113 protein-coding genes and 1 other RNA gene (1 of these 114 running past the window's edge) are annotated in these 111413 nt (G+C 64.9%); 51 read left to right on the top strand and 63 right to left on the bottom strand.

What is annotated here, in order from left to right:
* The 6 genes from BIWAKO_RS15730 to BIWAKO_RS15705 form a co-directional block, all read right to left on the bottom strand.
* Positions 1 to 36, bottom strand: the start of a protein-coding gene (locus tag BIWAKO_RS15730) for an RNA polymerase sigma factor (protein WP_069879461.1). Its footprint begins 1233 nt before the window's first position; 36 of the gene's 1269 nt are visible here — the first part of the coding sequence; its start codon is at positions 34 to 36; its stop codon lies beyond the left edge, outside the window.
* A gap of 54 nt (positions 37 to 90) precedes the next feature.
* A complete protein-coding gene (locus BIWAKO_RS15725) occupies positions 91 to 879 on the bottom strand; it encodes an alpha/beta fold hydrolase (protein WP_069879460.1) in 789 nt (262 codons plus the stop codon).
* Between the two features lie 53 nt (positions 880 to 932).
* Complete coding sequence (locus tag BIWAKO_RS15720; protein ID WP_069879459.1) at positions 933 to 1352, bottom strand: YciI family protein; 420 nt, start codon at positions 1350 to 1352, stop codon at positions 933 to 935.
* A gap of 98 nt (positions 1353 to 1450) precedes the next feature.
* Positions 1451 to 1879, bottom strand: coding sequence for a YciI family protein (locus tag BIWAKO_RS15715; RefSeq protein WP_069879458.1), 429 nt, complete (start codon positions 1877 to 1879; stop codon positions 1451 to 1453).
* A gap of 116 nt (positions 1880 to 1995) precedes the next feature.
* The gene (locus BIWAKO_RS15710) at positions 1996 to 2658 is read right to left on the bottom strand and encodes a dihydrofolate reductase family protein (protein ID WP_069879457.1); all 663 of its coding nucleotides are present in this window, start codon (positions 2656 to 2658) and stop codon (positions 1996 to 1998) included.
* A 145-nt stretch (positions 2659 to 2803) separates the two neighbouring features.
* Positions 2804 to 4141: a dihydroorotase gene (locus BIWAKO_RS15705; RefSeq protein WP_069879456.1), complete on the bottom strand. Its 1338-nt coding sequence runs from the start codon at positions 4139 to 4141 to the stop codon at positions 2804 to 2806.
* 97 nt (positions 4142 to 4238) lie between these two features.
* Between BIWAKO_RS15705 and ygfZ the strand changes: the two genes are divergently transcribed.
* From ygfZ to BIWAKO_RS15690, 3 genes are read left to right on the top strand one after another with little or no spacing between them, the layout of a single operon-like run.
* A complete protein-coding gene (ygfZ, locus tag BIWAKO_RS15700; protein ID WP_069879455.1) occupies positions 4239 to 5123 on the top strand; it encodes a CAF17-like 4Fe-4S cluster assembly/insertion protein YgfZ in 885 nt (294 codons plus the stop codon).
* Positions 5120 to 5743, top strand: coding sequence for a DNA-3-methyladenine glycosylase I (locus tag BIWAKO_RS15695; RefSeq protein ID WP_069879454.1), 624 nt, complete (start codon positions 5120 to 5122; stop codon positions 5741 to 5743). Before ygfZ ends, BIWAKO_RS15695 begins: the two co-directional genes overlap by 4 nt.
* Before the next feature lie 2 nt (positions 5744 to 5745).
* Positions 5746 to 6342: a YfbR-like 5'-deoxynucleotidase gene (locus tag BIWAKO_RS15690; protein WP_069879453.1), complete on the top strand. Its 597-nt coding sequence runs from the start codon at positions 5746 to 5748 to the stop codon at positions 6340 to 6342.
* A 68-nt stretch (positions 6343 to 6410) separates the two neighbouring features.
* Here BIWAKO_RS15690 and BIWAKO_RS15685 read toward each other — a convergent pair whose 3' ends face one another.
* Complete coding sequence (locus BIWAKO_RS15685; RefSeq protein WP_069879452.1) at positions 6411 to 6929, bottom strand: GNAT family N-acetyltransferase; 519 nt, start codon at positions 6927 to 6929, stop codon at positions 6411 to 6413.
* A gap of 175 nt (positions 6930 to 7104) precedes the next feature.
* On the opposite strand from BIWAKO_RS15685, the gene aceB reads away from it, so the two are divergent.
* On the top strand, positions 7105 to 8706 hold the full coding sequence (aceB, locus tag BIWAKO_RS15680) for a malate synthase A (RefSeq protein ID WP_069882531.1): 1602 nt from the start codon (positions 7105 to 7107) through the stop codon (positions 8704 to 8706).
* A 58-nt stretch (positions 8707 to 8764) separates the two neighbouring features.
* Here aceB and BIWAKO_RS15675 read toward each other — a convergent pair whose 3' ends face one another.
* Together BIWAKO_RS15675 and BIWAKO_RS15670 are read right to left on the bottom strand one after the other, a co-directional pair.
* Entirely contained in the window at positions 8765 to 9199 is a 435-nt protein-coding gene (locus tag BIWAKO_RS15675; protein ID WP_069879451.1) for a DUF2721 domain-containing protein, read from the bottom strand.
* Between the two features lie 243 nt (positions 9200 to 9442).
* Positions 9443 to 10870, bottom strand: a complete 1428-nt coding sequence (locus BIWAKO_RS15670) for an MFS transporter (RefSeq protein WP_201788702.1) — start codon at positions 10868 to 10870, stop codon at positions 9443 to 9445.
* A gap of 133 nt (positions 10871 to 11003) precedes the next feature.
* Between BIWAKO_RS15670 and BIWAKO_RS15665 the strand changes: the two genes are divergently transcribed.
* Positions 11004 to 11984: a LysR family transcriptional regulator gene (locus tag BIWAKO_RS15665; RefSeq protein ID WP_084651443.1), complete on the top strand. Its 981-nt coding sequence runs from the start codon at positions 11004 to 11006 to the stop codon at positions 11982 to 11984.
* Positions 11985 to 12011: 27 nt separating this feature from the next.
* Here BIWAKO_RS15665 and BIWAKO_RS15660 read toward each other — a convergent pair whose 3' ends face one another.
* Complete coding sequence (locus BIWAKO_RS15660; RefSeq protein ID WP_069879449.1) at positions 12012 to 12671, bottom strand: TetR/AcrR family transcriptional regulator; 660 nt, start codon at positions 12669 to 12671, stop codon at positions 12012 to 12014.
* Positions 12672 to 12735: 64 nt separating this feature from the next.
* Between BIWAKO_RS15660 and BIWAKO_RS15655 the strand changes: the two genes are divergently transcribed.
* Together BIWAKO_RS15655 and BIWAKO_RS15650 are read left to right on the top strand one after the other, a co-directional pair.
* Positions 12736 to 13119, top strand: a complete 384-nt coding sequence (locus tag BIWAKO_RS15655) for a hypothetical protein (RefSeq protein ID WP_069879448.1) — start codon at positions 12736 to 12738, stop codon at positions 13117 to 13119.
* Between the two features lie 13 nt (positions 13120 to 13132).
* Complete coding sequence (locus BIWAKO_RS15650; RefSeq protein WP_201788627.1) at positions 13133 to 13906, top strand: SDR family NAD(P)-dependent oxidoreductase; 774 nt, start codon at positions 13133 to 13135, stop codon at positions 13904 to 13906.
* A 146-nt stretch (positions 13907 to 14052) separates the two neighbouring features.
* On the opposite strand, the gene BIWAKO_RS15645 is transcribed toward BIWAKO_RS15650, so the two are convergent.
* Positions 14053 to 14376, bottom strand: a complete 324-nt coding sequence (locus BIWAKO_RS15645; protein ID WP_069879446.1) for a hypothetical protein — start codon at positions 14374 to 14376, stop codon at positions 14053 to 14055.
* 422 nt (positions 14377 to 14798) lie between these two features.
* Here BIWAKO_RS15645 and BIWAKO_RS15640 point away from each other — a divergent pair, with 422 nt between their 5' ends.
* From BIWAKO_RS15640 to BIWAKO_RS15625, 4 genes are all read left to right on the top strand, one after another.
* Positions 14799 to 15527, top strand: coding sequence for a glutathione S-transferase family protein (locus BIWAKO_RS15640; protein ID WP_069879445.1), 729 nt, complete (start codon positions 14799 to 14801; stop codon positions 15525 to 15527).
* 553 nt (positions 15528 to 16080) lie between these two features.
* On the top strand, positions 16081 to 17121 hold the full coding sequence (locus BIWAKO_RS15635) for a DUF3616 domain-containing protein (protein WP_069879444.1): 1041 nt from the start codon (positions 16081 to 16083) through the stop codon (positions 17119 to 17121).
* Complete coding sequence (locus tag BIWAKO_RS15630) at positions 17118 to 17684, top strand: NUDIX hydrolase (RefSeq protein WP_084651442.1); 567 nt, start codon at positions 17118 to 17120, stop codon at positions 17682 to 17684. The genes BIWAKO_RS15635 and BIWAKO_RS15630 overlap by 4 nt, the downstream gene beginning before the upstream one ends.
* A 177-nt stretch (positions 17685 to 17861) precedes the next feature.
* Positions 17862 to 18761, top strand: coding sequence for a hypothetical protein (locus tag BIWAKO_RS15625; protein WP_069879442.1), 900 nt, complete (start codon positions 17862 to 17864; stop codon positions 18759 to 18761).
* Between the two features lie 14 nt (positions 18762 to 18775).
* Here BIWAKO_RS15625 and gpmI read toward each other — a convergent pair whose 3' ends face one another.
* Positions 18776 to 20290 (bottom strand): 2,3-bisphosphoglycerate-independent phosphoglycerate mutase, encoded by a 1515-nt coding sequence (gene gpmI / locus BIWAKO_RS15620; RefSeq protein ID WP_201788626.1) that lies wholly within the window; start codon positions 20288 to 20290, stop codon positions 18776 to 18778.
* A 116-nt stretch (positions 20291 to 20406) separates the two neighbouring features.
* On the opposite strand from gpmI, the gene BIWAKO_RS15615 reads away from it, so the two are divergent.
* Positions 20407 to 21150 (top strand): haloacid dehalogenase type II, encoded by a 744-nt coding sequence (locus tag BIWAKO_RS15615; protein WP_069879440.1) that lies wholly within the window; start codon positions 20407 to 20409, stop codon positions 21148 to 21150.
* A gap of 37 nt (positions 21151 to 21187) precedes the next feature.
* On the top strand, positions 21188 to 21874 hold the full coding sequence (locus BIWAKO_RS15610) for a glutathione S-transferase family protein (protein ID WP_069879439.1): 687 nt from the start codon (positions 21188 to 21190) through the stop codon (positions 21872 to 21874).
* A gap of 36 nt (positions 21875 to 21910) precedes the next feature.
* On the opposite strand, the gene BIWAKO_RS15605 is transcribed toward BIWAKO_RS15610, so the two are convergent.
* On the bottom strand, positions 21911 to 22510 hold the full coding sequence (locus BIWAKO_RS15605; protein ID WP_069879438.1) for a dioxygenase family protein: 600 nt from the start codon (positions 22508 to 22510) through the stop codon (positions 21911 to 21913).
* A 179-nt stretch (positions 22511 to 22689) separates the two neighbouring features.
* Between BIWAKO_RS15605 and BIWAKO_RS15600 the strand changes: the two genes are divergently transcribed.
* Together BIWAKO_RS15600 and BIWAKO_RS15595 are read left to right on the top strand one after the other, a co-directional pair.
* The gene (locus BIWAKO_RS15600) at positions 22690 to 24363 is read left to right on the top strand and encodes a formate--tetrahydrofolate ligase (RefSeq protein WP_069879437.1); all 1674 of its coding nucleotides are present in this window, start codon (positions 22690 to 22692) and stop codon (positions 24361 to 24363) included.
* A 143-nt stretch (positions 24364 to 24506) separates the two neighbouring features.
* A complete protein-coding gene (locus BIWAKO_RS15595; RefSeq protein ID WP_069879436.1) occupies positions 24507 to 26276 on the top strand; it encodes a GGDEF domain-containing protein in 1770 nt (589 codons plus the stop codon).
* On the opposite strand, the gene BIWAKO_RS15590 is transcribed toward BIWAKO_RS15595, so the two are convergent.
* Entirely contained in the window at positions 26277 to 27314 is a 1038-nt protein-coding gene (locus BIWAKO_RS15590) for an L-idonate 5-dehydrogenase (protein ID WP_069879435.1), read from the bottom strand.
* Positions 27315 to 27452: 138 nt separating this feature from the next.
* Between BIWAKO_RS15590 and BIWAKO_RS15585 the strand changes: the two genes are divergently transcribed.
* Entirely contained in the window at positions 27453 to 28220 is a 768-nt protein-coding gene (locus tag BIWAKO_RS15585) for an SDR family oxidoreductase (protein ID WP_069879434.1), read from the top strand.
* An 8-nt stretch (positions 28221 to 28228) separates the two neighbouring features.
* On the opposite strand, the gene BIWAKO_RS15580 is transcribed toward BIWAKO_RS15585, so the two are convergent.
* From BIWAKO_RS15580 to ybgC, 18 genes are all read right to left on the bottom strand, one after another.
* Complete coding sequence (locus tag BIWAKO_RS15580; RefSeq protein WP_069879433.1) at positions 28229 to 29242, bottom strand: GlxA family transcriptional regulator; 1014 nt, start codon at positions 29240 to 29242, stop codon at positions 28229 to 28231.
* Complete coding sequence (locus BIWAKO_RS15575; RefSeq protein ID WP_069879432.1) at positions 29239 to 29802, bottom strand: isochorismatase family protein; 564 nt, start codon at positions 29800 to 29802, stop codon at positions 29239 to 29241. The genes BIWAKO_RS15580 and BIWAKO_RS15575 overlap by 4 nt, the downstream gene beginning before the upstream one ends.
* Positions 29803 to 29934: 132 nt before the next feature.
* Entirely contained in the window at positions 29935 to 30210 is a 276-nt protein-coding gene (locus BIWAKO_RS34255; protein WP_244523648.1) for a low affinity iron permease family protein, read from the bottom strand.
* A 217-nt stretch (positions 30211 to 30427) separates the two neighbouring features.
* Positions 30428 to 31264: an S-formylglutathione hydrolase gene (gene fghA / locus BIWAKO_RS15565; RefSeq protein WP_069879430.1), complete on the bottom strand. Its 837-nt coding sequence runs from the start codon at positions 31262 to 31264 to the stop codon at positions 30428 to 30430.
* Between the two features lie 133 nt (positions 31265 to 31397).
* The gene (locus tag BIWAKO_RS15560; RefSeq protein WP_069882530.1) at positions 31398 to 32510 is read right to left on the bottom strand and encodes an S-(hydroxymethyl)glutathione dehydrogenase/class III alcohol dehydrogenase; all 1113 of its coding nucleotides are present in this window, start codon (positions 32508 to 32510) and stop codon (positions 31398 to 31400) included.
* Between the two features lie 224 nt (positions 32511 to 32734).
* Positions 32735 to 33604, bottom strand: coding sequence for an outer membrane protein (locus tag BIWAKO_RS15555; protein WP_084651440.1), 870 nt, complete (start codon positions 33602 to 33604; stop codon positions 32735 to 32737).
* A 219-nt stretch (positions 33605 to 33823) separates the two neighbouring features.
* Positions 33824 to 35167 (bottom strand): phosphoglucosamine mutase, encoded by a 1344-nt coding sequence (gene glmM / locus BIWAKO_RS15550; protein WP_069879429.1) that lies wholly within the window; start codon positions 35165 to 35167, stop codon positions 33824 to 33826.
* A 295-nt stretch (positions 35168 to 35462) separates the two neighbouring features.
* A complete protein-coding gene (ftsH, locus tag BIWAKO_RS15545; RefSeq protein WP_069879428.1) occupies positions 35463 to 37388 on the bottom strand; it encodes an ATP-dependent zinc metalloprotease FtsH in 1926 nt (641 codons plus the stop codon).
* A gap of 111 nt (positions 37389 to 37499) precedes the next feature.
* A complete protein-coding gene (gene tilS, locus BIWAKO_RS15540; protein WP_176733331.1) occupies positions 37500 to 38555 on the bottom strand; it encodes a tRNA lysidine(34) synthetase TilS in 1056 nt (351 codons plus the stop codon).
* Positions 38552 to 39493: a tol-pal system protein YbgF gene (ybgF, locus tag BIWAKO_RS15535; RefSeq protein WP_244523455.1), complete on the bottom strand. Its 942-nt coding sequence runs from the start codon at positions 39491 to 39493 to the stop codon at positions 38552 to 38554. The genes tilS and ybgF overlap by 4 nt, the downstream gene beginning before the upstream one ends.
* Before the next feature lie 124 nt (positions 39494 to 39617).
* Positions 39618 to 40121: a peptidoglycan-associated lipoprotein Pal gene (pal, locus tag BIWAKO_RS15530; protein WP_069879425.1), complete on the bottom strand. Its 504-nt coding sequence runs from the start codon at positions 40119 to 40121 to the stop codon at positions 39618 to 39620.
* A gap of 189 nt (positions 40122 to 40310) precedes the next feature.
* Positions 40311 to 41654 (bottom strand): Tol-Pal system beta propeller repeat protein TolB, encoded by a 1344-nt coding sequence (gene tolB, locus BIWAKO_RS15525; protein WP_069879424.1) that lies wholly within the window; start codon positions 41652 to 41654, stop codon positions 40311 to 40313.
* Between the two features lie 20 nt (positions 41655 to 41674).
* Complete coding sequence (gene tolA / locus BIWAKO_RS15520) at positions 41675 to 42877, bottom strand: cell envelope integrity protein TolA (RefSeq protein ID WP_069879423.1); 1203 nt, start codon at positions 42875 to 42877, stop codon at positions 41675 to 41677.
* A gap of 27 nt (positions 42878 to 42904) precedes the next feature.
* Positions 42905 to 43354 (bottom strand): protein TolR, encoded by a 450-nt coding sequence (tolR, locus tag BIWAKO_RS15515; RefSeq protein WP_069879422.1) that lies wholly within the window; start codon positions 43352 to 43354, stop codon positions 42905 to 42907.
* Positions 43355 to 43365: 11 nt separating this feature from the next.
* Positions 43366 to 44076 (bottom strand): protein TolQ, encoded by a 711-nt coding sequence (tolQ, locus tag BIWAKO_RS15510; RefSeq protein ID WP_043238377.1) that lies wholly within the window; start codon positions 44074 to 44076, stop codon positions 43366 to 43368.
* 395 nt (positions 44077 to 44471) lie between these two features.
* Positions 44472 to 44915: a DUF2852 domain-containing protein gene (locus tag BIWAKO_RS15505; protein ID WP_069879421.1), complete on the bottom strand. Its 444-nt coding sequence runs from the start codon at positions 44913 to 44915 to the stop codon at positions 44472 to 44474.
* 90 nt (positions 44916 to 45005) lie between these two features.
* Positions 45006 to 45647: a TetR/AcrR family transcriptional regulator gene (locus tag BIWAKO_RS15500; protein ID WP_069879420.1), complete on the bottom strand. Its 642-nt coding sequence runs from the start codon at positions 45645 to 45647 to the stop codon at positions 45006 to 45008.
* 52 nt (positions 45648 to 45699) lie between these two features.
* On the bottom strand, positions 45700 to 46104 hold the full coding sequence (gene ybgC / locus BIWAKO_RS15495; protein WP_069879419.1) for a tol-pal system-associated acyl-CoA thioesterase: 405 nt from the start codon (positions 46102 to 46104) through the stop codon (positions 45700 to 45702).
* 151 nt (positions 46105 to 46255) lie between these two features.
* Between ybgC and BIWAKO_RS15490 the strand changes: the two genes are divergently transcribed.
* Positions 46256 to 46765 (top strand): hypothetical protein, encoded by a 510-nt coding sequence (locus tag BIWAKO_RS15490; protein ID WP_069879418.1) that lies wholly within the window; start codon positions 46256 to 46258, stop codon positions 46763 to 46765.
* 9 nt (positions 46766 to 46774) lie between these two features.
* On the opposite strand, the gene BIWAKO_RS15485 is transcribed toward BIWAKO_RS15490, so the two are convergent.
* Genes BIWAKO_RS15485 through ruvC form a run of 5 tightly spaced genes read right to left on the bottom strand, consistent with a single transcriptional unit; the run spans position 46775 to position 50015 of the window.
* Positions 46775 to 47305, bottom strand: a complete 531-nt coding sequence (locus tag BIWAKO_RS15485) for a DUF3828 domain-containing protein (protein WP_176733330.1) — start codon at positions 47303 to 47305, stop codon at positions 46775 to 46777.
* 8 nt (positions 47306 to 47313) lie between these two features.
* Positions 47314 to 48360, bottom strand: a complete 1047-nt coding sequence (ruvB, locus tag BIWAKO_RS15480; RefSeq protein ID WP_069879416.1) for a Holliday junction branch migration DNA helicase RuvB — start codon at positions 48358 to 48360, stop codon at positions 47314 to 47316.
* Entirely contained in the window at positions 48357 to 48845 is a 489-nt protein-coding gene (locus tag BIWAKO_RS15475) for a hypothetical protein (RefSeq protein WP_069879415.1), read from the bottom strand. The genes ruvB and BIWAKO_RS15475 overlap by 4 nt, the downstream gene beginning before the upstream one ends.
* Positions 48842 to 49459, bottom strand: coding sequence for a Holliday junction branch migration protein RuvA (ruvA, locus tag BIWAKO_RS15470; protein ID WP_069879414.1), 618 nt, complete (start codon positions 49457 to 49459; stop codon positions 48842 to 48844). Before ruvA ends, BIWAKO_RS15475 begins: the two co-directional genes overlap by 4 nt.
* A gap of 40 nt (positions 49460 to 49499) precedes the next feature.
* Positions 49500 to 50015, bottom strand: a complete 516-nt coding sequence (ruvC, locus tag BIWAKO_RS15465) for a crossover junction endodeoxyribonuclease RuvC (RefSeq protein WP_069879413.1) — start codon at positions 50013 to 50015, stop codon at positions 49500 to 49502.
* A gap of 217 nt (positions 50016 to 50232) precedes the next feature.
* On the opposite strand from ruvC, the gene BIWAKO_RS15460 reads away from it, so the two are divergent.
* The 3 genes from BIWAKO_RS15460 (at position 50233) to BIWAKO_RS15450 (ending at position 53618) form a co-directional block, all read left to right on the top strand.
* On the top strand, positions 50233 to 51642 hold the full coding sequence (locus tag BIWAKO_RS15460; RefSeq protein WP_069879412.1) for a DUF1254 domain-containing protein: 1410 nt from the start codon (positions 50233 to 50235) through the stop codon (positions 51640 to 51642).
* A 17-nt stretch (positions 51643 to 51659) separates the two neighbouring features.
* Complete coding sequence (locus BIWAKO_RS15455; RefSeq protein ID WP_069879411.1) at positions 51660 to 52691, top strand: DUF1254 domain-containing protein; 1032 nt, start codon at positions 51660 to 51662, stop codon at positions 52689 to 52691.
* A 117-nt stretch (positions 52692 to 52808) separates the two neighbouring features.
* Positions 52809 to 53618 (top strand): sulfite exporter TauE/SafE family protein, encoded by an 810-nt coding sequence (locus tag BIWAKO_RS15450; RefSeq protein ID WP_176733329.1) that lies wholly within the window; start codon positions 52809 to 52811, stop codon positions 53616 to 53618.
* Positions 53619 to 53730: 112 nt separating this feature from the next.
* Here the strand turns inward: BIWAKO_RS15450 and BIWAKO_RS15445 are convergent, their stop codons facing one another.
* The gene (locus tag BIWAKO_RS15445) at positions 53731 to 54477 is read right to left on the bottom strand and encodes a YebC/PmpR family DNA-binding transcriptional regulator (protein ID WP_069879409.1); all 747 of its coding nucleotides are present in this window, start codon (positions 54475 to 54477) and stop codon (positions 53731 to 53733) included.
* A gap of 249 nt (positions 54478 to 54726) precedes the next feature.
* On the opposite strand from BIWAKO_RS15445, the gene BIWAKO_RS15440 reads away from it, so the two are divergent.
* Positions 54727 to 56091 carry a globin-coupled sensor protein gene (locus BIWAKO_RS15440; RefSeq protein ID WP_069879408.1) on the top strand — a complete coding sequence of 455 codons (1365 nt, stop codon included), beginning with the start codon at positions 54727 to 54729 and terminating at the stop codon, positions 56089 to 56091.
* 19 nt (positions 56092 to 56110) lie between these two features.
* Here the strand turns inward: BIWAKO_RS15440 and BIWAKO_RS15435 are convergent, their stop codons facing one another.
* From BIWAKO_RS15435 to BIWAKO_RS15410, 6 genes are all read right to left on the bottom strand, one after another.
* Positions 56111 to 56938, bottom strand: coding sequence for a TIGR00282 family metallophosphoesterase (locus tag BIWAKO_RS15435; protein WP_069879407.1), 828 nt, complete (start codon positions 56936 to 56938; stop codon positions 56111 to 56113).
* Positions 56939 to 56993: 55 nt separating this feature from the next.
* Entirely contained in the window at positions 56994 to 57572 is a 579-nt protein-coding gene (locus tag BIWAKO_RS15430) for a 5-formyltetrahydrofolate cyclo-ligase (protein WP_069879406.1), read from the bottom strand.
* A gap of 8 nt (positions 57573 to 57580) precedes the next feature.
* Positions 57581 to 57735, bottom strand: a non-coding RNA gene (gene ssrS / locus BIWAKO_RS15425) — 6S RNA.
* A gap of 69 nt (positions 57736 to 57804) precedes the next feature.
* Complete coding sequence (locus BIWAKO_RS15420; RefSeq protein ID WP_069879405.1) at positions 57805 to 58302, bottom strand: AAA family ATPase; 498 nt, start codon at positions 58300 to 58302, stop codon at positions 57805 to 57807.
* A 133-nt stretch (positions 58303 to 58435) separates the two neighbouring features.
* A complete protein-coding gene (locus tag BIWAKO_RS15415) occupies positions 58436 to 58804 on the bottom strand; it encodes a cell division protein ZapA (RefSeq protein ID WP_069879404.1) in 369 nt (122 codons plus the stop codon).
* Between the two features lie 14 nt (positions 58805 to 58818).
* Complete coding sequence (locus BIWAKO_RS15410) at positions 58819 to 59106, bottom strand: DUF4164 family protein (RefSeq protein WP_371331978.1); 288 nt, start codon at positions 59104 to 59106, stop codon at positions 58819 to 58821.
* A gap of 272 nt (positions 59107 to 59378) precedes the next feature.
* Here BIWAKO_RS15410 and tkt point away from each other — a divergent pair, with 272 nt between their 5' ends.
* The 12 genes from tkt (at position 59379) to BIWAKO_RS15350 (ending at position 71821) form a co-directional block, all read left to right on the top strand.
* Positions 59379 to 61376 carry a transketolase gene (gene tkt, locus BIWAKO_RS15405; RefSeq protein WP_069882528.1) on the top strand — a complete coding sequence of 666 codons (1998 nt, stop codon included), beginning with the start codon at positions 59379 to 59381 and terminating at the stop codon, positions 61374 to 61376.
* Between the two features lie 97 nt (positions 61377 to 61473).
* Positions 61474 to 62484 (top strand): type I glyceraldehyde-3-phosphate dehydrogenase, encoded by a 1011-nt coding sequence (gene gap, locus BIWAKO_RS15400; RefSeq protein WP_069879402.1) that lies wholly within the window; start codon positions 61474 to 61476, stop codon positions 62482 to 62484.
* A 69-nt stretch (positions 62485 to 62553) separates the two neighbouring features.
* Complete coding sequence (locus tag BIWAKO_RS15395; protein ID WP_141740102.1) at positions 62554 to 63015, top strand: hypothetical protein; 462 nt, start codon at positions 62554 to 62556, stop codon at positions 63013 to 63015.
* On the top strand, positions 63012 to 64202 hold the full coding sequence (locus tag BIWAKO_RS15390; protein WP_069879400.1) for a phosphoglycerate kinase: 1191 nt from the start codon (positions 63012 to 63014) through the stop codon (positions 64200 to 64202). The genes BIWAKO_RS15395 and BIWAKO_RS15390 overlap by 4 nt, the downstream gene beginning before the upstream one ends.
* Positions 64199 to 64390 carry a hypothetical protein gene (locus BIWAKO_RS15385; protein WP_069879399.1) on the top strand — a complete coding sequence of 64 codons (192 nt, stop codon included), beginning with the start codon at positions 64199 to 64201 and terminating at the stop codon, positions 64388 to 64390. Before BIWAKO_RS15390 ends, BIWAKO_RS15385 begins: the two co-directional genes overlap by 4 nt.
* A gap of 216 nt (positions 64391 to 64606) precedes the next feature.
* The gene (gene fba, locus BIWAKO_RS15380) at positions 64607 to 65689 is read left to right on the top strand and encodes a class II fructose-bisphosphate aldolase (RefSeq protein ID WP_069879398.1); all 1083 of its coding nucleotides are present in this window, start codon (positions 64607 to 64609) and stop codon (positions 65687 to 65689) included.
* A gap of 254 nt (positions 65690 to 65943) precedes the next feature.
* Positions 65944 to 67098 carry a benzoate/H(+) symporter BenE family transporter gene (locus BIWAKO_RS15375; RefSeq protein ID WP_069879397.1) on the top strand — a complete coding sequence of 385 codons (1155 nt, stop codon included), beginning with the start codon at positions 65944 to 65946 and terminating at the stop codon, positions 67096 to 67098.
* A 2-nt stretch (positions 67099 to 67100) separates the two neighbouring features.
* The gene (locus tag BIWAKO_RS15370; protein WP_084652247.1) at positions 67101 to 67748 is read left to right on the top strand and encodes a thiamine phosphate synthase; all 648 of its coding nucleotides are present in this window, start codon (positions 67101 to 67103) and stop codon (positions 67746 to 67748) included.
* The gene (locus BIWAKO_RS15365) at positions 67745 to 68680 is read left to right on the top strand and encodes a tetratricopeptide repeat protein (protein WP_069879395.1); all 936 of its coding nucleotides are present in this window, start codon (positions 67745 to 67747) and stop codon (positions 68678 to 68680) included. The genes BIWAKO_RS15370 and BIWAKO_RS15365 overlap by 4 nt, the downstream gene beginning before the upstream one ends.
* A 71-nt stretch (positions 68681 to 68751) precedes the next feature.
* Positions 68752 to 69540: an inositol monophosphatase family protein gene (locus BIWAKO_RS15360; RefSeq protein WP_069879394.1), complete on the top strand. Its 789-nt coding sequence runs from the start codon at positions 68752 to 68754 to the stop codon at positions 69538 to 69540.
* 214 nt (positions 69541 to 69754) lie between these two features.
* Complete coding sequence (locus BIWAKO_RS15355) at positions 69755 to 70747, top strand: flagellar motor protein MotA (RefSeq protein ID WP_069879393.1); 993 nt, start codon at positions 69755 to 69757, stop codon at positions 70745 to 70747.
* 57 nt (positions 70748 to 70804) lie between these two features.
* Positions 70805 to 71821, top strand: coding sequence for a peptidoglycan -binding protein (locus BIWAKO_RS15350; protein WP_069879392.1), 1017 nt, complete (start codon positions 70805 to 70807; stop codon positions 71819 to 71821).
* Between the two features lie 93 nt (positions 71822 to 71914).
* On the opposite strand, the gene BIWAKO_RS15345 is transcribed toward BIWAKO_RS15350, so the two are convergent.
* The gene (locus BIWAKO_RS15345) at positions 71915 to 72574 is read right to left on the bottom strand and encodes a GNAT family N-acetyltransferase (RefSeq protein ID WP_069882527.1); all 660 of its coding nucleotides are present in this window, start codon (positions 72572 to 72574) and stop codon (positions 71915 to 71917) included.
* Between the two features lie 85 nt (positions 72575 to 72659).
* On the opposite strand from BIWAKO_RS15345, the gene pdxR reads away from it, so the two are divergent.
* A complete protein-coding gene (pdxR, locus tag BIWAKO_RS15340; RefSeq protein ID WP_084651434.1) occupies positions 72660 to 74108 on the top strand; it encodes a MocR-like pyridoxine biosynthesis transcription factor PdxR in 1449 nt (482 codons plus the stop codon).
* 12 nt (positions 74109 to 74120) lie between these two features.
* On the opposite strand, the gene BIWAKO_RS15335 is transcribed toward pdxR, so the two are convergent.
* Positions 74121 to 75710: an EAL domain-containing protein gene (locus tag BIWAKO_RS15335; RefSeq protein ID WP_141740101.1), complete on the bottom strand. Its 1590-nt coding sequence runs from the start codon at positions 75708 to 75710 to the stop codon at positions 74121 to 74123.
* 415 nt (positions 75711 to 76125) lie between these two features.
* Positions 76126 to 77904, bottom strand: a complete 1779-nt coding sequence (locus BIWAKO_RS15330; RefSeq protein ID WP_069879391.1) for an ABC transporter transmembrane domain-containing protein — start codon at positions 77902 to 77904, stop codon at positions 76126 to 76128.
* 145 nt (positions 77905 to 78049) lie between these two features.
* Here BIWAKO_RS15330 and rpmE point away from each other — a divergent pair, with 145 nt between their 5' ends.
* The gene (rpmE, locus tag BIWAKO_RS15325) at positions 78050 to 78283 is read left to right on the top strand and encodes a 50S ribosomal protein L31 (protein WP_043238453.1); all 234 of its coding nucleotides are present in this window, start codon (positions 78050 to 78052) and stop codon (positions 78281 to 78283) included.
* A 118-nt stretch (positions 78284 to 78401) separates the two neighbouring features.
* Here the strand turns inward: rpmE and rcdA are convergent, their stop codons facing one another.
* Complete coding sequence (gene rcdA / locus BIWAKO_RS15320; RefSeq protein WP_069879390.1) at positions 78402 to 78932, bottom strand: protease adaptor protein RcdA; 531 nt, start codon at positions 78930 to 78932, stop codon at positions 78402 to 78404.
* A 418-nt stretch (positions 78933 to 79350) separates the two neighbouring features.
* Positions 79351 to 79551: a DUF1192 domain-containing protein gene (locus BIWAKO_RS15315; RefSeq protein WP_069879389.1), complete on the bottom strand. Its 201-nt coding sequence runs from the start codon at positions 79549 to 79551 to the stop codon at positions 79351 to 79353.
* 120 nt (positions 79552 to 79671) lie between these two features.
* Here BIWAKO_RS15315 and BIWAKO_RS15310 point away from each other — a divergent pair, with 120 nt between their 5' ends.
* The 3 genes from BIWAKO_RS15310 to BIWAKO_RS15300 all read left to right on the top strand — a co-directional run bounded on the left by BIWAKO_RS15310 (position 79672) and on the right by BIWAKO_RS15300 (position 82584).
* On the top strand, positions 79672 to 80673 hold the full coding sequence (locus BIWAKO_RS15310; protein ID WP_176733469.1) for an NAD(P)H-quinone oxidoreductase: 1002 nt from the start codon (positions 79672 to 79674) through the stop codon (positions 80671 to 80673).
* A 257-nt stretch (positions 80674 to 80930) separates the two neighbouring features.
* Positions 80931 to 81656, top strand: a complete 726-nt coding sequence (locus BIWAKO_RS15305; RefSeq protein WP_069879387.1) for a DUF1013 domain-containing protein — start codon at positions 80931 to 80933, stop codon at positions 81654 to 81656.
* Between the two features lie 43 nt (positions 81657 to 81699).
* Positions 81700 to 82584 carry an MBL fold metallo-hydrolase gene (locus BIWAKO_RS15300; protein ID WP_201788625.1) on the top strand — a complete coding sequence of 295 codons (885 nt, stop codon included), beginning with the start codon at positions 81700 to 81702 and terminating at the stop codon, positions 82582 to 82584.
* 42 nt (positions 82585 to 82626) lie between these two features.
* Here BIWAKO_RS15300 and BIWAKO_RS15295 read toward each other — a convergent pair whose 3' ends face one another.
* Positions 82627 to 84543, bottom strand: coding sequence for a propionyl-CoA synthetase (locus BIWAKO_RS15295; RefSeq protein ID WP_069879385.1), 1917 nt, complete (start codon positions 84541 to 84543; stop codon positions 82627 to 82629).
* 166 nt (positions 84544 to 84709) lie between these two features.
* Here BIWAKO_RS15295 and BIWAKO_RS15290 point away from each other — a divergent pair, with 166 nt between their 5' ends.
* Together BIWAKO_RS15290 and BIWAKO_RS15285 are read left to right on the top strand one after the other, a co-directional pair.
* The gene (locus tag BIWAKO_RS15290; RefSeq protein WP_069879384.1) at positions 84710 to 85474 is read left to right on the top strand and encodes a sulfite exporter TauE/SafE family protein; all 765 of its coding nucleotides are present in this window, start codon (positions 84710 to 84712) and stop codon (positions 85472 to 85474) included.
* 108 nt (positions 85475 to 85582) lie between these two features.
* On the top strand, positions 85583 to 87211 hold the full coding sequence (locus BIWAKO_RS15285) for an acyl-CoA synthetase (protein WP_069879383.1): 1629 nt from the start codon (positions 85583 to 85585) through the stop codon (positions 87209 to 87211).
* Positions 87212 to 87324: 113 nt separating this feature from the next.
* Here the strand turns inward: BIWAKO_RS15285 and BIWAKO_RS15280 are convergent, their stop codons facing one another.
* Positions 87325 to 87513 (bottom strand): YdcH family protein, encoded by a 189-nt coding sequence (locus BIWAKO_RS15280; RefSeq protein WP_069879382.1) that lies wholly within the window; start codon positions 87511 to 87513, stop codon positions 87325 to 87327.
* A 228-nt stretch (positions 87514 to 87741) separates the two neighbouring features.
* On the opposite strand from BIWAKO_RS15280, the gene BIWAKO_RS15275 reads away from it, so the two are divergent.
* From BIWAKO_RS15275 to BIWAKO_RS15255, 5 genes are all read left to right on the top strand, one after another.
* Positions 87742 to 87960 carry a YdcH family protein gene (locus BIWAKO_RS15275; protein WP_043238474.1) on the top strand — a complete coding sequence of 73 codons (219 nt, stop codon included), beginning with the start codon at positions 87742 to 87744 and terminating at the stop codon, positions 87958 to 87960.
* 110 nt (positions 87961 to 88070) lie between these two features.
* Positions 88071 to 88568 carry a 5-(carboxyamino)imidazole ribonucleotide mutase gene (gene purE / locus BIWAKO_RS15270; protein WP_069879381.1) on the top strand — a complete coding sequence of 166 codons (498 nt, stop codon included), beginning with the start codon at positions 88071 to 88073 and terminating at the stop codon, positions 88566 to 88568.
* Complete coding sequence (locus tag BIWAKO_RS15265) at positions 88565 to 89665, top strand: 5-(carboxyamino)imidazole ribonucleotide synthase (protein WP_069879380.1); 1101 nt, start codon at positions 88565 to 88567, stop codon at positions 89663 to 89665. The genes purE and BIWAKO_RS15265 overlap by 4 nt, the downstream gene beginning before the upstream one ends.
* 209 nt (positions 89666 to 89874) lie before the next feature.
* The gene (gene rpsU, locus BIWAKO_RS15260; RefSeq protein ID WP_038359685.1) at positions 89875 to 90108 is read left to right on the top strand and encodes a 30S ribosomal protein S21; all 234 of its coding nucleotides are present in this window, start codon (positions 89875 to 89877) and stop codon (positions 90106 to 90108) included.
* A gap of 235 nt (positions 90109 to 90343) precedes the next feature.
* Positions 90344 to 91189 carry a tetratricopeptide repeat protein gene (locus tag BIWAKO_RS15255; RefSeq protein ID WP_244523454.1) on the top strand — a complete coding sequence of 282 codons (846 nt, stop codon included), beginning with the start codon at positions 90344 to 90346 and terminating at the stop codon, positions 91187 to 91189.
* Between the two features lie 152 nt (positions 91190 to 91341).
* Here the strand turns inward: BIWAKO_RS15255 and BIWAKO_RS15250 are convergent, their stop codons facing one another.
* The 7 genes from BIWAKO_RS15250 to BIWAKO_RS15220 form a co-directional block, all read right to left on the bottom strand.
* A complete protein-coding gene (locus BIWAKO_RS15250) occupies positions 91342 to 91821 on the bottom strand; it encodes a GNAT family N-acetyltransferase (RefSeq protein ID WP_141740100.1) in 480 nt (159 codons plus the stop codon).
* Between the two features lie 70 nt (positions 91822 to 91891).
* Positions 91892 to 93295, bottom strand: coding sequence for an NAD(P)(+) transhydrogenase (Re/Si-specific) subunit beta (locus BIWAKO_RS15245; RefSeq protein WP_069879378.1), 1404 nt, complete (start codon positions 93293 to 93295; stop codon positions 91892 to 91894).
* Positions 93296 to 93301: 6 nt separating this feature from the next.
* Complete coding sequence (locus BIWAKO_RS15240; protein ID WP_069879377.1) at positions 93302 to 93733, bottom strand: NAD(P) transhydrogenase subunit alpha part 2; 432 nt, start codon at positions 93731 to 93733, stop codon at positions 93302 to 93304.
* A gap of 26 nt (positions 93734 to 93759) precedes the next feature.
* Positions 93760 to 94899, bottom strand: a complete 1140-nt coding sequence (locus BIWAKO_RS15235) for a Re/Si-specific NAD(P)(+) transhydrogenase subunit alpha (protein ID WP_069879376.1) — start codon at positions 94897 to 94899, stop codon at positions 93760 to 93762.
* Between the two features lie 22 nt (positions 94900 to 94921).
* Positions 94922 to 95209, bottom strand: a complete 288-nt coding sequence (locus BIWAKO_RS15230) for an aa3-type cytochrome c oxidase subunit IV (protein WP_069879375.1) — start codon at positions 95207 to 95209, stop codon at positions 94922 to 94924.
* 169 nt (positions 95210 to 95378) lie between these two features.
* Entirely contained in the window at positions 95379 to 96746 is a 1368-nt protein-coding gene (locus BIWAKO_RS15225) for an ABC1 kinase family protein (protein WP_069879374.1), read from the bottom strand.
* A gap of 112 nt (positions 96747 to 96858) precedes the next feature.
* Positions 96859 to 97338 (bottom strand): SRPBCC family protein, encoded by a 480-nt coding sequence (locus tag BIWAKO_RS15220; protein WP_069879373.1) that lies wholly within the window; start codon positions 97336 to 97338, stop codon positions 96859 to 96861.
* Between the two features lie 434 nt (positions 97339 to 97772).
* Between BIWAKO_RS15220 and BIWAKO_RS15215 the strand changes: the two genes are divergently transcribed.
* On the top strand, positions 97773 to 99443 hold the full coding sequence (locus tag BIWAKO_RS15215; protein ID WP_141740368.1) for an arylsulfatase: 1671 nt from the start codon (positions 97773 to 97775) through the stop codon (positions 99441 to 99443).
* A gap of 96 nt (positions 99444 to 99539) precedes the next feature.
* Here the strand turns inward: BIWAKO_RS15215 and BIWAKO_RS15210 are convergent, their stop codons facing one another.
* Positions 99540 to 100418 (bottom strand): beta-keto acid cleavage family enzyme, encoded by an 879-nt coding sequence (locus tag BIWAKO_RS15210; RefSeq protein WP_069879372.1) that lies wholly within the window; start codon positions 100416 to 100418, stop codon positions 99540 to 99542.
* Positions 100419 to 100597: 179 nt separating this feature from the next.
* Here BIWAKO_RS15210 and BIWAKO_RS15205 point away from each other — a divergent pair, with 179 nt between their 5' ends.
* Positions 100598 to 101050, top strand: coding sequence for a MaoC/PaaZ C-terminal domain-containing protein (locus BIWAKO_RS15205; protein WP_069879371.1), 453 nt, complete (start codon positions 100598 to 100600; stop codon positions 101048 to 101050).
* Complete coding sequence (locus tag BIWAKO_RS15200; protein WP_069879370.1) at positions 101050 to 102681, top strand: acyl-CoA synthetase; 1632 nt, start codon at positions 101050 to 101052, stop codon at positions 102679 to 102681. Before BIWAKO_RS15205 ends, BIWAKO_RS15200 begins: the two co-directional genes overlap by 1 nt.
* Before the next feature lie 29 nt (positions 102682 to 102710).
* Here the strand turns inward: BIWAKO_RS15200 and BIWAKO_RS15195 are convergent, their stop codons facing one another.
* The 4 genes from BIWAKO_RS15195 to BIWAKO_RS15180 all read right to left on the bottom strand — a co-directional run bounded on the left by BIWAKO_RS15195 (position 102711) and on the right by BIWAKO_RS15180 (position 107143).
* Entirely contained in the window at positions 102711 to 103673 is a 963-nt protein-coding gene (locus tag BIWAKO_RS15195) for an alpha/beta fold hydrolase (RefSeq protein ID WP_069879369.1), read from the bottom strand.
* Positions 103674 to 103783: 110 nt separating this feature from the next.
* Complete coding sequence (locus BIWAKO_RS15190) at positions 103784 to 104638, bottom strand: PCC domain-containing protein (RefSeq protein WP_069879368.1); 855 nt, start codon at positions 104636 to 104638, stop codon at positions 103784 to 103786.
* Entirely contained in the window at positions 104638 to 106278 is a 1641-nt protein-coding gene (locus tag BIWAKO_RS15185) for an acyl-CoA synthetase (protein WP_074471558.1), read from the bottom strand. The genes BIWAKO_RS15190 and BIWAKO_RS15185 overlap by 1 nt, the downstream gene beginning before the upstream one ends.
* 1 nt (position 106279) lies before the next feature.
* A complete protein-coding gene (locus BIWAKO_RS15180) occupies positions 106280 to 107143 on the bottom strand; it encodes an IclR family transcriptional regulator (protein WP_069879367.1) in 864 nt (287 codons plus the stop codon).
* Between the two features lie 317 nt (positions 107144 to 107460).
* On the opposite strand from BIWAKO_RS15180, the gene BIWAKO_RS15175 reads away from it, so the two are divergent.
* From BIWAKO_RS15175 to BIWAKO_RS15165, 3 genes are all read left to right on the top strand, one after another.
* Positions 107461 to 109329: a TRAP transporter large permease gene (locus BIWAKO_RS15175; RefSeq protein WP_069879366.1), complete on the top strand. Its 1869-nt coding sequence runs from the start codon at positions 107461 to 107463 to the stop codon at positions 109327 to 109329.
* Positions 109330 to 109473: 144 nt separating this feature from the next.
* Entirely contained in the window at positions 109474 to 110493 is a 1020-nt protein-coding gene (locus BIWAKO_RS15170; protein WP_069879365.1) for a TRAP transporter substrate-binding protein, read from the top strand.
* Between the two features lie 87 nt (positions 110494 to 110580).
* Positions 110581 to 111387 (top strand): SDR family NAD(P)-dependent oxidoreductase, encoded by an 807-nt coding sequence (locus BIWAKO_RS15165; protein WP_069879364.1) that lies wholly within the window; start codon positions 110581 to 110583, stop codon positions 111385 to 111387.
* Positions 111388 to 111413 lie beyond the last annotated feature (26 nt).

The following is a 111413-nucleotide window of genomic DNA, read 5'->3' as shown; positions in this document are numbered from 1 at the left end:
CGTTTCAATGGTGCAGTGTGCATCGCTCGCCGACATGACGGGCGATACACACCATTTCGGCTCTTGCTGCGCAAGCCGTCCGGTCTGCCGTCAGGCCGCGAGAAAGCGTTCCAGCTCCGGCGCCAACACCGGCAGCGAGACATTGTGCGTCTGCCCCTTCAGCACGGCGTGGCTAGCTCCCGGAACGGAATCGGCCGCAGCCTGCGCCGCCAGTCTCAGCGAGCGCGGGCTCTTCTCCCCGGCAAGCAACAGCGTCGGAACTGCGACCTTGGCGAACCGCTCGGCCGGCACCGTGAAGTCCCCCATGATCGTGGTGTCGTAGACCAGCGTATGGGCCACCGCCTTGAGCTTGGACCAGCCCGGCATCAGCCGCATCAGCCAGCCGATAAATGCCGGCATGCCGACGATATCGACCATGAAGAAGCGCACTGCCGCGCTGCGCCGGCCCGCGGCGATCAGCGCCCCAAGCCTGCCGGGGCAGTCCTGCGGCGGCTGCCGGCCCTCCTTGTCAGCGGCGAGATAGGGCGGTTCGTATAGCGCGAGCCGGCGGATCGGCACGCCTGCGGCGGCAGCTTCAAGCGCCAATGCGGCGCCAGATGAGAGGCCGACAGCCGCTGCCTCGCCGCCGGCTTCGGCGACGAGCGCGGCGATGTCCTCGATCTCGCGCTGCTTGGCATAGGTTGGAGAATCTCCGCTGTCGCCGCGCCCGCGGCGGTCATAGACGAAGACGGTGAAGCGCTCTGCCAGCAGCGGCGCAAGCTTCGGCATCGGCCCGAAGGCGCGGCTGCAGAGTGCGCCGTCGACGAGGATGACCGCCGGGCCGGACCCGAAGCGCTCATAGGCGATGGCAGTGCCATCCTTGGACAAGACTGTATTCATCGAAATCTCCACAGACCGATGGCGCCCGCCGCTGCGGCAGGTCCGCCCCGCCGTCACTCGCCGCCGATGCCCATCTCCCTGAAGCGCTCGACCGATTCGAACTGCTCGAAATCCTCCAGCTCATAGAGCTCGCGGATCTCGATCTCGCACTCCTGACCAGGCTCGAAGGGCCGCGGAAAGCGCCGCGTCCATTCGAGCGCTTCCTCACGGGACTTGGCCTTGATCACGGTGTAACCGGCGACCAGCTCCTTGGTCTCGGCGAAGGGGCCGTCAACGACGCGGTTCTTGCCGTCGGCTGAGTACTTGATCCTCCAGCCCTTTGAGCTCGGCTTCAGGCCGGAGCCGTCGAGCAGCATGCCGGCCTTGGCAAGCTCCTCGTGATAGGCCGCCATCGCCGCCATCAGGCTGTCATCTTCCGGAAAGATGCCCGCTTCGCTGTCCTTGGTCGCCTTGACCATGATCATGTAACGCATGGATTTGCTCCTGGAGTCGGTGGTCTGAAGCCGGTCGGGGGCCGTTGCCCCCGCCGCTCGTAAGGACACGTCGATCGACGTGTCACGAAATCGGCAGGTCAGCCGGTCTTTTTCGCGGCCTCGGCGCGGATGCGTTCTTCCTGCTCGCGCAGCTCCGGGGTGAAGGCCTCTCCAAAATCCTCGGCCTCGAAGATCCGGCGGATCTCGATCTCGGAATCGCCTGCCATTGGATTCGGGCAGCGCTTGACCCATTCGACCGCCTCTTCCATCGACTTGCACTGCCAGATCCAGAAACCGGCGATCAGTTCTTTGGTCTCGGCGAAAGGTCCGTCGATGACGGCACGCTTGGCGCCTGAAAAGCGGATGCGTGCGCCCTTGGAGCTGGGATGCAGCCCGTCACCGGCGAGCATGATGCCTGCCTTTACCAGTTGCTCGTTATAGGCGCCCATGGCGGTCAGCAGTTCCTCGCTCGGCATGATGCCGGCTTCGGAATCCTGGGTCGCCTTGACGATGATCATGAAGCGCATCGGTCTTCTCCTGGGATAGGTGGGTTCTGATTTTGGTTCGGAGAGAGGAGAATTCCCGCTCTCTGTCCTCACGTCGAACGGAGCGCTCCGGAATCGACAACGCGCCGAAACTTTTTTCAGGCTGCGCTGAGATTTTTCTCGCAGCGCGCGATCTCGTCCTCGCTCGGCGCCGGAAGCACGAAGGAGCCGGTCGTAACCGCACCGGCTCGACGATAGGTCGCCATGATCACGCCCGTGCTCGAAACCCTGCTCTCGACCAGCGTGAAGGCAGCGGGCATGGTGCCCTCGCCGAACAGCCGCTTGCCTGCGCCGAGCACCACCGGGAAGATCAACAGGTTGAACTCGTCGATCAGGTCCTTCGCCAGCAGCAGCTGGATCAGTTCGCTGCTGCCCTGGAGCAGGAGCTTGGGACCGTCCTGGCGCTTCAGCGCCGCGACCTCGGCGGCGATCTCGCCACGTAGCGCGACCGAATTCTGCCAGTTCAGCGTCTTCGGCGCAGAGGTCGCGACATATTTGATGCAGGCGTTGAACTTCATGGCGACCGGGTCGTCGCCGGCATGCGGCCAATGCGCCGCGAAGATGTCATAGGTCTTGCGGCCGAGCAGCAGGTCGAATTCCTCGGCGAAGGCCTTTTCCATGACCTCGCCCATCGGCTCGTCCCAGTAGTGGAAGGTCCAGCCGCCATGGCTGAAGCCACCTGCGCTATCCTCCTCCGGGCCGCCCGGCGCCTGAATCACGCCGTCCAGGGACAGGAATGTGGCGGCAACGACGTTTCTCATCTGCGGATCTCCCGTTGGGCGGGAGCCGTGCCCCCGCGCGATTGTCAGGAGCTCCGGAGAAGCCGCAATGACCTGCGGCCTCCCCTGCTCCGTGACAATACGTCGAACGGGTCAGCGCACGATCGACACGATCGCGCGAAAAAAATCAGCTGCGCGGCAGCGCCTCCAGGAAGCGCGCTGGCTCGCCCTGCGCAGGCGTCACGACTTCGCGCTCCCACATCACCTTCCGGCCGCGGACATAGGTGCCGACGGGCCAGCCGGTCACGGTGACGCCGTCATAGGGCGTCCAGCCGCAGCGCGAGGCGATCCAGTCATTGGTGATGGTCTCGCGGCGCTTCAGGTCGACAATGGTCAGGTCCGCATCATAGCCTGCCGCGATCCGCCCCTTGCCCTCAAGCCCGAAGATCCGCTGGGGGCCATGGCTGGTCAGATCGACGAACCGTTCCAGCGAAAGCCGCCCGGCATTGACATGGTCAAGCATGATCGGGACCAGCGTCTGCACGCCCGGCATGCCGGAATGGCTCGCAGGGTAGGCATGATGCTTCTCCTCATGCGTATGCGGCGCATGGTCGGAGCCGAGCACGTCGACGATGCCCTGCTCCAGCCCCCACCAGATCGTCCGGCGATGGCTGTCGTCGCGGATCGGCGGATTCATCTGGGCATAGGTGCCAAGCCGCTCGTAGCAGTCAGGCGCGACGAGCGTCAGATGGTTCGGCAGTACCTCGACGGTCGCGACGTCCTTGTGATCCCTGAGGAAGATCATCTCCTCGCCGGTCGAGATGTGCAGGATGTGAACGCGCGCGCCGGTCTCGCGTGCAATCCGCACCAGTCGCTTGGTGCAGGTCAGGGCGACCTCGGGCGAGCGCCAGACCGGATGGCTCGACGGATCCCCCTCGACGCGCAGGCCCATGCGCTCGCGCAGCATCATCTCGTCTTCGGAATGGAAGGCCGCGCGCCGGCGCGTGCGCTTCAGGATCTCACTGACGCCCTTGTCGTCCTCGACCAGCAGCGAGCCGGTGGAGGAACCCATGAAGACCTTGATGCCCGCCGCGCCCGGCAGGCGCTCCAGCTCCGGCACATCGGCAATGTTCTCATGCGTGCCACCGACCCAGAAGGCGAAATCGCAATGCATCCGGTGCCGACCGCGCCTGACTTTGTCGGCCAGCGACGCCTCGTCGGTGGTCTGCGGGATCGTATTCGGCATCTCGAAGACGGTCGTGACACCGCCGAGCACCGCGGCGCGCGAGCCAGTCTCCAGATCCTCCTTGTGGTCGAGCCCCGGCTCGCGGAAATGCACCTGGCTGTCGATGACGCCCGGCAGAATATGCAGGCCGCGACAATCGACCGTCTCACCCGCGGAAGCCTGCGACAGATCGCCGAGCGCCAAGATCTTGCCGCCGGTAATACCGAGGTCGCGCTGGACACGGCCATCGTGATTCACGACGGTGCCGCCCTTCAGAATGACATCATAGCTCTGCGGCATCGGAGGCGTCCTGCTGGTTGAGGATGAGGCTGAAGCGGCCTACCTATCGAACGGACCCGCGTCCAGTCCTTGGCAGCGATCAGAAACGAGCTTCACCATGCCTGCAACCCGATTGGTCGATCGCGGCGTCATTCGCGTCAGCGGCGAGGACGCGCGCGACTTCCTGCAGAACATCGTCACCAACGAGATGGACGCGGTGACACCGGACCATGCCGGCTATGGCGCGCTCCTGACACCGCAAGGCAAGATCATCAGCGATTTCTTCGTGGTCGCAGTGCCGGAGGAGGAACGAGGAGGTTTTCTTCTCGACGTGCCGCTGCTGCAGGTTCCCGATCTGATGAAGCGGCTGAAGCTCTACAAGTTGCGCGCCAAGGTCGCGCTCGACGATCTCACCGAGGTGGCCACCGTGGTCGCATCGAGCGGCGGTTTCTCGCTCCCCGACGACGCCGGCCTCGTCTATGCCGACCCGCGCTTGCCGACGCTCGGCGAGCGCGCGATCACTGACCGCAACGACGTCGGCTCGCTCGTCAGCGCCGAACCTGATGCCTACCACGCCAGGCGCATCGCGCTCGGCATTCCCGATGGCGGCAGGGATTTCGTCTTTGGTGACACGTTTCCGCATGAGGCGCTGCTCGACCAGCTCGGCGGCGTCTCCTTCAAGAAGGGCTGCTATATCGGCCAGGAGGTCGTGTCGCGCATGCAGCATCGCGGCACCGCTCGGACCCGCATCGTGCCGGTGGTCTTTACCGAGGGATTGGTTCCCGAGATGGGCGTCGAGGCGACCGCCGGCAGCAAGGTGCTCGGCCGCATCGGTTCCTGCGCCAAGGGGCGCGGGCTCGCCATGCTGCGGCTCGACCGTGTCGCCGACGCCATGGCCGCAGGCGAAAGACTCGAAGGCGGCGGCGTAGCCTTTACCCTGGAGAAGCCAGACTTTATCCGCTTCCCCTTCCCCGGCGAGCCCGGCTTTGGAGCAGCAGCATGAGCGGACGCGCAGCAGTCGAAGGCCCGGATGGCAAGTTCCGTTGCATCTGGCCGGGGACCGATCCGCTCTATCTCGCCTATCACGACACCGAATGGGGCGTGCCCGAATATGATTCGCGCGCCTTGTTCGAAAAGCTGATCCTCGACGGCTTTCAGGCCGGCCTCGCCTGGATCACCATTCTGCGCAAGCGCGACAGTTTTCGCTCGGCCTTCGCCGGTTTCGAGCCGGAGGCGATTGCCCGCTTCACCGAGACCGATGTCCAGCGGCTGCTCGGCGATGCTGGCATCATTCGCCATCGCGGCAAGATCGAGGGCGCAATCAAGAGCGCTCGCGCCTATCTCGAAATCAGCGAACGGCGCGAATTCTCGGATTTCCTCTGGCGCCATCTCGACGGTCGCGTCCTCCAGAACGCTTTTCGGACTCATGAGGAGGTGCCGACCGAGACGGCGGTCTCCAAGGCGATCTCCAAGGAGCTGAAGGCCGCCGGCTTCACCTTCTGCGGCCCGACCATCGTCTACGCCTTCATGGAGGCCTGCGGACTGGTCAACGACCATCTGACCGGCTGTTTCCGCTATGAGGAATGCGCCGTGCTCGCCCGCGACACCCGCGTTCCGGCCTGAGCATGGCCAAGGCGCCGCTTCCACCCCGCGCCTGGCAGCGCATGCTGTCGGGCCGGAGGCTCGATCTGCTCGACCCCTCCCCGCTCGATATAGAGATCGAGGATATCGCGCATGGTCTGGCTCGCGTCGCGCGCTGGAACGGCCAGACGCGCGGCGAGCATTCCTTCTCGGTGGCGCAGCACTGCCTGCTGGTCGAGGCGATAGCGAGCCACCTTAATCCGGACTGGTCAAAGCCCTGGCGGCTGATGGCGCTGCTTCACGATGCTCCCGAATATGTCATCGGCGACATGATCTCGCCCTTCAAGGTGGTGATGGGCGACGCCTATAAGAGCGTCGAGCTCCGGCTGCTTGCCGCAATCCATCTGCGCTTCGGGCTGCCGGCGACGACGCCCGTCATGCTGGCGCGGAAAACCAAGGACGCCGACAAGATCTCGGCCTTCCTCGAGGCGACAGAACTCGCCGATTTCGACCGCGAGGAAGCTCTGATCTTCTTTGGCCGGCCGAAGCCGCTGCCGCGCGAGGTCACGGACTGGCTGAGGCCACTGTCGACCGAAGTCGCGCAAGCGCGCTTCCTTGAGCGCTTTCAGGCCCTCGCCTAGATCATCGGACCGGATATTGCATCCGACTCGATGACCACTTTCCCGGCCGATACTTCAGCAATCTCGGCTCACTCCGCCTTGTCCACCGGGCGCATCATGAAACGCGCATCGCTGCCATAGCTCGCAAGCTTGGCCTCGAGTCGCGGATCGGCGACGACCGAAAAACCCTGCTTGCCCCAGAAGCCGACAGAGGCGTTGACCGCAACGAGCGACAGGCTAGGCAGCCCGCACCTTTGAGCGAGCCTGAGCACATCGGCGACCGCAAGGACCGCGGCGCCGGTGCCTCGCGCCTGCGGCATCAGCGCGAGATCATGGATGTAGAAGGTCCCGGGAGCGGGCGGCAGCGCGCCGAGCAGAGCGTTCAGTGGTGGGGGCTCAAGCTCGCGCCAGGGATGGCTGAGCAGATAGGCGGCGATCCCGCTCCCCATGTCCAGGACCCGGCAGCCATCGCCAAACAGCTTCATACGCTCGGCGAAAATGGCGGCCTCCTCCGGAAAACCCGGATGAACCTCGGCCGCCACTGCGACGACAGCGTCGAGATCAGGCACGGTCATGGTCCGCCAGTGAGGTCCTGCTACCTTGGTCATCGCCGATACTTCCTGCCTTTCCGCGCTCCGATATTGCACGCACGCGGACAGAGGGCGAATGCCGATTTATTCCTTTTTTGCAAAAGTTATCAAGCATTCCTACGGCTACAGGAGAAAGCGCTTTGCTCCGATACTGCGCCTCATCTCATCCCTGCCGAATGCGAAGGAGACCGCCATGTCGGACACCAAGACCCTGCCGAAGGGTGTCGTCATCAAGGGCGCAATGGGTCCGCGCTTCGACGAGATCCTGAGCCATGACGCGCTCGCCTTCGTTGCCGACCTGCAGCGCCGCTTCAACGAGACGCGCAAGCGCCTGCTCGCCTTGCGCAAGGAGCGCCAGAAGCGCTTCGATACCGGCGAGACGCCCGATTTCCTGACCGAGACCAGGCATATCCGCGAAGGCGACTGGAAGGTGGCGCCGATTCCCGCCGATCTGCAGGATCGCCGTGTCGAGATCACCGGTCCTGTCGACCGCAAGATGATCATCAACGCGCTGAACTCCGGCGCCAAGGTGTTCATGGCCGATTTCGAGGATGCCTCCTCTCCGGTCTGGGCCAATATGGTCGAAGGCCAGATCAATCTCAGGGACCGCTGGGCCTGCCGGATCGACTTCACCGAGCCGACCACCGGCAAGGCCTACAAGCTCAAGGACAAGCCCGCCGTCCTGATCATCCGCCCGCGCGGCTGGCATCTGCCGGAACGCCATATCGAGATCGACGGTGAAATCGCCTCGGGCTCGCTGGTCGATTTCGGCCTCTATGTCTTCCACAATGCCAAGGCGGCGCTGGCTGCGGGCTCCGGCCCCTATTTCTATCTGCCGAAGCTCGAGAGCCATCTCGAGGCCAGGCTCTGGAACGATGTCTTTGTCTCCGCTCAGAACGCGCTTGGCCTCAAGACCGGCACGATCAAGGCCACCGTTCTGATCGAAACCCTGCCCGCAGCCTTCGAAATGGACGAGATCCTCTATGAGCTGAAGGATCACATGGCCGGGCTGAACTGCGGCCGCTGGGACTACATCTTCTCCTTCATCAAGAAGCTCGCCCGCAACCCGGCCTTCGTCCTGCCCGACCGCTCGCAGGTGGTGATGACCAAGGCCTTCCTGCGGGCCTATTCGCTGCTGCTGATCAAGACCTGTCACCGCCGCGGCGCTTTCGCCATGGGCGGCATGGCGGCGCAGATCCCGGTCAAGAACGATCCGGCCGCCAACGAGGCCGCCTTCGCCAAGGTCCGGGCCGACAAGGAGCGTGAGGCCGGCGACGGCCATGACGGCACGTGGGTTGCCCATCCCGATCTCGTGCCCGTGGCCATGGAGGTCTTCAACCGGCTGATGCCGCAGCAGAACCAGCTCGACAAGAAGCGCGAGGATGTCTCCGTCGGGCGCGAGCATCTGCTCGAGGTCCATGAGGGCACGCGCACCGAGGCCGGCTTCCGCGAGAACATCCGCATCGGCGTGCAATATCTCGAAGCCTGGCTGCGCGGCCGCGGCGCGGTGCCGATCTACAACATGATGGAGGATGCCGCGACGGCTGAGATCAGCCGTGCCCAGATCTGGCAGTTCATCCAGTACGGCGTCACCGTCGATGCGGGCACCGTCGTCACCGCGGATCTCTTCAAGCGCTGCCTCACCGAGGAGATGGAGCGCGTGAAGGGCGAGGTCGGGCCTGAAAACTACGCCAAGGGCCGTTTCCCCGAGGCGATCGAGCTGTTCTCGACCCTCTCGCTCGCGCCTGAATTCGAGGAATTCCTCACCGTCCCGGCTTACGACAAGCTCGGTTGAGTCCAACGACCGGCACCGCCTTGGCGGTGCCGGTCGTCGTTACGCCTCGATACGCGGCTCAGCCGATATGATCGCTACGCCGCAAGGCGACGTTGATTTCGCGCAGGAACTGGACGAGCGAAGCGCCGAAGAGCCCAACAGCCACGATGAAGAGCACGGCCACGCCCCGTTCATGCGCCGACCCGACGAACGCAAACATGAATGCAAGGATCATCAGCAGGATCGTTGAAACACCGCTTGAGATGGCAAGACGCATCGCGCTGTTGATCAGACGGGCTCGCCGCTCGAGCCGGGGAAGATCTGCCTTGAGTTCATGAACGACAAGGCCGTCGCCCTGCAGGCTGCTCAACATGCGCGAACGGTCGAGAATGCGCTCCAGGCGGCTGATCAGGACCGATATCAGCCCGACCACTGCGCCGAGCAGGAATGCCGGTGCCGCAGCCTGACTGATGACCAGTGAAAGCTGGTTCACGGACGGAAGCTCAGGAATCATCGTTTCTCCGCCTCGTCGCGAACGCCTTCGACTGCCGAGCGGATTGACCAATCGGGCGCGATAGGGAGCCCCCCAGTCCCGTCGCAGGCGTAAGCGATCATGCAGGGTTAGAGCGAGGTTTCATGAAACGCGCGACTGATGCGCCTGTCTACCGCGATCCGCTGCTGACGATGGACATGCGCCGCTGGGCCCTCACCGACGCCGCGACACCCACTGCAGCCCGATCGCTGCTGGCTTCCATCCTCAAGCAGCGGGAGTGCCCGCGCGGCTCGCAATGGCAAGGGCCACGACGATCATTGCTCCAGCCAGGCCAAAGGTGACGTGCAATCCGGTCGCGACCATGTCCGGAGATGAGACTGCACCGCCGTCCGTCCCTGCGGCGAGAGCGAACACCGCGCCCATCGCCGAAGCGCCGGTGATCAGGCCGAGATTGCGGGCGAGGCCGAGCATCCCGGAGACGAGCCCGCGCCGTTCCGGTCCAGCGTCTTGCATCACGGCCGTGTTGTTGGCGGCCTGGAACAGCGCATAGCCAGGCGTGAGAACGATCAGGGGAACAGCATAGCCCACAATCCCGATCTGCAGCGGCATGAGCGCAAACAGAAACGATCCGACCGCCATGGCGGTCAGGCCCACCACGCTCATGCGTTGAGCGCCGAACCGATCGACCAGGCGGCCGGCCGGCACGCCCGAGAGCGCCGTGGCAACCGGCCCGATCGCCATGACCAGGCCGGCGCCCGATGCATCGAGGCCGAGCGCCATGGTGAGGTGGAAAGGACCGACCACCAGTGTTGTCATCATCACCGTCGCGACCAGCGCGCTTGTGGCGAGGCCATTCCGCAGCCCGGGCTCGCGCAGCATCGAGAGGCGGATCAAGGGCGCCGCGACCCGCACTTGAACCAGGACGAACAGGAGCGCGGCGACTACCGCAGCGAGCAGAAGCCCGCCATTGAGCAAGCCGAATGCACCGCGGTTCCAGGTCATGGCGAGCGCATAGGCGACCAGCGAAGCGGCCAACAGCAACGTGCCGAGCATGTCGAAGCGCGGCTTGTCTCCCCTCCTCCCGAGGCAATCGACCGGAAGGCTCCGCAAGGCGATCATGAAGGCGACGAGGCCGAAGGGGGCAGTGACAAGGAAGATCGCTCGCCATCCGAAGCCGTCGATGACAGCACCACCGAGCGAGGGGCCGAGTGCCGTGCCGACCGCCGACATGGTGCCGAGCACCCCCATGGCAGTGCCGGTCCTGTCCCTCGGCAGCGCATCGCCGACAAGGGCCAGGCTCAGCGTCATCATGATTGCGGCGCCCGCCCCCTGCACGGCCCGCGCGGCGATCAAGCCAGCGAGGCCGGATGCAAGGCCGCACGCGGCCGAGCCCGCTGTGAAGAGCGCTATTCCGGCCAGCAGAAGCGCGCGGCGTCCGACGAGGTCGCCAAGTCGTCCGACCCCGACGCTAAGCGTGGTGATGGCAAGCAAATAGGCGAGGACCACCCACTGCACCTGCTGGAAGGAGGCAGCAAAGGCCTGCGCCAGCGCCGGCAGGCCGACATTGGCAATGCTGGTGCCAAGTGAGGACAGCAACATGCAGAGGGACAGGCTGGCGAGAGCCAAACGAGGCGCGCCACGTTGGGCCGTCGTGGCTTCGGTGGGGGACTGCGGGTCAAGAATCGCTTTCATCATCGTTGGGGGGGCTCCGAAGCAGGGTTCGAAGCAGGTAGCCCCTATTTGACACCTGGCGGAAGGCGCAGCATTTGCACTCAATCAGTGCATCTGACGCCACATCATGGCAAACCGTGCTAGTCTCGCCAGCATGACAAGAGCCGACCTCAACTTGCTCATCACCCTCGATGTCCTTCTCACAGAAGGCAGCGTGGCCCGCGCTGCCCGGCGCCTGAGGCTAAGCCCGTCCGCGATGAGCCGAGCCCTAGCTCGGCTGCGCGAGACGATCGGCGACCCGTTGTTGGTAAGGGCGGGGCGCGGCCTGGTACCAACGCCGCGTGCACTGGAATTGCGGGATCGCGTCGGTCCACTCGTTCAGGAAGCGGAGGCAATCCTGCGGCCGGCCGAGGCGCTCGATCTGCAACGGCTTGTCAGGACCTTCTCGGTTCGGGCGAGCGACGGCTTCGTCGAGGCCTTTGGGCCTGAACTAATCGCGCACATCCAGGCGGAAGCGCCCGGTATACGGCTCCGCTTCGTCCAGAAGCTGGACAAGGATAGTACGCAGCTTCGCGAGGGCAGTGTCGATCTCGAAACAGGTGTCATCGGGGCGGCGCAGAGTCCGGAAATCAGGACGCGGGCGCTGTTCTCGGATCACTTCGTCGGGGTCGTGCGGCGGGGACATCCATTGGCCACAGGCGAGATCACCGCCGATCGCTTTGCTGCTGGCCGGCACATCCTCGTCTCGCGGCGCGGTCTCGACAAGGGACCGATCGACGACGCGCTGGAGGCGATCGGACTACAGCGGGACATCGCCACGATCGTCACCGGCTTCTCGCCCGCGCTCTCGCTAGCGCGTGGATCCGAACTCGTCGCCATCGTGCCCGAACGACACACTCGGACCCTGCGCGACGGCATGGTCACCTTTCCGCTGCCAGTTTCCGTGCCTGAGATCGCCGTGTCCCTGCTCTGGCATCCCAGGCTGGATGCCGATCCTGCACACCGCTGGCTGCGCGAGTGCGTCCGCCGGGTCTGCGGGATGCAGAAATCGCCCGATGATATGGGTGGGGTGCCGGCTGAAACAGGGAACAACCGACGGCGCCATCCGCAGGTTTATCTCCTGCCCGATTACTGACGTCCGATGTCAGCAGCTGCCGCCCTGTCACAATCCGGCTGAGACACCCGGCCCCCGCAGCGACAGGTTCGGCGCACCATCATTGCCCCGCAGAGCCTGGTCGCAAAGCGGTTGAAGCAGCGCGCATATGGCATCAGGTTCGCGCCCGCCGGACCGCAGCATGTGGAACACGGCAAAGCTGGTCAGCGCGAAGAGCAGGTCGACGGCATCACGTTGCAACTGCTCATCGCGCCCACCCTGGCGGCGCACGAGCGCGGCCAGCGCCAGCCGGCGGCGCTCATTGCGTTCTGCCAGGCTCTCCGCAAGCTCGGTGTCGCCGGCCGCTGTCGCGAACAGCCCAACCAATCCGTCATCGGAACCCCAGAAGCCGCAGAACACCGTGACCAGCGCCGCCAAGGCTTCCTTGGGGTCAGATATTGCCATCGCGTCTGCAAGATCAGCGATCCCGCCGGCAGCCGCCAGGGCGTCGAAGGTCGCCTCCAGCAGCCCGCGTCGCGAGCCGAACTGGTTGTAGACAGTCAGTCGGGTCACGCCCGCGGCGGCCGCCACGGCCTCTAGCGAGAGCGTCCTTCCAGCCGGTTCCCGAAGCAATACCGCGGCCGCAGCGAGGAGCCGGCCGCGCGTCTCCGCGGTCTTGGCCTCTCGTTTGGCGCTCGAATAGGGCCTTGACGTTCTCTCGTGATTCATGACTATACAATATGTATATCCAATATCGCGCCATTCAAACGGACGCTGTTTCGGAGCCTAGCCGATGGAGCCCTTCCTGATCACTATCATTGCCGTGCATGTACTCTCCTCTGTGTTCTGGGCAGGCACGACATTCGTACTGGCCCGCACTGGGGCAAACGACGTCGCCCGCCTCTTCCGCCCGCAGTTCGGTGCCGCCGTCGTCGCGATGATCTCTGGCGCTCTGCTGTGGAGTTTCATCCATGCCGGGAACGTCGGAAACGCAGAAATGCTGCTTGCGCTCGGTGCCGGCACCGCGGTGGCGGCCTTGGCGATCCAGGCTGTCGGGGTGCTGCGCGGCTTGCGCAGGACCGGCCAAGCTGCGCCCTGGCTGGGCCTCCTCTACCGGATCTCAGCCGGGCTGCTGCTCGTAACGGTGATCTGCATGACGGTCGCACGCTATGTCTGAGCAACCGTCAACCGTGTCGCACATCCCGACTTTCCCCGACCTCGCCGGCAAAACGGCGCTGGTCACCGGCGGCTCCGGCGGGATCGGCGCCGAGACCGCGCGTTGGCTGGCGCATAACGGGGTTTCCGTGACGGTTGCCGGCCGCGACCAGCCCCGGCTCGACACCGTGCTGCGCTCCCTGGAGGCGATCTCCGACGGGCATGCCGCCGTCCGGATCGACTGCACCCGGCACGACGAGTTGGAGACCGCGCGTGCCGAGTTCGTTGCACGGCGCGGCAAGCTCGACATTCTCGCCGCCTTCGCCGGAGGCGGGACCAGCAGGCCCGTTGCGCTGGAGGATGTGACTGAGGCGGACTGGCACTCCAGCCTTGACCACAATCTGACCGCCACGTTCTTGACGCTCAAAACCTTCCTGCCAAGCCTCAAGCAGGGCCGCGGCGGCGTCGTCATCACCATGGCATCGACAGCCGGGCGCGCGCCTTCGCAGGCGCCGCTCGGCTATGGGGTCGCCAAGGCCGGCGTCATCATGCTCACACAGCAAGCCGCACACGACCTCGGGCCATCCAGCGTGCGCGTGAACTGCATTTCACCATCGGCCGTATTGACCGACCGGACCGCAGCACACATGCCTCCCGCCATCAGGGAGCAGGTGGTCCTCGCTCATCCGGTCCGGCGGCTCGGCTCGCCGGCAGACGTGGCGGCGGCCACGTTGTTCCTCGCTTCGGACAGTTCGGGCTGGCTGACGGGCGCAACCCTCGACATCGCCGGCGGACGGCTGATGCACTGATCACTGGCGCCAAAGCCGGCGAACCCGGCCAGCTGGGCCAGCTGGGCCAGCAAGCGATCGCACGGCCGTCTGCTATTGCCCCAAGAGGCTCATGGACAAGGGTTCTCACTGAGCCCGTCGCGGTGCTTCAGCCGCCTGTATGCGTCTCAACTGTCCCTGTCGGCAGCGAACATGGTGCCTTGCTGGAGACAGTCGCAGAGATCACGATAGACTGCGGCCAAGCGCTCACGTGACGGGCTCGAGCCCACTGCATCCTCGATCCGGCGGGCAAGGCTGCCATGCTTCACGATGGTTGCCCAAATGGGTGTCCAGCGTGCTGAAACAATGCCCAAGCTGTCATCCAAATTCTCCAGAATGTGCCGCCAGAGATCGCCGGCGCGACAGGACTGACCGGGATAGTCGAACAACCTGAGATAAGCCCCGTCATCGATCATGGCGTCCTCGGCAAATGTCACGCAGCTGTCGAACATCCGGGCCAGCTCCTCGGTGGGCGTATCGCCGCTGAGGCGCTGGGGATCGCCGTAGAGCCTTTATGGGAGCGACTCCCGGAGACCCTAGGCTTGCAATCACCAGCAATTGCTTTCGCTGAAGCAGGAAGAGGCGCGCAGGACAGAACCAGGCAGCGGCATCCCGTTCACGGGAGATCCAAGGTCGAGCCGGGATTTCGAGAACGGCTGCTGTCGCTCGCACGAAGGAATTGGCGACCGCGACCGCAATGACGAGACGCAGGCTGCCCTGCGGTTCTCGATAGCCAGCGCTCCAGATAATGAAGCCAGCGCAGGCGAGCCGCTCGCTCAAAGTCCATCAGTGTGGATATTCAGTCCATCATTGCCAATCTACACGCCAGGCGTCCACATCCGCATATCCAACGCATCGACGTTGGAGAAACGACATGAACCCGATACCTGAACCGATCCTCACCTCCGGCTTTCCGCTCGGCAGTTCCGCGGGGCTGGTGACCGCCTTCGAATGGCTCGGCCAGCCCTATCGCCTCACCAGGGTGGATATGCTGGGAGAGATGCGCACCGATGCCTATAAGCGCCTGAACGGCCGGGTCGAGACGCCCGTGCTGATCACCGGCGAAGGTCGCGTCCTCACCGAGACGATGGCGATCGCCCTGTGGCTGGAGGCACGCGACTCCGACCGCCGCATCAGCTTCGAGCCCGGCACGCCGGAGGCCGACCGGCTGCATCAATTCGTCGCCTTCCTCAATACCGGGTTCACCGGTGCGTTCGTCCCAATGTGGGTGGCGCTGGAAGCGGAGGATCTCACGGAAGAGTATCGCGAAACGCTGCGCAAGTTCGGCCGCAGCTTTGTCGCCGAGCGCCATGAACAACTCGAGGCGATGATCGGCGACAGCGACTACCTGCTCGGCGACAGACCGACGCTGGCCGACGCGGTGTTTGCCGGCGTCGCGCGCTGGGTGGACTTCCACAAGGCCGTCGACCCACGCGACTATCCCCGCATCCTGGCGCTGCGTCAGCGCATCGAAGCCGATCCCGCTTTTCGCTTCGCGGTCGCGATCGAGGACGGCAAGCCGGCGACAGGCAGTGGCGCGATGAAGGGGCTCGTTCCGCTCGCCGATGTCCTGCGCAACGCAGACGGCGTACTCGCGGCCTGAGACGCATGAGAACGGCCTGCGCGCCATTGGTTGCGCGCAGGCCCCTCTCCGCTCAGGGCGTGCGGGGGCTTTCGTTGAAGGCCCGGACTGCTGCAGCGGCAAGATCCCCGACGGATCTGGAAGGATCTGACATCATACGAGCCACGATCCCTCCAAGTCTCGCCTTCGCAGCTTCGGCCTCGTCTCCAGCAAGATCTGGGTCGCTTCTTACGGTTTCCCATGCTCGGGCGTGGATGGCCTCTGCGATGAGCATCTCCTTTGAGTTCAAGACGCCGGGAACACGGAAATCGAGGGGCAGCATAGACAGGGTCTCGGTGAACCCGCGCTAGATAGTCCTCGCATTCCGAACGGCAAGGGCCCCGCCCTCGGTCGCCAGGGCGGGCTCGACTGGATTCCGGCTCTCCGCTGCAGCGAGAGTGCGAGAAGCACGTCAATCGGATGGAGCCCGGCACACGGGCGAGCCTGACCGGCCCCGAATGTGCATGATGCGGACTAATGCTTTGACAGCACCGGGCGCGACGCGCTCAATCCCGCGGCAACCGGAAACCGTGCCATGCCTCGCCTTGCCTTGACGTCGACTGCTCTCGCCACAGCGCTGCTGCTCGCGCTACCGGCGTCAGCCAAGACGCTGAAGCCCGTCCGCAATGTCGAAGCGACCGAGGATTTTGCCGGTAAGAAGCCCGACAAGGCAGCCAAGGATGTCAGCGGCCTGGCCTGCCTGCCGGCGAATGGCGAGGAGCGGCGCTGCCTCCTGGCGAATGACGAGAACCGCTCGGCCCAGTTCGCTATCCTGACCAAGGGGCGCATCAAGCCTGCCGGCGTGGTCGAGCTGATCGGGGACAGCCCCTCCCCGACTGCGCTCGGCGCGATCCCCGCGTCCCCTTGTCCGACGACTGGCGGTTATGGCGAGTTCGATGGCGAGGCGGTTGCGTATGCCGCGCCCTATTTCTACGTCGCCGGTTCGCATGGCTGCTCGCGCAACAGCAGCGAGTTTCGCCTCTCGTCCTTCCAGCTCGCTCGGGTCAAGGTCGACACGGCCGGCAACCCCATCGGCCAGGTTGAACTGACCTACCGCCTGAGTGATCAGTTGCGTCGTGCCGGCGAGGTTGCGCCCTTTTTCGGCAAGCCCCTGACGGATGGCAACGGCCTGAACATCGAAGGCATCGCGACCGCTCATGACAGGCTCTGGATTGGCCTGCGGGCGCCGTCGCAGAACGGTCGCGCTTTCCTGCTCGAAACAAATCCGGACGAACTCTTTGCGCCCGGCAATGAACCCGCGCAGGGCACCCCGACTGTGATCGCTTTCCCGGCTGGCCCGAATCGCGGCGTGCGCGACCTTGCCGCGCTGCGGGACGGACGCCTGCTGGTCCTGGTCGGCCCTGCGCAGGAACAGGACGTTCCCTATGGCCTGCTGCTGCTTGACCCTGCCGCGCCCCAGTCACCGAGGGATCTCGGCACACTTGCACCGCCAAAGGATGCCAAGGCAGAGGTCGTGACCATTCTCGAGGAAAGGCCTGGTCGCCTGCGCTTCCTGATCGGTTATGACGGCGTCAAGAATGGCCGATTCCAGGAATACGAGCTGCAACTGCCATGACAATTTCCTTCCGGTCTCGCCTTGAGGGCGTAGTGACACGCTATCGCGCCGAGGTCGCCTCACGACGCGAACATCTCTCGCTGCTGCGCTGGCAGATCGCCGCGGGGCATGCCCTCGACGAGCGCGACACCTTTCCGGGCCATGTCACCACCAGTGCGATCGTTCTGTCGCCGGATCACGCCCAGGTGCTGCTGATCGACCATGTCGTCATCGGTCGCTGGCTGCAGCCAGGCGGCCACTACGAGCCGGCCGAAGCATTCAACCTTTCCGCTGCGCGCGAGGCCGTCGAGGAGACCGGCGTCAGCAGGCTTGCGCTGCATCCCTGGCATCGCGGCGACGATCTGCCCTTCGTCATCGACAGCCATGACGTCCCCGGAAAACCCTCGCGCGGCGAGCCGGACCATATCCACCACGATCTGCAATACCTCTTCATCGCCGATCCCGTGGTGCCGCTCGTCGCGCAGCTCGAGGAAGTTCACGCCGCAGCCTGGAAGCCTGTCGCCGAACTCGCCAGCATTGCGCCGCTCGTCGCAGCCCGCCTCGCTTCGGTCGCGGTGCGCTAACATTGTTGGCGCAACGAAGAGCGTAACTTTATTACAGTATAGAAACCCGGACGATTTCGCCATTCGGCATCGATTCAGTGGAGATTCTCACTGGACCGCTGCCGGCAGGCCGTAGACGCTCTTGCAAATCATTTGCATCTGATGGATCTTCGACCATCGATATCCGGGGACTGACCGATGCTGCCGAAGTTTGCCGCCGTTGCTCTTGCCTTGAACGCCCTTTCCGCCAACGCCTTCGCCGCCGACCTGCCCGCACGCAAGAGCGCACCTGCCGCCCCGCCGATGCTCTCGGCCTGCACCGATCGCGAAAGCATCCCGACCGACGCCTTCGGCTTCACAACCGGCTCCGATGTGGCGGATGTCGGATCCTTCGGGCCGAGCCTGACCTATGGCGGCGGCTTCGGCACGCGCAGCGGCCGGTCGAACGCCCACGGCGCACAGCTCCAGGGCTCCTACGGACTCTTCCCCTGTTTCGAAATCGGCCCCTACCTGCTCGGCGGCGACACCAACGCCTCTGCCGGCGGGATCGGTGCGGATTCGAGCAGTTATGGCGCCGGCGTCGAGATGAAGTATCGCCTGCTCGGTCGCGACCTGAACGGCATCGGCCTGACGGTGGTGCTCGATCCCAGCGTCAATCGCACGGATCCGGACGGCGCCGGCCGCTTCACGACCTTCAACACCGGCATCCGCCTCTTCGCCGACAAGACGCTGGTTCCGGGCAAGCTCTACGCCGCGCTCAATCTCTCGCAGGACATGACCTGGACCGGCCCGGATCCCTATGGCCGCTCCTCGACCTTCACGGTCTCCGGGGCGCTGGCCTGGCAGGTCGTCGACGGCATCTATCTCAGCGGCGAGGTCCGCCATCTGCGGCGCTACAACGATCTCGGCTTCGACAATGAAGCGGGCTACGCCACATTCGCCGGCCCCGGCGTCTACTGGCAGGCGACGAAGCAACTCGCACTCTCGGCCGCCTACAACGTCCAGGTCGCCGGCAAGGCCAAGGGCGAACCCGGCAATCTCGACCTCACCAATTTCAGCCAGCACCTGGTCAAGGTGAAAGCCGCCTACAGCTTCTGATCAGCCGGGATTGATCAGCGGAGCAGCGAGCGGCCGGTCATTTCGTCCGGCTGTTTCAGCCCCATCAATGCCAGCAGCGTCGGCGCGACATCGGCAAGCCTGCCATCGGCCAGCGCCTTCGCATCGCTACCGATCAGCATCACGGGCACCGGAAACGTCGTGTGGGCGGTATGCGGTTTGCCGGTCACCGGATCGACCATCAACTCGCTGTTGCCGTGATCGGCCGTGACGAGCATGGCACCGCCCATCTGCTCGATTGCCTTGGCGATCCGGCCCAGGCCCGCATCGACGGTTTCGACGGCCTTGATCGCCGCCGAAAGCACTCCGGTATGCCCAACCATGTCGGGATTGGCGAAGTTCAGCACGACGAGATCGTATCGCCCCGAATTGACCGCCGCGACGGCGCGGTCCGTCAGCTCCGGCGCCGACATTTCGGGCTGCAGATCATAGGTCGCGACCTTGGGAGACGGCACCATCACCCGGTCTTCGCCGGGGTAGAGGCGCTCCTCGCCACCATTGAAGAAATAGGTCACATGCGGATATTTCTCGGTCTCCGCCATGCGGACCTGCATCCGCCCTGCCTTGGCGACGGTCTCTCCGAGACCGTTCGAGAGCGTCTGCGGCGGAAACAGCACTGGCATGACCTTATCGAGTTCGGCGCTGTAGGAGGTCATGCTGACCGCCCTGGAAAGCTTCGGCACGCGCGCCCGAGCAAAGCCCGAGAAATCCGGATCGAGTACCGCGGCCAGAATCTCGCGAATCCGGTCCGAGCGAAAATTGAAGCTGAGCAACCCGTCGCCGTCGCGCATGCCGGCATATCCAGCCATCACGGTCGGAACGATGAACTCATCATTGACGCCCTCCGCATAGGCGCCGGCGACGGCTTCCCCGGCCGTCGCGAAGGCCTTGCCCTCGCCCAGCACCATGGCGCGCCAGGCCTGCTCGACGCGCTCCCAGCGATTGTCGCGATCCATCGCGAAATAACGGCCCGACAGGCTGCCGATCACCGCCTCCTTCGGCAGGGCCGCGGCGAAGTCGCGTACATATTCTGCCGCCGATTGCGGTGGGGTGTCTCGCCCATCCGTGAAGACATGGACGCAGACCGGAATACCCTGCCCGGTCAGAATCCGGGCCAGCGCCACGGCGTGATCCTGATGGGCATGCACGCCGCCGGGCGAGACGAGGCCAAGCAGGTGGCAGGTGCCCCCTGTATTCCTGAGTTTCGCGACAAGCCCGGTCGCGTCCAGCGCCTGCGCGATCGACATGTCCTGGATCGCCTGGTTGATCCGCGGCAGGTCCTGCATGACGACGCGCCCGGCGCCGAGATTGAGATGGCCGACCTCCGAATTACCCATCTGGCCTTCCGGCAAGCCGACATCGAGGCCCGAAGTCTTCAGGAAAGCGCGCGGCGCACTAGCCCAATAGCGATCGAAATTCGGCGTGTTCGCCAGCTTCACCGCATTATTGGCTTCATCCTCGCGCCAGCCCCAGCCATCGAGGACCATCAGCATCACGGGGCGGTTCGACATGCGGCAACCTGTGGGCATCAAGGAAAAACTGCTTGTGCGGATATCACGCACCGCGCCGCCAACGCGAGTGCTAAGAAAAAGCACCGATCCCCGATCCTACGGCAAGGGAACCACCCATGGCGCTCAAAGCCCTCGTTTTCGACGCCTATGGCACCTTGTTCGACATCCAATCCGTTGCCGGCGTCACTGACGAGGCGTTTCCCGGCCATGGCGAAACGATCACCCAAATCTGGCGGCTGAAGCAGCTCGAGTACACCTGGCTCAGGGCGCTGATGGGCCGCTATGAGGATTTCTGGACGGTCACGCGCGACGCGCTCGACTTCACGTTGGCGACACTCGGGCTGGTGGCGACGCCCGATCTGATCGCCAGAATTGCGGCAGCCTATGACGCGCTCGCGCTCTACCCGGAGGCAAGGCAAGCACTCGAGGAGCTCGCGGGCTTACGTCTCGCCATCTTCTCGAATGGCAGCCCGGCCATGTTGAACCGCCTCGTCGCCCAGGCCGGCATCGACGAGTTGCTGGAAACCGTGATCAGCGTCGACGAGATCGGCGTCTACAAGCCGGATCCCCGTGGCTATGAGCTGGTAGAGACGCGACTGGGCCTTGCCCGCGAGGAGATCCTCTTCGTTTCCTCCAACGGCTTCGATATCGCCGGCGCCAAAGCCTATGGCTTCACCGTCGCGCGCATCGAACGCATTCCCGCAACGGCTTTGCGCGCCGAGCTGGCGGCCCCCGGCGGGATCGGCCCCACTACACTGTTCAAGGCTCTGCGTATGCAGCCGGAACGGCTCGGGGCGGGCGCCGACCTCACTATCGCCAGGCTGACGGATCTTGCAGCTTACGCGACGAAACGGCGGTAAGACCCGCTCGATCACCCTGCGCCAGGAGACCCAATCGATGATCAAGTTCTACTATCATCCGTCGCCAAACCCCGCGAAGATCGCGCTCTTCCTTGAGGAAGCCGGGCTGCCCTACGAGATGGTGCCGGTCGATACCCGACGTGGCGACCAGTTCAAGCCCGAGTTCCTGGCGATCAATCCCAATGCCAAGACGCCAGCCCTGACCGATGACGACGTCACGATCTTCGATAGCAACGCGATCCTGCTCTATCTCGCGGAGAAGACCGGCAAATTCCTCCCCGAGAGCACACCCGCGGCACGAGGCCAGATGCTCTCCTGGTTGATGTTCGTCGCCACCGGCATCGGCCCCTATTGCGGACAGGCCGTGCATTTCACCCGTTTTGCGCCTGAGAAGATCCCCTACGCAATCAACCGCTATTCGCGCGAGGCCGAGCGGCACTGGGGCATCATCAACGACCAGCTCGGCAAGCATCGTTACATGCTGGGAGACAGCTACACGCTGATCGACATGTCGGTCTGGGGCTGGTCGACGCGCGCGGCCTTCGCGCTCGGTGAAGAGGCCTTCGGCAAGCTGACCAACGTCAAGCGCCATCTCGATGAGATTTCCGCTCGCCCCGCCGCTCAGCGCGCGGTGGCATTGAAGGATCAGTTCGCCTTCAAGACGGAATTCGACGAGGAGGCGCGCAAGTTCCTATTCCCGCAGAACGCCCATCTCGTCGGGTGAGCCAAAGCCCCGGCGGGCCGGCTCACGCCGGCTCGCTCAGGCCGCGATCACGAAATCGAACCGGCCGAGACGCCCACCTTCGGCAGCGCGGATATCCATCAGCAGCGCGCGGTCGAAGATGCCATCGCGCGCATTGCCGGGCTCGCTCGGGAAATAGAGCTGGGTCGTCAGGACCGGCCCCTGCCCCGCCCGGACCTTCACATGGAAATGCCGTGTCCGGCCGGGATAGAGGCCCGGCATGCGGGTGATGAACTGGTACCGGCCCTGCGCGTCGGTGAACTGGTGGCCTCGGAAGAGAAAGCCCGCGTTGTCGTAGTCGCCGCTCGCATTCGCATGCCAGAGATCGACCAGGGCTCCGCCGACCGGGCGGCATTGCGGCGTCAGCACGAAACCGGAAAGCACCAGCATCTCGCCTGGCCCATCTCCGCGCAGATCCCGCTTCAGCGGTGAGGATGCTGTGAAATACGGTCCCTCGGTCTGGCGCCTGGTAACAGCCGCCCTGCCCTCGCAGGCAGGCGTCATTGGAAGTTCCGTTCCTTCGGCCCGGGCAGGTTCGGGACGAGACAGCGCCGCGAGCCCGGCGGCTGCGAGCGCGGAAGCGACGAGATCACGGCGGTTGAACCCAATCTGCGGCATCGCGCACTCCCATCCAGGCCCCTAACTCAGTGCCCCTCTCGTCGGGTGAGAGTCGGAGCCTTGCCAAAATATGGACGCAGCGTTCCGGGAAAGCAGTGGCAGAATGGCCCGTTTCACGGCACTGTGACCGCCGATTCCGCGTGCTCCGGTCTGGGTCGCGACGCGGCGAAGGAAACCGTATGCCGACCGATATCGAAATTGCCCGCGCAACCGAACTCACGCCCATCGCCAGCATCGCCGAAAGGATCGGGATTCCCGACGAGGCCCTTCATCCCTACGGCAAATACATCGCAAAGATCGACGGCGCCGCGATCCCGGATTTCGAGGAGCGTCCGAATGGAAAGCTGATCCTCGTTACGGCGATCAGCCCGACGCCCGCCGGCGAGGGCAAGACCACCACGACGGTCGGCCTCGGCGACGGCCTGTCTCGCCTCGGCAAGCGTACCATGATCGCGCTGCGCGAACCCTCGCTCGGCCCCTGCTTCGGCATGAAGGGCGGCGCCGCCGGCGGCGGCTATGCGCAGGTCGTGCCGATGGAGCAGATCAATCTGCATTTCACCGGCGATTTCCACGCCATCACCAGCGCCCACAACCTGCTCGCTGCGCTGGTCGACAATCATATCTATTGGGGCAATGCGCTCGACTTCGATGCCCGCAATGTCGCGTTGCGCCGCGTCATGGACATGAACGATCGCGCCTTGCGGCAGATCGTGTCGTCGCTGGGCGGCAATGGCAACGGCTATCCACGCGAGGACGGCTTCGACATCACTGTCGCCTCGGAAGTCATGGCCATCTTCTGCCTCGCCCGCGACCATGCCGATCTCGAGGCCCGGCTCGGCCGCATCGTGGTCGGCCGCAGCCGCGACAAGCGCGCGATCACGGCTGCCGAGCTGAAGGCGACCGGTGCGATGAGCGTCCTGCTCAAGGACGCGCTCATGCCGAATCTCGTGCAGAGCCTGGAAGGGACGCCAGCCTTCGTCCATGGCGGCCCCTTCGCCAATATCGCCCATGGCTGCAACTCGGTGATCGCCACGCGCGCCGCCCTGAAGCTCGCCGATTATGTCGTGACCGAAGCCGGTTTCGGGGCCGATCTCGGCGCGGAAAAGTTCTTCGACATCAAGTGCCGCAAGGCCGGCCTCAAGCCGGCCGCGGCGGTCGTGGTCGCGACCGTCCGCGCATTGAAGATGCATGGCGGCGCAGCCAAGGATGCGCTCGGCCAGGAGAACCTGAAGGCGCTCGAAGCCGGGCTGTCCAACCTGACGCGCCATGTCGTCAACATCCGGAAATTCGGCGTTCCGCCGATCGTTGCGATCAACAATTTCGACAGCGACACCCATGCCGAGCATGAGCTGATCCGCCACTATTGCCGCAACCATCTTGGCGTCGAGGCCGTCATCTGCCGGCACTGGGCCGAAGGCGGTGCGGGGGCCGAGGAGCTGGCGCGCAAGGTCGCCGCACTGGCCGACGACGACGAGGCGGATTTCGCGCCGCTCTATCCAGATGCCATGCCGTTGCGCGACAAGCTGCAGACCATTGCCGAGGAGATCTATGGCGCGGCCGGCATCTCCCACGACGCCAAGGTGGGCGCACGCTTCGCGGAGCTGGAAGCTGCGGGGCATGGACACCTTCCCGTCTGCGTGGCCAAGACCCAATACTCCTTCTCGGCCGATCCCACGTTGCGCGGTGCGCCATCGGGCCACATCGTCCCGGTCCGTGAACTTCGCCTCTCGGCCGGGGCCGGCTTCGTCGTCGCGATTTGTGGGGACATCATGACCATGCCCGGTCTGCCCCGGGAACCCGCCGCCGAACGCATCCATATCGATGCGGAAGGACAGATCGAAGGCCTCTTCTAAGCTTTTGCGACTGGATTGGACACTGGCACGGGTGCTTTCTAGCTTCACCCGTGCAAGCATCGTGACAGAAACAGGCCGAATCAAACGCGTCGCATTACGACATCCAGTTAGGTTCGGCGGAAGCTGTCGGGGCACTGCTCAGGATGAGGGCGAATATCGCGCGGCCGGCCTTCACCTCGGGATTGAGGGGCCGGGTTCTCGTCTTGACCCTGGCTGCCCTGCTTGCGGTCGCTATTCCCTCGACCGCGGCTTTTCTCTGGATCGTCAACACGACGATCGAGAAACTCGGCACGCTCTTCGCCGAGAAGCAGATCCTGTTCGATCGCTATCGCGGGCTGGAATCCCTGATGCGGGAGGTCTCGCTGGCCGAAACGGTGGCGCGCTCCCCAGCCGTTCTCGCCTGGGCGGCAGATGAGAACGATCCCGAGAAATCCGAGCGCGGGCTCGCCGAACTTGAGCATTACCGGCTCTCGTTCAAGGATCGCAGCTATTTCGTCGTGCTCGACGGCTCCGGCAACTACTACTTCAACGACAAGCAGAACACGTACGAGACCGCCCGCAGGCGCTACACCCTCTCACGCGAGAACCCGCGCGACGGTTGGTACTACAAGACGGCGGCGCTCGGATCCGGCTGCCACCTCAATGTCGACCACGACGACAATCTCAAGGTCACCAAGGTCTGGATCAACTGCATCATCAGCAAGGGTGACAAGCAGCTCGGCATCATCGGTACCGGCGTCGATTTCAGCCAGTTCATTCGCGAAGTCGTCGATATCCCGCAGGTGGGCGTGCAGAGCATCTTCGTCGACCGCAACGGTGCGGTGCAGGCGCATCGCGATCCGCGCCTTGTCGACTTTCATAGCCTGACAAAGGACCTCAAAGCCAAGAAGACGATCTTTGCCCTTGTCGACGAAGAAGCCGACCGCGCGGCGCTGACCGGCATGATGGCTGAGGTCGCGCGAGGTGAAGCCCCCGTCCGCTCCCGGTTCATGACCGTCAGCGGCCGCGAAACGCTCGTCGGAGTGGGCTATCTCGACCGCCTGGGCTGGTTCAACATCAGCCTGATGGATGTCGACCAGATCATCGATCGAAGGCTGTTTCTTCCGATCGCATTGCTGCTGGCCACCATCCTGATGACTGCCGCCGCACTGATGACCTTGCTGTTCAAACGCAGTGTTCTCGACCGGCTGGCGCGGATGGAAGCCTCCGTGATGCGCGTCCGCGCCGGCTCGTTCACACCATCCGATACTGACGCCGGCCATGATGAGATCGGCCGCCTGTCGCGCGCCCTCGAAGAGATGGCACGCGCGGTTGGCGACAATACCGACCGACTTGAGGCAATGGTACGGGAGCGCACCGAGACGCTCGAGCATCTCGCCCATCACGACCCGCTTACCTCGGTATTGAATCGGCGTGGCTTCGAAGGGGCCTTTGCTCAGGAGCAGAACCGGGCCCTTCGCACGGGGCGTCCGACAGCGCTCGCCCTGGTCGATCTCGATGACTTCAAGACGATCAACGATACCTATGGCCACCAGGCCGGTGATCGGGTCATCATCGAGGTCGTGCACCGCATGTCCGCCGTGCTGCGCAACTATGATATCTGCGCGCGCTGGGGCGGCGACGAGTTCATCCTGCTGATCGCCGACAGTTCGCTCGCCTCGCTTTCGGCGATTGCCGCCAAGATCGTCAGCGAGATCAGGGCAGCCCCGATCGAACTGGGTGGGGCGCAGGCGATCACCGCGACCGTGAGCATCGGCGCCTGCATGGTCGGCCCGCTGGAAACCCTGTCGAGTGCGGCCGCCCATGCCGACGCCGCACTCTATGCCGCCAAGCATGGCGGCCGCGACACCTTCGTCGTCTACGACCCCGCGCTGCACGGCCAGGCGGGCCATCCAACGCTGCGGTTCGGCTGATCAGGCGAAGGCGAGCTGCACCTTCATCGCCCGCGACTTGTCGCCAGCCAGTTCGAAAGCCTCGACCGCCCGCTCGACCGGGATCGACGCCGTCAGCAGCGGAGAGAGATCGATGCTGCCCGATCCGATCATCGCCACGGCCCAGTCGAACTCCTCATGGAAGCGGAATGAGCCCCGCAGATCGAACTCCTTGGCGACCAGCACGTTCATCGGCAAGGTAAAATTGCCGCCGACGCCGATCTGCACAATGACGCCGCCGGGCCGCACCACGTCGAACGCGCCCGTCAGCGCGTGCTGGTTACCAGAGGCCTCGAACATCACGTCGAAGGTGCCCTTCTCCGCGCCGTACTCCGCCTTGAGCCGCTCCGGTTCCGCCATGACGTTGATCGCGCCCGTCGCGCCCATCTTCAATGCCGTCGGCAGCGGACCGTCGACAACGTCGGTCGCGACGATCTCGGAGGCTCCCGCTGCCCTGGCAGCGACCACGGTGAGCACGCCGATCGGCCCGGAGCCGGTCACCAGGACCCGCTTGCCGAGGAGCGGGCCGGCGCGCTTGGCGGCATGGAGGCAAACCGAAAGCGGCTCGGCGAAGGCGGCCTGCGCCGCCGGCACATGCGCGGGCACCTTCACCGCCTGCCGCTCCTCGACGACGAGCACATCGCGAAACCCGCCCTGGACATGGGGGAAGCGCATGGCGCTGCCATAGAACAGCATGTCGGTGCAGTGTTGCTGCTGGCCTGCCTGGCAGTAGCGGCAACGCCCGCAAGCCCGGCTCGGATTGACGGCGACACGGTCCCCCGGCCTGACCCGCGAGACCTCGCCGCCGACCGCCTCGACCGTCCCGGCGATCTCGTGGCCGAGGATCATCGGCTCGCGCACGCGGATCGTACCGAAGCCACCATGCTGGTAGTAGTGCAGGTCCGAGCCGCAGATGCCGCCCGCCTCGATCCGCACGCGCACATCCAGCGGTCCGAGTTCCGGCACGGGCCTTTCCTCGACCCGCAGGTCCTTCGCGGCGTGGATGACGACTGCGCGCATGGCGGTTCTCCCAGGGAAGGCCTTGCCGGATTCGGCCGATCTGCAATTGTCTAATCGATTGAAAGATGCTTACCCAAGCTATGCGGGCCCGCGCAAATCGAATCTCATCGGCCATACCTGCGCCATCGAGGATACGCCATGTCGCTTTCGCTGTTCAGCCTTGAAGGCAAGATCGCACTCATCACCGGTTCGGGCCAGGGCATCGGCCTCGCCATGGCCGAAGGACTGAGCGAAGCCGGGGCACATGTCGTGCTCAACGGCCGCGACAAGGGCAAGCTCGGGGCCGCACGCGCCGCGATCGCCAATTCCGGCCGCAAAGTCTCGATCTCTGCCTTCGATGTCACCGACCAGGAGGCCGTCGAGGCGGCCATCGCCACGATCGAGGCCGAGGTCGGGCCGATCGACATCCTGATCAACAATGCCGGCACGCAGAAGCGGGCGCCCTTTATCGAGTTCCCCGCCGAGGACTGGCATTACCTGATCAATACCAATCTCCATTCGGTCTTCTATGTCACGCAGGCCGTGTCGAAGCGGATGGTGCCGCGCGGCCGGGGCAAGATCGTCAATATCGGCTCGGTGATGAGTGAGCTCGGCCGGCCCACAATCGTGCCCTACACCGCCACCAAAGGCGCCGTGAAGATGATGACACGCGGTCTCGCCGCCGAGCTCGGCAAACATAACATCCAGACCAACGCGATCGGCCCCGGCTACATCGTCACCGAGCTCAACAAGGCGCTGATCGCCGACGAAACCTTCTCGGGCTGGGTCAAGAGCCGGACGCCCGCCGGGCGCTGGGGCGAGACGAAGGAGCTGGTCGGCGCCGCGATCTTCCTGTCATCGGCTGCGTCCGACTATGTCAACGGCCATCTGCTGATGGTCGATGGCGGCCTGACATCGGTGGTCTGACCTCCGGTTCAGCCCGCAGCACTGGCCTCGCTCTGCCGCATCCGGCTCGGCGGCAGACTATGGAAGCGCCCCCAGGCGCGCCGCAATTGCCGCGGTGAGGCAAAGCCGGCGCGTTCCGCGACCGCCTCGATGTCGAGACGGGAACCCGTCAGCAATTCTCGCGCGACGGCAACCCGCATCCGATTGACGTATTCGGTGACGCTCATGCCCGCATGTTCGTTGAACAGGCGCGAGAGATTGCGCGGGCTAGTTGCCGCGGCATCGGCAAGCGTACTCACCGACCAGTCGCGCACCGGGTCCGCCGCCACCGCATCCTGTGCCCGGTGCACGGAAGGGTGGATGTGATTGCGGCCTTCGAGCCAGGGCGAAAGCTGCGGATCGGCACCGGCGCGCCTGAGATAGACGACGAGATAGCGTGCAACCGCAAGCGCGCATGCATGCCCCGCCATCCCCGCCACGACATGCAGCATCAGATCGATACCGGCTGTAATCCCGGCGCTGGTCAGGCGGTCGCCATCCTCGACATAGAGCCGGTTCTCAAGGATTCGGGCCGCCGGTGCAGCCTCGGCGAGTTCCCTGAGGCAGTCATAATGCGTGGTGCAATCATACCCGTCGAGAAGCCCGGCGCGGCCCGCCAGCAGGGCTCCGGAGCAGATCGAGATGAAGCGGATGCCCGGGCGAACCGCCCGCCGCAGCCACTCAACGATCTGCCCCTCATGAACCGCATCCTCCTCCCGGCTCGAGCCCTGAGGGCCAAGAGGCGCATCGGCACTGCCGGGCAGGACAAGCAGCGAGCCGCCTGGCAGAGAGGCTGGCAAGGGACCGATGGCTGTCACGCCAAGGCCGATCGAACTCCCGACATCAGGCAGCGGCCCGACATAGGTCACGGTGAAGCGCAAGGCGTCCTGTTCCAGATTGGCCCGGCGCAGCACCTCAATCGGTCCGGCGACATCGAGCAGCAGCACGCGCGGTGGTACGAGCACATAGACCGGCACCCCGACGGGCTGCTGCTCACGCGTCATGCTGCCAGCTTCTTGCTGCGCTGAGCGAGAGCGTCCTCGACCGTGGCGATGCGCGCAAAGCGATCGGCCAGAACAAGCTCCGTCCGCGCCCGGATTTCGGCTGCGCTCCACTGGCGGCCGGCGGCATCGGTCATCGGGAAGGTCAGGGTCGCCTCACCGACATAATCGACCTCATAGCCGAGGTCAGAAGCGTGGCGCGTCGTAGTCTCGCAGCACTGCTCGGTGCGGATGCCGGAGACGATCACGCGGCGAATTCCATTCTCGGTCAGCCAGACATCGAGCCCACTGCCGACGAGTGCGCTGTGCCGCCCCTTGCGAAAGACGGCATCCGGTTCGATCGTGAGCGGCGCGAGGGTTTTCACGTAGCCGGAACTCTCGGCAAAGGGACCGGTCGGGTCGACGTGGAAAATCTGGACGACGGGGATGCCGGCTGCCTTGGCTCCGTCGACAAGCGCCTGAAGCCGCGTGATGAAGGGCGGCACATAGGTCTCTTCAAAATAGGCACGCTGCCGGAAGGATTCCTGAACGTCGATCACGAGCAGGGCGGTATCAGAGGACATTTTGCATCTCCCACTTGAGGTATGGGCTGATGCTAAGGCACTGAGCAACTGACGAAATACCAAATCGAGACGAAGGGCGGACAAATCACGCCATGACGATAGATGACGCCCCTCTCTCTCGGCAAGCCTGAGCTAGCCCCCGTTTTTCTCCCTCGCCTTCCTCGCCAACCTCTCGAACTCGGCGCGCATCGTTTCAAGCTTCTCCTCATCGAGTTCCTCAAGGTCGAGCAGCTCCTCCCTAGCCCCCTCAAGCCGAAGAATAAGCTCGTCGAGCTTGATCTGCATCGCCGCGGTGTCCCGGTTCTGGCTGTTCTGGATGATGAAGACCATCAGGAAGGTGACGATCGTGGTCGATGTGTTGATCACGAGTTGCCAGGTGTCATTGAAGCCGAAGAAGGGCCCCGACAGCGCCCAGACGACGATGACCGCGAGGGCCAGGAAGAAGGGCCTGGGGCTTCCCGGCCAAATGGGCCGTGCTCTGGGAAAGGCGCGTGAAGAAGGAGCGTTCCGCGATCGCAGAGCGGCTCGATGCCATGATTGCTTCCCTCGGATGCTGAACGGTTACATTCAACAACACGGGGCGGGCCGGTCCGTTCCCGGCGCTTGGGAACGGCTGCGATCTACATCAGGGTGTCAGGCGCTGGGCGTGCCAGGAAATATGTTGCGCCATGAAGGTCGAGACGAAATTGTAGGAATGGTCGTAGCCATCCCGCATGTTGAGCTCGAGCGGAATACCGGCACTGACGCAGGCCACCTCGAGCAGCCAGGGCCGCAATCCCTCCTGCAGGAAGCCATCGGCGGTGCCTTGGTCAACCAGGAGATCCTTGACCCGGTGGCCGTCCGCGATCAGCGCAGTACTGTCATAGCGCCGCCAGGCCGCCTCGTCGGAACCGAGATATTTCTCGAAGGCAGGCCGCGACCATCCCGCCGTCGAAGGCTGCGTGATCGGTGCGAAGGCCGAAACCGAATGGAACCGGTCAGGATTTTTCAGCGCGAGGGTGATCGCGCCATGCCCCCCCATCGAATGGCCGAAGATCCCCTGCCTGCTCATGTCGACGGGAAAATTGTGAGCGACGATCTCGCTCAACTCTGTGAGGAGATAGCTCTCCATCCGGTAGTTTCGGGCATAGGGCTCCTGGGTCGCATCGAGATAGAAGCCCGCGCCGGAGCCGAATTGCCAGTTATCGGGCTCGTCCGGCACGCCGTCGCCGCGTGGCGATGTGTCCGGGCAGATGATCGCGATGCCGTTCGCGGCTGCGGCAGCGCGGTACTCGCCCTTGTCCATGACGTTCTGGTGCGAACAGGTCAGCCCCGACAGATACCAGAGCACCGGAACCGGGCCATCTTCGATCTGCGGCGGCAGGAAGATCGCGAAGGTCATCGGACAGGCGCAGACCGCGCTCTCGTGTCGGAAGACGCGCTGCGAGCCGCCGAAGGCCTTGGAGTTCGAGAGGAGTTCCATGATGTCCCTTTCGGTCGTTAGCGACGCGCAGTCCAAGCCCAATCCCACATCATCACCCCTGCCGCGGTGAAGCGGAGATCAGGGATGATGGCGGGTTTCCATGGAGGGTCGATGCGGCGGAAGAGCGGCCAGCTCAGTACACGACGACCGAGCGAATCGACTTGCCCTCATGCATCAGGTCGAATCCGTGATTGATCTCGTCCAGGCTGAGCTTGTGGGTGATCAGATCATCGATGTTGATCTTGCCCTCCATGTACCAGTCGACGATCTTCGGCACATCGGTGCGCCCGCGCGCGCCGCCGAAGGCGGTGCCCTTCCAGACCCGCCCGGTGACGAGCTGGAACGGCCGTGTCGCGATTTCCTTGCCGGCTTCGGCGACCCCGATGATGATCGATTCACCCCAGCCGCGATGGCAGCATTCCAGCGCCTGTCGCATCACGTTGGTATTGCCGGTCGCGTCGAAGGAGAAGTCGGCGCCGCCGGCGGTCAGATCGACGATCGCCTGCACCACCTTGTCATTGCCGATCTCGGCCGGATTGATGAAGTCGGTCATGCCGAATTTCTCGGCCATGGCGCGCTTGCCCGGATTGATGTCGACGCCGATGATCTTGTCGGCGCCGACCATGCGGGCGCCCTGGATGACATTGAGGCCGATGCCGCCGAGCCCGAAGACCACGACATTGGCGCCGGGCCAGACCTTGGCGGTGTAGATCACCGCGCCGATCCCCGTCGTCACGCCGCAGCCGATATAGCAGATCTTGTCGAAGGGCGCGTCCTCGCGAACCTTCGCCAGCGCGATCTCCGGCAGCACCGTGAAATTCGCGAAGGTCGAGCAGCCCATGTAGTGGAAGACCTCGCCGCCATCGCAGGAGAAGCGCGAGGTGCCGTCCGGCATCACGCCCTGGCCTTGTGTCGAGCGGATCGCGGTGCAGAGATTGGTGCGGCGCGACAGGCAGCTTTTGCAGCTGCGGCATTCCGGCGTGTAGAGCGGAATGACGTGGTCGCCGGGCTTCAGCGTCGTGACCCCGGCGCCGACCTCCCGCACGATGCCGGCGCCCTCATGGCCGAGGATCGCCGGGAACTTGCCTTCTGAATCGAGCCCGGAAAGCGTGTAGGCGTCGGTATGGCAGATGCCGGTCGCCATCACCTCGACCAGGACCTCGCCCGCCTTCGGGCCGCCGATCTCGATGGTTTCGATGGTCAGCGGCTTTCCGGCCTCCCAGGCAACGGCGGCGCGTGTCTTCATGGTCATATCCTTGCAGAAGGCCAGCGCGAGCGGCGATGGCGCGTGGGCTGGAAGCCTGGTCAGTGGAGGCGTGTCCCGACTGCGAACGCCTCGGCCAAGCACGAATAGGGCGAAGGGATGGAGGCTTTGTCAACGCGCGCCCGGCAGCATGGCGCAGTTCCGAAATGCAGACGGCGCGGATCGATGATCCGCGCCGTTCCCTACGAAGCTGGAGAACCAGCTGGTCAGTACTTGCGCACGACCGGCGCCTGGTAGGCGATCGGAGCCGGAGCCGCGCAGCAATCGGGATCGCCGAAATTCCAGCGCATGCCGATCCGGAAATCGTGGCTGTCGATATCCTTGGCCTTGAGGGGGCGGGCGGTTTCCGAAAGGAAGGCGTTCCGGATGATACCCGACTGAGCGTCGCCGAGATTGAGGTAGCGATAGCCGAGTTCGAGCGTCAGATTCTTGTTCACCTCATAGCCGAGACCGGCCATGAGCGCCCAGGCAAGGCCCGATTTGGTGCCGGTGCCGGCCGTTCCCAGCGTCGACGAAACCGGCCCGAACGGCTCGTTGGCGAAGACGATGCCCTGGTCCGTCAGTCCGCTGATGCGGTTCTGCGCGACACCGATACCAGCGCCGATATAGGGCGTCAGGCAGTTCCAGGTGCCGAGATCGACATAGGCGTTGAACAGGGCCACCATCGAGGACAGGTTGCCCTTGTAGGTGTTGGTCTGGTTGCCATTGGCGAACGGATTGAAGAGCTTGTCGCTGACGCCGATCTGCGAGGCACCACGATACTCCCAGGTGCCATCGACACGGAACCAGTTATTGAAGCGATAGCCGATACCGACACCGCCGAAGAAGGCCGTCTCCTCGGTCTTCCCGAAGAACTGGCCGCCAAAGGCCTGGACGTCTTCCTGGTAGAATTTGTCGATCGACTGCACGCCCACCCCGACATCGCCGCGCAGATACCAGCCGGACCCGATCGTTCCGCGCAGGGCAACAGGCTCAGGCGGTGGAGGCAGCAGAGGGGCGAGGTCGGCAGCGGAAGCCACCACGGAGCCTCCGAAGGCCATGGCGCCCGCCAGTGCGAGAATTTTCAGGCTGCCCATGGCAGAGTCCCTCGAGTTTGCGCGACGCGATACGCAGCTCGCGCGTGTTACCGACGGGAAGGACCCTGGCACGAATTCCTTAAACGACGCTTAACCTTACCGCTTAACCACGAAATCTCGCGCCGATGAGCAAAGCCTGCGCATTCCAAAGATGGAATGCGCAGCGATCTGCCCGAGCTCCAGGATGATCTTTGGCCGAAAACGTACCGGCCGAATGCGTCAGGCAGCGGCCTTCGTCACTGCATCGACGATGTCGTCAACAGCGCGCATCACCAGGTCGCGGTCGTCGCCCTCGGCCATCACCCTGATCACCAGCTCGGTGCCCGATGGGCGGATGACGAGACGCCCGCTATCGCCGAGCATTTGCCTGGCGGCCTCGATCGCATTGACGACCGGCTTCTCCGTCAGCGGCTGGCCCTGCTTGTAGCGCACGTTCTTGAGGATCTGCGGCAGCGGCTCGAAGCAATGGCAGACTTCCGAAACCGGCTTGTCCATCCGCTTCACCACCGCAAGCAGCTGCAGCGCGGCCACGAGCCCGTCGCCGGTCGTCGCATAGTCGGAGAGGATGATGTGGCCGGATTGCTCGCCACCAAGATTGAAGCCGTTCGCGCGCATATGCTCGAGCACATAGCGGTCACCCACGGCGGTGCGCTCAAGGCTCAGCCCGAGGCCGGCGAGATAGCGCTCCAGCCCGAGATTGGACATCACGGTCGCGACGATGCCAGATGCCGAGAGACGGCCGTCCTCCTGCCAGCTGCGTGCGATCACCGCCATGAGCTGGTCGCCATCGACGGCATGTCCCTGCTCATCGATGATCAGCACGCGGTCGGCATCGCCATCGAGCGCGATGCCGATATCGGCACGCAGTTCCCGCACCTTCTGCGCCAACGCATCCGGCTTGGTCGAACCGACATCCTTGTTGATGTTGAAGCCGTCCGGGTCGACACCGATCGCGATAACCTCTGCCCCGAGCTCCCAGAGCGCCTCGGGCGCGACCTTGTAGGCCGCGCCATTGGCGCAGTCGACGACGATGCGCAGCCCATCGAGGCTCATGTTGCGCGGCAGAGTGCGTTTGGCGAATTCGATATAGCGCGCATGGGCACTGTCGATGCGCTTGGCACGGCCGAGCATCGCAGCCTCCGAAAGCTGCGTTCCGAGGTCGGAATCGATCAGCGAGGCGATCTCGCTCTCAACCTCGTCATTCAACTTGTAGCCGTCAGGGCCGAACAGCTTGATGCCGTTGTCCTCATAGGGGTTGTGCGAGGCCGAGATCATCACACCGAGATCAGCGCGCATCGAGCGCGTCAGCATCGCGACCGCCGGCGTCGGCATCGGACCGAGCTGCAGCACATCCATGCCGACCGAAGTGAAGCCGGCGATCAGCGCCGTCTCGATCATATAGCCCGAGAGTCGCGTGTCCTTGCCGATCACCACGCGGTGGCGGTACTCGCCACGCCGGAACGCGATACCGGTCGCCTGGCCGACCCTGAGCGCCAGATCGGGCGTGATCACGCCATTGGCGCGGCCGCGGATGCCGTCAGTTCCGAAGTATTTGCGCGTCATATCCGATCGATCCAGATGGCGGCCATGATGGGAGCTTCGCGGACAACCGGGGCGCGGTTGCAACCAGCCTGCTCCCGGCCTTGTTGAGTTCTTCTATAGCGGGACGAGCGTTCCGCCTTCTCACGTTTTATGACGAATTTTATCATGGGCGACGCGGCCAGAAGGAAGACGGAAACGATCGGGCTCTCGTCCGCACTCCATCACACGCGACGGCTCCGCCTCAACCCTTGATCGCAGGCAAAGAAAAAGGCGGCCAGCATGGCCGCCTTCATTTGCGAGGTCCGGCTCAGGCGGCTCAGACCAGCGGCTGCGGCTCCAGACCAGCGTCGGGCTCGCCGCGCTTGCGGCCACGGCCCGCACTCGGCACCGCCGAACCGCGCGGCGCCGACGGCGTATCGTCAGCATCACGGGACGGGCGCTTGCCGGCGATCAGGTCGCGGATCTCGTCGCCGGTCAGCGTCTCGAATTCGAGGAGCGCCTCGGCCACGTGGACGAATTCCTCATGATGTTCGTTGAGGATCTTCTTCGCATCCAGATAGCCCTGGTGAACGAGCTTGCGAACTTCGCTATCGATCTTCTGCGCAGTCGCCTCCGACACGCTCTGGGTACGCCCCATCGACATGCCGAGGAAAACCTCTTCCTGGTTATCGCCATAGGCGACCAGGCCGAGCTCATCGGAATAACCCATCTGGGTGACCATGGCCTTGGCCATCTTGGTCGCCTGCTGGATGTCACCGGTGGCTCCGGAGGTGATGTTCTCCTTGCCGAAGGTGATCTCCTCCGCAACGCGACCGCCCATGGCCACCGCGAGCTGCGAGGTGAACTCCTTGAACTTCATCGAATAGCGATCGCCCTCCGGCAGGAACTTGACCATGCCGAGCGCGCGGCCGCGCGGAATGATCGTCGCCTTGTGGACCGGGATGCCGGCCGGGACATACAAGCCCACGATGGCGTGGCCGGCCTCATGATAGGCGGTCAGCTTCTTCTCTTCCTCGGACATCGCCATGGATTTGCGCTCGGCGCCCATCATGACCTTGTCCTTGGCATCCTCGAACTCGGCATGGGTGACCATGCGCTTGCCGCGACGGGCCGCCAGCAGCGCCGCTTCGTTGACGAGGTTCATCAGATCGGCGCCCGAGAAGCCAGGCGTTCCGCGCGCCAGGATCTTGAGATCGACATCGGGAGCCATCGGCACCTTGCGGACATGCACGCGCAGGATCTTCTCGCGACCGGCGACATCGGGATTCGGCACGACGATCTGGCGATCGAAGCGACCGGGACGCAGCAGCGCCGGATCGAGCACGTCCGGGCGGTTCGTGGCGGCGATGATAATCACACCCTCATTCGCCTCGAAGCCGTCCATCTCGACGAGCAGCTGGTTCAGGGTCTGCTCGCGCTCGTCATTGCCGCCGCCGAGACCGGCGCCGCGGTGACGACCGACCGCATCGATTTCGTCGATGAAGATGATGCAGGGCGCGTTCTTCTTGGCCTGCTCGAACATGTCGCGCACGCGGCTCGCGCCGACGCCGACGAACATCTCGACGAAATCAGAACCCGAGATCGTGAAGAACGGCACATTGGCTTCGCCGGCGACGGCACGCGCCGTCAGCGTCTTGCCGGTGCCGGGCGGACCGACGAGCAACACGCCGCGCGGGATGCGCCCGCCGAGCCGCTGGAACTTCTGGGGATCGCGCAGGAACTCGACGATCTCCTGCAGATCTTCCTTGGCCTCGTCGATACCAGCGACATCCTCGAAGGTGACGCGGCCATGCGCCTCGGTCAGCAGCTTGGCCTTGGACTTGCCGAAGCCCATGGCGCGACCGGCACCATTCTGCATCTGCCGGGACATGAAGATCCACAGGCCGATGAAGATGACGAAGGGCAATGAATTGACGAGCAGCGCCATGAACCATGGCGTGCCCTCCGACGGAGCACGCGCCGAGACCTGGACCCCCTTCTGCGCCAGCGTCTTCAGTAGAGCCGGATCGCCATAGGGAGCGTAGGTCACGAAGCTGCGGCCGTCCGAAAACGTGCCCGAAATCTCCTGACCTGCCACCACGACATTGGAAATCCGCCCGGCTTCGCTCTCGTTGATGAGCTGGCTATAGGGGATTTCATTGGTGCTGGTGCGTTGGCTCGGGCTCTGGAACAGCGTCACGAGCGCCAAAACCAGCAGGAAAATCACCACCCAGAGGGCAAAATTACGGAAGTTCGGATTCATTCTCTGTCCGATCGGGCCGCCCGGTCCAACCGGAGAAGGCCAAGGGTTTCAGGCGTTAATCTAGGAGCGGCAAAGCCCCTTGCCAAGGGAAACAGCAGATTCGAACCAGGCTCATCGCGACGCAGGGTGAACGCCCCGTCTGCGCGGCGGTTCCGGCGTCAGCGTCAGGACACCGTCCCGATCGAGCGCGAGTACACACCCCGATAGTGTCCGCGTCATGGCCGTGCCCCGCCCCGCCGCCTCCAAAAGCGTGAATACGCACCCTTCCAGCCGCTCGAGCCGCGACAGTTCTGCATTCGATCCAGGCACCAGGGCGAGCGCCTCGGCCACAACCCGCAGGGCAATTTCCTCGGGAAGATCGACCAGGGCGCCGAAACGCAGCCGCGTCACTCCCGTCCCCTCCCCTGCCAATGTAAGCGACGGCAGCAGCAGGGCGACCTGGTGCTCTATCGCCGCATCCATGCGCGCCAGCCTCGCGGCCAGAACCGTCAGACGTTCGGCTGTCAGCCCCTCGTCGGCAAGTATCGGCATCAGGGTCCGCCAACGCGCGCGCTCAAAACGCGGATCGGCATTGCTCGGGTCACGAATGTAGGAAAGTCCCCTCGCCTCGGCAGTCGCGATGAGACGCGCTTTCGGCACGGCAAGCAGCGGACGTGCCAACACTGTGCCATTCTTGCGCACCCTGGCTCGCATGCCGGCGAGCCCGCTTGGCCCGGAACCACGCGCCATCCGCATCATCATTGTCTCGGCCTGGTCGTCGAGCGTGTGCGCCGTGACCAGCACTGCGCCACCGAGAGCCTCCGCATGTGCCGCCAGCAAGGCGTAGCGCGCCTCTCGCGCCCGCTGCTGGATGCCGGTCGCAGGTTTCGGCCCTGCCCAACGCAGGATCACATGGGGAACTCTCAGCCCGGAGCAGAGCGCGCCGACGGCTTCAGCTTCGCTCGAGGACGCCTCGCGCAGGCCGTGATCGACCGTCGCCGCATGAAGCGCGGGCCGATTGGGCTGCTGCGACCAATCTTGCAACAGGGAAAGCAGGGCAACGGAATCAGGTCCGCCCGAGACCGCAATCAGCAGGCGCGCCTCACCCGCGAGCCCGGCGAAGAGCGCAACCGCCTCGCCGGCTGAAACCGGAAGATGCTCAGGATCGCTGGAAGCGAGCGCGCTCAAGCGCAGCGAGCGCGGCGCCGTTCGCGCTCGACACCCTGCCGCACGGCATTGGAGGCGGACGGATAGTCGACGCCGACCTTGGCATAGGTTGCGCAGGCCTGGTCGCGCGCGCCAAGCCCATTCAGCGACATGCCGAGCTTGAGCAGGCTGTCGGCGCCCTTGCCGGCGCGCGGGTAGTCACGCGAGATCTTCAGGAATTGCTCGGCTGCCTCGCGATAGCGCTGGCGCTGAAAATAGCTCTCGCCGAGCCAGAAGGTGGCATCGGCGGCAAGGCGATCACGCGGATAGCTCTGCAGGAATTGGCGAAAGCCCATTTCGGCCTGTTCGTATTCCTTGCGCAGGACATAGGCATAGGCCGTGTCATAGCTGTCCTTGGGGCTCGGCGCCGCACCCGTCGCTGCAACGCTCGGTCCGCCACGCGGTCCGCCCTGCGGGAGCGCACCCTGCGGAACCTGTCGGCCGACGCCCTGAAGATCGAGCGGTCCCTGGCCACCACCGCCCGCGCCGGCGAATTCGTCCTCGATGATGCCTTCCATGCTGCCGAGCTGGCGCGGCGCCCCCGAGCCACCCGGGTGCGCGGAGGGATCGAAGGCATCATTCCGACGCGGACGCCCCGGCTGCGTCGCCGGCGGCTGGGCAGCCGGCCCCGGCGCGGCGCCGCCCGGGCGAGCGCCACCGCCACCGCGTTCGTTCAGGCGGAAATCGACATCCTCCTGGAACTTGCGGAGCTGCTCGGTGAGCCGGCGGTTCTCGAATTGCAACTGCTCGATCTGGCCGGAGAGGGCTCGGACCTGGTTTTCCAGGCGCCCGGTGCGCACGGTCAGCTCGGCTGCATCCTGCGCCGCAGCCGGCAACGCAGCCCATGCAATGGCCCCGAAGGCGACAGCAGCCAGCAGTCGCGCCCGGCTGGGTAGAAAGGCAAATTCTCGAACCATCATGAAGACCGGACTGTTTCTCTCAAGTGACGGGTTATCACACGCTGTCACCGCGGCCAAAATATGAAAAGGCCGGCACTTCCGCAGGGAAAGTGCCGGCCTCGATAGATTTCAGAAAGCCGGATGCTCAGACGCCGCCGGCACCATCGAGCACGGTCACGGACCGGCGATTCTGCGACCAGCAGGAAATGTCGTTGCAGACGGCCACCGGGCGCTCCTTGCCGTAGGAGATCGTGCGCATCCTGTTGGCCTGGATGCCGCGCGAGGTCAGATAGTCGCGCACCGTCTGGGCGCGGCGAGCGCCAAGCGAATAGTTGTATTCGCGGGTGCCGCGCTCGTCGGCATGGCCCTCGACGGTGAAGGTGTAGCGCGGGTAGCGCTGCAGCCAGGAGGACTGCTTGTCGAGGGTCGAAACGGCCGTCGGCGTCAGATCGGTCGAGTCGGTCTCGAAGAAAACGCGGTCACCGACATTCACGACGAAGTCCTGGGCGCTGCCCGGGGTGGCCGCGCCGCCGGCGCCAAAGCCGGCTTCGGCATTCTGGTCCTTGGCGCAGGCGCCCAGTGCGAGCGTGGCGGCGATGGCGGCGGCAAAACGGGCAGTGCGCGGGCTGGCGAGCGAGGCAAGCAGCATGTTGATTCTCCAGGCGGGTCTAGGTTCCGCAATCAGAAAGTCTGAAACTCAGACACATCAATGATGTGTCAACCTAAACGAGACCTTGCCAAATCAAGGCGAAGTGGCGTCATTGCGGCGTATGGTTAACCAATTGCAGCGAAATGCAGCATTCTCCGCGCTGTTGCGCGACAGCAACAGATTGCCGTCTCAGCGCGCCGTCGTCAGCAGCGGCGACCAGCTCGGATCCGAGGCGAAAGCCGGTGTCGGCACCGGCACTTCGACCCGGCCCGTGATATCGACCATGTAGAGCTTGCCGCCGGATTGCCCGCCCGGATCACGGAAGAACATGATGTACTGGCCGTTCGGCGCCCAGTTCGGTGCTTCGTTGTGGAAGCCTTCGGTCAGAATGCGCTCGCCCGAGCCGTCCGGCCGCATCACGCCGATCGCGAATCCGCCACCGCCCTGGCGCGTGAAGGCGATCAGGTCGCCGCGCGGCGACCATGACGGCTGCGAATAGGAGCCCTGGCCGAAGGAGATGCGTTTGCCCTCCCCGCCGCCGAGCGCCATCACATAAAGCTGCTGCGAACCGCCGCGATCGCTCTCGAACACCATCTGGGTGCCGTCGGGCGAGAAGGAGGGCGAGGTATCGATTGCGCCGGTCGAAGTCAGCCGCGTCGTCGTGCGCGAGCCGATATCGATCATGTAGAGATTTGCGTTGCCACCCTGCTGCAGGCTGAGCGCGATCTTCGCACCGTTCGGCGAGAAGCGCGGGCTCGAGGTCATGTCGGGGAAATTGCCGACAACCTGACGCTGACCGGTCTCGATGTTCAGCACATGCACGCGCGGCTGCTCGCCGGTGCGCTGCGCCATATAGGCGACTTCCTGCGCCACTGGCGAGTAGCGCGGGGTCACGACCGAGACCTCGCCATTGGTCAGGAAGCGCACATTGGCGCCGTCCTGGTCCATGATGGCGAGCCGCTTGCGCCGGTTTTCCTTCGTCCCTGATTCGTCGACGAAGACGACGCGGGTATCGAAGAAGCCGCCGACGCCCGTGACCTTCGTGAAGATCGCGTCCGAGATGATATGCCCGACCCGCCGGCTGTTGTTCGGGTCGGTGAAATATTGCTGCCCGTCGATCTGCTCGCCAGTGACGACGTCCCAGAGCCGGAACTCGGCACGAAGGCGACCACCGTCGCGCGAGACGCGGCCCGTCACCAACCCCTGCACACCGGCGGCCTTCCAGGCCTCGAACTGCGGCACCGCATCGAAGGCTGGATTCTTGTCGGGGTGGCGCGACTTGTCGATCGGCTGGAAATAGCCGGAACGCTTGAGATTGTTGGTGATCACGCCGGACACCATCACGCCGGCCTCGCCGCCGAAATCAGCGATCGCGATCGGCATCGGCTGGAACGTACCCTTGCGCAGGTCGATCACCAGTTCCGCGCGCGCAGCCGCCGGAACCAGCAGCGGCAAGGACATGGCCGATCCGGCAAGGGTCAGCGCATGGCGGCGCGTCAGCCCGGAACGGGTCTGGCCGGCGCCCTTGATCATGGAGTTGCGAAACATGGGGGTCACAGCACGTCCCTAGCGTCGAAGTTGACGACGACATCACGCCAGTCGTCATAGTAAGCGGCAAATTGAGCAGGAATGCGCAGGGGCGCGCAACGGCGGGTCGCCGTCAGGGCCGAATCGGCCGCGACGCGGAACAGCGGATCGGACGAGGTATTGATCACACCCGGCTGGCCCGCGAGCGATCCGTCGGTATTCAGCTTCATCCGTACCGAAGGCACGACTGCGCCCTTCGCGTTCGCGAGCCCGATCGGCACGTTCCAGCACTTCAGAAGCTGGTCCTGAATGATCCCGACAAGCTGCGCGCGAAGCGAGGGGCTGAGCTTTTGCGACGAGCCGCGCTCGGTGCCTAGCGACGCGGTGCGGTTCACCTGCGGCGCGGACGAGCCTGAGGACTGAGCCGGCTCCTTCGATTGCAGAAGCTTGGCGATATCGGTCGGGTTGAAGTTCTTCGCGATCTCCGCCTCACGCTTGGCCTTGGCCTCGGCTTCGGCCTTTGCCTTGGCGGCGGCGGCGATCTTGGCCTTGGCCTCCGCTTCGGCCTTTGCCTTGGCTTCCGCCTCTGCCTTTTCCTTGGCCGCCTCGGCAGCGGCCGCCTTGGCCTGCGCTTCCGCCTTGGCCTTGGCGACAGCCTCGGCCCTGGCCTGCGCATCAGCTTCGGCCTTCGCCTTGGCGGCGGCCTTGGCATCCTCTTCGGCCTGCTTCGCCTTGGAGGCCAGTTCAGCTTCCTCGGCGAGCTTGGCGAGTTCCTCGCGGCGCAGATCCGGCTTTGGCTCAGCCGGAGCCTCTGCCTTCTGCGGTGGCTGCTTTGCCGGCTCCGGCGGCTTGGGCTCCGGCTTCGGGGGCTGCAGCGCAGGGCGGGCTGGCGGCATCGGCGCCGAAGCGTTGTCGTCCGCGGTCTTCAATTCGGCGGGCCGCGTCGGTGGCGCAGGGGTGTCCTGCTTGGCCTCGCCGGCCTCCTTGCGCTCGACCGTCTCCGACTGGCGCTCGGCGCGCTGGACCGGCTGTTCCTGCACCTTCTCGGCCTTGCGCTCGCCACGCGTGACCTGGTTCAGGGCACTCGGATCGACCATCTCGACGGCGATCGCCTCTTCGTTCTCCGGCAGGGGGTTCGGCGACGAGAACGCCAGCAGCCCCGCGACGAGAAACGTCACGTGGCCGAGAGCGGAGAGCGCGATTCCCGGTTCGGAGGTGGAGAGCTTCACGGCTGGAAATACCTCGCCTTCACGTCGTCAGCGCGTCGCGGGCTCGGTAACGAGCGCCACACGCTTGAACCCGGCCGACGTGATCGTCGACATCACCGAGGCGACGCGCCCGTAATCGACCTGACGGTCGCCGCGCACATAGATGCGCTCGTCGAAGCCCTGCTTGGCGAGGCCATGCAGTTTCGTCACCAGGTCGGGCTCCAGCGTCGGCTGGTCCTGGAGGAAGATCTGGCCCTTGCTGTCGATGGCAATGGTGATCGGCTTCTGGTCGACATTGATCGGCTTCGCCCCGGTCTGTGGCAGATCGAGCGGAACGCCGGTCGCGATCAGGGGCGCGGCCACCATGAAGATGATCAGCAACACCAGCATGACGTCGATGAACGGCGTCATGTTGATCTCGGCGATCGCGCTGTGGCGGCGGCCTCGCCGGCCCCGCCTGCCTCCGGCCTTGGCACCGGTCGCTGCTGACATGCCCATCGTGCAGCCCCTTACGCCGCCAGCCGCTCGTCGATCTGCCGCGACAGGATCGCGGAGAACTCGTCGGCAAAGGCTTCGAGGCGGTTCTGGGCCTTGGCCACTTCGGCCTGCAGCTTGTTATAGGCCATCAGGGCCGGAATTGCGGCGAACAGGCCGATCGCGGTGGCGAAGAGCGCCTCGGCGATACCGGGCGCCACCACGGCAAGGGAGGAATTCTTGGAGACCGCAATGGCGGTGAAGGAATTCATGATGCCCCAGACGGTGCCGAACAGCCCGATAAAGGGGGCGGCCGAGGCAATGGTCGAGAGCACGAGCAGCTTCGATTCCAGCCGCTCGGTTTCGCGCTGAATGGTGACGTCGAGAACCTTGTCGATACGTGCCGAAAGGCTGGCGACTGAGCGCCCGCCATTCTCGAAGGAGCGCTTCCACTCCCGCATCGCCGCGACGAAGACGGCCGCCATATCATTGACCGGCTTGCTCGCGAGATCGCGATACAACTCTTCCAGCGACCGACCGGACCAGAACACCTCCTCGAAGGCATCCATATCGCGGCGGGTGCGGCGATAGAGTAGCGTCTTGTCGATGATGATCGACCAGCACCACACAGAGGCGCCGAGCAGGCCCATCATGACCAGCTTGACGACGATATGGGCGTGCCAGAACAGCGTCCAGAACGACATGTCGATCTGTGGCGCAGCCTGCGCAACCTCGGCGGGGTTCATACTGTCATCCTTTCAGACGGTCAGCGCGATCGAGCGCTGCTGATCCAATCTCCCGCCGACCAAATCGATGACCGAGGCCACGAATACCTCGCGCCACCACCGAATTTGCGAACTGGGGAACATGCCGTTCCTGTCAATTGCCTTTGAATCCGGCGAAAGATGGGCGCATCCGGGGTTTTCTTCATCAGCGACTCGTGCTGGTCGAGTTAAGCACCCAGCAAGGTTAATGCCGGGTTGACAGCGAAACGAATCGAACGCCGCGCCGCTGCTGCGGGCTCTGGAGCGGCGCGAGCGGATGCGCTGGGTCCCTCTGCGCGCGGAGCATCCTCAAAGCAAGATGGCCCGCCTCGTTGCCGAGGCGGGCCATCTCTGGCGTCAGGTTTCAGGGGGACGCGTCAGGCCGCATCCTGGTCCGGTTGGCTGCTGGGCCGGCGATCGGCCATGAACTGGTCGAACTCGGCCTTGTCCTTGGCCATGCGCAGGCGCCCCAGGAAGTCCTGGAACTCGCGCTGCTCGTCTTCGAGCCTGCGCAGGGTTTCTGCGCGGTACTCGTCGAAAGCATGGTTGCCGCTGGACGGCGGACCGCCCCAACGACCCCAGCCGCCGCCATTACCGCCGCGTTCCCCCATGCGCTCCCGCATCCGATCCATCTTCTCCTGAAGACGGCTCATCCGGTGCTCGAACCGGTTTCCACCGGCATATCCGCAAGACATGCGTCCACTCCCCCACATGAAGGCCAGGGTCGCAAGACCGAGCGGCCACCACACGATGAAGCCCAGCACCGCAAAGGCGAACCAGGCCCCTCTTCCATATTCATCAAGCCTCGCAACGATCGGCATCGATCCCTCGCGATATCAGTGAGTGTGTATGTTAGTCACATACACATTATGGGAACGCCCCCGACGGGTGTCAAGCGGCGGAGGCCGATTTCAATTCCCGGGTGCCGAGAGGCCGAGCCCCTGCAGATAGATCAGCATATTGGCTTCCAGCAATTCGGCCGCCGACATCGGCAGCGAGCGACGGCCGGCATCGGCCCGCCCGAACAGGGCCGCCACGCCATGCGACATTGCCCAGACATGCAGCGCCATCATCAGCGCCGGCGGTCGGCGACCGGCGGGCAGGGTCGCGATCAGGGCCTCGCAGGCCGCGCGCAGCATCTGGAAGGAACGATCCGCTGCAAGACGCAATTCCGGGCTGGCATCGAGCGGTACGCCAGCCTCGAACATCGCGGAATAATAGGCCGGCTGCTCATGAGCGAAGGCGATATAGGTCTGGCCCAGTCGCTGGAATGCGGCCCATGCATTGGGTTTACCCTCGTTCCAGGCGCGCGACTGCGCCGCCTCGAAGGCCTGGAAGCCCCGCGTCGCGACATCGGCCATCAGTTCGACCTTGTCGCGATAATGCCGGTAGGGCGCCGTCGGGCTGACCCCGGCCAGCCGTGCGGCTTCGGCAACGGTGAAGCCGTTCGCCCCCTTCTCTGTGATCAGCTCAAGCGCCGCCTTCACCAGCTCCTCCTTGAGGTTGCCGTGGTGATAGCCTCGTCGCTCCGAATCCGGCCGCCGTCCGATCATGTAAGGAGCGCTAACATAGCAGGCGAATGGCGTCGACGGTGTTTGCCGCCCATCACGCCTCGAGCCCCAGCCGGTGGCGCAGCGTGTCGGGAATACGCCGGGCCCGACCGCCGCCGACGCAGGCGACCTTGACCTCGGCGGTGATCAGAACCTCCTCGCCACGCAGCACGCGCTGGGAAACATCCATCGTCGCACCGCGCGCAGCCGTCGCCACGGTCTCGACGGTCAGCATGTCGTCCATCACGGCGGGCTTGAGGAAATCGATCGTCATGCGGCGCACTGCGAAACCCAATGCCGCATCCCCGTCGAACAGCTCGCGCTGTTCGACACCGAGCGCGCGGATCAGTTCGGTGCGGCCGCGCTCCATGAATCGCAGATAGGAGGCGTGGTAGACGACGCCGGAGAAATCGGTGTCTTCGTAATAGACCCGGACGGGAAGCTGGTGGATGGCGCTCATATCGCTGCGGGATTTCCGTGATGATGTTTCCCGACCTTTAGACCGGGCACGACAGCCGGAACAACCATCGCGCCTTGAAGGCGCGGCGCTATCGGGAACCTGCCGGTCTCGCTAGGGTTGGTTGGTCGACAGCCTCATAAGGAGAATTGGCATGGCCCTTTCGCTCAAGGCAATCGAGCGCCTCCTCGACAAATCAGAATTCCAGCTCTTTGCCCGTACCCGTCGCAGCACGATCGGCGCGGCAAGTGATGCTGACTTGCAGGACCTCGCCAAGCAGATCCGTGAACGTCGCGACCGGGCTCGCGGCATTGCGCGGCAGCAAAGGCGCGAGATGCGCCGCAAGGCCGAGCCGCAGGGCGCCCGCCCCGCCTCTGACAACAGCGGCACCAAGGCCAAGGCCGACGCCCTCACCGCGGCGCTGAAGCGCGTCGGTGCCGAGCGGACGCGTCGCACCGAGAAGCTGCACGCTCCGAGCCAGCGCAGCCTCGCCCGCAAGGCGCTGGTGCTGAAGCAGCGCCAGGCTGCCGCCAAGCAGCAGCCTGCGAGCCGGCAGGCCGGCAAGGGCATGAAGTCCGTGCCAAGCAGCAAGGCAGGGAAATCCGGCGCGCTCGACCATGCTGGCCAGCGCTCCGCCATGCACCGATCGAAATTTGCACGCTAGCAGCAGGCCTCAGCGCGTGCAGGGCTTCTTCATGAAGGAGCCGCACTCATAGGGTTGCGACAGCGCCTCGCGGATGCTGTCGCTGCCGGTGCCGATATCGTCGATCCGCCAGGCGCCGCCTTCGTCGATCATCCGGAACGCCACCTTCACAGGCTTTCCGAGGCTCTGGAAGCTGGCCGTGACAAGCGCCCGTCCGCCCTCCGGCTTCCCGGTCACCACAATGCGCAGGTTCTTGACCTCGCCGTCCTGACCGCTGAGGAAGGGATCAGCGCCGATATTGCCCATCTCGCCGCTTTCATCCTGATAGAGGTCGTCGCGGGCGAAGAGCGCGGCGAGGCTTTTGCTCAACAGCGTGTCGCGATGCGGCGGCCGCCAGGCAGGTGGTGCGGCCTTGGGGCCAGTGCTGGCAAGACTGCGGATCGTGGCGGCATAGGCCTGCTTGACCGTAGCCTCGGGCGTAGCCTCCGCCGCGGTGGCCCATTGCGCGGTAAAACCCGCAACCGCCGTGACGAAGACGGCGACCAGAAGGTTCCTCAGCATTCCCAGCATCACTCGTCCTCGGCCTCGTCCCCGAACAACCCGAATTGCGCCGTCTCGCGGCTCGGCTCCGGCATGCCGAGATGTCGGAACGCATGCGGCGTCAGCAGGCGCCCACGCGGCGTGCGCTGAATGAAGCCCTGCTGCAGCAGGAAGGGCTCGATGATCTCCTCGATCGCGTCGCGTGGCTCCGAGAGCGACGCGGCGATGGTCTCGATCCCGACCGGGCCGCCGCCGAAATTGATCGCAACGGTGGTGAGGTAGCGCCGGTCCATCTGGTCGAGGCCGATGCCGTCGACATCGAGCAGCTGCAGCGCCCTATCGGCGACCGAGCGGGTGATCACCGGGTCGCCATCGACGATGGCGAAGTCACGCACGCGCCGGAGCAGCCGGCCGGCGATGCGCGGTGTCCCGCGGGACCGGCGGGCAACCTCGTTGGCACCGTCATCCGACATGCCGATGCCGAGCACGCGGGCGCCGCGCGCAACGATGCCCTGCAACTCCTCGACCGTGTAGAATTGCAGGCGGATCGGAATGCCGAAACGGTCGCGCAGCGGCGTCGTCAGCAAGCCGGCGCGCGTGGTCGCGCCGACCAGCGTGAACTTGGGCAGGTCGATCTTGACCGAGCGCGCCGCCGGCCCCTCGCCGATGATCAGGTCGAGCTGGTAATCCTCCATCGCCGGATAGAGGATTTCTTCGACCGCCGGGTTGAGACGATGGATCTCGTCGATGAAGAGCACGTCGCGCTCTTCGAGATTGGTCAGCTGCGCCGCGAGATCGCCCGCCTTGGCAATGACCGGCCCCGAGGTCGAGCGGAAATTGACGCCGAGCTCACGGGCCACGATCTGCGCCAGCGTCGTCTTGCCGAGGCCCGGCGGGCCGACGAAGAGCACATGGTCGAGCGCATCGCCCCGCGCGCGCGCCGCATTGATGAAGACCTGGAGATTGGCGCGCGCCGCCGCCTGACCGGTGAAATCGGACAGCGACAGCGGCCGCAGCGAGGTTTCGCTGTCGTCGTCGCGACGGTCGGCCGTCACGAGGCGGCGGGGTTCACTCACAGTTCAATCTCCAGCTCCAGCGCGTCATGCACCGGGATGTCCCTGTAGCCGGTCTTGATAATCGCCGGAATCACGGACCGATAATGATCGATTGCCTCGGGATAGAGGCCCGACAGGCGAAAGCCCTGGCGCTGATAGAAGGTCAGCCCGGGCATGTTGTCATTGGTCAGCATCGCCTTGAGCTTCTTGGCACCCGCAGCCCGGGCGGCAGCCTTGACCGCAGCCAGCATCCGAACTGCCACGCCCTCTCCCGGCCGCAGCGAATGCAGCGCGCAGAGATAGGCGGTCTCGTCGCGTCGCGTCCAGCTCGCCAGCGCCGCCGTCTGCCCCGCAGGCGTGAACAGGCCGAGAGCATCGATCTCGGCGACGTCGTAGGTGTGCAGGTCGATCATCATCTTATGCGAGCCCCAGACCACCAGCATCAGCTGCAGCAGCTCGCTCTTATCCTCGACTGCGCGGACGATCAGGGCGTCGGCATTGCTCACTTCGCCAGTTCCTTGAGGCCCAGCTTGATCAGCTGTGCCGTCCCGGCCCCCTCGCCGGCCGCTTTCGAGGCCGCGGCCACCGCCGCCACCGCCTGCGCCTGCGGATAGCCGAGATTGGACAGGGCAGAGATCGCGTCCGCCACCGCTTGCGGCAGTTTCCTGTCCTCCAGTGCACCCGCGAGCTGCACCACGCCGGGATCGATATGGCCGAAGGCGGGCGCCTTGTCCTTGAGCTCGGCGCAGAGCCGCTGCGCCAGCTTCGGACCGACCCCGGGGGAACGCGCCACAGCCGCCTTGTCGTTGGTCGCGATCGCCGTCGCCAGCGCGCCGGGCTCCAGCGTCGAGAGAATGGCGAGCGCCACCTTGGCGCCGACGCCCTGTACCACCTGCATCAGCCGGAACCAGTCGCGTTCGACGTCGGACAGGAAGCCATAGAGCCGGATCGCGTCCTCGCGGACATGGGTCTCGATCGCCAGTGCCGCCGCCTCGCCGGGTTTTGGCAGGCGCTGCAAGGTGCGCGACGAGCATTGCACGACATAGCCGACGCCCTGCACGTCGAGGATCACGAAATCCTCGCCATAGGAATCGATCAGCCCCTTGAGCTTGCCGATCATCAGAGGCTCCGTCGCATGTGCATATCCAAGCTGTAGCGCCTCACGAGGCTGCGCGCATCTGCGCGACCAGCGCCCTCATGCCGCGATGCTGTGAATGGCAGATCGCCACGGCGAGCGCGTCCGCCGCATCCGCAGATTTTGTCTCGGCCTTCGGCAGCAACACACGGATCATCGCCTGGACCTGCTTCTTGTCGGCATGGCCGACGCCGACCACCGTCTTCTTGACGAGATTGGCCGCGTATTCGGCAACGCTGAGGCCGGCGATCGCCGGCACGACCAGTGCAATGCCGCGCGCCTGGCCAAGCTTCAGCGCCGATTGCGGGTCGCGGTTCACGAAGGTCTCCTCGACCGCGACCTCGTCGGGGTCGAAGGAACCGATCACCCGCGCAATGCCGTCATGCAATTGCTTCAGGCGCTCTGAAAGCGGGCTCGCTCCGTCGCTTTCGACGCAGCCGCAGGCAACGAAGGAGAGTTTCGTCCCCTCGCTGGTGATGATGCCCCAGCCGGTCTTCCTGAGACCGGGATCGAGACCGAGAATCCGAATCGCGTGTGCCATGCCCGCACACTAGTCTGGACACGGTTTGTACTCCATTACCGTGGTCCTGCTGAGGAGCGCCGCCGGAATGGCAAGGCGCGCGACCCGGCATGGCCTGCCCTCTATGCGCTGCGCACAGCTTGACCCTATGCTTCGACGATTGCGATCTTTCGGCGAAAGACCCGGACGTTTTTAGTGATCCAGAAGATGTCAGCGCAGTAATCCAGGGAAATACATCATGAGAACGTCGCTCTTCGTCTCTCTCGCTGCCTCGCTTGCCCTGTTGCTGCCACAGCTGGCGCCGACGGCACACGCGCAAGCTCCTAGCCCTGCCGAAGCCCGCGCCATAGCCAAGGAAGCGACGATCTACGGCTTCCCGCTCGTCGATAATTACCGGATTCAGCATTCGTATTTCGTCGATCGCAACAGCCCGGAGTTCAAGGCTCCCTGGAACACGCTCGTCAACAATGCGCGGGTCTACACCCCGGCCGACACAGCGATCCAGACGCCCAACTCGGACACGCCCTATTCCTATGTCGGCGCCGATCTGCGCGCCGAGCCGCTGGTGTTCACGGTGCCAGCGGTCGAGAAGGGACGGTATTATTCACTTCAGTTCATCGACCAGTACACTTTCAACTTCGCCTATGTCGGCAGCCGCGCCACGGGCAACGGCGCCGGGAGCTATCTCCTGGCCGGGCCCGGGTGGAAAGGTGAGAAGCCAGCCGGGATCAAGTCGGTGATCCGCGCCGAGACGGATTTCGCTTTCGTTCTGTATCGGACGCAACTCTTCAACCCCGGCGACATTGAAAAGGTGAAGGCCATACAGGCTGGTTACAAGGTCCTGCCACTCTCGCAGTTCCTGGGAAGGCCGGCGCCGGTGCCGCCACCCAATGTCAATTTCATCAAGCCGCTCACGACTGAGCAGGAGCGCAACTCGCCCGAGTTCTTCAACGTCCTGAGCTTCATCCTGCAGTTCAGCCCGACAAACCCGTCGGAAAGGGCGCTGAGGGCGCGCTTTGCGAAGATCGGAGTCGGTGCTGGCAAATCGATCGACCTTGCTTCGCTCTCACCCGAGTCGCGCCAGGCGCTGCAAGACGGCATGACCGACGCCTGGAAGACTTTCGCAGACTACAAGGAAACGCAGCTCGATACCGGCAAGCGAACCAGCGCCGACGGCTTCGGCACGCGCGCCTTCCTCAAGAACGACTACATGGCGCGGATGTCGGGAGCTGCACTCGGGATCTACGGGAACTCCAAGCAGGAGGCGCTCTATCCCGTCTATTTCATCGATTCCGCCAAACAGAAACTGAGCGGCGCCCAGCGCTACACCCTGCGCTTTGCCCCGGGGCAGCTGCCGCCAGTCAACGCCTTCTGGTCGTTGACCATGTACGAGTTGCCGGCGAGCCTGCTCTACGCCAATCCGCTCAACCGCTATCTGATCAATTCGCCGATGCTCGCCGGCTTGAAGCGCGACCCGGACGGCGGAATCACGATCTACGTGCAGAATGAGTCCCCGGGGAAGGAGCGGGAAGCCAACTGGCTGCCCACCCCGAAGGGGCCGTTCTTCGCCGCGATGCGGCTGTACTGGCCGAAGCCGGCGGCGCTGAACGGCAAATGGAAGGCCCCACCGCTGCAGCAGGCAAACTGACCGAAGGATTTTGAATCATGAACACCAGGCTCACGATCCTCGCTTGGCTAGCGACACTGGCCGCATGTGGCGGCGCAGCGGCACAAGTGCCTTCAACAGCTTCGGTCCCAGTCGGCGCGGATAACTTCATCCGCGCCGAGTCCGACCTCTACATGAGCAACATGGTCAAGGACGGTAGTCTCGGGACGTTTCTGCATCGCCGCGAACCGGCTTCGATCGACAACCAGACGGTCATCCGTCTCAATCGCGACACGCTCTATTCGGCCGCCGTCTTCGATCTCGATGCCGGCCCGGTCACGATCACGCTGCCGGATGCCGGCAAGCGCTTCATGTCGATGCAGGTGGTCAGCGAGGACCATTATGTACCGGCGGTCTATTACGGCGCTGGCAGTCACACCCTGACCAGGGCGGATGTCGGCACGCGCTATGCGGTGGTCGGCATCCGCACCTTGGTCGACCCCGCCGACCCGAAGGACGTTCACCAGGTCCACGCCTTGCAGGATGCGATCAAGGCCAGCCAGAAGGGACCAGGCAAGTTCGAAGTGCCGAACTGGGATCCGGCAAGCCAGAAGAAGGTGCGCGACGCGCTGCTCGTGCTCGGCTCGACGATCCCGGACTTCAAGAAGGCGTTCGGCACGAAGAAGGAGGTCAACCCCATTCGCCACCTGATCGGGACCGCGACGGGCTGGGGCGGCAATCCCGACAAGGACGCCATCTATCTCAACGTCACGCCAAGCAGGAATGACGGAACCACCATCTACAAGCTCACCGTCAAGGATGTGCCCGTCAACGGCTTCTGGTCGGTCAGCCTCTACAACGCCGAGGGCTATTACGAGAAGAACCAGTACGATGCCTATACGATCAACAACATCACGGCGAAGAGGAGCGATGGCGGCGCGATCGCCATCCAGTTCGGCGGTTGCGACGGCAAGATCCCCAACTGCCTGCCGACCATGAAGGGGTGGAACTACACCGTACGGCTCTACCGCCCGCGCGCCGAGATCCTGGGCGACAAATGGAAATTCCCCGAGCCGGTGGCAGTAAACTGACAAGGGCGAGGCGAGCACGCGCAGTTGCGCGCGTGCTCGCACGGCATCGATGACGTCCGCATATCGATGCCATCACAAGGAAAGGGTTGATCCCGCCGGGACTTGGGTGATGGTGGGTTGCCCCGCCTGCCTTACCTCCCCGGACCGATGACCGACCTGCTTTCCGCGTTGTTTCCCAGCCTCACCCTCTCGGGGATAGCCACCCTTCTCGGCGCAACGCTGCTCGGCGGATTGGTCCGCGGCTTCACCGGCTTCGGCTTCGCCATGGTCTTCATGCCCCTGGCGAGCCTGGTGCTGGGTCCGGTCGCGGCGCTGGGCCTGATCTGGGTCATTGATCTGCCCTTCGCCCTGCCGATCGCCGCCCGCTCGGCCAAGCGTGCCGAATGGAGCGAGGTCATCCCCCTGCTGATCGCCGCGACGCTGACGCTGCCGCTCGGGCTCTGGCTGCTGACCTGGCTCGAGCCCAGGACGATGCGCTGGATCGTCGCCGTGCTCGTTCTGGCCGCGGTGACGCTGATGGCCTCGGGCTGGCGCTATCACGGCAAGCCGGGCATCCCGCTCTCGCTCGGCGTCGGTTCGCTGTCGGGCCTGTTCAACGGCCTCTCCAGCATCGGCGGCATGCCGCTGGCCGTGTTCTGGCTCGGTGCCCAGCGCAATGACCGGCATAAGGCCCGCGCCAACCTCCAGACCTATTTCGGCCTGTCGACCGTGGTCAGCGGTGTCCTGCTCTGGCTGAAGAGCATCATCACGACCGCATCGCTTGCGATGGCGCTGCCGTTGTTTGCGATCTACGGCGCCGGTCTCTGGGTCGGCACGCATGCTTTCCGGATCGCCTCCGAAGGGACGTTCCGGCGCATCGCCTATCTCGTCATCTTCCTCAGCGCGCTGATCAGCCTGCCGCTATGGGATGGAATGCTGGGGCGTTGAACACCCGTCTTCGCCTTCGCAGGCGAGCAGCCATGTCTTGCCCCACGCGATGAAGGAGCAGGCGTCACGGCCGGGACAAGCCCGACCATGATTGTCAGGATGCGTTGGCGCCTTACGAGCCGAGCTTCGCCATGATCTCGTCGGCGATCTCGAAATTGGCGAAGACGTTCTGCACGTCGTCGTCATTGTCGAGCGCCTCCATCAGCCGCATCATCGAGGCGGCTTTCTCCTCGTCGAGCGGCGCAGTCGTCGTCGGGCGCCAGACGGGCTTGGCCGAAGCCGGCGCGCCGAGCGAGGCTTCGAGCGCCTTGGAGACTTCGTTCAGCGCATCGAAGCCGCACAGGATGGTGTGCCCGTTCTCGTCGCTGACGACATCGTCGGCGCCGGCCTCGATCGCCGCTTCCATGACCTTGTCGGCATCGCCGGCCTCCGGCGGGTAGGTGACCTCGCCGACGCGGTTGAACATGAAGGAGACGGAGTTGCTTTCGCCGAGAGCTCCACCCGCCTTGGTGAAGTAGGAGCGGACGGCCGAAGCGGTGCGGTTGCGGTTATCGGTCAGCGCCTCGACGATGACGGCGGCACCGCCCGGGCCATAGCCCTCGTAGCGCACTTCGTCATAGTTCTCGCCTTCATTGCCGGCCGCCTTCTTGATGGCGCGCTCGATATTGTCCTTCGGCATGTTTTCGGCACGCGCGGCGAGCACGGCCATGCGCAGGCGCGGATTCATGTTGGGGTCGGGCATGCCCATCTTGGCCGCGACGGTGATTTCGCGTCCGAGCCGCGAGAACAGCTTGGACCGCACCGCGTCCTGCTTGCCCTTGCGGTGCATGATGTTCTTGAATTGGGAATGCCCGGCCATCGAGGTCAGCCTCTTTTGTCACTGTGGACCTGCCAAGGCGGACCAAACTGGGCCCAGCGAGGCAATCCGCGCCTTATAAGCGGGGCTTTTGCCGGCAGGCAAGCCGCCGGCCCGCCCTGAATGACGATGCTCCTACTGCGTTTCCACGGCAGAAGCGCGGCGAGAGCAGCGTTAAGCCAATCTTTGCCGAACTGGGTCAGGGTCACTTCAAATCAGTCCCTCCTGCCAGATTGCAGCTCTCCCGACCTCATGAAATCCGTGTCCAGCATAGCCATCGCCGAACAGGACATGCGCTTCCGCGCGTTCCAGATCGGCGCCGACGATCTTGCCCTGCTGCGCCTGCAATCCGCCTTCGCCAAGGCGAGACTGCCGGGGTTGCTGCAGGAACTGCACGTCGAATTCGATCGCTGGCCGGAAACCGGCCGCGCACTGAAAACGCCCGAGGTTCATGAACTCAGGCTGGCGCATTGGATCAGGCTGGCCTCGGGCGACCTCGGGGATGGCTACCTCGAATCCGCCCGCAGCCTCGCCGCGGCCTTCTATCGTCACGGTGTTCCAGTCTACGCGGTCGCGATCTGCCACACCATCGTCTCCAACGCGATCGGCGCCGAGCTTGGTGTCGACCGCGACGGTCTCCAGAAGCTGAACGGCTTCTGGCAACATAAGCGCTTCGTCCGGGGCATTGCCATGCGGGCCGCGCTCAACAAGGCCGTACAACTGGACCTCGAATTGCTGCTCGAGACCTATGCCGACGTGCAGCGCGAAAGCCGTGAGCGCACGCGCGCCGAGATCGAGGCCTTCGAGGTCACGGTTCGCGGCGTGGTCGACACGGTCAACACCGGCGCCACCCGCGTCGAGACCATGGCGCGCGCCGTCAGCAACGTCGTGCAGGATACCGGCACGCAGGCCATTGTCGCCGCACAAGCCTCCGATGAAGCCTCGGCAAATGTCCAGAACGTCGCCAGCGCGGCCGAAGAGCTCTCAATCTCGCTGAACGATGTCTCGTCCGAAATCTCGCGCGCGGCGAACATGGCCCATGACGCCAATGCGGCCGCGATGAAGACCGACATCATCGTCAAGAGCCTGGCACATTCGGCCGAAACCATCGGCGCCGTGGTCGAGATGATCAAGACGATCGCCGCCCAGACCAACATGCTCGCGCTTAACGCCACGATCGAGGCCGCGCGCGCCGGCGAGAGCGGGCGCGGCTTTGCCGTCGTCGCAAATGAGGTCAAGCAGCTTTCGGCCCGCACGGCCCAGGCAACCGACGAGATCGCGGCACAGGTCCCGGCGATGCAGGCGGCGACGCGCGAAGCCGTCGCGGCAATCGAGAGCATCGTCGCCTTCGTCACGCAGATGGAACAGACGACGGTGACGATCGCGGGCTCGATCGACGAGCAGCGCGCCGCAACGCAGGAAATTGCCCGCAGCGTCAACCTGGCCGCGCTCGGAACGCAGGAAGTCGCGCAGGCCGCCAGCGGGGTCAGCGAGATGGCGCAGACGGCCGGCGCCAATGTCTCGGATGTCCTGGGCGTCGCGGAAAATCTGGCGAAGCAAGCCTCGTCGCTTACCTCCGCCTTCGAGAACCTCGCCCGTCAGGGCCGCACTGTCTGAACGGTTCAGGGCGGGGTGATCAGCCCCGCTCCCACGCCTCCGGCATGGCTTCGCTCAGATGCGGCCCCAGCCTGACAGCCCAGACCGCCCGGGCCAGCCCCGTTGCGTCGTCGATATCGACCGCTACGCCGGACAGCGTCCCGGGACCGGACGCAGGTTCGAGCCTCGCGCCGGGAACCTTCTGCAGGAAGCGGCGAACCGGCTCCTCCCGGTGCATGCCCAGAACGGAATCATAGTCTCCGCACATGCCCGCATCGGACTGGTAGGCGGTGCCGCCAGGCAGGATGCGCGTATCGGCGGTCGGGGCGTGGGTATGGGTGCCGACCACGAGACTGGCGCGGCCATCGACGAAATAGGCCATGGCCTGCTTCTCGCTGGTCGCCTCGGCATGGACATCGATGATGACGGCGTCGGCGACCTCGCGCAGCGGACAGGCCGCGAGTTCGCGTTCGACCGCGGCAAAGGGGTCATCGAGCGGGTCCATGAACAACCGCCCCATCACATTGACGACCAGCACGCGTGCGCCGTTGCGCGCCTCGATCACGGTCGCGCCGCGGCCCGGCGTTCCCGGCGGATAATTGGCGGGGCGGACCAGGGCCGGCTGGCGCTCGATGAACACCAGCGCCTCGCGCTGATCCCAGGAATGGTTGCCGAGCGTCACGGCATCGGCCCCGGCGGCCAGAAACTCGTCGCAGATCGCCTCGGTGATGCCGAAGCCGCCGGCAGAGTTCTCGCCATTGATCACGACGCAGTCGAGCTTCCAGCGCTCACGCAGGCCGGGCAGGCGCTCCTGAACCGCAATGCGACCGGGGCGACCGACGACGTCGCCGAGGAAGAGAAAACGCATGACGGGAACCCTGAACGAAGAAGGAGCGCTTCACTGACGCGAACGCGAACGCGAATCAACCGCAGCGGATGGATTCGCGCTCGGTCACGATCCAGTCGAGCTTGCGGTCATGGGGCTCATCGGGAACAGCCGCGATCTCCTGCGCGCCATAGGCGAGGCCGATCGCAGTGACCGCCCCGAGCTCGGTGAGCGTGCGGTCGTAATAGCCCTTGCCATAGCCGATGCGGTAACCGCGGCGATCGAAGGCCGCGAGCGGCACAAGCAGGATGCTCGGCCTTGCCTGCGGCTGTTGCGGCTCAGGCACCAGCGTACCGAAGCCGCCGGGCACGATCGGTTCCCACGGCGCCCAGCTCCGGAAAATCATCGCGCCATTCACGATGGCCGGCAGGCAGAGCGGCACGCCCTGTGCGTGCAGGGCTTCCAGAACCGGCCGGGGGTCGGCCTCGGAGCGCATCGGCCAATAGGCCGAGACGGTCCCGCCTCCAGCCAGCGCCGGCAGCGCCAGGACGCCGGCGACGATCGCCTGATCCCATTCGAGCCGGTCATCGATCTCAAGCGCGTCACGGCGCGAGAGCGCCTCGATCCGCAACTCGCTCTTGCCGCGGAGCGGCGTCGTTTGAAGGTCAGTGCGCATGGGGAAAGTGCGGAGCCACCTTGGCCGTGGAGTTTTCGATCCCGGGACACCTACTAAGTAGGTGGGCGCCATATGTCTGGGTCCAGGGACCCAGTCAGGGACAGCTCCCGAGGAGATCGTATGGGCCCGGGAATACATACTCTCACGCACCGGGCAGCCCCGCCAGAGCTATGTAGGATGCTCGCCGGCAAAGCGCCAGTGGCGAGTTGCAGCCGACGCACAGGATGCAGGCTCACGCCGCGATCAACTGTCGCACGTCTCTCGCGAGCCGCTGCAGCGCCGCCTCGAACGGCAGCAGGTCGGTGTCGATGATCAGGTCGCTGAAGGGACGCTCAGCATAGCCTTCATGCAGCATGACGCGGATGCGCTCACGCTCCTCCTTGTCGAATGCGCGACCGCGTGCTGCCGATGTGATGCCGGTATAGGAGGCACGCAGGCTGACGAAGAAGGGACGAACGCCGGCATCCGCGAAATGACGCTTGTAAAAGATCCAGGTGCTGCACCCCAGCGGATAGGCAATCACGACGACTGGCTGAACCGCGAGGATCTCGAGGCCGGTCCTGACCACGGATCGGCTCGTCTGCAGGATTGAGCCATACCAGGGCAGATCCGGATCGGAATGGTCGTCACCGTCGATGAAGCCGCCACCGAGCTCCGCGGCGAGGCCCTTGCCGAGTGTCGTCTTGCCCGCGCCGATCGGGCCGCTCAGGAAAATCGCATAATGCTGCATCGGCGCTGTTTCACCGAGAGAACGCCTCCGGGCAAGCGGCCCCCCGTGGATCGGCTGCCAGGCTGCCCGCACCCGTCCGTGCTGGATCACGCGGTCGGTCAGATGGGGATAGGCGATGCCGTCGCAGGAGGTTTCAGCCGACCGGACTTGGGATCAGGCTGCGCGCCACGCTTTCGATACGCTCTGCCGCAGTGACCAGCGCTTCTGCGGCGCGCTCCTCGACCTCGCCCAGGCGCTGATCGGCCGAGCCGGCATCGCCGCGCACGGCGGCGAGCATGTTCTCCAGCGTCGCGACGCGTTCCTTGAGCTCCGACACCTCGTCGGCGACCATCAGCGCGGCCATCACATGCAGACGCATGTCGCCGATCTCGCCAAAAGCCTGGCGCATTTCATCGATCTTGCCGTCATAGAGATTGGCGAGCCCTTCGAGATGGGCTTCCTCGCCGTCGCCGCAGGCCATGCGATAGGCCTTGCCCGCGATCGTGACATTCACCTGCGGCATCACGCCCTCCGTATTCAGTGCTCGCGCGCCTCGGCGCGGGCGATCACGTCGCCCACCGCCCCCAACGCCTTTTCCAGCCTGCGTTCGACGTCGCCCGCCGCGGTTTCGACCTGGCCGACGCGCGCGATCGCGCCATCGAGCTCCGCTGCGAGCCGGGCCCTGTCGTCCTGCATCAACGTCAGCTCGGTTTCGAGATTGGCCCGTCCGCGCTCCGCCTCGATGCGTCGGCGCGCAGCCGCCTCGAGTTGCGCGAGTGCGCTATCGAGTCGCGCAAGCGCATTGTCCAGCATCAGGCTCGCCACGGTCGTCTCCTCCCTTTCAGTTCGAAGCCGGCTCCATGATTCGCGAGCCTAAAGCAGGATGTGAGCAAGTGGGAAACGCTTTCGGGCAGATATTCGCAGCTCTCAACTGTGATAGCAGCCCCCTGATGAATTGACTCCGGGAGAGCGGGCATCCTATCGAGCACCCGCACGAAAACGATGCCCCGAAAGCCTACCGGACCGTCGCCCTCATGCCCTTCCGGCATGGTTCGGACGCGGGACGCGCCCTTCCGCCCGCCGGAGCCAATGACACCATGACCACGATCGACCGCGCCCAGCACGACAAGCTCGCCAACGCCATTCGCGCCCTGGCAATGGATGGCGTCGAGCAGGCGAAGTCCGGCCATCCCGGCCTGCCGATGGGTGCTGCCGACGTCGCAACCGTGCTGTTTACCCGCGTCATGAACTACGACGCCGCCGATCCGCGCTGGCCGGATCGCGACCGCTTCATTCTCTCGGCCGGTCACGGCTCGATGCTGCTCTACGCTCTGCTCTATCTCACGGGCACGCCGGGCATGGGCCTCGACGACCTCAAGAAGTTCCGCCAACTCGAGTCGAAGACCCCGGGGCATCCCGAAAACTTCATGACTGTCGGCGTCGAGACCACCACCGGCCCGCTTGGCCAGGGTCTCGCCACGGCAGTCGGCATGGCCATGGCAGAGCGCATGCTCGCCGCCGAATTCGGCAAGAAGGTCGTCGACCACAAGACCTATGTCCTGGCCTCCGACGGCGACCTGATGGAAGGCATCAGCCAGGAAGCGATCGCGCTTGCCGGCCACCACAAGCTCAACAAGCTGATCGTTCTCTGGGACGATAACGGCATCTCGATCGATGGCCCGCTCTCGATCTCCGACTCGGTCGACCAGGTCGCGCGCTTCAAGGCCTGCGGCTGGCGCTCCGAGCGCGTCGACGGCCATGATCCCGATGCGATCGAGGCCGCGATCCGCCGCGCCCAGAAGTCGAACAAGCCGACCATGATCGCCTGCAAGACCGTGATCGGCTTCGGCGCACCGAAGAAGGCTGGCACCTCCAAGGCTCATGGCGAGCCGCTTGGCGCCGAGGAACTCGCAGCCGCGAAGGCCAAGCTCGGCATCACCGGCGCAGCCTTCGAGATTGCCCCCGACGTCCTCAAGAGCTGGCGCGCCTTCGGCTCGGCCGGCCACCTCGCCCACAAGGACTGGCTCGTCCGCTTCGAGGCGCTGTCGCCACGCAAGCGCGCCGAGTTCGAGCGCCGCCTCGCCCATACGATTCCGGGCAAGCTCGACAAGGTGATCGTCGCCCACAAGAAGGCCCTTGCCGCCAACCCGGTCACCGTCGCGACCCGCAAGGCCTCTGAGCTCGCCCTCGACGTCATCGTGCCGGTGATGCCGGAGCTGGTCTCGGGCTCGGCCGACCTGACGCCGTCGAACAACACCAAGGCGAAGGGGCTGGAAGACTTCACGCTCAAGACCCCGAAGGGCCGCTACATCCGTTACGGCATCCGTGAACACGGAATGGCTGCCGCGATGAACGGCATCACCCTGCATGGCGGCTTCCGCACCGCCGGCGGCACCTTCCTGGTCTTCGCCGACTACGCCCGCCCCTCGATGCGTCTGGCGGCCCTGATGGGCCTGCCGGTCGTCTATGTCATGACCCATGACTCGATCGGCCTGGGCGAGGACGGCCCAACCCACCAGCCGGTCGAGCATCTCGCCTCGCTTCGCTCGATGCCGAACATGCGCGTGCTGCGCCCGGCCGACGCGATCGAGACGGCGGAAGCCTGGCAGATCGCTCTTGAGCGGACCGGAGGGCCGACCGTGCTGGCGCTCTCGCGTCAGAATCTCGCGCAGCTCCGCACGGATGGCACCGCGACCAACCGCTCGGCCAAGGGCGCCTATGAGTTGCAGGCGGCCGCGGGCGGCAAGGCGCAGGTCTCGCTCTTCGCGTCCGGCTCTGAACTCGAGATCGCCGTTGCCGCCCGCAAGCTCCTGGCCGAGAAGGGCGTCCGCGCCCGTGTCGTCTCCGTGCCCTCGCTCGAATTGCTGCTCGCTCAGGACGAGGCGACGCAGAACCAGATCATTGGCGAGGCCCCAGTCAAGATCGCGATCGAGGCAGCCGTCCGCTTCGGCTGGGATGCGGTGATCGGCCATGACGGCATCTTCGTCGGCATGGCTTCCTTCGGCGCCAGCGGCCCCTACAAGGACGTCTACAAGCATTTCGGCATTACGCCCGACGCAGTGGTCGAAGCCGCATTGAAGCGGCATAACGGCTGAGTTTTCACGCGGACACTTGCGTTTGGCCATGCTTTGGCCGATTTGCCCGCGTGAATAACGGCCAACGCGCCGTGAAACGGCGAAGGAGAGGATTGAGATGACGGTCAAGGTGGCGATCAACGGCTTCGGCCGCATCGGGCGCAACGTTCTGCGCGCGATCATTGAGTCGAAGCGCAAGGATATCGAGGTCGTGGCGATCAACGATCTCGGCCCGGTCGAGACCAACGCTCATCTCTTCCGCTTCGACTCCGTCCATGGCCGCTTCCCCGGCACCGTGACAGTCTCCGGCGACACGATCGACGTCGGCCGGGGACCGATCAAGGTCACGGCGATCCGCGATCCCAAGGACCTGCCGCACAAGGCGCTCGGCGTCGACATCGCGCTGGAATGCACCGGCATCTTCACGACCCGCGACAGGGCGGCCGCCCATCTCGCCGCCGGCGCCAAGCGCGTGCTGGTTTCGGCGCCCTGCGACGGCGCCGACCTGACGGTGGTCTTCGGCGTCAACAACAACGCCCTGACCAAGGACCATCTCGTCGTCTCGAACGCCTCCTGCACGACGAACTGCCTCGCGCCGGTTGTGCGCGTGCTGCAGGACGCGGTCGGCATCGACAAGGGCTTCATGACCACGATCCATGCCTATACAGGCGACCAGCCGACGCTCGACACGATGCACAAGGATCTCTATCGCGGCCGCGCTGCCGCGTTGTCGATGATCCCGACCTCGACCGGCGCCGCCAAGGCGATCGGCCTCGTCATTCCCGAGCTGAAGGGCCGTCTCGACGGGACCTCGATCCGCGTGCCGACGCCGAACGTCTCGGTCGTCGACTTCAAGTTCATCTCGAAGCGCAAGACCACGGTCGAGAAGATCAACGAGGCCATCATCAAGGCCTCGAAGCGCGGCCCGCTCAAGGGCATCCTCGCGGTCACCGACCAGCCGAACGTCTCGATGGACTTCAACCACGATCCGGCTTCGTCGACCTTCGCGCTCGACCAGACCAAGGTGCTGGACGACAAGTTCGTCCGCGTCCTGTCCTGGTACGACAACGAGTGGGGCTTCTCGAACCGCATGAGCGACACCGCCGTCGCGATGGCGAAGCTCATCTGACGTAACGGCCGGCGGGACCCGGCGCGCTGCCGGGCCCCGCCTGACCCTTCTCGAATGAACGGAAAGCGCATGACCAAGATCGAGCCGACCGTCGCCGCGCCGGCGAGCCCATCCGAGCCCTTCATCGCTGCGCCCAGCGCGACGGGAGCAACGGTGACGGCTCTCTCCGCAGCCAGCCGGAGCGAGGAGGCGGCGCCAACCGCGGAGCCGCGCAAGCTCGACCAGCTCTCTCGCATCGAAGACAAGGCTGCGCGCATCGAGGAGAAGTTCGCCCGCTACGAGGCCGTCTTCACCCGCGCCGAGGCCTCGCTGGAGCGCAGTGCCGCCAAGGTGGAGACAGCGACCGGCGCCATGGACTTCGCGGGAATCCGCCAGGAGGTCGCAGCGTTGCGCGAGCGCGTCGACGCGACACCGCGTTCGGCAACCCTGTTCACGACCGCCCTCGTCACTGCCGTTCTCACCGTGCTGCTCACCATCCTGGTGCTGAAATTCGGCGTGCCGGGTCTGTTTCCGGGACTTCTGCCGCGATGAGCTTCCGCACGCTCGACGACGCCGATCTCGCCGGCAAGCGCGTCCTTGTCCGTGTCGACCTGAACGTGCCGATGGACGCCGGCAAGGTCACCGACACGACACGCATCGACCGTGTCCTGCCAACCATTCGCGAAATCTCGCAGAAGGGTGGCAAGGTCATCCTGCTCGCGCATTTCGGCCGGCCAAAGGGTCGCGATCCCAAGGATTCGCTGAAGCCGGTCGCCATGGCGCTCGCCCATCGGCTTGGCCAGCCGGTGATCTTTGTCGATGACTGCATCGGTGACGACACCGCCAAGGCCGTCGCCGCCGCCAAGAGCGGCGAAGTCCTGCTGCTGGAAAACACCCGTTTTCATGCGGGCGACGAGAAGAACGACGCCGCCTTCGTCCGGGCGCTCGCCGCCAATGGCGACATCTTCGTCAATGACGCCTTCTCCGCCGCCCACCGTGCCCATGCTTCGACCGAGGGCCTCGCCCATGTCCTGCCGGCCTATGCCGGCCGGACCATGCAGGCCGAGCTGGAAGCGCTGAGCGCCGGGCTCGACAATCCCGCCCGCCCGGTGATGGCGATCGTCGGCGGCGCCAAGGTCTCGACCAAGCTCGAGCTGCTTGGCAACCTGGTGAAGAAGGTCGACGTCCTCGCCATCGGTGGCGGCATGGCCAACACCTTCCTCGCCGCACGCGGCGTCGATGTCGGCAAGTCGCTCTGCGAGCATGATCTCCTCGCGACCGCCCGCGAGATCGAGGAGAAGGCCAGGGCCGCCGGCTGCGAGATCATGTTGCCGGTCGATGCGCTGGTCGCCCGTGAGTTCAAGGCCAATCCCGGACACCGCGTCGTGCCGATCACCGAGGTCGCTGCCGACGAGATGATCCTCGATGCCGGCCCGCTCAGCGTCGCCGAGGTCGTGCTCAAGCTCGACACCGTCAGGACGCTGGTGTGGAACGGCCCCTTCGGCGCCTTCGAGCTGCATCCTTTCGACACGGCGACGGTCACCGTCGCCAAGGCTGCGGCCGAGCGCGTCAAGGCAGGCAAGTTGGTGGCAGTCGCTGGCGGTGGCGACACCGTCGCAGCGATGAACCATGCCGGGGTTGCCGACGAGCTGTCCTATGTCTCGACGGCGGGTGGTGCCTTCCTCGAATGGATGGAAGGCAAGGCCCTGCCGGGGGTCGAAGCGCTGCGGGCGCGGTGAGCCGCAACGCTTTCATCGTCCTGTTCCATGCCTGCGCGGCGGCGCTGGCGGTACTGGCGACCTATCTGCTTGCCGATATCCTCGGTTGGCCTGGCGCGCGTTGGTTGCCGATCGGCAGCGTCGGCGTTCTGGCAGTAGGCCCGGTGAATCACTGCGCCTCAGCCATCCACGAGCGCCTGTTCGGCTGAGACCTTCCGTCAGGAGCCCGCCGGTAATCGAGGCACGCGAACCGTCGGACGGCTCGCGATGAGCCATGCCGCAACAGCAACTTCGCCGAGCAGGCGAGGTGATTGAGGTGCGAGGCCGCGAACCGCATTCACGCTGCGGCCGCTTTCGCTTTGCCATCGCAGGCCATCCGCACTAAATCCTCCCCGAACGCTTCTAAGCCCAAAGGGAGGACCAAAGTGGCCCGCATCACGCTTCGCCAACTGCTCGACCATGCCGCCGAGAACGATTACGGCGTGCCCGCCTTCAACATCAACAACATGGAACAGGCACTGGCGATCATGGCCGCAGCGGACGCGACCGATGCGCCCGTCATCATCCAGGCCTCGCGCGGCGCCCGCTCCTACGCCAATGACATCATGCTCAAGCACATGATGGACGCCGTCACGGAGATCTATCCGCATATCCCGGTCTGCGTTCATCTCGACCACGGCAACGAGCCGGCGACCTGCATGACCGCGATCCAGGCCGGCTTCACCTCGGTGATGATGGACGGCTCGCTCAAGGCCGACGGCAAGACCCCAGGCGACTGGGACTACAATGTCGGTGTGACCAAGACGGTGACCGAGATGGCTCATCTCGGCGGCATCTCGGTCGAGGGCGAGCTCGGTGTGCTCGGCTCGCTGGAAAGCGGCGAAGGCGAGAAGGAGGACGGCCATGGCTTCGAGGGCAAGCTCTCCCATGACCAGCTCCTGACCAATCCGGAGGAGGCCGTGAAATTCGTCGCGGAGACCAAGGTCGATGCGCTCGCCATCGCCATGGGCACCTCGCACGGCGCCTACAAGTTCACGCGCAAGCCCGACGGCGCGATCCTCGCCATGCATGTCATCGAGGAGATCCACAAGAAGCTGCCGAACATGCATCTCGTGATGCACGGCTCCTCTTCGGTGCCGCAGGACCTGCAGGACATCATCAACCAGTATGGCGGCAAGATGCCCCAGACCTGGGGCGTGCCTGTCGAGGAGATCCAGCGCGGCATCAAGCACGGCGTGCGCAAGATCAATATCGACACCGACAATCGCATGGCCATGACCGGCCAGATCCGGAAGATCCTCTCCGAGCATCCCGGCGAATTCGACCCGCGCAAATATCTGAAGCCCGCCATGGAGGCGATGACCAAGCTCTGCACGTTGCGCCTGCAGGAGTTCAACACCGCCGGACAGGCCTCGAAGATTAAGCGCGTCGCGACCACGGCCGAGATGGCCAAGCGCTATGCCAAGGGTGAACTCGACCCGACCTTTGCCGGCAACAGGGCCGCGTAGGACACCCCACTCGGGCGAGTGGGCCAGCGCGACGCAAGGTTGCGACCCAGACCCGAATGCATCGAACAGAAACGCCCGGCTTTCGCCGGGCGTTTCACGTTCAGGGGCGGCCATGGCAACTCAGAGACAGGCGCCGCGGACATGCGCCGGTTTCGTCCCTGCCCTTCCGGGCGCCCTGCTTTTCTGGTTCAAGGAAAGGCCCGTCTGGTCGCGCCCCCCCTGCGCGGCCTGCCTTACTGCCGCGGTAGTGCCCGATGTCGATCGTCTTTTCCGCGCTGGTCGCGGTCTTTGTCGGCTTTGCCGCCTCCGTGGCGGTCGTGCTTGCCGCGGCGCAGGCCATTGGCGCGACGCAAGCGCAGACAGTGTCCTGGATCGTCGGGCTCGCCATCGCCAAGGGGCTTGCCAGCATCTGGCTGTCCTGGCGCCATCGGATGCCGATCATTTGCGCCTGGTCCACGCCCGGTGCAGCACTGATTGCGGCCGCAAGCGGCTTTGATCTCGCGGCCGCGATCGGCGGCTTCCTCGCCGCGGCCGCCCTGATGATGCTGACCGCCACCTTCCGGCCGCTCGGCGCGTTGATCGAGCGGATTCCGATGACCATCGCCTCGGCCATGCTTGCCGGCGTTATCTTCCGCTTCGTGGTCGCGGTCTTCGACGAGATGAAGCTGCAACCCGCCCTTGTCCTGACGCTGCTCGCCGTTTTCCTGGTCGCGCGCCTGATCAACCCGTTCCTCGGCGTCATCGCCGCGCTCTCCGCCGGCCTGGCGCTGAGCTTTGGAACCGGGCTCGCGACCCTGCCCAGCGGCAACATGGCGCTGACCGAGCTCGTCCTGACCTGGCCGCGCTTCGACCTGACCGCGATCATCGGCATCGGCATCCCGCTCTATCTCGTCACCATGGCGGCGCAGAACCTGCCGGGCTTCGCCGTGCTGCGCGCCGCCGGCTATCATCCGCCGACCGCGCCCAGCCTGTTCGTCACCGGGCTGATGTCCTTCATCACGGCGCCGACCGGCGCGCATATGGTCAATCTCGCAGCGATCAGCGCCTCGATCTGCACGGGCGCCGACACTCATCCCGACCCCAAGCAACGCTGGAAGGCCGGCATCGCCTACGGTCTGTTCTGGCTAGGCATCGCCGCGACGGCCGGTCTGCTGCTCGCGCTCATCATCGCCATGCCCAAGGCGCTGATCGTCGCGGTCGCGGGGCTCGGCCTCATCGGCTCGCTGACAGGCGCGCTCGGCCAGTCCATGGCCAAGGATTCCGAGCGCTTCGCCGCCGTCATCACCTTCGCCGTTGCGGCGTCCAGTCTCTCGCTTTTCGGTGTCGGCTCCGCTTTCTGGAGTCTCGTCGCCGGACTTGCGGTCTTGACATTGGACGCTCTCGCAGGCCGTTTGCGCGCAAGATCATGACCATGACATCTTCACAGACCCGCCTCATGCTCGTCACTCCGCCTGTCGCGGATGCCGAGGCCATGTCATTCCGCCTGATGCAGGCCTTCGCCGGCGGCGACGTCGCCGCCGTGCTGCTACGCCTCACCGAGGGCGACGACCGCAGCCGGATCGAGCGCGTCAAGCGCATAGCCGGCCCCGTCCAGTCCAACAGCGTCGCGCTCGTCGTCGAAGGTTCGGCGCTGATTGCGACACGCGGTGGCGCCGATGGCGTCCACCTGGTCGAGGGCCCGGAGGCGATCCGCGAGGCTCGCTCCAGCCTGCGCGATGAACGCATCATCGGCGCCGGCGGCCTGCGCGCCCGCCACGACGCCATGGATGTCGGCGAGGCCGGCGTCGACTACGTGATGTTCGGCGAACCGCGGCCTGATGGCTCGATGCCGCCATTGCCGGCAGTCGTCGAGCGCGCCACCTGGTGGGCGGAGATCTTCGAGACACCATGCGTGGCCTATGCACCCGACGCGGCATCCGTGCCGGCGCTTGTCGAAACCGGCGCCGAATTCGTCGCGCTAGGTGAATGGGCCTTTGGTGACGATCAGGATATCCGCGCGCTTGTCGAGGCCGCCAATGCGGCGATTGCCGCCTGCGCAACCCGGAAGGCCGGCCGGTGAGACGCCTTCGGCGCAGCCTGCTGCTCGTCGGGCTGGCGCTCGCGCCGGCCAGCCTTGCATCGGCCGCCGATATCGACCTCGCCTATGGCGCCTTTCAGGCCGGCCACTATCGCCGGGCTCAGGAAGAGGCGCTGAAGCGCATAGAAGCGGACAATACCGACGCCGCGGCCATGACACTGCTCGGCGAAATCTATCGCCTGGGTCTGGGCGTCCCGGAAAACACCACGGCCGCCACCGAATGGTATGAGCGCGCAGCCGACCGTGGCGACATCAACGCAGCCTATGCGCTCGCCATCGCTTTGCTCGACCAGCGCAACAGCAAGCGCGACCCTGCCAAAGCCGGCCAACTGCTGGAACGTGCCGCCGCAGCCGGCCATCCGGCTGCCAACTACAACCTGGCCCTGGCGCTGCTTGCGATAGGCAAGGAGACCGACGACAAACGGGCCGTTGCGGCTATCGAGATCGCTGCGAAGGCCGGTATCGGGGATGCCGAACACGCATTGGGCGTGCTGTACAAGCAGGGCCGCAGCGTGCCGCAGGACAATACGAAGGCGGCCGAGTGGATGGCAAAGGCGGCCGAGAGCGGCAATGTCGCGGGCGAGATCGAATATGCGATCATGCTGTTCAATGGCGAAGGCGTCGCCGCAGACGAAACGGCAGCCGCCAAGCTCTTCCTGCGCGCCGCCTACAAGGGCAATGCGATTGCGCAGAACCGCATCGCCCGTCTCTATCTGGCTGGCCGCGGCATCGCTCCCGACAGTGCCGAGGCCGCTGCCTGGCATCTCGCCGCCAGGGCCCAGGGCCTCGACGATCCCATGCTCGACCAGTTGCTCGATCGCATGACACCTGAGCAAATGAACCGGATCGCACGCGTCGCCGCCGACCGGATCGAGGGCACGGCCTTGACTACGCCGAGCCAGCCGAGCAAGTGACGGCAGAATTTCCAGGCCGGAGCGATGGCGCTGCCGGCCTTCTCGCGTTCAAGGCGCGCATGAGGTTTTAGATGATCCGCTCCCCCCTGATGACCGTGATGACCGACGCCGTGATGAAGGCGTCCCGTTCGCTGAAGCGCGACTTCGGTGAAATCGAGAACCTGCAGGTGCTCGCCAAGGGCCCAGGCGATTTCGTCTCGAAGGCCGACCACAAGGCCGAGAGCATCCTGCGCGAATCGCTGGAGAAGGCCAGACCGGGCTACGGCTTCGTCATGGAGGAGAGCGGCGTCGTCCACGGCACCGACGAGAGCAACCGCTGGCATATCGACCCGCTCGACGGCACCCATAACTTCCTGCGCGGCATCCCGCATTGGAACATCTCGGTCGCGCTGGAGCGCGACAACCAGTTCGTCGCGGGCATCGTCTATGATGCAGCCAAGGACGAGCTCTTCATCGCCGAGAAGGGCAAAGGCGCCTATGTCAACAATCGCCGCATGCGGGTTTCCGGTCGCCGTGAGCCGACCGACATGCTGATCAGCATGGGCGTGCCCCATATCGGCAAGGGTGGCCACCCGCTCTTTCTGCGCGAGCTCGGCGCCGTCATGACGCGCTTTGCCAATGTCCGCCGCATGGGCTCCGCCGCGCTCGATATCGCCTATGTCGCGGCCGGCCGCATGGACGCTTACTGGGAACGCGGCCTCAACACCTGGGACTTCGCGGCGGGCGCCGTGATGATCCGCGAGGCTGGCGGTACCTTCGGCACGCTCGATGGCAAGCAGCCGACCAGCGCCAAGGATATCATCTGCGGCAACGAAGTCGGTGAACAAGCGCTTCGCGCCGCGCTCAAGACGGCTGGCTGACATACAGCTTTGATCTTTCACGCTTGATCATGGCGCAGCGGGAGGCGACAGTCTGCCTCCAGCGTTGCGATCGTGGACAGGGGTGCCCGGATTCGGGTCCACCCCGCTCACGGTCCGATGGTTGATGAGAGACGCCAGCTCGGGATCACCCGGGTGTGGCAGGCTCCAGGCGAACGGAAGACGAGGCATGGACAGAGAGGTCCCAGCGGCCGAGATGGGCACGGTCGCGACGACACGGGAAACAACCCGCTTTTCGCGGCCGCTGCGCTACGCGATCCGCGCAATCCTGTTCATCGCCCTGATCGGATTCCTGGGTTTCATCCTCCAGGTCGGCCTTGTCACGGCCTTCATGACCAATCCCGGTCTCAACGGGCTCATTCTCGGTGCATTGTTGGTCGGCGTGCTGATCGCGTTGCGCGAACTCTGGCGCGTCAACAGCGAAGCGGCCGCTGCGACCCGGCTCGCCGCAGCGCCGGGGCTCGCCGATGTCGAGCGCGGCCAGGTCATTGCCCCGCTCGGTCCGGTACTGCCGGCTCTCGATGCAGGGACCCTCGCCCCCACTCAAGCAGCCTCCGTGCTCGAATCGATCGCGGTAAGGCTCGACGACGGTCGCGAGGTGCTGCGCTATCTCGCAGGCCTGCTCGTCTTCCTCGGCCTGCTCGGCACCTTCTGGGGCCTCCTCGAAACCGTGAGCTCGGTCGGTAACGTCATCAAGAGCCTGCGCACAGGCGCGGAAGCCGGCGTGCTCTTCGACGAACTCAAGGCCGGCCTTGCCGCACCGCTTGCCGGCATGGGCCTCTCCTTTTCGTCTTCGCTCTTCGGCATCGCGGGCTCGCTGATCCTGGGCTTCCTGGAACTACAGGTCGGTCAGGCACAGCGGCGCTTCCGCAACGAACTCGAGAGCTGGCTCGGCTCGCGCAGCCGGGAGGCGGCCTCCGCCGTCGCGGCCCCCGGCTTCAACCCCGATATCGGCCGCAATCTCGGCGACAAGCTCGACCGGCTCAGTGCAGCACTGGCCGACGGCCCCAATAACCGCGCCGCCACTCAGGCGATCTCGAACCTTGCCGAAGGCGTGCAGGGGCTGGTCCAGCACATGCGTGCCGAACAACAGTTGATCCGCGATTGGGTCGAGGCCCAGGCGGCCCGCGAGAAGGATCTGAAGCGCCTGATCGAGCGCCTGACCGCAAACGGCGTCTCCGAACCATGATCCGCTCATGGGGCATATTGACGAAGGCGCGTCCTGAGACGAGGGAGGCCTGAAGCCATGGCTTTGTCCCGCACCTACCGCCGTGAGCAGCTGAATTTCTGGCCCGGCTTCGTCGATGCCCTCTCGACGATGCTGATCGGCATCGTCTTCCTGCTCTCGGTCTTCGTGCTCGGACAGTTCTTCCTGTCGCAGGAACTGACCGGCAAGGACACCGCGCTGGAACGGCTGAACCGCCAGATATCTGAGCTGTCCGACCTGCTTGCGCTGGAGCGCGTCTCCAACCGGCAGGCCCAGGAGAACCTGCTCCTGATGCAATCAACCCTGACGCGCGAACAGAGCGAGCGCGGCCGCTTGCAGGGTGCGCTCGAAGCGCAGGCGACGAACGGCCCGGCGCAGCTTGCCGACACCCAGAAGGCGCTCGACGCGGAGAAGCAGCTCTCGGCCAGAGCCCAGGCGACGGTCGAGCAGGTCAACCTGCAGATCCAGGCCATGCGCCGGCAGCTCGCCGCGCTCGAGCAGGCCATCGAGGCGTCCGAAGCCAAGGACAAGGAATCGCAGACCCGTATTGCCGATCTCGGTTCGCGACTGAATGTCGCCCTCGCGCAGCGCGTGCAGGAACTGGCGCGCTACCGTTCCGACTTCTTCGGCCGTCTCAGGCAGGTGCTTGGCACACGTCCCGACATCCGTGTCGTCGGGGACCGATTCGTTTTCCAGTCGGAGGTGTTCTTCGATGCCGGCCAGGCCGTGCTGAAGCCTGAAGGAAAGGCCGAACTCGACAAGCTCGCCACCATCCTGACCGATCTCGGCCATGAGATGCCACCCGATATCCCGTGGATCCTGCGCGTTGACGGCCACACCGACGCCCGCCCGATCCGCTCCGCACAGTTCCCGTCCAACTGGAGCCTGTCGACGGCACGTGCGGTCGCGGTTGTCGAGTATCTGATCACACGCGGCCTCCCCGCCGACCGCATCGCTGCAACCGGGTTCGGCGAGTTCCAACCTCTCGACCTCGCCAGCAACGATGAAGCCTACCGGCGCAATCGCAGGATCGAGTTCAAGATCACGGAGCGGTAAGGGAAAGCCGCCCTGGCGGCCTTCCCAACCCGTATCACGCCTATCCAGCCAAATGCCTTGGCCCGAACAGCATGCGAGACGCTGGCGCCAACCTTAGAATGCCAGCTTCGAACGCTGCTGGCCGTTCTCGTCAAAATTGTCCTGGCTGAGCCAGGCCTCGTAGCCGGCCTTCAGGCGCGGCCAGTCGCCATCGATCATCGCGAACCAGGCCGTATCGCGATTTCGCCCCTTGGTGACCATGTGCTGGCGGAACACACCCTCCGGCGTGAAGCCGAAGCGTTGCGCAGCGCGCTTCGAGGGCTCGTTGAGGTTGTTGCATTTCCACTCGAAGCGGCGGTAGCCGAGCGTGTCGAAGGCATGGCTGGCAAAGAGATAGAGCGCCTCGGTCGCGACACGACTGCGAGCGATCGCGGGCCCCCACAGGATGTTGCCGATCTCGATCACACCATGTGCAGGCTCGATCCGCATCAGCGCCTGGCGTCCCTCGGCCCGACCGGTCCGCTTGTCGATCACGGCAAAGAACAGCGGATCGGGCGAGGCTGACGCCTTCTCGAGCCAGGGATCGAAGGCTGCCAGATCGGCTGGCGCCTCCTCGAACAGATAACGGAAGCGGTCCTGCGCACCTGGTTGCTGGGCCGAGACGAGGAGATCCTTGCCGTGCCGCGCAGCCTCCAGCGGCTCGAGCCGGGTGTACCGCCCATCCAGCGCTACGCGCTCCGGGCGCGACACGCCCTTCCAATGAGAGAGATCCATGATGCGTTCCTGATGTCGAACCGGGTTGAAGACCGAAACCGGCGACAGTTGTCGGGATTGCCGGTAGGACATAAACTGCCACTTCATGGATTTTCATCAGACCACTTTGGACGTCGCGACAACGCCTCCGCATCCGGTGTGGTCTCCGCTCGATCGGACCGCGGGAGATCTAGAAGGACAGGTCTACCGCGCGGTACGGGACCGCATCCTGCAGGGCCAATTGCTTGCAGGTCAGCGCCTGCCGTCGACGCGCGTTTTGGCCAACGCTCTTGGTGTCGCTCGCTCGACAGTCGTCCTGGCCTATGACCGGCTCAAGGCGGAAGGATATCTTGTGGCCGCGTCCGGATCGGCCAGTCGCGTTGCCCCCGTTGCGAAGCTGCCCTCCCCGGGACTGGATCGCGCCGAGCCGACCACTCCATGGCCGATCGCCGAACCACTCGCCGAGAAGCTCTTCGAGCCCGGCATCCCGGACCTCGCCGACTTTCCCCACGCAACCTGGGCGCGATGTCTGGGCGCCCGAGCCCGCTCGCTGCGGATTCACGATCTCGGCTACGGCGACGCCGGTGGCATCCGCGAATTGCAGGAAGCGATCATCGCTCATGTCGCCGACCGGCGCGGCGTTGTCGCGCGGCCTGAGCAGGTCCTCGTTCTTCCCTCGACCAGGGCGGCGATCGGCCTGCTCGCGTCCATCCGGATCCAAGCCGGCGCAAGCGATGCCAGTATCGCCTGGATGGAAGAGCCTGGATACCCGGCGGCACGGGCCTTGTTGCAGGCGGTCGGAGCACGCATCGTCCCGGTCCCCTGCGACAGCGCAGGGATCGATATCAGCAAGGCCTCCGGCCCGCCGGCGCGGCTGATCTATGTAACGCCCTCGCATCAATACCCCACAGGCGCAACGATGAGCCTGCAACGACGACTGGCCTTGCTGGAGGTCGCGCAGGCCAGCGGAGCTCTGATCATCGAGGACGACTACGACAGCGAATTCCAGTACGCATCCCGCCCGATCGCGGCGCTGCAGGGCATCGATCGGAACAATGTCGTCGCCTATCTCGGCACGTTCTCGAAGGTTCTGGCACCGGGGGTAAGGGTCGCCTATGCGATCGTTCCGCCCTGGCTGCTGGAAGACGCCTATGTCAGCCTGCAACTCCGCGGCGCGGTTGTACCGATCCATGTTCAGGCGGCGCTTGCCGATTTCATCCGAGAGGGGCGGCTGCGCGCCTATATTCGCAAGATGAACGCTGCCTATGCCGCGCGCATGGCCATGAGCATGGCGGCCCTGAGCCATCATTGCGGGCAGGTTCTGCACCTCGGCGGCGGCACAGGTGGCCTCCAACTCGCCGCATGGTTCAAGGACCAACGTGTCGATGATCGCGCCACAGCACACCACCTCAGCCAGCATGGCTATGCGATGCAGCCCATGTCGCGCTTCCATCTTGGCCGGCCTCGGCCCGGGCTCGTCTTCGGCATCTCGCGCGTGACCGCTGACACGCTCGAGGAGGTCGTGGCGAACCTGGGTCGGTTGCTCCCGGCGTAACCACAAGACCGTTCAGGCGGCGGCGCGCCGGATGACGTCGGGCCCCGAACCGTGGCTCGCCTGCCTGTCGTGATAGAAGGTGATGAACTCCTTGGCGGGGAGCGGTTTTGCAAAGAACCAGCCTTGGGCAAAATGCACGCCGTGATCGAGCAGGTAATCGAACTGCTCGCGGGTCTCGACGCCTTCTGCGACGATGAACAGGTTCAGCGTTTTGGCCATGTCGATGATGTGAGAGGTCACCGAACTGGTCGCCGTGTTCCGGCCGATCGTGTCGATGAAGGATTTGTCGATCTTGAGGGCGTCCAGCGGCAGGGCCTGCAGATATTGCAGGCTCGAATAGCCCGTCCCGAAATCGTCGATCGCCACGGAATGACTGAGCTTGCGGGCCTGAATGATCGTCTCCCGCGCCGGATTGATATCGATGAAGCCGCGCTCGGTCGCCTCGAGCCAGATCTGCTGCGGCCTTATGCCCGTCTGCTCGAGCGCGGTCTGGATGAACGACAGAATCCGCCCGGTCTTGATATCGTCCGCACAGAGATTGACCGCGATGTGCAAGGATCGGTCGGCCACCAGCACCGCCTTCATATCATGGATCACCGCGTCGACGATCTGATCGGTGATCGGCATGATCAGCCCGCTTTCTTCCGCAAGCGGAACAAAGAGATCCGGCTGCACCAGGGAGCCATCGGGGCGCCGCCAACGCACCAAGGCCTCGGCCCCAACGCAGATGCCGGTCTCGAGCTCGATGATCGGCTGATAATGCACGATGAATTCGCGGTTGCGCACTGCGATCGTCAACTCCCCCAACGGAGAGAGACGCTTGCGGGACAGCCAGATGATGATGCCGACGATGAAAGCCGCGATGAAGGCCCCGACCGGCAGAAGCAGCATTCGCTCCCGCCGGAGTGGCTTCAGCAGGCTGTCACGCGACTGGGCCGCCACCGCGACCCACCCTTGAGCGCGGGCGGCTGCAAAGACGTTGTGATCGTCCATACCCGTGCGCGGATCGGCGAGCAGGAGGTGCAGCAGCCGGGGATCCGGATCGTTCAGGGCACCAATCAGCACGCCCTTGTCGTTGCCGACCGCAATCTTGATGCCGGGGTCGACGATGACGTCAACCAGGCGCACCGGATCGATCAGGACATTGTAGTCCCTGTAGTGCAGCGCCATCCTGGCATCGCCGCCGCTCACCAGCGGCCACATCCTGACGATGACTTCGATCCCGTCCGCGGTCACGTAGTCGCCGGGAGAGTGGGCGATCCTGTCGGCCGTCTGCCCCCAGGATGTGCATTTCAGGATTCCGTCGCGAAAATACCCGACCTCATCGATTGAGCGGTTGTTGATGGCGAGCCTGCGCATCGCGGCAATATGCTCCTCGGTGCAGGGCTCATATGAGGTGCCGGCGATGGTTCGCAGGGCCTCGCTCGCCGCGGAGAAGGCCGTATCCGCACGCACGATCACCCGCTTGGCAAACAGCTCCAGCCGAGCCTGCTCGGTGCGTACGGCAAGCGTCCAGGAGATATGGAGCATCACGGCGATCGGAAGCATTGCCCCGATCAGGGCCAGCGCGGATGCGACAAGGATGATGTGAAAACGCTTCACGCTTGCGCCTTCGCGAATGGCGTGCACCCCATCAACGAGTGGAGCGTACGGGTTCCGGAACTGCTGCGCAATTTGCGTCACAGAACAGAACCGATGTCTTGCCGAATTGCAGCAATAGTGAAGCGACGCCCTGCAGCAATGACAAGGGCGTTACAATTCCCTGATACGTCTGACCGGCGCGAACAGCCGGACATCTCCGAGAGCCGGCCGTTTCACCTCGCAAGACGGAACCTCTACTCGTGCCTCGCGTGGAGCGCTCTGGCGTTGAGGGCGATCCGATTGAGGCGCGCGAACTCCCGCCGCCATGCCGGGGGCAAAGCAAAGAGCCCGGGCACGATGGCGGCGTCGCTGCCATCATCGTGTCGCGAAACCGGAATTGCCGGGCATCGGCCCAGATTGCGCCCGGAGCGCTCGGCTACGCCGCCTCCAGCCCGAATTGCAGGGCAGCCAGCCTGGCATAAAGCCCGCCTCTCGCCTTGAGTTCCGCGTGGGTGCCCTCCTCCACCACCCGGCCCTCGTCCAGAACCAGGATGCGATCGGCAGAAAGGATGGTGGCGAGCCGATGTGCGACCACCAGCGTGGTGCGGCCCTGCATCAACCGGTCGAGCGCATCCTGGACCGCGCGTTCGCTTTCGGAATCGAGCGCGGAGGTGGCCTCGTCCAACAGCAGGATCGGCGCATCCTTCAGCACCGCCCGGGCGATCGCCAGACGCTGGCGCTGGCCGCCCGAGAGCGTGACGCCACGCTCGCCGACAACAGTGTCGTAACCTTGCGGCAGAGCACGGATGAAGCCGTCGGCTGCGGCAAGGCGGGCGGCTTCCTCGACCTCTTCGCGGCTCGCACCGGGGCGGCCATAGGCGATATTGTCCCGCACCGAGACGCCGAACACGGTCGGCTCCTGCGGCACCAGGGCGAAGCGTTGCCGCCAGGCTTCCGGGTCGGCATCGGTCCCGGCGACGCCATCGACCATGATGCGGCCCTCCGCCGGATCAAAGAAGCGCAGCGCAAGCTGCAGCACCGTGCTCTTGCCGGCGCCGGAAGGGCCGACCAGGGCAATGCGCTCGCCCGGGCGGACGCTGAAGGACATCTCATGCAGCGCCAAGACCGTCCGCCCCGGGTATGAGAAGGAGACGCGTTCGAAGGCGAGTTCGCCGAGCGACGGCTCGGGCATCGGCTTTGGGTGCGCAGGCGCGGTGATCGCCGGTTTCGTCGCGAGGATTTCGCCGAGGCGCCCGGCCGCACCGGTAGCGGCCGAGATCTCGCCATAGACCTCTGAGAGCTGTCCGAGCGAACTGGCCGCCAGCACCGCATAGAGCACGAATTGCGAAAGCCTGCCGCCGGTCATCCGGCCGGCAAAGACATCCATGGCGCCGACCCAGAGCACGCAGACCACGCTCGCGCTGACCAGGAAGATTGCGACGCCCGAGAGGATGGCACGCGAGCGCGTCGCGGAGCGCGAGGCCGCATAGGCATCGTTCGAAGCACTCTCGAAGGCCCGTGCCGTCTGCCGCTCGGCGCCGAATGATTGCATGGTCCGGATCGCGCCGACCGCCTCCGAGGCGAAGGCTGAGGCATCGGCCAGGCGATCCTGTGCCGCCCGCGCCCGGCGCCGGACCGAGCGTCCGGAAAAGACCAGCGGCAGCACGATCAACGGGATCGCGGCGATGACGATGGCCGAAAGCTGGGGGCTCGTCACGACCATGAGCGCCAGGGCACCGAGAAACATGATGCCGTTGCGCAATGCGATCGAGGCGGCCGAACCGAAGGCCGATTTGATCTGCGTCGTATCCGCCGTGAGGCGCGAGACAAGGTCGCCGGCGCGGCTCGAATCGAAGAAGGCAGGCTCGAGCCGGGTCAGATGGGTGAAGACATCGGCACGCAGGCTCGAAACGATGCGCTCGCCGATGGTCATCACCAGGTAGAATCGCGCCGAGCTCGCCAGCGCCAGCACGGCGACGACCCCGATCAGCAGCATGAAATAATTGTGGGCGAGCGCTTGATCGCCGCCGGAGAACCCGACATCGATGACGCGACGGACCGCGAGCGGCAGCACCAGAGTCGCGCCCGAGGCGACGGTCAGTGCGAGGATGGCAAGCGCGATCCGCCCCTTCTGCGCCAGCGCATAGGGCCAGAAGGAGGAGAGAGAATGGAAATCGGGGCGCGTCTTTTTCTGGTCTTCGTTATCTTCGGCCACGCTTCACTGTCCTGTCATGCTTGCGCTGTCGCTTCGCCTGCGCTATTGCGCTGGCGACTTCACGACAGGCTCATACGAATTGTTCGACGGGCCGGCCAGCTAGCCTGGTTATCGACCGTGCCCGCTTACGATTGAGGATTTCGCCATGAAGACCGGCATCCATCCCGACTACCACACCATCAAGGTCGTCATGACCGATGGCACCGAATACTTCACGCGTTCGACGCTCGGCAAGGAGGGTGACACCCTCAATCTCGACATCGACCCGAAGACCCACCCGGCCTGGACCGGCGGCACCCAGCAGCTGATGGACCGCGGCGGCCGCGTCTCGCGCTTCAATTCGCGCTTCGGCGCCCTCAGCGCGCTCGGCAAGAAGTAATTCGGCCGTCGATCGTCCCCGATCGACGCAGCCTGCATACACAAAAGCCCGGCCTAACGGCCGGGCTTTTTGCGTGTCGGGCGGCGATTGGTCGCGGGCGCGAGCCCTCGCATCGGGCTCAGTTGAGCAGGGCAAGCCGCGATTGCAGGCTGCGGATCTGGCTCTGGACGGGGTTCGGAGTGACCTCGAACACGTCTGAACCGGACATCAGCCCTTCGAGATGGCGGATGCGGTCCTGCAGACGGATGGAGTGGGCAATCAGATCGCGCAACTTCTGCGGCAGGCGCATCGCCTCTTCCTGCACCGGCGACAGCATCGGCTCGGCAATCTTGACCTTGTTCTTTTCCAGTCGAGCCTGCTCTGCGGTCATCTCGCCCTCTGCCACGGCGCGTTGCACCAGCAGCCAGGAGGCGATCTGCATCAGCCGCGTCGTCAGGCGCATGCTTTCGGTCGCATAGGTCAGCGCAACATCGCGCGGGAGTGCCGCCGACTCGGCGCGGCCGTCGCCGTCGAGGTAGCTCGCCGTCAACTCGACCAGCGCCATGCCCTCGCGAAACAGCAGCATGAAGCCGTCCGATTTGACGAAGCCCCTTGCAAAGGAAAGTGCGCCTTCATCCGGCCCGGACTTCAGCAGCGTCATATCGGTCATCGCGACGTCTCCAATCGGCACAAAGGCGTGTGCGTCTGGGACGCGCCACGGATTGATACCGTCACAGCGGCAAGAATAGCGCCGATGCATTGTCGAGACTCTGGTAAGATGTTGTTAACCTTAACACGCCATGAGGGCCAAAAAAGAGCCGCCCCGAAGGCGGCTCGAAGGTCAACAGGGAGGCGTCAAACAGAGTGGGCAGGAGCCACTCGACATCCAGAGAAACTGGATGATCGGATTCATACTTTGGAATCGTTAAGGAGCGGTTAAGAACCCCGCGGCGCCGGCATATTTGCGCAAGGAAACGGCAGGATTGCGCGACAATCGCCCTCCTCCCGCGCCAGTCGGCCGGGTCAATGTCAGCTTGTGCAAGGCTGGCACGACGAAGCCTGAGCTATTCGTGCCGCGAGCCCCTGCCTCAGCCTATCTTGCGGAAAAAGGCATCCGCAGCCGAGCGGGAGGCATCCTTCTTGGCCCTGATCTCCATCAGGCGCGCGATCTCCGTCTTGAGCGCCTCAATGCGTTGATCGATCTCCGCGAGCGACAGCATCGCAAGATCCTGCCCGATCTGGTGAATGGGTTGCGGCGCGGGGCGGTCATCCTCTGAAAATATCGACATGGCTGCCTCATTTTCGAAACGCGACGGCGGAGACTAGCCGGCTCGCCGCCGCAAGGCCACTATCTCTGCGAGGCAGGTGTCAGATGCGGACGCCTCATGACCAAAGAGGGACAACCAGACGTGATGCCAACTCTTCCCGAGACGATGACCGCCATCGGCTTTGCGGCCCCCGGAGGCCCTGACGTGTTGCGTCCTGAAACACGGCCCGTGCCGAAACCGGCCACAGGCGAGGTTCTCGTCGAAGTTGCGGCCGCTGGCATCAACCGGCCCGATGTCCTGCAACGGCTCGGCGGCTACGCTCCCCCGCCCGGTGCCTCGGACATCCCGGGCCTCGAGATCGCGGGCAGGGTCGTGGCGGTCGGCGATGGCGTCAGCCGCTTCGCGATGGGAGACCGGGTCTGCGGACTCGTCGCCGGCGGCGGCTATGCCCAATATGCAAGCGTCCACGAGAGCAACGCCCTGCCAGTCCCCGCCGGGCTGTCGCTGATCGAGGCTGCCGCGATTCCGGAGACCTATTTCACCGTCTGGACCAACGTCTTCCAGCGTGGCCGGTTGAAGACTGGCGAGAGCTTCATGGTCCATGGCGGCAGCTCGGGCATCGGCACCACGGCGATCCAGCTCGCAAAGGCCTTTGGCGCCACGGTCATCGCAACCGCGGGCTCGGATGAGAAATGCGCGGCCTGCCGCGCGCTCGGTGCCGATGTCGCGATCAACTACCGGGAGCAGGATTTCGTCAGCGCAGCGAAGGAGGCCACCGGTGGGCGCGGCATCGACCTGATCCTGGATATGGTCGGCGGCGACTACATCTCCCGCAATTACGAGGCAGCGGCCGAGAGCGGCCGGATCGTCCAGATCGCCTTTCTGAACGGCCCCAAGGCGGAGGTCGATTTCCGTCGGCTGATGATGAAGCGCCTGACCCATACCGGCTCGACACTGCGCCCGCGCACCATCGCCGAGAAGGCAGCCATCGCCGCCGAGCTGGAAGCCAAGGTCTGGCCCCTGCTGGCCCAGGGCCGCTGCAAACCCATTATCCATGCGACCTTCCCCTTGGCAGAGGCTGCAGCCGGGCATCGCCTGATGGAGAGCAACGCCCATGTCGGCAAGATCGTCCTGACGATGTGAGTTTCCCACAGCCGCGATATCAGTGCTCGCCTTGCAGGCCGGGCGTTGTCATTGGACCGATCAGGCTGTCTGAGTCGCCGGCGCCTTCCGCGCTTTTTCTTGGACAGCCTCCATGGCTTTGCATATAACGCCCGCATCCTGCTCATCGCTGATGATTTGGATGGCCGGCCGAGGAGGCCGGTCGGCGCATGAGAGCTTTTGTCCGCGACCCTGATCCGGCGTAAGCCGCCGGCCTTCGAGATCCAGGAGACGATGCCGTGTCACAACCCCCGCTGATGCCGAAAGCCACTGCGGTCTGGCTCGTGGAAAACACGTCGCTGACCTTCGAGCAGATCGCCGAGTTCTGCAAACTCCACCCGCTCGAAGTTCGCGGCATCGCCGATGGCGAAGTCGCCGCCGGCATCAAGGGCCTCGACCCGATCACGTCTGGCCAGCTCACCCGTGAGGAGCTTGAGCGCGCCGCCAAGAACCCGAACCACCATCTCCGGCTTGCCGAGCGCAAGGTGAAGGTGCCGGAGATCAAGCGCGCCAAGGGGCCGCGCTACACCCCGGTTTCCAAGCGCCAGGACCGCCCGAACGCGATCCTCTGGCTGCTGCGCAACCATCCAGAGCTCAAGGACGCGCAGATCATCCGCCTGGTCGGGACGACGAAATCGACGATCGCCCAGATCCGCGACCGCACGCACTGGAACGCACAGACCCTGACGCCGGTCGACCCGGTCAGCCTCGGGCTCAGCTCGCAGATCGATCTCGACTTCGAGGTCGGTCGTGCGGCCAAGGATCGCCCGGCCGCCCTTGCGGAGGCAGGCTCGACCCTGCTCCCGGCCGAGGAGACCACCGCGCGGGAGCCGGTCCATGCGAGCCAGCCTTTCGCCGACATGAGCAAGCCGAAGCGCGAGGAGGAGGCGGCCATCGACGTCGATTCCGTCTTCGCCAAGCTGAAGCAGCTCAAGCGTCCGGCCGACGAGGACGACGAGATCTGAGGTCGCTGACGACCGAGCGGCTTGCCTGTCGCGGAGAATGGCCTTGGCATCCGATCTTGCCTTCACCTTTCTCGGCACGGGCGCGCCGCCGGTCAGCCTGCGCCGGGCCGGCCCGTCCCATCTCGTCGAGGGAGCCGGACGCAAGGTCCTGATCGATTGCGGTTCAGGCGTGAGCCAGCGCCTGGTCGCCGCTGGCCATCGCGGCGCCGATATCGACCTGCTCATCGTTACGCATGAGCATTCCGACCATCTGGTCGATTTCTACCAACTCGTGGTCTCATCCTGGCACCAGGGCCGCGCCCGCCCCTGGCGTGTGCTGGCCCCTGCCCCCGCACTTGCCAATATGCGCACGCAATACGAGGGCTTTGCCCGCGAACGCGCCTTGCGCATTGCCTTCGAGAAGCGGCCCGACGCCACGGGGCTCGATGTGGAGTTCGAGGAACTGGGCGAAGGGATCGTCTCCGGGCTGGGCGAACTCGCGATCGACGCCTTCCTGGTTGATCACCGCCCCGTAGAGCCCGCTTTCGGACTCACGATTTCGCTGGCAGGCAGCAGCCTTGTCTTCTCGGGCGACACGCGCCTGACGCCGTCGCTCGAACGCGCCGCGCAGAATTGCGATCTGCTGGTCTGCGAGGTCTTCATCGACAATGAGATGCCTGTCGTCGCCGGTATTCGCTCGGCCGAGACCGTAGCGGCCGTACAGGCCTATCACATGACACCCGCCGTGGTGGCCAAACTAGCCATCCACGCCGGCGCAGGCATGCTCGCGCTGACGCATCTGGTACCGCCTGGCGCCGACACCTCTCGGCTTGCCCGCGAGATCAGGACGGCAGGTTATGCCGGCCCGCTGATTGTTGGCGAGGATCTGATGGCGCTCGATGTCGGCGAACGACTGCTGCGCTGGAACGGCGCGACGATCGGGATCTGAGCCTCGTCATCGCGAGCCAGGCAATCCTGTCTCGCCCTCGGACTAGCCAACGCCTCTCGCCTTGAGGACCTCGCCGATCTCGTCGAGCACGACAGGATCGTCGATCGTCGCCGGCACGGCGTATTCCTCGCCATCGGCGATCTTCTTCATCGTCGCGCGCAGGATTTTGCCGGAGCGTGTCTTCGGCAGGCGTGCCACGGTCACCGCGAGCTTGAAGGCGGCAACCGGGCCGATCTTGTCGCGCACCAGCGCAACCAGCTCCTTCTCGACCTCGGCCGGGCTCTGCGTCACGCCCGATTTCAGCACGACGAACCCGCAGGGCTGCTCGCCCTTCAGAGCATCCCTGATACCGACCACGGCGCATTCCGCCACCGCCGGATGCGAGGCGAGCACCTCCTCCATGCCCCCGGTCGAGAGCCGATGGCCAGCGACGTTGATGATGTCGTCGGTGCGTCCCATGATGAAGACATAGCCGTCCTCGTCGATGAAGCCGGCATCCGAGGTGTTGTAATAGCCCGGGAAGGCCGTGAGATAGGATTGCCGGAACCGCTCGTCATCCTGCCACAGCGTCGGCAAGGCGCCGGGAGGCAGCGGCAGCTTGACCACGATCGCCCCCATCGTGCCGGCAGATACGGGTTTTCCGGTCTCGTCGAGGCACTGCACGTCATAACCCGGCAGCGGCACGGTCGGCGATCCATGCTTCACCGGCAAGAGCTCCAGCCCGACCGGGTTGCCGACCATGCAGGAGCCGCTCTCGGTCTGCCACCAATGGTCGATGACCGGAACCTTCAGCACATCCTCAGCCCATTTCAACGTATCGGGATCGGCCCGTTCTCCGGCGAGGAAGAGCGTGCGGAACTGCGACAGGTCGTAGCGTGCGAGATGGGTTGCCTGCGGGTCCTCCTTGCGGATCGCGCGAAACGCCGTCGGTGCGGTGAACATCGCCACCGCCTTGTGCTCGGAAATGACACGCCAGAACGCGCCGGGATCAGGCGTTCCGACCGGCTTGCCCTCATAGAGCACCGAGGTCGCGCCGTGCAGCAGCGGGCCGTAGACGATATAGCTGTGGCCGACGACCCATCCGACATCGGACGCGGTGAAGAAGACCTCGCCCGGCTTCACGCCGTAGAGGTTCTCCATCGTCCATTTCAGCGCGACCATATGGCCGCCATTGTCACGGACCACTCCCTTGGGCCGTCCCGTCGTGCCCGAGGTGTAGAGCACATAGAGCGGGTCTGTGGCGGCGACCTCGACACAATCGGCCTTGCGTCCCGCGGCCTTGGCCGACGCGACCAGCGCCCGCCAGTTCCGGTCGCGCGTGACATGCATGGAGGCGTCCGCCTGGGGACGCTGCAGCACGATGCAGGTTTCCGGCTTGTGGGCGGCGAGCGCGATCGCGCCGTCGAGCAGCGGCTTGTATTCGACGATGCGTGTCGGCTCGATGCCGCATGTCGCGGTCAGGATGACCTTCGGCCTGGCGTCATCGATGCGCGTTGCCAGTTCCTTGGCGGCGAAGCCGCCGAAGACCACCGAATGCACGGCCCCGATCCGGGCGCAGGCCAGCATGGCAAAGGCTGCCTCCGGGATCATTGGCATGTAGATGATGACGCGGTCGCCCTTGCCCACGCCCAGATCCTGCAGGACGGCCGCGAGCGTCGCGACCTCGCCGAGCAGCTCACGATAGCTGTAGCTTGCCTTGGTTCCGGTGACGGGGCTGTCATGGATCAGTGCCGTCTGCTCGCCCCGCCCGTCACGCACATGCCGGTCGAGCGCATTGAAGCAGGTGTTGCAGCTCGCATCCGGGAACCAGCGTCCATAGACACCGGCTTCGGCATCGAAGATCGCTTGCGGCGGCTTGATCCATTCGATCTCGCCTGCCGCCGCGCGCCAGAAGCCGATCGGATCCGCCTGCCAGCGCGCATAGGTTTCGCGATAGCGGCTTGCATGCGTGGCATTCATCGGACGCGTTCCTCTTCGCCTGGTTCTGGCCTAGACCCGGCAAGCAGGTCGGGGCGATTTTGCGCGGGATCGTGCGCACTCTCCCCCGCCTGCGCAAGCACGCCGCCGTCAGACTTTAGCTACGCATCTGCGCACGACCGCTCCCACCCTCGCGCCCCGGACAGCCATGAGCTTCGACCCAGCCTATCTCGCCGCGATGGTGCCTGCCGTCATCCTCGTCGGGCTCGCCAAGGGTGGTTTCTCGGGCCTGGGGTTGCTCTCGCTGCCGCTGATGGCGCTCGTGCTGCCGCCGGTCCAGGCGGCCGCGATCATGCTGCCCATCCTGATCGTCCAGGACATGGTGAGCGTCTGGGCCTATCGCCGCGAGTTCGACAGACGCAACCTCGCGACGATGCTGCCGGGTGCCCTCCTCGGCGTGCTTGCGGGCTATGCCTTGGCATCGCGGGTTTCCGATGCCGCGGTTGGCCTTTCCGTCGGCATCATCTCCGTTGCCTTCGCAGCCCGTCGGCTCTTCACCGACCGCAAGGCCCAGTCGCCGGTCACGAAGCCCGCCTTCGGGCCCGGCAGCTTCTGGGGCGCGGTCTGTGGGTTCACCAGCATGATCGCTCATGCCGGCGGCCCTCCCTTTCAGATCTACGTCATGCCGCAGCGGCTCTCGCCGCCGACCTTCGTTGGCACCGGTGCGATCTTCTTCGCGCTGCTCAATCTCATGAAGGTCGGCCCCTATATCGCGCTCGGCCAGTTCACCCGCGAGAACCTCGCCGCGTCGGCTGCACTGTTTCCGGTCGCGATTCTCGCGACCGTTGCCGGCGTCTGGCTGGTGCGTCGCGTGCCGGCGGAACGTTTCTACACCATCATCTACTGGCTGCTGATTGCTGTCGGCAGCAAGCTGATCATCGACGGGTTCCTGGCCTTGCGCCTCCATCCCTGACCACGGGTCCAGCTGCGTCGATTGCGCCGCATCGGAAAAAGGGATGGATTACGGGAGAGCGCGGGACCGGCTAGATCCGGAGGCGACGCGACGGAAGAAGGCACCCCGATGAAGACCTCGCCCTATGACATCGACCTCGACCGCAACCCGGCCAATTTCCAGCCGCTGACGCCGCTGACCTTCCTCGAGCGCGCCGCCGCCGTCTTCCCCAGTCATGTTGCGATCATCCACGGCCCGTTGCGCCGGACCTATGCCGAATTCTACGCGCGCTCGCGCAGGCTTGCATCCGCGCTGGCAAAGCACGGCATCCGCAGGGGCGATACCGTGGCAGCCATGTTGCCGAACACGCCCGCCATGCTCGAATGTCACTACGGCGTGCCGATGACCGGCGGCGTGCTCAACACGCTGAACACGCGGCTCGACGCCGCCATCATCGCGTTCTCGCTCGACCATGGCGAAGCCAAGGTGCTGATCGCGGACCGCGAATTCTCGATCACGGTCCAGGCGGCGCTGCAACTCTGCAAGGTCAAGCCATTGGTCATCGACTATGACGACCCGGTCTATGACGGTAGCGGCGAGCGGGTCGGCAGCGTCGAATACGAGGATTTCCTCGCGACCGGCGACCAGGACTTCGCCTGGACGCTACCGAGAGACGAGTGGGACGCAATCTCGCTGAACTATACATCGGGCACCACCGGCGACCCGAAGGGCGTGGTCTATCATCATCGCGGCGCCAATCTGCTCGCGACCTCGAATGTCGTGACCTGCGGCATGGGCCGGCATCCCGTCTATCTCTGGACGCTGCCGATGTTCCATTGCAACGGCTGGTGTTTCCCCTGGTCGATCTCGATCCTCGCCGGCACCCATGTCTGCCTGCGCCAGGTCCGTGCCAAGGCGCTCTATGCGGCGCTGGCCGATCATGGCGTCACCCATCTCTGCGGCGCTCCCATCGTGATGTCGACGCTGCTCAACGCCCCACCGGAGGAGCGTCGCCCCTTCTCGCAGAAGGTCTCCTTCTTCACCGCGGCGGCCCCACCGCCAGAAGCCGTGCTCGCCGCAATGAAGCAGGCAGGCTTCGAGGTGACGCATCTCTACGGCCTGACCGAAACCTACGGCCCCTCCGTCGTGAATGAGTGGCAGCGCGACTGGGATGCGCTGGACGTCGCGGACCAGGCCGTGCTGAAGGCGCGCCAGGGTGTCCGCTATCCCGCCCTGGAAGCCCTCGATGTGCTCGACCCGGAAACCATGCAGCCGGTCCCACGCGACGGCCAGACACTCGGCGAGGTGATGTTCCGCGGTAATGTCGTGATGAAAGGTTACCTCAAGAATCCGAAGGCGACCGAGGCCGCCTTTGCCGGTGGCTGGTTCCATTCCGGGGATCTCGGCGTGCGTTATGCCGATGGCTATATCCAGCTCAAGGACCGCTCGAAGGACATCATCATCTCAGGCGGCGAAAACATCTCCTCGATCGAGGTCGAGGATGCGCTCTACAAGCATCCCTCGGTGCAATCGGCTGCGGTTGTCGCCAGGCCGGACGAGAAGTGGGGTGAGACGCCCTGCGCGTTCGTCGAACTCATGCCGGGAAAGAATGCGACCGAAGCGGAGATCATCGCCTTCTGCCGCGGGCTTCTGGCCTCGTTCAAATGCCCCAGGACGGTGGTCTTCACCGAGATCCCCAAGACCTCGACCGGCAAGATCCAGAAATTCAAGCTGCGCGAAATGGCAAGGGCCCTGTAGCGCCAGGCGGGGCTTCCCCTGCATGTCCATTCAACGAGAAAGCCGGCCCCTCCTGGGACCGGCTCGATCAAGACCATCCTATTCGAGGGGTGATGGCTGCCCCGTTATCCCGTTCAATGCAGCGTCGGCTGCGGCATCGTCATTCTGACGCGCTCGATCTCTTCCTTCAGCAGCAGCTTCTTCCGCTTCAACTCGGACACATTCAGCGTATCGGAAGAGGGGCGCGCCGCGGCTTGGGCGATGGCTTCCTCAAGCTGACGATGCTTGCGCTCGAGCTCGGCGAGGTGGGTCTGCAGCGACATCTGGATTCTCCTGATGAGCGATTGACGGGGGGAGTCTGACACAGAGCCGGCTTCAAGTCTCTGGGGCAGCAGTGCACTGCACCATGAGTTTCCGTGATCCTGGGCCTCTCCTTCCCGCAGGGCGCGAATGGCACGCGCTGTCCATGCGCGAAGCGACACTGCGCACTTGCCGCGCCGCCCGCGCCTGAGCATAGTCGACCCGGATCGCGGCAATGATGAGACGGCTTCATGGGATTCGAGCTGAGCCCTGAGGAGATCGAGGCCTTTACGGCCGAGTTGGCTCGTCTGCGCGAGGAGCATCGCGACCTCGACAGCGCCATCGACGCGCTGGAGCGCATGGGCGCGATCAATCAGATCCAGGTGCAGCGCCTGAAGAAGCGGAAGCTCTACCTCAAGGACCGCATCACGCAGATCGAAGACGCGCTGACGCCCGACATCATCGCCTGATGCGAAAAACAGCACACAGAACAATGATTTCGACGAATCGGTGCTTGCCTGCCGGGCTGCCCGCAGTTTAAGTCGCGCGCTTCCTCCCCTCGCATGGGAAGCGAGTGCACATGGCCGATACCAGCCCTCCTGTCGCCATCATCATGGGCAGCCAGTCCGACTGGGCGACGATGCGTCACGCGGCCGAAGTCCTCGACATGCTCGGCGTGACCCACGAGGCTCGCATCATGTCCGCGCACCGGACCCCGGAACGCATGTTCGCCTTCGCGAAGGAAGCCAAGGCGAAGGGCTTCAAGGTCATCATCGCGGGCGCCGGCGGGGCCGCACATCTGCCGGGCATGACAGCTTCGCTGACGCCGCTTCCTGTCTTCGGAGTGCCGGTCGAATCCAAGGCCCTTTCCGGCCAGGACAGCCTGCTCTCGATCGTGCAGATGCCGGCCGGCATCCCGGTCGGCACGCTCGCCATCGGCCGGGCCGGGGCGGTCAATGCCGGCCTCCTCGCCGCCGCCGTGCTCGCTTTGGGCGATGAGCCCCTGGCCGAGCGGCTGGAAGCCTATCGCAGCCGCCAAAGCGGGGCGGTCGCAGAATTCCCCAGGGACGACGCATGAGCACGCCCGATCCGCGCGGGCTTGGCCCCGGCGCCATGCTCGGCATCCTCGGCGGTGGGCAGCTTGCCCGCATGATTGCGCTCGCCGCCGCCGATCTCGGCATTCGCGCCCATATTTTCGCGCCCGAGGCCGATAGCCCGGCCTTCGACGTCGCCGCCCGTCATACGATCGGCGCCTATGAAGACGAGGCTGCGCTGGCCGGGTTTGCCGATGCCGTCGACCTCGTCACCTATGAGTTCGAGAATGTGCCGCATGCGACAGCTGCCTTCCTCGCCGCGCGCACCCCGCTTCATCCCGGCGCCCGCGCGCTGGCCCTGACGCAGGACCGACTGAGCGAGAAGAGCTTCGTTGCCGATCTCGGACTGGCGGTTGCGCCCTTCCGCGCCGTCGATTCGCTGGCCGATCTCGAGCGGGCCGTCGCCGAACTCGGTCGTCCGAGCGTCCTGAAGACGCGCCGCTTCGGCTATGACGGCAAGGGGCAGGTGAAGATCGCGGCTGATACCGATCTGGCCGAAGCCTATGAGGCCATCGGGCATTTTCCCGCCATCCTCGAAGGCTTCGTCAGCTTCAGCCGGGAGGTTTCCGTCGTCGCAGCCCGCAACACGGCCGGCGACTTCGCTGCATTCGATCTTTGCGAGAACGAGCATCGCGACCACATCCTCGCCTTCACGCATGTGCCTGCGCAGGTAGCCGCCGGAACCTCCGCCAGCGCCATCGAGGCGGCACGCAAGATCGGCGAGGCGCTCGGCTATATCGGCGTCTTCGCCGTCGAAATGTTCGTGGTTGGCGAGGGCGCGAGCGAAGCCGTCATCATTAACGAGATCGCGCCGCGGGTACACAATTCCGGTCACTGGACCAGCGAAGGCGCCGAGACCTCGCAATTCCACCAGCATGTCCGCGCCGTCTGCGGCCTGCCGCTTGGATCGGCCGCCCGCCGCGGCACTGTCGAGATGGAAAACCTTGTCGGCGACGCCGCTCTCCGGTGGCGGGAAATCCTGGCAGAGCCGGGCGCGCACCTGCATCTCTACGGCAAGCGGGATGCCCGCCCCGGCCGCAAGATGGGCCATGTCACGCGGCTGAAGCCGGCCCGCTCGTAACGTGCTTCCTCACGGAGCCGGCACGCCTTCCTGCCGGCTTGTCCCAACGAATCCCGCGGCTCGTCTCCGCCCGCGATTTCTCCACGTTCTCCGGCTCTTCCGGCGTGGACAGCCGAATTGAATTCTGTTATCCGCACAACCCTTCCTGCGAGTTGAAAAACTTCGCCGGGCCCGAAATCTTGACCAACCCGCTAAAGACGGACAATCACGTGCAGGTTCTCGTTCGCGACAACAATGTCGATCAGGCTCTTCGCGCTCTCAAGAAAAAGATGCAGCGCGAAGGCATTTTCCGGGAGATGAAGCTCCGCGGTCATTACGAGAAGCCTTCCGAGAAGAAGGCGCGCGAGAAGGCGGAAGCCGTCCGCCGCGCCCGCAAACTGGTCCGCAAGAAGCTGCAGCGCGAGGGCCTTCTGCCCGCGCCGGTGAAGCCCAAGCGCCCCTGATCTCCGGCTGAGGGCGGCCGCGTTGGCCGCTTCGCACGGATGCGTCATGTTGAAACAGCGCCTGGAGCCTCTCCGGGCGTTGTTGCTTTTTCGGCGGCGTTAACCAAAGCTTGGCAGGATGCAGGCGTTCTCGCGTGAAGGGGCGCTGTCGGCTGGGGAGCGCAATCAGGTCATGACGACCAACGGGGTCGAGCATGGCAGTCGAGGCACAGAACCGGGACCGATGAGGCAGAGCATGTTTCGAGGCAAGAGCTGGCTGGCTGCAGCCGGCATCGCCGTCGCGCTGGCAGGATGCGACACCGTTTCCAATCTGGGCTCACAGAGCGCAATTGCCGAGGTCGATGCGGAATCATCCGCCAATGCGAGCGTGAATATCGGCTCGCTCAGCGAGGTCATCAACCGCAACCCCAACGATCCGCAGGCCTATAACACCCGCGGCGCGGCCTATGCCCGTGCCGGCCGGTACTCCGACGCGATCTCCGATTTCACCAAGGCGGTGCAGATCGACCCGAACCTGGCCTCGGCCTACACCAATCGCGCTCTGGCGCTGCGCCAGAGCGGCCGCAATGACGCGGCGATGGCAGACTTCAACCGCGCCACCACAGCCAACCCGAACTATGCCCCGGCCTATATCGGGCGTGCCAACCTGCTGCGCCAGCAGGGCAACAGTCAGCAGGCGTTGTCCGACCTCAACACCGCAATCCGCCTGAACCCGGAATCGGCCGAAGCCTTCCATGCCCGTGGTCTGGTCTATCAGAAGGAAGGCCAGCACCAGCACGCGATCACCGATTTCGACTCGGTCATCGATCGCAATCCCTACAACGCCCCGCCCTATACGGCCCGCGGCCAGAGCCTGATCGCGGTCGGAAAGTTCGAGCAGGCGATCGAGGACTTCACGGCTTCGCTCAACGTCGACAACCGCAACGCCGAGGCCTGGGCCGGTCGTGGGCTCGCCAGCGAAAAGCTCGGCAAGAAGACAGAAGCGGCCGAGAACTATCAGCGCGCCCTGAGCCTGGACAGCAACAACGCAACCGCACGCGCCGGCCAGGCGCGCCTCGGCGGAGGCAGCCTCTTCCGCTGACCAGCGCGCCAGGACGCCGCGCTGCTCGACGGCGCGGCGTCCCTGGCTGGCAACGACACCATTCGTCAGATTGACGGGGGAGCGATGATCTCCGGGGGCCAACCATGCGCGCCGCCGGCTCGCCCCCGATCACCGAGGCGGCACAGCCACGCTCAGTCCAGCACCTTCATCATATCCACGGAGGCCGTCTCGAAGCCTGCACGGCGATAAGCCTTGAGCGCGAGGTCATTGCCCTCCAGTACACCGAGATGGAGGACCTTGCGCCCTGTCGCCCGTGCAAAGCGCTCGGCTTCCGCCAGCAGGATCTGGCCGATGCCGGTCCCACGCTCCGCGGCGCCAACGACGATATTCTCGATATAGACGTGATCGCGCAGGTGCTCGTGTACGAACGGGCCGGTCCGGACAAGCTGCAGCGCGAGATAGCCGACGACGCGGCCGTCGCTCTCGGCGACCATCAGCGCACCGCCGGTCTCGTCCGCCTTCTCACGATCATCTGCCAGGCAGGCCGCGGCCACCTCCGGCCCGGTCCCGCGCGCCGGACTCAGGCCCGCTTCATGGGCGGTCAGTTCCAGCAGCAGGGCCAGCACTGCAAGGCGGTCCGCCTCCGCCATCGGTCTGATCGTGATGCCCACCGTTCGAAACTCCAAAAGAAAAGGGCCAGCGAGACGCCGGCCCCTTGCAACTTGCCGTGGGCCCGGCGGCTCAGTGCGCCATTGCCTTGACGATCTCGTCGGTGACCTTCTTGGCGTCCCCGAACAGCATCATCGTGTTGGGCATGAAGAACAACTCGTTCTCGACGCCGGCATATCCCGAGCCCATGCCGCGTTTGATGAAGAGCACGGTCTTGGCCTTTTCGACATCAAGGATCGGCATGCCGTAGATCGGCGACTGCGGGTCGGTCTTGGCCGAAGGGTTGGTGACGTCATTGGCTCCGATGACGAAGGCGACATCCGCCTGGCCGAACTCGGAGTTGATGTCCTCCAGTTCGAAGACCTCGTCATAGGGCACATTCGCTTCGGCGAGCAGCACGTTCATGTGCCCCGGCATGCGGCCTGCGACTGGGTGGATGGCGTATTTGACCTCGACGCCTTCCTTCTTCAGTGCGTCGGCCATCTCGCGCAGCGCATGCTGGGCTTGCGCCACCGCCATGCCGTAGCCTGGCACGATGATGACCTTGCCGGCATTCTTCATGATGAAGGCCGCATCGTCGGCCGAGCCCTGCTTCACGGGCCGAGCCTCCGCGGCACCGCCGGCAGGGCCAGTGGTCTCGCCGCCGAAGCCACCGAGGATGACCGAGATGAAGCTCCGGTTCATGCCCTTGCACATGATATAGGACAGGATCGCGCCGGAAGAGCCAACCAGCGCGCCGGTGATGATCAGCGCCATATTGCCGAGCGTGAAGCCGATGCCCGCCGCCGCCCAGCCCGAATAGGAATTGAGCATGGAGACGACGACCGGCATGTCGGCACCGCCGATCGGCACGATCAGCAGCACACCGAGCGCGAAGGAGACGAGCACGATCAGCCAAAAGGCCGCATGGCTCTCGCTCTTCAGGAAGAACAACAGCAGCACGACCAGCGCGATACCGAGGCCGATATTGATGCCGTGGCGCTGCGGCAGCATGATCGGCTTGCCGCTCATGCGCCCGTCGAGCTTCAGGAAGGCGATGATCGAGCCCGTGAAGGTGATCGCGCCGATGGCGCAGCCCAGCGCCATCTCGAACAGGCTTGCGCCCTTGATCTTGCCGACCTGACCGATGCCGAAGGCCTCCGGCGCGTAGAGCGCCGCTGCCGCGACCAGCACTGCCGCCAGACCAACCAGCGAGTGGAAGAAGGCAACAAGCTGCGGCATCTGGGTCATCTGCACGCGCCGGGCCATGTAGGCGCCGATGCCGCCGCCGATAGCGATGCCGAGAACGACCAGGAACCAGCCGGAGAAGCCGGAAGGCGGATAGAAGATCACGGTGGTGGCAATGGCGATGCCCATGCCCACCATGCCGTAGAGATTGCCCTGACGCGAGGTCGTCGGATGCGACAGGCCCCGCAAGGCCATGATGAACAGGACGCCGGAGACGACGTAGAGAAGGGCAGAGAGATTAGCAGCCATGTGCGCTCAGCCCTTCTTCTTGTACATTGAGAGCATGCGCTCGGTGACGAGGAAGCCGCCAAAGATGTTCACGGACGCCAGGACCAGCGCGACGAAGCCAAAAATCTTGGCCCAGATCGGACCGTCGCCCAGAGCAGGCGCCGCATTCACGCCGACGGCGAGCAGCGCGCCGACGACGATGACGGAGGAGATCGCATTGGTCACCGACATCAGCGGCGTGTGGAGTGCCGGTGTCACCGACCAGACGACATAGTAGCCGACGAAGACCGCGAGCACGAAGATCGCAAGCCGATAGACCGTCGGGTCCACGCCGGTAGCAGCGCCAGCGGCGGCCGCAGCCTGCTCGGCATAGCGCTCCGCCAGTTCTGCAGCCTGTTTCGCGAGGGCAGCCGCCGAGCGGGCCTGCTCGAGCGCTTGTTCAGGTGTCGGATTAGCCATGGTCGGACACTCCCCCTAGCGATGCTTCAGGCCTTCGGCGCGAAATTCGGATGAATCACCGCGCCGTCCCGAGTCAGCGCAGTCGCCTTCACCAATTCGTCGTCCCAGTTCACGGCGAGCTTCTTCTCGGCCTTGTCGATCAGCGTTTCGACGAAGGCGAAGAGATTCTTGGCGTAGAGACTGGAGGATGTCGCAGGTAGACGCCCGGGCACATTCAGATGGCCCACGATCTTGACGCCATTCGGCGTGGTCACGATCTCGCCCGGCTTGGCGAGTTCGCAATTGCCGCCGCGCTCGACAGCGAGATCGATGATCACCGAACCCGCCTTCATGCTTTCGACCATCGCGGCCGTGATCAACTTCGGCGCCGGGCGGCCCGGGATCAGCGCGGTGGTGATGACGATGTCCTGCTTGGCGATGTGGCCGGCGGTGAGCTCGGCCTGCTTTGCCCGGTATTCCGGCGACATTTCCTTGGCGTAGCCGCCGGCGGTCTGCGCCTGCTTGAATTCCTCGTCCTCGACGGCGAGGAATTTTGCGCCGAGTGACTCGACCTGTTCCTTGGTGGCGGGGCGCACGTCGGTCGCGGTGACGATGGCGCCGAGACGCCGCGCAGTCGCGATCGCCTGCAGGCCGGCAACGCCGACGCCCATGATGAAGATCTTCGCCGCGGGAACCGTGCCTGCCGCCGTCATCATCATCGGCAGAGCCCGGCCATACTCGGCGGCGCCGTCGATCACGGCCCGATAGCCGGCGAGATTGGCCTGAGAGGACAGGACGTCCATCACCTGCGCACGGGTGATGCGCGGCATAAATTCCATGGCGAAAGCAGCAACATTGGCCTTCGCAAGGCCTTCGACTGCGGCCTCGTTACCGTAAGGATCCATGATGCCGATGACGAGCGCGCCTGCCGGCAGGCCGGCGAGTTCGCTCTCGGCCGGGCGGCGCACCTTGAGAACGATATCGGCGCCCTTCAGCGCCTCCTTGGCGTTCTTGGCGGTGGTCGCGCCGGCAGCCTGGTAGTCAGCGTCGGTAATACCGGAAGCGAGCCCCGCCCCCTTCTCCACTGCGACATCGGCCCCGAGGCCAATGAACTTGCGGACGGTTTCCGGCGTCACGGCGACGCGGGTCTCCGTCCCTTGCGTTTCGGCTGGGACAGCAATGCGCATGGCAGGCGGGGCCTTTCCGGCGTTACATCAGGAGGAGCGCGAGCAGCATCAGAACCAGCGGAACCGCCGGTGCGCGCCAGGACAGCGAGGGAGCGGCAATGCCGACGCCGGTGGCGACGAGGGTCAGGAGCGTGCCGACGACCGCAGTACCCCAGGCGTGCTTGGTGCCACCGACGGCGAGTGCAGCGACGATGGCAAGGCAAGCTGCGGTGGTGACTTCGGCCATGTGGACGAAGCCGCGATAGGTCCGCTCGTGTTCCGGATAATCCATCTGCGGAGCATCGGCTGCGCTGTGTCCGTGGTGGGCCATAAAAACTGTTCCCGCATAAAAAGGTCTCATTGCCGTGTAGCGCACCAGCGAAGGGTCTGGCAACGCGTCAACACGCCATCGCCGCCTGTTTCAGGAGCATTTCAGGCAGTGAAACCGCTTGCTCTGCAAAGCCCTGGAAACAACGGGGATGCCGGAACGAACATCCCCGTCAATGCGCAGCGGCGAGTCCGGCGCGATCGAGTGCCTTCGCCTGAACTTTAGCCACATGCTCGGTCGAGAAATTCTCGATTTCCTGCTCGAACAGGCGATGAAAATTCAGCGCGGCATCGAGATGCAGGAAGACGCCGCCGAGGCCGATCGCGGCGCGGTCCATGAAGACGAACTCACGCGGCACGGTCACCGGTCCGCGCTTCTTCAGCGCCTGGTGCACCTGGAAGGCCTGCTTGCGGCCATACTCCGCCGGACTGACATCTTCGGCGATGCGCCGGGTCCTGTCCTCCAGCAACGGCCCGTAGATGAAACGCGCCCAGATGTTGAGGGTGTCAACCAACTCCTTGGTCAGCCCCTTGAAGCCCCAGGTTTCATAAGCGTGGATCACGCGCGCCTGGTCATTCTCCAGGAGGCCGCGATAGAGATCGACCACCCCGCCGACGAAGGAGGGTGGGAAGATCCGGATGCAGCCATAATCGAGCAGGTTGATGCCTTGTGGCGCCCCCTCTTCCGAGAACACCGTGTAGTTTCCGAGATGCGGATCGCCGTGAATGACGCCGTGATGGCTGAAGGGGCGCCACCAGGCACGGAACATCGCGGTCGAGATCCGATCGCGGGACTCCTGCCCATCCTGCTTATGGTCAAGGATTCGGTCACCCTCGAGCCAGTGCATGGTCAAGAGCCGGCGGGTCGACAGCCCGGCTTCCAGCGCCGGCACGCGCACATCCGACGTCTCGGCCAGCATCGCGCGGTAAAGCGCGATATGTTTCGCCTCGCGGACATAGTCGAGCTCCTCTCGCACCCGCGCGCCGATCTCCTTGGCGATCTCTGTGGTGTCGATCACCGGATCCATGCGTCGATGCAGCGCAAACAGGACGTCGAGCTGGGCGATATCTGCCTCGACCGCCGATTCCATATCCGGATATTGCAGTTTGCAGGCAACCGGCACGCCATCATGCGTCGTTGCCCTGTGCACCTGGCCGAGCGAAGCTGCCGCCGCAGGCTTCAGGTCGAACTCGGCGAAGCGCGTGCGCCATTGCGGCCCGAGCTCCGCCATCATGCGGCGCTTGACGAAGGCCGGCCCCATCGGCGGCGCCTGCGATTGCAGCTTCTGCAACTCGGCGGCGTATTCCGGCGGCACGACGTCGGGAATGGTGGCGACGAGTTGCGCCACCTTCATGATTGGCCCCTTCAGCCCACCCAGCGCCTTGGCCAGCGCCTCGGCATTGCTGAGATTACGGCCTTCCAGCCCGAGCAGCCGCGTCCCGGCAATGCGCGCCGCGACCCCACCGACATTCGCCCCGACGCGAGCGTAACGGGCTGCGCGGGCGGAGAAACGATTGGCTTCGCTGTCACGTTCGGACATGTCGCTCACAGGATCGGCTGCAGGGTGGCGCCCAGGATGTAGGGCACGATCACGGCAGAACCAATGCCGCATGTTGCCCCGTCGCGGCAGCACGGTGCGCCGACGGCACCCCTCATGCGAGAAAGGCCGCGAGATTCGCCAAGGTCGACCGCAAGCCCACGTCGTGATCCTCCGGCCGGATGCCCGCGGGTACATTCTCGCAGCGGATGGCGACCTCTGTGCCGCCCCCGACCGGAGCGAAGCTCCATGTCATCGTCATCGTGCCTGCGAAGGACGGATCCTCCGACACGAACTCGACCGACTGGACGATCCGCTCGTCGGGAAGCAATTCCAGAAAAAGCCCTTGAACGATGTCGGTGTCCTCCGAGGTCTTGCCGGACACTGAATGCTGCGATGCCTCATAGGTCAGGACGATGCGATAGCGCCCGCCTGCCCTCGGCTCGAACAAGAGAACCGCACCGGTCATACCCCGGGGCGGGAGCCAGGACGCCAACGCCTGCGGGTCAAGCAACGCCCGATAGATGGCTTGCGGCGAAGCCCCGATGCGCCTGGAAGCGGTATCTGTTCGCGTCCCACCGCCCCGATGAGCCATGCCCACTCCTTGCCGGCCTCAGCTTGCGCGCCCCGGTGTCAGCGCAACCACGCCAGCCACCTTACCGTAGCGGACGTCCGGTGCACCACCCGCAACACCAAGAGCCCAATGGATACGACGCAACCGGCAGCCGTGCCACAAGCGTCATTTCCCCTTTGTATTTAAGATCCCCGCGATTATGCTAACGACGAGCAGTTGGATCGAAGCCGTTTTAGGGTTGATTGAACAATCCACCCAACATTTGTTGCCCCAACTGCTCGATATTTCCGGCATATCTGAAACCGAATATTTGGCGCATCAGCACAGCAAAATGATTTCGCGCCGCGAAATCGGTTCTCGATGTATCCATCGAGAACCCTCTCACGCATCAATCTGAGATTCATCCTGTATTGGAGGGTCCGATGGCGTCTGGTCGTATTGAAATCGAAACACCGATGGATGGAAGCTGCCCCCGCCAATCAGTTCCCGATTGGCGGGCACGATCCCGCGCCGCGCTGTTCGGCACGGCGACGCTGATATCGCTCGCGCTCATCGGCCCCGCTGCCGCGCAAGCGCCGGCACAGCCACCCGCACAGCAGCAGCGGCCCAACATCGTCTTCATCATGGGGGACGACATCGGCATCTGGAACATCGGCGCCTACCACCGAGGCATGATGGCGGGCCGGACGCCGAACCTCGACAAGCTCGCCGCGGAAGGCATGCTGTTCACAGACTATTACGCCGAAGCGAGCTGCACGGCCGGGCGCGCCAATTTCATTACAGGCGAACTGCCGATCCGCACCGGCATGACCACGGTTGGCCAGGCCGGCGCCCCGACCGGGCTGCCTGCAGAGGCCGTCACGATTGCCACCGCGCTCCAGGGGATGGGCTACGCTACCGGCCAGTTCGGCAAGAACCATCTTGGCGACAAGAACGAGTTCCTGCCGACGGTACACGGGTTCGACGAGTTCTTCGGCTACCTCTATCACCTCGATGCGATGGAAGACCCCTGCCATCCGAACTACCCGCAGAACCTCAGGTCGCAGGTCGGCCCGCGCAATATGGTCCACTCCTTCGCCAGCACCACCGACGATTCAAGCGTCGATCCACGCTGGGGCAAGGTCGGAAAGCAGACGATCACGGACGCAGGGGAGCTGTGCCCGAAGCGCATGGAAACCGTGGATGACGAAATCCGCGACCTTTCCTTCAAGTTCCTCGATAAGGCCAAGGCGGACAACAAGCCATTCTTCCTGTGGCTCAATCCGACCCGGATGCACATCGTCACGCACCTGTCGCCGAAATACGAGGCGATGCGGAACTCGACGAATGGCTGGTCCATCCATGAGGCCGGCATGGCCCAACTCGATGACGATGTCGGTTTGGTAATGAAGAAGCTCAAGGATATGGGCGTGGATGACAACACCATCGTGGTGTTCACCACCGACAATGGCACCGAGGTCTTCACCTGGCCGGACGGTGGCCAGACGCCGTTCGCGCAGAGCAAGGGGACGATCATGGAAGGCGGCTTCCGTGCGCCGGCGATGATCCGCTGGCCGGGCAAAGTGCCGGCGGGCAAGGTCGAGAGCGGTATCATCTCAGGGCTCGACTGGTTCCCGACGTTCCTGGCCGCAGCCGGCAACCCGAACATCACCGAAGAACTGAAGAAGGGTAAGCAGATCGGCGACCGGACCTACAAGGTCTATCTGGACGGCTACAACCAGATGGAGATGATTACCGGCAAGGGCCAGTCGACTCGCAACGAAATCTATTACTTCGGGGAAAGTGAACTCGGCGCCGTGCGAATTGGCGACTACAAGTACCGGTTCATTGATCAGCCCGGCGGCTGGCTCGGCGACAAGACCAAGGTTGACGTACCTTATTTGACCAACCTTCGCCTCGATCCGTTCGAGCGCACGGGTTGGCCCGAGAATGGGACCAAGTCCGGCTCGCAGGAGTACTTTCAATGGTTCAAATATGAGTTCTGGCGCTTCGTCTTCGTTCAGCAACAAGTCGAGAAGTTGGCGATGACGGCGATTGAGTTCCCGCCGATGCAGAGGGGCGCGAGCTTCAATCTCGATGCCGTGAAGGCGAAGATCGAGGCGGCGCGAGCTGCGATGGCTAAGTAACGAAGCGCACGCCTGCATATGCATGACGGGCGGTCCATGCAGGCCGCCCGTTTGTTGCTTCGAGCTTTCGATCTCGGCAGCTCCCGAGCGGAGCTCTCATCCCCGCGCGCTCAGATCTGCCCTCACCTCGGTTGCGCTCGCTGCCCGTCCGCCGGCTGCCTCGACGCGGCGGACCGCCTCTGCGATCAGTTCCGCATTGCTGCGGCGTTCACCGAACGGGGCGTCTTCCAATCCGGCGCGAACATGCACGCCCTGCGCGACCGCGTGCGGAATCAGGTCGCCGAGTTCGACGCCTAGCCCCGCGATCATCACCGGTGCCCGCGGCGCAACCTCGGCAAGCAGCGCAAGATGGGCTTCGAGCGCATAGGCCCTCGGCGGGAAGCCCCAGGCAAAGGCGTCCGAGAACATCAGCCGGTAGATCGGCATCGGCATGCCGGGATAGGCCTTGGCCAGCGCGGCCCCGAGGCGTGTGAAACCGGGCTCATAGATGGCATAGCTCGGATGGACCTTGTGGCGCTGCGCCACCTCCATGCCCTCGCGAATATGCTCGCCGGGGTTCTGATAGATGAAGCCTGCCTCGCCTTGCGGGATACCCGCAAAGGTCGTCCAGTTGCAGGACCCGGGATCGAGCACTCCCCACTCGGCTAGGCCGCGCTTCGCCAGCTCCTCCAGGTGCCAGTAGCGGCCGGAACCGACGATATCGCCGGCATAGCCGGAGCCGACGATGGGGATGGTCGGATAGACGATGGCGTCGACCTTGGCGCGGATGCCCTCGATCGCTTGCGCATAGAGCTCCCAATCGTCGCGCTGGCGGCCAGTCACGACGTCATAGACATGAAGATGGACAATGGCCGCCCCGGCCTCGACCGCCGCAATGCCATCGGCAACGATCTCGGGGATGCTGATCGGAATGCCGGGCTGGCGCTCCCTGCCCCAGGGACCGTTGATCGCGGCTTCGATCCAGATCGTGCTCACGGCGTTTCGTCCTCAGGCCAGGGTGTTGGGAACCGGGCGAGCGTCCCCTTCGATGTCCCAGCAAGAGAGCACCGGGACTCACCATCAGTGCAACACCGCGGTGAGCAAATGAGCTCTGCTTCGGCCTTGCCAGCAGCCCGCGCCAGCACGCTAGAATGCACCAAAGCGGGGAGGAACGGATGGGGCTCCATTTCGAGGACTTTGACCTCGACAGCAGCATCACGACCCGCGGGCGCACCGTCGGCGAGGGCGATATCACGCTGTTCGCCGGCCTTTCCGGCGATTTCAACCCGCTGCATGTCGACAGCGAATATTGCGCAGGCACGCCCTTCGGCGAGCGCATCGCCCACGGCCCGCTGACGCTCGCCATGGCGATCGGCCTGATGTCGCAGCAGAACCTGATCGATGCCACCACCATGGGCCTGCTCGATCTGCACTGGACATTTACCGGGCCGGTGAAGATCGGCGACACGGTCCATGCCGTCGTCACAGCGGTCGAGAAGATACCCAGCCGCAAGCCGGACCGCGGCATCGTCACCCTGCGCCTCGAGGTGCACAACCAGCGCGGCGAGCACATCCAGACCGGCCATCTCAAGCTGCTGATGAAGCGCCGCACCGAGGATCAGGGTTGATGTTGGAACGGCGCCCCAGCTTTCGCGAGACCTTTGAGCGGTTCGTCTGGCAGATCCCCGAGCGGTTCAATATCGGCGTCGCAGCCTGCGACCGCCACGCGGATGGCAGTGGCAAGCCGGCGCTGATCTATGAGGACCAGGGGCACAGCGTCGCAACGATGAGTTTCGACGCACTCAAGCTCGGCACAAACCGGCTCGCCAATATGCTGCGTGGCCACGGCGTCAGACCGGGTGAGCGCGTCGGCATTCTGCTGCCGCAACGCCCGGAAACGGCGATGGCCCATCTCGCCATCTACAAGATGGGTGCGATCGCCCTGCCGCTATTCACCCAGTTCGGGCCGGATGCGCTCGAACACCGGCTGCAGCATAGCGGCGCCTGTACGCTGATCACCGACGGCGAGAACATCGCCAAGATCGAGGCGATCCGCGCGAGCCTGCCGGAACTCAGGCGGATCTTCCTGATCGACGGCGCGGGCCATCTCGACTTCTGGAGCGAGTTGAACAAGGCGTCCGACCGGTTCACGCCGCTCGACACCACGCCCGACGATCCGGCGCTGATCATCTACACCTCCGGCACCACGGGAAAGCCCAAGGGCGCGCTGCATGCGCACCGTGTGCTGCTCGGCCACCTGCCCGGCGTGCAATTGCCGCAGGAATTCTTCCCGCAGGCCGGCGACCTATTCTGGACGCCGGCGGACTGGGCCTGGGCCGGCGGGTTGCTCGATGTTCTGCTGCCGAGCCTGTATTTCGGCGTTCCGGTGCTGGCCTCGCGAGCCCGCAAATTCGATCCGGAGGCAGCCTTCGACCTGATGGCGCGCCACAGCATCCGTAACGCCTTCCTGCCACCGACAGCGCTGAAGCTGATGCGGCAGGTTCGCAATCCAGGAGAGCGTTACGCCTATGCGATGCGCTCGATCGGCACCGGCGGCGAAACGCTCGGCGCCGACATGCTGGCCTGGAGCAAGGAAACTTTCGGCTTCGAGGTCAACGAATTCTACGGCCAGACCGAGGCCAATCTGATCGTCTCCAACTGCGCCAGCCTGTTCCCGGTCAGACCGGGCTCGATGGGGCGGGCCGTTCCCGGCCATCGCGTCGCGGTGATCTCGCCAGAGGGCGCGGTCCTGCCTGCGGGAGAGCAGGGGCTGATTGCGGTCGCGCGACCTGACCCCGTGATGATGCTGGAATACTGGCGCCAACCCGAGGCGACGACGGCGAAGTTCGTTGGCGACTGGCTCGTCACCGGCGATACCGGCGCCTGCGACGAAGACGGCTATTTCTGGTTTCAGGGCCGTGATGACGACATCATTTCCAGCGGCTCCTATCGCATTGGCCCCGGCGATATCGAGGATTGCATCATCCGCCACCCCGCCGTGCTGATGGTCGCGGTGGTCGGCAGCCCGGACCCGCTGCGGACGGAGGTGGTCAAGGCTTTTGTCCTGCCGAAACCGGAGATCACCGCCTCGGCGGCGCTCGCCGCCGAGATCCAGGATTTCGTCAAATCGCGCCTCGCCGCCTACCAGTATCCGCGCGAGATCGAGTTCGTGACGGAATTGCCGATGACCCCGACCGGCAAGATCAGGCGCAAGGATCTGCGGGACCAGGAGATCGCAAGGAAGCGGGGCGGCGAATAGCCAGGCGGAGGTGGTTCAAAGCCAGATCTTCATAGGCCTCTCTTCATGAGGAAGGCCCCTGTCGCCTCGAACAGCCCAGAGCGCGCCTGTTCGAGATGCATCAGATGCGTGCCCTCGGGAATGACGACATCTCGGGTTTCGCTCGAGCCAAGCCGCCCGCGCAGCCATTGTGCATCGCCATCCCTGCACAGGCCGTCCCAGGCGCCGCGCACGATCAGGGTCGGCGCCGTGATGTGAGAGGGGTCGTAGCCGAGCCGCCCCGACCAGGCCGAGGCGATATCAGCGCGAGGCCCTGCGGGGATTTTGACCGCCGGTTCAGGCCTCCTGATTGCGGCTTGCGCATCGCTGGCGAGATAGGCTCGACCCCAGTCTGCGAGTGTGGGTTCAATCAGGACCGGGGAGTGACCTTGCGGGACGTCCTCGATGAAGCGCGCGAGCTGGTCGGCAACCGAGACGAGACGCCACGCCCCGATGCTTTCGGGCGCAAGGAGGACTGGGGTCTTGCGCTGCGCGATGGGCCCGAACAGGACCAGCCGCTCGACACGCTCCGGATGCAGCGAGGCAATGAGCCCGGCGACGATCGTGCCCCAGGAATGCGCGATGAGCGACACGCGGGCCCTTCCAGTAACATTCAGCACGTGCTCGATCACCCGCGCCAGCTGTTTCGCGGCCTCTGGCGCGCGCCCGGATGGCGCATTGTCATGCGCCTGGGCAAGGAAGCTCGCGGGCCTGTCCGAGCCGCCATAGCCTGCGAAATCAAAGCTCCAGACATCGAAGCCGCGCTCCTGCAGGTCGTCCATCCAGGAACGCCCGTCGAAGCGGTATGCAACAGAAAGGGCCGACGGAAAGGTCGCGCCATGAACGTAGACGACGCACGGCCCAGCTCCAGCCACACGCCGGACCAGCAAGCCGGGCATCTCGGCCGTTTCCGTCAACCTCATGACCTCGCCCGCGCCGACGGCGCGCGCTGTGTTGATCGAAGCTATGTTCATGGCTGGCTCCCGCCCTTGCTGGGTGCGCGGGAGACTGCGCCTTCGCATACACGCTGACACCTCGAAACACTTCGGTGCCGACCGAAGGCTTGAGTGGCCCCTCTGGCGCCCTACAAGGCCTCGAGTACTAGCTCGAAGGTCATCAACACCGGATTGTCGCCGCGTCTCAGACGGCCCTGCGCCATCGCACCGGTAAAATCGACCAGCGCCACATCGATCTCTGCGACAAGTCGCCCCTGCGCGGGCTCGATAACCCCGGCCTGAATCGCGACTTCTGTCGCGAAATTCTCGACGATCCGGCCATCCTCGAAATGCGCGCCGATGGTGCTGCCGACGCCGCCATGGATGACGGCACGCCGGATGCCGCGTTCGGCACAGAACTCTTCCAGCGCCGTGGTGAAGTCGACATTCGGGCCCACACGCAGGGCGAAATAACGCCCTTCGCGCGAAGCCCCGGAGAACGGCACTGCGACCGGTCCGAACAGTTTGAAATTCGTCTCCGGATCGGGCGCGGCGGCAAAACCGGCGCCATCGAGGCCCAGCGCCGGTACGGTGACCGTTTCTGCGAGCACGGTGTCGTCCGGCAGGATATGACCGCCGCTCACCTTGCCGTCCGCTTCCGTCCAGAGCGCGTGGCAGTGGAAGAAGGGCGCTCCATCACGCGTGCCGAAGGTCATCGCCCCCGTCTCGACGCGCGTCACGCCAGCAGGCCGAAACGTGTCGCTATAGAAGGCGGCATGCTCCGGTGTCTTCGACAGCGCCGGCATCACATAGGCGAAAGGTCCGAGGACGAGCCCATCGACCGTGACCACGCCACTGGTGAAACCCATAGCCGCAAAGCCGCGGCGCACCGCTTCCAGAAGCGGAAGTCCGGCCGCGAGAGACATCCTGAAGCGTCGGCCATGCGCTTCGATCCATCGAATGCGCTCAGGCGCAGCGGGACCGGGCTGGATGATTTGCCGCATCACCTCTCGCCCCGCATCCGGGCGAGTTCGCCGCGCGCTTCAAGCTCGTCCTTGACCAGCCGCTTCGGCACCTTGCCGTAACCCGACTTCGGCAGCGCCTCCCAGAACAGGAAGCGCTTCGGCATCTTGTAGCGGGCGATCTTGGTCGAGAGGAACTCGGCGAGCTCCGCCTCGCTGGCCTGCGCCCCGGAACATGCGACGCAGACGGCGATACCGATCTCGCCCCAGACCGGATCGGGCACGCCGACCACGGCCACCTCCGCGATTGCAGGATGGGTCAGGATCTTCTCCTCGATCTCGCGCGGATAGATGTTCGAGCCGCCGGAAATGTACATGTCGGACGCGCGCCCGGTGATGTAGACAAAGCCCTGTTCGTCCATGTGGCCGAGGTCACCCGTGCGGAACCAGCCGTCGCGAAATGATTTCGCGTTGGCCTCGGGGTTGTCGTAGTAGCCCGCGAACACGGCCGGGCCGACGACGCAGATTTCGCCCTGCTCCCCTGCCGCGACCTCACGCCCCTCATCATCCTGGATCTGGACCTGCATTCCCGTGCGCTCGAAGCCGCAGGTCCCGATGCGCGCATTCGGGCCATCTTCGGGATCATGCAGGGCTGGCGGCAGCACCGTGATATTGCCGGTGACCTCACCCAGCCCGAAATACTGCACGATCACCTTGCCCAGCTTGCCAAGCGCCGCCTTCTGATCCTCGCGATACATTGGCGCGCCGGCATAAATGACATAGCGCAGCGAGGAGTGGTCATGCGTGTCGACGGCCGGGTGCTCGACCAGCATCTTCAGGATCGTCGGCACGGTGAAGATATTGGTGATGCGGTGGCGCGCGATCAGGCGATAGGCCTCGTCGACGTCAAAACGCTCCGACGGCAGCAGGATCGTCGGCGCGCCGCGCGCCGAAATGACGAGTTGGTGCACGCCCGCGCCGTGGGAGAGAGGCGCGACCACGAGCGATGCATCCGCCTCCGTCGTTCCCGGCATCAGGTCGCAGAGATGATTGGTGACGACGAAACCCATCTGGCCATGGGTGAGCACGGCAGCCTTCGAGCGCCCCGTGGTACCCGAGGTAAAGAAGAACCAACAGGGATCGTCACGCTCGACCGCGGCATTCGCAACGTCTGCACCGGCATGGCGCGCGATCATATCGCCGACCTCGGCCTCGCCAAAGGCTCCCGCCCCGATACGCCAGGTAAAGCGCGGCGCGGGTTCCGCAGCGGCGACCGCCGCAGCATGCTCCGGAAAATCGCCATGGCAGAGGAAGGCCTTCGCACCGGACGCCGTCGCGAGATACTCGACCTCGTCCGGCAGCAGCCTGAAATTGGTCGGCACCCAGATGGCACCAAGCCGGAAGGCCGCGAACATCGAGAAGAACATCGCCTCGCAGTTCTTCGAATGAACCAGGACGCGGTCGCCCTTGCCGATGCCCCGCGCCGCCAGCGCCGCGGCCAGCGCCGAAACCTGCGCATCGATCTCGGCCCATTTCCATTGCCTGTCCCCCCAGATGAAGCCAGGGCGCTGGCCGAAGCGGCGCGCATTCTGGGTGACGATATGGGCAAGGTTCATCACGCGGCGCGTCACGGGCGCGACGCCGCCGCGCGGGGCAGCCTGGCTGGCAAGGGCTTCGGTCACGTCAGGCGCTCCTCGATTTTGTAATTGGGCGTGCCCCCTGCTGCGGGCCGCCGCCTTGGGATGTCTTGCGGACGAACATCTGCGCGAGCAGGCGCTCCATCCTCTCCGCTTCGGTCGTAAGATGGCGCGCCAACTCGACCTGGCGCGCGGGAACCATGCGGCTGTCGATCGCCGCCAGGCTGAGCGCGCCGGCGACGCGGCCGTCCGGATAGCGGAAGGCGATGCCGACGCCCCAGGAACTGGCAACCAGCCGGCCGGGATTGAGCGAAAAGCCGCGCTCCCGGGCCAGCGCCAGATCGGCGCGGATCTCGTCAGGCGGAAACCCGGGATACTGCGTCAGCAGCGCTTTCTCATTTGCCACCATGATCCGCTCGACCTCGCCGTCCGGCAGCGCTGCCAGCATCGCGAGCGAGCCGGCGCCGACCCCGAGCGGGTGCTGCTGGCCAGTCTGCAGCGCGTGGGTCCGGACCGGATAGGTTCCTTCCTCCCGATGCAGGCAGACCGCGTAGTTCTCGCGCTGGATCGAGAGAAAGCTCGTATCCATGGTGATCTCGGACAGGCGCCTCAGGCTCTCCATGGCCAGTTCGAGCAGCCCGTGCCGGCGCGCGGCAAGCACGCCCAGCACGAAAGCCTCCTCGCCGAGGCAGTAATGCCGCGACGCAGCCTCCTGCTCGACGAGCCCCGCGCGCATCAGGGCGAGCAGCAGCCGCCGCGCCGTCGGCTTGTTGAGCCCGCTTTCGATGACGATATCGCTCAGCGGCAACCCGCCCGCGGGCTCACGCCCGATCAAAGCCAGGAGCCGCAAGGCCCGGTCGACACTCTGCGAGCCCGAGAGATCGCCGGCTGATGCAACGAAATGTTCCATCCTGCGGCCTCAGATACAGTCCATAATATGGACCCTTTGATTGTTTGCAGCAGCCTAGTTCGGGCTCAGATAGATTGCAACGCAAGCCTGCTTGTGTATTCTTGGCCCAGTCCGCTGGATCATTCATCCACAGTATGGACCGCGCCGGGCCTCAAGAACGTTCACAAGATCGGCGCGCGGGAGGAAGGGCAGATGTTGTCACGGGATTCCGGCTGGCCGGAGGCCAGCGCCATGACTGAAGCGAATATCCGCTGCGGTTCCGTTCCGACATGCGCACGCCCCGGCGTTGCCAGGGCCACGCAGGCGTGAGCCCGGACATGGCACAGCCCAGCGAGAGCATTGCTCCTTCCGAGAACCCGCTCGATACGGATGCGATCCGCACCGGCTCGGCGATCATGCGGCCGATCGAGATGATCAGCGCCGCGCTGCTGCTCCTGATCGTCGGGCTGCTGCTGCTCGGCGTCACCACACGCTATCTTTTCTCCCTGCCCATTATCTGGATCGACGAAGCCGCCTCGATCTCCTTCCTCTGGCTCGCCATGCTCGGCTCCGCGATCGCGATCGATCGCAATGAGCATCTCAAGCTGACGCTCTTCATCGGCATGATGCCGGAGCGCATGAGCCAGTTCGTGCAGACGCTGGCCCTGGTCGTGGTGGGTGCCTTCCTCGCGGCGATGATCCACCCGGCGATCGACTACACGATCGAGGAATCCTACGTCACCTCGGCCGCGCTCAACATTCCAAACAGCTGGCGCGTCTCCGCCATCGCCTGCGGCATCATCCTGATGTTCGTGCTGACGGTTCGCCACGCCATCCGCACCGCGAGGCTGCCGGACCTGATCGTCGCCGTCGCGCTTGTCGCTGGGCTCGCCGCCGCCTGCTGGGGGCTGATGCCGGTCTTCAAGGGCCTCGGCTATACCAATATCCTGATCTTTCTCGTGATCACGGTCGCGCTCTGCCTCGTCGCCGGCGTGCCGATCGCCTTCTGCTTCGGCATCGGCACACTCGCCTTCCTCGCCTTCAGCACCAGCGTCCCGATGATCGTGATGATTGGGCGTATGGACGAGGGCATGTCGAGCATCATCCTGCTCTCCGTGCCGATCTTCGTGCTGCTCGGCTGCATTCTCGATGCGACGGGCATGGGCAAGGCGATCGTCGATTTCCTGGCCTCGATGCTCGGCCATGTCCGCGCCGGCATGTCCTATGTGCTGCTCGGCTCGCTCTTCCTGGTCTCGGGCATTTCTGGCTCGAAAGTCTCCGACATGGCGACAGTGGCGCCCGCGCTCTTTCCCGAGATGAAGCGCCGCGGCTACCAGCCCAAGGAGCTGATCGCCCTCCTCTCCACCGGCGCGGCCATGGCCGACACGGTGCCCCCGAGCATCGTCCTGATCGTGCTCGGCTCGGTCGCGGGCGTCTCGATCGCCGGGTTGTTCAATGCCGGCTTCGGCATCGCCATGGTGCTCCTCGTCGCGCTGGCGCTTCTGGCACGCTGGAAAGCCATCGGCGAGGACATGAAGGGCGTGCGGCGCGCGCCCATGGCCGTGATCGGTCGCACCGCTTTGATCGCAGGTCCAGCGCTCGTTCTGCCCTTCCTGATCCGCGGAGTGGTCGGCGGTGGCATTGCAACCGCAACCGAGGTCTCGACCATCGCGGTGCTCTACGCCTTCGTCATCGGCATCATCCTCTATGGCGGCATTGGCCTGCGCAAATGCTACGCGATGCTGGTCGAGACGGCGGCGCTCTCGGGCGCGATCCTGATGATCCTCGGCACCGCGCTCGCCATGGCCTGGGCCCTGACCCAGACCGGCTTCGCGCGCGACCTCGCCACTTTCATGGCCGGCCTGCCGGGCGGCTGGCTGACCTTCATGGCCGTGACGATCGTCGTCTTCCTGGTTCTGGGCTGCGTGCTCGAAGGCCTGCCGGCGATCGTGCTGATGGCGCCGCTCATGTTCCCGATCGCCAAGAATCTCGGCATCAACGATGTGCACTATTCGATGGTGGTGGTCACGGCGATGAATATCGGCCTGATGACCCCGCCGATCGGAATCGGCTTCTACATCGCCTGCAAGATCGGCAATGTCTCGCCGGACGAGGCAATGGGCGCGATCTGGCCCTATCTCGTCGCGCTGCTGATCGGCCTTGTCGTCATCGCGGTCGTGCCCGGCCTGTCGACCTGGGTGCTCTGATGCTCCGGCATGGTCGTCACCATCGCAGTGAGGGTTGCAGTTTTGCAGCCCGAAACGCGAGAATCTAGGACAACCGAGATCCCGTCGTCGCGAAGCAAACCAGCGGCGGCGTGAAAGCAACATCGATCAGGGAGAGAAACGCTCATGACCATCTCACGCCGCACTCTGCTGCAGGGCACAGCCGCTGCCGCCACCATCGGCTCCTTCCATATCGGCAGGGCCGAGGCGCAGACCGCCGAATTCACCTACAAATACGCCAACAACCTGCCCGTCGCGCACCCGATGAACATCCGCGCCAACGAGGCAGCAGAGAAGATCAAGCAGGACACCAAGGGCCGGGTCGTCATCCAGATCTTCCCGAACAATCAGCTCGGTTCCGACACCGACATGCTGAGCCAGGTCCGTTCGGGCGGCGTCGAGTTCTTCACGCTGTCGCCGCTGATCCTCTCGACTTTGGTGCCGAACGCCTCGCTCAGCGGCATCGGTTTCGCCTTCCCGAACTATGATGCAGTCTGGAAGGCTCTGGACGGTGAGCTCGGCGCCTATGTCCGCGGCCAGATCGGCAAGGCCAATCTCGTCGTCATGGACAAGATCTGGGACAACGGCTTCCGCCAGATGACGAGCTCGAAGGGCCCGATCAACACACCCGACGATCTCAAGGGCTTCAAGATCCGCGTGCCGGTCAGCCCGCTCTGGACCTCGATGTTCACCGCCTTCCAGTCGGCCCCGGCCAGCATCAACTTCGCCGAGGTCTATACCGCCCTGCAGACCAAGGTGGTCGACGGCCAGGAGAATCCGCTGGCGATCATCGCCACTGCCAAGCTCTTCGAGGTGCAGAAGTACCTCTCCATGACCAACCACATGTGGGACGGCTTCTGGTTCCTGGCGAACCGTCGGGCCTGGGAGAAGCTGCCGGAGGATCTGCGCAAGATCGTCGCCAAGAACCTCGACGACGCAGCGCTGCTCGAGCGCGCCGACGTCGCCAAGCTCAATGCCGGCCTCAAGGACGAACTCGTCTCGAAGGGCATGGTCATCAACGACACCCAGGCGGCTCCCTTCCGCGACGCACTTCGCAAGGCCGGCTTCTATGCCGACTGGAAGAAGAAGTATGGCGACGAGGCCTGGGCCATTCTCGAGAAGGCCGTCGGCAGCAGCCTGAGCTGAGCCGGTCCGCTCATCTTTCAAGCCCGGCGGTGCAACAGCGCCGCCGGGCTTTCATTTGAACCACTCGCCACCTGAAGGAAGCATCTCATGGCCGACCGGCTGAAGGGCAAGACCGCGATCGTTTTCGGTGCCGGCTCCTCGGGCCCGGGCTGGGGCAACGGCAAGGCGGCAGCGGTCGCCTATGCGCGGGAGGGCGCAAGGGTCGTCTGCATCGATCTCGTCCAGGCTGCTGCCGACGAGACAGCGGCCATCATCAGCGAGGAGGGCGGCGAAGCGCTCGCGATCGCAGCCGATGTGACTGAGCAGGGCTCGGTCAATGAGGCCGTCGCGGCAACCATGGCGCGTTTCGGCGGCATCCAGATTTTGCACAACAATGTCGGCGTGACCCATATGGGTGGACCGGTCGAACTCAGCGAGGAGAAGTTCAGGGCTGCGCTCGATCTCAATCTCGGCTCGGTCTATCGCACGGCCAAGGCAGTCATCCCGGCTATGCTTGCGAGCGGCGGAGGCGCGATCGTCAACATCTCCTCGCTCGCCGCGATCCGCTGGACCGGCTACCCCTACTTTGCCTATTACGCCACCAAGGCAGCGGTGAACCAGGCGACGATGGCGCTCGCCATGCAATATGCCCGGCAGAACATCCGGGCGAACTGCATCATGCCGGGCCTGATCGACACGCCGCTGATCTACAAACAGATCTCGGGTCAGTATGCCTCGGTCGACGAGATGGTCGCTGCCCGCAACGCGGCCGTACCGATGGGTAAGATGGGCACGGCCTGGGATATTGCAGCGGCCGCCGTGTTCCTGGCCTCCGAGGAGTCGGCCTTCATCACCGGCGTTTGCCTGCCCGTCGATGGCGGTCAGAGCTGCGCAGTCGCAGCCTTTCCGAGCTGACACCTGGAATACCGGACCGGACACCG

This window comes from Bosea sp. BIWAKO-01, from assembly GCF_001748145.1.
Lineage (GTDB): Bacteria > Pseudomonadota > Alphaproteobacteria > Rhizobiales > Beijerinckiaceae > Allobosea.
This window is presented reverse-complemented; position numbering and strand designations above follow the sequence as displayed.

Excerpts from the sequence above, each read along its gene's own strand:
- BIWAKO_RS15725 (WP_069879460.1), bottom strand. The coding sequence starts at position 879 with ATGAATACAGTCTTGTCCAAGGATGGCACTGCCATCGCCTATGAGCGC.
- BIWAKO_RS15720 (WP_069879459.1), bottom strand. The coding sequence starts at position 1,352 with ATGCGTTACATGATCATGGTCAAGGCGACCAAGGACAGCGAAGCGGGC.
- BIWAKO_RS15715 (WP_069879458.1), bottom strand. The coding sequence starts at position 1,879 with ATGCGCTTCATGATCATCGTCAAGGCGACCCAGGATTCCGAAGCCGGC.
- BIWAKO_RS15710 (WP_069879457.1), bottom strand. The coding sequence starts at position 2,658 with ATGAGAAACGTCGTTGCCGCCACATTCCTGTCCCTGGACGGCGTGATT.
- BIWAKO_RS15705 (WP_069879456.1), bottom strand. The coding sequence starts at position 4,141 with ATGCCGCAGAGCTATGATGTCATTCTGAAGGGCGGCACCGTCGTGAAT.
- ygfZ (WP_069879455.1), top strand. The coding sequence starts at position 4,239 with ATGCCTGCAACCCGATTGGTCGATCGCGGCGTCATTCGCGTCAGCGGC.
- BIWAKO_RS15695 (WP_069879454.1), top strand. The coding sequence starts at position 5,120 with ATGAGCGGACGCGCAGCAGTCGAAGGCCCGGATGGCAAGTTCCGTTGC.
- BIWAKO_RS15690 (WP_069879453.1), top strand. The coding sequence starts at position 5,746 with ATGGCCAAGGCGCCGCTTCCACCCCGCGCCTGGCAGCGCATGCTGTCG.
- BIWAKO_RS15685 (WP_069879452.1), bottom strand. The coding sequence starts at position 6,929 with ATGACCAAGGTAGCAGGACCTCACTGGCGGACCATGACCGTGCCTGAT.
- aceB (WP_069882531.1), top strand. The coding sequence starts at position 7,105 with ATGTCGGACACCAAGACCCTGCCGAAGGGTGTCGTCATCAAGGGCGCA.
- BIWAKO_RS15675 (WP_069879451.1), bottom strand. The coding sequence starts at position 9,199 with ATGATTCCTGAGCTTCCGTCCGTGAACCAGCTTTCACTGGTCATCAGT.
- BIWAKO_RS15670 (WP_201788702.1), bottom strand. The coding sequence starts at position 10,870 with ATGAAAGCGATTCTTGACCCGCAGTCCCCCACCGAAGCCACGACGGCC.
- BIWAKO_RS15665 (WP_084651443.1), top strand. The coding sequence starts at position 11,004 with ATGACAAGAGCCGACCTCAACTTGCTCATCACCCTCGATGTCCTTCTC.
- BIWAKO_RS15660 (WP_069879449.1), bottom strand. The coding sequence starts at position 12,671 with ATGAATCACGAGAGAACGTCAAGGCCCTATTCGAGCGCCAAACGAGAG.
- BIWAKO_RS15655 (WP_069879448.1), top strand. The coding sequence starts at position 12,736 with ATGGAGCCCTTCCTGATCACTATCATTGCCGTGCATGTACTCTCCTCT.
- BIWAKO_RS15645 (WP_069879446.1), bottom strand. The coding sequence starts at position 14,376 with ATGTTCGACAGCTGCGTGACATTTGCCGAGGACGCCATGATCGATGAC.
- BIWAKO_RS15640 (WP_069879445.1), top strand. The coding sequence starts at position 14,799 with ATGAACCCGATACCTGAACCGATCCTCACCTCCGGCTTTCCGCTCGGC.
- BIWAKO_RS15635 (WP_069879444.1), top strand. The coding sequence starts at position 16,081 with ATGCCTCGCCTTGCCTTGACGTCGACTGCTCTCGCCACAGCGCTGCTG.
- BIWAKO_RS15630 (WP_084651442.1), top strand. The coding sequence starts at position 17,118 with ATGACAATTTCCTTCCGGTCTCGCCTTGAGGGCGTAGTGACACGCTAT.
- BIWAKO_RS15625 (WP_069879442.1), top strand. The coding sequence starts at position 17,862 with ATGCTGCCGAAGTTTGCCGCCGTTGCTCTTGCCTTGAACGCCCTTTCC.
- gpmI (WP_201788626.1), bottom strand. The coding sequence starts at position 20,290 with ATGTCGAACCGCCCCGTGATGCTGATGGTCCTCGATGGCTGGGGCTGG.
- BIWAKO_RS15615 (WP_069879440.1), top strand. The coding sequence starts at position 20,407 with ATGGCGCTCAAAGCCCTCGTTTTCGACGCCTATGGCACCTTGTTCGAC.
- BIWAKO_RS15610 (WP_069879439.1), top strand. The coding sequence starts at position 21,188 with ATGATCAAGTTCTACTATCATCCGTCGCCAAACCCCGCGAAGATCGCG.
- BIWAKO_RS15605 (WP_069879438.1), bottom strand. The coding sequence starts at position 22,510 with ATGCCGCAGATTGGGTTCAACCGCCGTGATCTCGTCGCTTCCGCGCTC.
- BIWAKO_RS15600 (WP_069879437.1), top strand. The coding sequence starts at position 22,690 with ATGCCGACCGATATCGAAATTGCCCGCGCAACCGAACTCACGCCCATC.
- BIWAKO_RS15595 (WP_069879436.1), top strand. The coding sequence starts at position 24,507 with ATGAGGGCGAATATCGCGCGGCCGGCCTTCACCTCGGGATTGAGGGGC.
- BIWAKO_RS15590 (WP_069879435.1), bottom strand. The coding sequence starts at position 27,314 with ATGCGCGCAGTCGTCATCCACGCCGCGAAGGACCTGCGGGTCGAGGAA.
- BIWAKO_RS15585 (WP_069879434.1), top strand. The coding sequence starts at position 27,453 with ATGTCGCTTTCGCTGTTCAGCCTTGAAGGCAAGATCGCACTCATCACC.
- BIWAKO_RS15580 (WP_069879433.1), bottom strand. The coding sequence starts at position 29,242 with ATGACGCGTGAGCAGCAGCCCGTCGGGGTGCCGGTCTATGTGCTCGTA.
- BIWAKO_RS15575 (WP_069879432.1), bottom strand. The coding sequence starts at position 29,802 with ATGTCCTCTGATACCGCCCTGCTCGTGATCGACGTTCAGGAATCCTTC.
- fghA (WP_069879430.1), bottom strand. The coding sequence starts at position 31,264 with ATGGAACTCCTCTCGAACTCCAAGGCCTTCGGCGGCTCGCAGCGCGTC.
- BIWAKO_RS15560 (WP_069882530.1), bottom strand. The coding sequence starts at position 32,510 with ATGAAGACACGCGCCGCCGTTGCCTGGGAGGCCGGAAAGCCGCTGACC.
- BIWAKO_RS15555 (WP_084651440.1), bottom strand. The coding sequence starts at position 33,604 with ATGGGCAGCCTGAAAATTCTCGCACTGGCGGGCGCCATGGCCTTCGGA.
- glmM (WP_069879429.1), bottom strand. The coding sequence starts at position 35,167 with ATGACGCGCAAATACTTCGGAACTGACGGCATCCGCGGCCGCGCCAAT.
- ftsH (WP_069879428.1), bottom strand. The coding sequence starts at position 37,388 with ATGAATCCGAACTTCCGTAATTTTGCCCTCTGGGTGGTGATTTTCCTG.
- ybgF (WP_244523455.1), bottom strand. The coding sequence starts at position 39,493 with ATGATGGTTCGAGAATTTGCCTTTCTACCCAGCCGGGCGCGACTGCTG.
- pal (WP_069879425.1), bottom strand. The coding sequence starts at position 40,121 with ATGCTGCTTGCCTCGCTCGCCAGCCCGCGCACTGCCCGTTTTGCCGCC.
- tolB (WP_069879424.1), bottom strand. The coding sequence starts at position 41,654 with ATGATCAAGGGCGCCGGCCAGACCCGTTCCGGGCTGACGCGCCGCCAT.
- tolR (WP_069879422.1), bottom strand. The coding sequence starts at position 43,354 with ATGGGCATGTCAGCAGCGACCGGTGCCAAGGCCGGAGGCAGGCGGGGC.
- tolQ (WP_043238377.1), bottom strand. The coding sequence starts at position 44,076 with ATGAACCCCGCCGAGGTTGCGCAGGCTGCGCCACAGATCGACATGTCG.
- BIWAKO_RS15505 (WP_069879421.1), bottom strand. The coding sequence starts at position 44,915 with ATGCCGATCGTTGCGAGGCTTGATGAATATGGAAGAGGGGCCTGGTTC.
- BIWAKO_RS15500 (WP_069879420.1), bottom strand. The coding sequence starts at position 45,647 with ATGATCGGACGGCGGCCGGATTCGGAGCGACGAGGCTATCACCACGGC.
- ybgC (WP_069879419.1), bottom strand. The coding sequence starts at position 46,104 with ATGAGCGCCATCCACCAGCTTCCCGTCCGGGTCTATTACGAAGACACC.
- BIWAKO_RS15490 (WP_069879418.1), top strand. The coding sequence starts at position 46,256 with ATGGCCCTTTCGCTCAAGGCAATCGAGCGCCTCCTCGACAAATCAGAA.
- BIWAKO_RS15485 (WP_176733330.1), bottom strand. The coding sequence starts at position 47,305 with ATGCTGAGGAACCTTCTGGTCGCCGTCTTCGTCACGGCGGTTGCGGGT.
- ruvA (WP_069879414.1), bottom strand. The coding sequence starts at position 49,459 with ATGATCGGCAAGCTCAAGGGGCTGATCGATTCCTATGGCGAGGATTTC.
- ruvC (WP_069879413.1), bottom strand. The coding sequence starts at position 50,015 with ATGGCACACGCGATTCGGATTCTCGGTCTCGATCCCGGTCTCAGGAAG.
- BIWAKO_RS15460 (WP_069879412.1), top strand. The coding sequence starts at position 50,233 with ATGAGAACGTCGCTCTTCGTCTCTCTCGCTGCCTCGCTTGCCCTGTTG.
- BIWAKO_RS15455 (WP_069879411.1), top strand. The coding sequence starts at position 51,660 with ATGAACACCAGGCTCACGATCCTCGCTTGGCTAGCGACACTGGCCGCA.
- BIWAKO_RS15445 (WP_069879409.1), bottom strand. The coding sequence starts at position 54,477 with ATGGCCGGGCATTCCCAATTCAAGAACATCATGCACCGCAAGGGCAAG.
- BIWAKO_RS15440 (WP_069879408.1), top strand. The coding sequence starts at position 54,727 with ATGAAATCCGTGTCCAGCATAGCCATCGCCGAACAGGACATGCGCTTC.
- BIWAKO_RS15435 (WP_069879407.1), bottom strand. The coding sequence starts at position 56,938 with ATGCGTTTTCTCTTCCTCGGCGACGTCGTCGGTCGCCCCGGTCGCATT.
- BIWAKO_RS15430 (WP_069879406.1), bottom strand. The coding sequence starts at position 57,572 with ATGCGCACTGACCTTCAAACGACGCCGCTCCGCGGCAAGAGCGAGTTG.
- BIWAKO_RS15420 (WP_069879405.1), bottom strand. The coding sequence starts at position 58,302 with ATGCAGCATTATGCGATTTTCCTGAGCGGCCCGATCGGCGCGGGCAAG.
- BIWAKO_RS15415 (WP_069879404.1), bottom strand. The coding sequence starts at position 58,804 with ATGCCGCAGGTGAATGTCACGATCGCGGGCAAGGCCTATCGCATGGCC.
- tkt (WP_069882528.1), top strand. The coding sequence starts at position 59,379 with ATGACCACGATCGACCGCGCCCAGCACGACAAGCTCGCCAACGCCATT.
- gap (WP_069879402.1), top strand. The coding sequence starts at position 61,474 with ATGACGGTCAAGGTGGCGATCAACGGCTTCGGCCGCATCGGGCGCAAC.
- BIWAKO_RS15395 (WP_141740102.1), top strand. The coding sequence starts at position 62,554 with ATGACCAAGATCGAGCCGACCGTCGCCGCGCCGGCGAGCCCATCCGAG.
- BIWAKO_RS15390 (WP_069879400.1), top strand. The coding sequence starts at position 63,012 with ATGAGCTTCCGCACGCTCGACGACGCCGATCTCGCCGGCAAGCGCGTC.
- BIWAKO_RS15375 (WP_069879397.1), top strand. The coding sequence starts at position 65,944 with ATGTCGATCGTCTTTTCCGCGCTGGTCGCGGTCTTTGTCGGCTTTGCC.
- BIWAKO_RS15370 (WP_084652247.1), top strand. The coding sequence starts at position 67,101 with ATGACATCTTCACAGACCCGCCTCATGCTCGTCACTCCGCCTGTCGCG.
- BIWAKO_RS15360 (WP_069879394.1), top strand. The coding sequence starts at position 68,752 with ATGATCCGCTCCCCCCTGATGACCGTGATGACCGACGCCGTGATGAAG.
- BIWAKO_RS15355 (WP_069879393.1), top strand. The coding sequence starts at position 69,755 with ATGGGCACGGTCGCGACGACACGGGAAACAACCCGCTTTTCGCGGCCG.
- BIWAKO_RS15350 (WP_069879392.1), top strand. The coding sequence starts at position 70,805 with ATGGCTTTGTCCCGCACCTACCGCCGTGAGCAGCTGAATTTCTGGCCC.
- BIWAKO_RS15345 (WP_069882527.1), bottom strand. The coding sequence starts at position 72,574 with ATGGATCTCTCTCATTGGAAGGGCGTGTCGCGCCCGGAGCGCGTAGCG.
- pdxR (WP_084651434.1), top strand. The coding sequence starts at position 72,660 with ATGGATTTTCATCAGACCACTTTGGACGTCGCGACAACGCCTCCGCAT.
- rpmE (WP_043238453.1), top strand. The coding sequence starts at position 78,050 with ATGAAGACCGGCATCCATCCCGACTACCACACCATCAAGGTCGTCATG.
- rcdA (WP_069879390.1), bottom strand. The coding sequence starts at position 78,932 with ATGACCGATATGACGCTGCTGAAGTCCGGGCCGGATGAAGGCGCACTT.
- BIWAKO_RS15315 (WP_069879389.1), bottom strand. The coding sequence starts at position 79,551 with ATGTCGATATTTTCAGAGGATGACCGCCCCGCGCCGCAACCCATTCAC.
- BIWAKO_RS15295 (WP_069879385.1), bottom strand. The coding sequence starts at position 84,543 with ATGAATGCCACGCATGCAAGCCGCTATCGCGAAACCTATGCGCGCTGG.
- BIWAKO_RS15290 (WP_069879384.1), top strand. The coding sequence starts at position 84,710 with ATGAGCTTCGACCCAGCCTATCTCGCCGCGATGGTGCCTGCCGTCATC.
- BIWAKO_RS15285 (WP_069879383.1), top strand. The coding sequence starts at position 85,583 with ATGAAGACCTCGCCCTATGACATCGACCTCGACCGCAACCCGGCCAAT.
- BIWAKO_RS15280 (WP_069879382.1), bottom strand. The coding sequence starts at position 87,513 with ATGTCGCTGCAGACCCACCTCGCCGAGCTCGAGCGCAAGCATCGTCAG.
- BIWAKO_RS15275 (WP_043238474.1), top strand. The coding sequence starts at position 87,742 with ATGGGATTCGAGCTGAGCCCTGAGGAGATCGAGGCCTTTACGGCCGAG.
- purE (WP_069879381.1), top strand. The coding sequence starts at position 88,071 with ATGGCCGATACCAGCCCTCCTGTCGCCATCATCATGGGCAGCCAGTCC.
- BIWAKO_RS15265 (WP_069879380.1), top strand. The coding sequence starts at position 88,565 with ATGAGCACGCCCGATCCGCGCGGGCTTGGCCCCGGCGCCATGCTCGGC.
- BIWAKO_RS15255 (WP_244523454.1), top strand. The coding sequence starts at position 90,344 with ATGTTTCGAGGCAAGAGCTGGCTGGCTGCAGCCGGCATCGCCGTCGCG.
- BIWAKO_RS15245 (WP_069879378.1), bottom strand. The coding sequence starts at position 93,295 with ATGGCTGCTAATCTCTCTGCCCTTCTCTACGTCGTCTCCGGCGTCCTG.
- BIWAKO_RS15240 (WP_069879377.1), bottom strand. The coding sequence starts at position 93,733 with ATGGCTAATCCGACACCTGAACAAGCGCTCGAGCAGGCCCGCTCGGCG.
- BIWAKO_RS15235 (WP_069879376.1), bottom strand. The coding sequence starts at position 94,899 with ATGCGCATTGCTGTCCCAGCCGAAACGCAAGGGACGGAGACCCGCGTC.
- BIWAKO_RS15230 (WP_069879375.1), bottom strand. The coding sequence starts at position 95,209 with ATGGCCCACCACGGACACAGCGCAGCCGATGCTCCGCAGATGGATTAT.
- BIWAKO_RS15225 (WP_069879374.1), bottom strand. The coding sequence starts at position 96,746 with ATGTCCGAACGTGACAGCGAAGCCAATCGTTTCTCCGCCCGCGCAGCC.
- BIWAKO_RS15220 (WP_069879373.1), bottom strand. The coding sequence starts at position 97,338 with ATGGCTCATCGGGGCGGTGGGACGCGAACAGATACCGCTTCCAGGCGC.
- BIWAKO_RS15215 (WP_141740368.1), top strand. The coding sequence starts at position 97,773 with ATGGATGGAAGCTGCCCCCGCCAATCAGTTCCCGATTGGCGGGCACGA.
- BIWAKO_RS15205 (WP_069879371.1), top strand. The coding sequence starts at position 100,598 with ATGGGGCTCCATTTCGAGGACTTTGACCTCGACAGCAGCATCACGACC.
- BIWAKO_RS15200 (WP_069879370.1), top strand. The coding sequence starts at position 101,050 with ATGTTGGAACGGCGCCCCAGCTTTCGCGAGACCTTTGAGCGGTTCGTC.
- BIWAKO_RS15195 (WP_069879369.1), bottom strand. The coding sequence starts at position 103,673 with ATGAACATAGCTTCGATCAACACAGCGCGCGCCGTCGGCGCGGGCGAG.
- BIWAKO_RS15190 (WP_069879368.1), bottom strand. The coding sequence starts at position 104,638 with ATGCGGCAAATCATCCAGCCCGGTCCCGCTGCGCCTGAGCGCATTCGA.
- BIWAKO_RS15180 (WP_069879367.1), bottom strand. The coding sequence starts at position 107,143 with ATGGAACATTTCGTTGCATCAGCCGGCGATCTCTCGGGCTCGCAGAGT.
- BIWAKO_RS15175 (WP_069879366.1), top strand. The coding sequence starts at position 107,461 with ATGGCACAGCCCAGCGAGAGCATTGCTCCTTCCGAGAACCCGCTCGAT.
- BIWAKO_RS15170 (WP_069879365.1), top strand. The coding sequence starts at position 109,474 with ATGACCATCTCACGCCGCACTCTGCTGCAGGGCACAGCCGCTGCCGCC.
- BIWAKO_RS15165 (WP_069879364.1), top strand. The coding sequence starts at position 110,581 with ATGGCCGACCGGCTGAAGGGCAAGACCGCGATCGTTTTCGGTGCCGGC.